Source organism: Streptomyces sp. NPDC042100 (assembly GCF_055582325.1).
In genome coordinates, this window is sequence record NZ_JBVJDK010000010.1 from 111317 (window position 1) to 225635 (window position 114319).

A 114319-nucleotide genomic window follows, 5' to 3' on the forward strand; every position below is an offset into this window, starting at 1 on the left:
CCCCACGAAGGTCGCGTACGCCCGGTCGAGCACGGGCCCGAGCGCCGCCCGGCCGGTCACCGGGTTGGGCCGGTCCAGGACCACGAGCCGCTTCCCGGCGAGCGCGGCCGCCGCCATGCAGTCGTAGAGCGTCCAGATGTACGTGTAGAAGCGGGCGCCCACGTCCTGGATGTCGAAGACGACGGTGTCGACGCCCGAGGCGGTGAAGACGTCGGCGAGCGCCTGACCGCTCTTCAGGTACGTGTCGTAGACGGGCAGTCCGGTCGCCGGGTCGTCGTAGCGTCCCTCCGAGCCGCCGGCCTGGGCGGTGCCCCGGAAGCCGTGCTCGGGGCCGAAGACGGCGACCAGGTCGACCCGCTCGTCGGCGTGCATCACGTCCACGATGTGCCGGGCGTCGGAGGTGATGCCGGTCGGGTTGGTGACGACGCCGACCCGCTGCCCGGCCAGGCGCGCGTAGCCGTCGGCGGCCAGCCGGTCGAAGCCGGTGCGGACCCGGTGGCCCGGGGCTCCCGAGCCGGGCCCGGCGCCGGGGGCCGCGTGGGCGGCCGTCGCCCCCGCGCCCGCCGCCGTACCGGCGGCCGCGGCGGCGCCGAGCGCGCCGCCAGCGGCGAGCAGACCACGTCTGGACAGGCTCATGCGGAAACCTCCTTGATCGCCTTCCCTGACATGGGCACGCACGCTAGCGCCCCGCCGGGCCGCGCGGAACGAGGCGTACCGCCGGAGCCTTCCCCGGCTTCATACCGACCGGTTAGTCTGCATCCACAGCCGCTACGGAGAGGTGGGCCGCCGATGAGCGCGTGGCAGGGCGTCGAGGACGCCGGAGTGGTCGTCACCGGGGCGGGCGGCGGCATCGGCGCCGCCCTCGCCCGCCGGTTCGCCGCGGAGGGGGCCAGGGTCGTCGTCAACGACCTCGACCCGGACCGCGCCAAGGCCGTCGCCGAGGAGATCGGCGCGCTCGCCGTCCCCGGCGACGCCTCCGGGGTCGTCGAGGAGGCCCGTGCGGCGCTCGGCGGCACCGTCGACGTCTGGTGCGCCAACGCCGGACTCCCCTCGCCCGGCGACGCCTTCGCCGACGAGGAGGTCTGGGCCGCCGCCTGGGACGTCAACGTCATGGCCCACGTCCGCGCCGCCCGCGCGCTGCTGCCCGACTGGCTGGAGCGCGGCCGGGGCCGCTTCGTGTCCACCGTCTCCGCCGCCGGACTCCTCACCATGATCGGCGCGGCCCCGTACAGCGTCTCCAAGCACGGCGCGTACGCCTTCGCCGAATGGCTCTCGCTCACCTACCGCCACCGGGGCCTCGACGTCCACGCGATCTGCCCGCAGGGCGTCCGTACGGACATGCTCACCGCCTCCGGGACGGCCGGCGAACTCGTCCTCGCCCCCACCGCCATCGAGCCCGAGGACGTCGCCGACGCGCTCTTCGAGGCCATGGCCGCCGACCGCTTCCTCGTCCTGCCGCACCCCGAGGTGAGCGGCTTCTACGGGGCCAGGGCCACCGAACCCGAGCGCTGGCTGCGCGGCATGAACCGCCTCCAGCGGACCTGGGAGGGGGCGGGCGGGTGACCCGTCCGGAGCCCGGGCCCGCGCGCGGGTGACCGGGCTCACGGCGCCGGGCCCCGCCGCGCGCTGCTAGACTGACGTTCGATCGATCCCGATCACAGGATTGTTACTCCCCCGAGGACTCGCGTCGTCGGTGTGTGAGGCAAGGCCTGGGTAGCGCCCCTACGGCGCGACCCGGGCCTTTTTTGTTGCCTGGAAACGGGCCGGGGATGCGAAGGAGCATCATGCGAACAACCGCGCCGGGAAATCACGCGCTGGCTGAGGACATCGTCCGCGGCGTCGGGGGACCCCAGAACATCGAGAGCCTCACGCACTGCGCGACGCGGCTTCGCTTCCAGCTCCATGACGGGGCCAAGGCCGACCAGGCCGCCCTCGACGCCCTCGGCGGGGTGATGGGCACGGTGCCGCAGTCCGGCGACCGCTTCCAGATCGTGATCGGCGGGGCCGTCGCCCGCGTCTACGCCGAGATCATGAACCTGCCGTCGATGAGCGGCGGCGGCACGCCCCGGGAGCGGACCGACGCCGAGGTCAAGGCGGCGATCCGGGCCAAGGGCCGTGGCCGCTACGTCTGGGTCGACAACTTCTTCGAGTACCTCTCGGACTCGTTCCGCCCGCTCATGGGCGTCCTGCTCGGCTCCTCGCTGATCATCGCGATCGCCTCCATGCTCGACGCCTTCGGCGTGATGGACTTCCGGGCCGCCGACAAGTCCGCCACCTGGGTGTTCGTCGACGCCATGTGGCGCTCGGTGCTGTACTTCCTGCCCATCCTGGTCGCCTACAACGCGGCCAAGAAGCTGCGGGTCGACCCGTGGGTCGGCGCGGCCGTGATGGCCGCGGTGATGACCCCGGACTTCACCAAGATGCTCAACAAGGACTCCGGCATCCCCGGCATCACCTGCACCACCAACGGCACGCTCGGCACGCAGGAGTGCGTGGCGCACGTCTTCGGCCTGCCGATGCAGCTGAACGACTACGGCGGCCAGGTGTTCGTGCCGCTGCTGATGGTCGCCGTGCTCGCGCTCGTCTACAAGGGCCTGCAGCGCGTCTTCCCGGAGAACGTGCACATGGTCTTCGTGCCGTTCTTCAGCATGCTCATCATGATCCCCGTCACCGCGTTCCTCATCGGCCCGATGGGCATCTGGGCCGGCAACGGTCTCGGCGAGGGTCTGTCCTGGCTGAACGGCAACGCGCCGATCGTCTTCGCGATCGTCATCCCGCTGCTCTACCCGTTCCTCGTGCCGCTCGGCCTGCACTGGCCGCTGAACGCGCTCATGCTCCAGAACATCAACACCCTCGGCTCCGACTTCATCCAGGGCCCCATGGGCGCCTGGAACTTCGCCTGCTTCGGCGCCACCGCCGGCGTGCTGCTCCTCTCGGTGCGCCACCGCGAGACCGAGATGCGGCAGACCGCGACCGGCGCGCTCGCCGCGGGCCTGTTCGGCGGCATCTCCGAACCGTCCCTGTACGGCATCCACCTGCGCTTCAAGCGGATCTACCCGCGCATGCTCGTCGGCTGCCTCGTCGGCGGTGTGATCGTCGGCGTCCTCGGCGGCGTGGACACGAACGCCTTCGCCTTCACCTCGCTGCTGACCATCCCGGTCTTCTCCCCGTCCGTGGTCTACGTCATCGCGATCGCCGCCGCCTTCTTCACCTCCATGGCGCTCGTGTACTTCTCCGACTTCCGCACCAAGGAGGAGCGCACCCTGACCAACGCCGAGCGTGACGCGGCGGAGGCCGCCGAGCGCGGCGACGCCGGCCCGGCCGGCTCCGTGACGCCCGCGCCCGCCGCGCACGTCGATCTGGGGGCGCCGGTCGCCGGCAAGGTCGTCGGCCTCGACGACGTCGGGGACGCGGTCTTCGCCTCCCGCGCGCTCGGTGAGGGCGTCGGCATCGAACCGGACGACGGCCACGTCGTCGCCCCGGTCGACGGCGAGCTGGTCACCGTCGTCGGCACCGGACACGCCTTCGGCATCCGCACGGCGGACGGAATCGAGGTGCTCGTGCACGTCGGCATCGACACGGTGAAGATGGAGGGCGAGGGCTTCGACGTACGCGTCGCGCCCGGCCGGCGGGTGTCCGCGGGCGACCTCCTCGTGGAGGTCGATCTCGACGCCGTCCGCCGGGCGGGGCACCCGACCGTCACGCTCATGACGGTCACGAACACGGCGGATCTCGCCTCGGTCGTGCCGCACACCGGGCAGGCCGTCGCGGCCGGCGCCGCCGTCGTGACCGTACGGCGGTAGCGGTCCGCACCGCGGAGGGCGGTGCGAGCACGGCGGCCGATGCGCGATGATTGGACGGGTACGAGCAGCTCCATACCGGTGTATGCCGGTATGGAGCTGCCGGGCCGGGCGCACAGGGGGCATAGACCGGATCCGAACCACTCACCGGAAGGAACCTTGACGGGTGAAGGCACTGCGTGTCCTCAACAACAACGTGGTCCTCGCACGCGACGAGAAGGGCCAGGAGGTCATCCTCACCGGTCGTGGCATCGGCTTCAGCTCCCAGCAGGGCAGACCCATCGACCCGGCGCTGATCGTGCGCGTCTTCGTCCCGGAGGACGGCCGCGATCCGGACCACCTCGCCGAGGCCCTCACCTACGTCGGCGAGGAGGTCCTCCGAGCCGTGGTGATCGCCCTCGGCGAGGCGGGGATCGAGGGGCGCGAGTCCACCCGCCCCACCCTGGCGATCGCCGTCGCCGACCACGTCGCGAACGCGCTGGAGCGGGCCAGGCAGGGCCACGTCGTCGAGTACCCGCTGCGCGCCGAGGTGCAGGCCCTCTACCCCGCCGAGTACGCCCAGGCGCAGCGCCTGCTGGCCGCCGTCAACGAGCACCTGGACCCCAAGCTGGGCCCCGCCGAGGCGACCGCGCTGGCCCTGCACCTGGTCAACGCGGGGTTCGCCTCGGGCGACCTGTCCTTCACGTACACGATGACGGGGGCCATCCAGCAGATGCTCGCCGTCGTGGGGGAGCAGTACGGGCTCGACGTCTCGCAGGAGTCGATGAACGCCGCGCGGTTCATCACCCACGTCCGCTACCTCTTCGTACGGATCCAGCAGCACCGGCAGTTGAAGGGCCACGAGTCGACCATCGGCAAGGGCATCCGCCAGCACTATCCCGAGGCGACGCGCACCGCGCAGAAGCTGGCGACGATCGCGGAGCTGCGCCTGGGGCAGCGGCTGAGCGAGGACGAGGTCTCCTACCTCGCGCTCCATGTGGCACGGATGACCATGGAGACCGAGACCGCGCGGTCCGGGACGTCCGGAGACCTCCGCGGCCCCTCGGTGCCGGGGCAGCGCCGGGAGCCCTGACGGCCGGATCTGACACCCCAGCCCAGCCTTGCCGACCTTCGGCACCACGGCTGAGAGGAGGCCCGTCCGAGAAGCGTCGCGCGGGGCGTTCCGCCGCCCGTGATCTCGCGAGATTCCGAAAGGGCCATGGACCCGGGCGGGGGTATCGTGAGGGCGCGAACACACCCGTGCGATCACCGCACGCCGGGCCGGTGGGAGCGTGGCGGCGGCACGGGAATCGCCCGCTGCGGGCGGCGGCTCGCCGCCGACGCGCACCCGTGCCGGGCCGAGATCCTGGCGGAGCCGCCCGAGGCGGCAAGTGGGAGGATCCTCGGACGGGACCCGAGGTCCCGGAAGTGGACACCGGCACGCGCGCCGGCACGGACGAAAGAAGGCGGAGCATGGCCAAGGCGACGGACGGCAACGGGGTTCCCGTCCCCCAGAGGCTCCTCGCCGCCGCCACCCGGCTCTTCGCGGAGCAGGGCTACGACCGCACCTCCGTCCAGGAGATCGTGGAGGCGGCGGGCGTCACCAAGGGCGCCCTCTACCACTACTTCGGCTCCAAGGAGGACCTCCTCCAGGAGGTCTACTCCCGGGTGCTGCGGCTCCAGCAGGAGCGGCTCGACGCCTTCGCCGGCGCCGACGCCCCGGTGGAGGAGCGGCTGCGGGACGCCGCCGCCGACGTCGTCGTCACCACGATCGACAACCTCGACGACGCCGCGATCTTCTTCCGCTCCATGCACCACCTCAGCCCCGAGAAGAACAAGCAGGTGCGGGCCGAGCGGCGGCGCTACCACGAGCGCTTCCGCGCCCTGGTCGAGGAGGGCCAGCACTCCGGGGTGTTCTCCGGCGCGACCCCCGCCGACCTGGTCGTGGACTACCACTTCGGCTCGGTGCACCACCTGTCCACCTGGTACCGCCCCGACGGCCCGCTCACCCCGCAGCAGGTGGCCGACCACCTGGCCGGCCTCCTGCTGCGGGCGCTGCGCCCGTAGCCCGACGGGGAGCCGTCAGAGGTACTTCTTCAGCTCCCGGCGGGCCAGCGAGCGCTGGTGGACCTCGTCGGGGCCGTCCGCCAGCATCAGGGTGCGCGCCCCGGCCCACAGCTCGGCCAGCGGGAAGTCCTGGGAGACCCCGCCCGCGCCGTGCACCTGGACCGCCCGGTCGAGGATGCCGACCACCGCGCGCGGGGTGGCGATCTTGATGGCCTGGATCTCGGTGTGCGCGCCCCGGTTGCCGACGGTGTCCATCAGCCAGGCGGTCTTCAGGACCAGCAGCCGCAGCTGCTCGACGGTCACGCGGGCGTCCGCGATCCAGTTCTGCACGACGCCCTGCTGGGCGATGGCCTTACCGAAGGCGGTACGGGAGACCGCGCGCCGGCACATCAGCTCGATCGCCCGCTCGGCCATGCCGATGAGCCTCATGCAGTGGTGGATGCGGCCGGGCCCGAGCCGGGCCTGGGCGATCGCGAAGCCGCCGCCCTCCTCGCCGATCAGGTTCGCCGCCGGGACCCGGGCGCCGTCGAAGACCACCTCGGCGTGCCCGCCGTGGGAGTGGTCCTCGTAGCCGTACACCCGCATCGCCCGCCGCACCTCGACGCCGGGGGTGTCGCGCGGCACCAGGATCATCGACTGCTGGCGGCGGAGGTCGGCGCCGTCGGGGTCGGTCTTGCCCATCACGATGAAGACCTTGCAGTCGGGGTTCATCGCCCCGGAGATGTACCACTTGCGCCCGTCGAGCACGTACGCGTCGCCGTCCCGCCGGATCCGGGTCTCGATGTTGGTCGCGTCGGACGAGGCCACCTCGGGCTCGGTCATGGCGAACGCCGAGCGGATCTCGCCCGCCAGCAGCGGCTCCAGCCACTGCTTCCGCTGTGCCTCGTCGCCGAACTGGGCGAGCACCTCCATGTTCCCGGTGTCGGGGGCGGCGCAGTTGAGGGCGGTGGGGGCGAGCTGGGGGCTGCGGCCGGTGATCTCGGCGAGCGGCGCGTACTGGAGGTTGGTGAGCCCCGCACCGTACTCCTCGTCGGGCAGGAACAGGTTCCACAGCCCCTGCCGCTTCGCCTCGGCCTTCAGCTCCTCCACGACCGCCGGGGTGTCCCAGGGGGAGGCGAGCCGGGCGCGCTGCTCGTGGGCGACGGCCTCGGCGGGGTACACGTGCTCGTCCATGAAGGCGAGGAGCCGCGCCCGCAGTTCCTCGGTGCGGGCGTCGTACGCGAAGTCCATGGCGGTCAGCCTTCCTGGAGGGTGGTGAGGCCGTGCTCGATGAAGACGGGGACGAGCTCGCCGATCCGGTCGAAGCCGGCGCCGACGGTCTGCCCGAGGGTGTAGCGGTAGTGGATGCCCTCCAGGATCACGGCCAGCTTGAACCAGGCGAAGGCCGTGTACCAGGAGACCGCGCCGGTGTCGCGGCCGGAGCGGGCGGCGTAGCGCTCGATCAGCTCGCCGGGCGCCGGGTGCCCGGCGGCGGACGCGGTGGTCGAGATCGGGGAGTCCGGCAGCTCCAGCGGCGCGCTGTACATCACCAGCAGCCCGAGGTCGGTGAGCGGGTCGCCGAGGGTGGACATCTCCCAGTCGAGGACGGCCTTGATGCGGTCGTCGTCGCCGATGAGGACGTTGTCGAGCCGGTAGTCGCCGTGCACCACGGCGGGCGCGGGCGAGGCGGGCAGGGCGCGCCCCAGCGCGGAGTGCAGCTCGTCGATCCCGGGCAGCTCGCGGCCCCGGGAGGCGGCGAGCTGCTTGCCCCAGCGGCGCAGCTGCCGGTCGAGGAAGCCCTCGGGACGCCCGAAGTCGTCGAGCCCGACGGCGGCGGGGTCCACGGCGTGCAGGTCGACGAGGGTGTCCACGAGCCCGAGGACGGCCTCACGGGTACGGGCGGGGCCGAGCGGGGCGAGCTCGGCGGCCGAGCGGTACGGGGTGCCCGGCATGAACTCCATGACGTAGAACGGCGCCCCGAGCACCGACTCGTCCTCGCAGAGCGCGACGGTCTCCGGCACGGGCACGGCGGTGCCGCGCAGGGCGCTGATCACCCGGTGCTCGCGCCGCATGTCGTGCGCGGTGGCGAGCACGTGCCCGAGCGGCGGGCGGCGCACGACCCAGTCGCCCGTCCCGTCGGTCACCCGGTAGGTGAGGTTCGACCGGCCGCCCTCGATCAGCCGGGCGGTGAGCGGCCCGGCGAGCAGTCCGGGCCGCTCGCGGTCGAGGAAGCCGCGCAGCCGCCCGGGGTCGAGACCGGGCGGCGGGGAACCGGGCGGCGGGGTGGAGCTCATGCGGGGTACCTCCGGGATCGGCGTCGGCGTTCATGATGACCGACCAGTCGGTATGTCGTCCAGAGGGGCCCGCGGGGAGGGCCCGGGGAGGGCCCGCTCGGGGCGGCGCCGTCCGGGCGGCCTCCCGCGCGGGGCGCCGGTTTCCCGTGCGCCGTCCCGCGCGGGCGGCGGGTCGGGCGGGACGGGCGGGTCAGGCGTGGCAGGCCACCGGGACGCCGCCGTTCATCGCCGCCATGTCGCCGAAGAGCGCGACCGGGTCCAGCGGGTGCCCCTCCGGCAGGCCGTCCAGCTCGGCGTAGGCCCGGTGCAGGTTCGCGACCAGCCGCTCGCTCTCGCGCCAGGCGGCGAACTCGCCGAGCTCCGCGCCCCGGGCCGTCTCCAGCGGCGACGCCCCCTTCGCGTGCCCCGCGCGGGCGAGCTCCCGCACCCAGAGCAGATAGCGCTCGGTCGCGTCGTACGCGGAGGGGTCGGTGACCGGGCCGTGCCCGGGGACCACCGTGGGCGCGTCCAGCGAGCGCAGCAGGTCGAGCGCCCGCAGCGAGCCGGCCAGCGAGCCCATCGGCAGGAACGGGGTGCCGCCCTGGAAGACCAGGTCACCGGTGAAGACCACGCCCTGGGCGGGGAGATGGACGATCGAGTCGCCGGTGGTGTGGGCCGGACCGGGGTGGACCACCCGCACCTCGACCTCGCCCACGTACAGCGTGAGCACCTCCCGGTAGGTGAGTTCGGGCGGCAGGATGTCGACCCGGCCGAAGTCGGTGCCGGGCCACAGCAGATGGAGCTGGTGTCCGGCGGCGAGCTGCTCGGCCCGGCAGTTCTCGTGGCCGATGATCCGCGCCCCCGGCCGGAACACCCCGTTGCCGTAGGTGTGGTCGCCGTGGTGGTGGGTGGTGACGATCGTGCGCGGCGCGGCGAGTCCCGCCGCGCGGACCGCGTCGCGCAGCAGCAGTGCCCGGTGCTCGGTGGCCGCGGTGTCGACGAGCAGCGTGTCACCGCCGTCGCCGACGAAGCCGGCGTTGTTCAGGCACCAGCCGCCGTCCGGCTGGACGAAGGCGTGGACGCGCGGCGCGAGTTCGACCACGTACGGATCGGTGGCAGGCACAGGATTTCCCCCGGATGAGAGCCCGACTGGACAGGGGGAAGGGTGCCAGCCGGGCCGCGTACGGGGGAAACCGGGTCCCCGGGACCGCCGTCCCCCGGGGGGCGTCCCTCAGTGGTCGTCCCAGTGGTTCTCGTGCGCCGCGTGCCGGTGGCCGTCGTGGGCGTAGTCGACGTGGTCCCCGTGCGGCACGGCGGTGTGCCCGCAGTCCGGCCCGTGGGTGTGCTCGGGGTGGGCGTGCGCCACGTGCGCGGAGGACTCGCACTCGTCCCAGTGCCCGGCGTGCTCCCGGTGCAGGTGCCCGTCGTGCGCGTAGTCCGTGTGGTCCCGGTGCGGGACGGCGGTGTGACCGCAGCTCGGGCCGTGGCTGTGGGTGTGGGTGGCGTGCTCGTGGTGGGTGACGCTCATGACTCCGGACTCCGCCTCTGCGAGGGGTCGGCTGACCACCTCAGGCTAGTCCGAGATGTCCGTTTCTTCAGATCTGTGATCCGCAGGCCGTGATCTGTGGGCCGTGGTCCGCGAGCCGTGATCAATGGGCCGCGAGCCGTGGGCCGCGAGCCGTGGGCCGTGATCCGTGGGCCCGGTCTCCCGCTCAGACCACGATGGCCACCGCGAACGAGGCGAACGCGATCACGCACCCGGCCGCCAGCCAGGCGCCCCGCAGCGGGAGCACCCTCGGCCGGGCCGCGCCGAGCGCCTGGATCCGGCGGTGCGCGACCGCGAGGAAGCCGATCCAGACCAGCGCCGACAGCCCCGCCGCGAGGAGCCCGGCCGCCGTCACCTCGTCGTGGATGGCCTGCTTGGCCGCGAGCACGGCCACCACGGTGCAGGACAGCGTGGTGCGGCGCCAGGCCAGCCGGGTCCGCTCGGGCTGGAGTCCCGGGTCCCGGAGGTCCGGCCCGCCCCCGGCGTCCGGCCGGGTCACCGTCCGGCCCAGCCGAAGACGACGACCACCACCATCGCGACGGCGACCACCGCGACCGTGAGGCTCAGCACGGCCGGGAAGCGGGAGACGGGCAGGTCCTCGCCGCGCCGCATGGCCCGCTCGCAGCGGACCCAGTGGTTCACGGCGCGCAGCGCGCACAGCACACCGGCGGCGAGCAGCGCGAGCGCGAGCCCGACCCGGACGCCCCAGCGCAGGTCGGGAAGGAACTGGTCGACGGCGAAGCCGCCGCCGACCAACGCGAGCGCGGTCCGGATCCAGGCGAGGAAGGTCCGCTCGTTGGCCAGGGAGAAGCGGTAGTCGGGGGTCTCGCCCTCCTCCCGCAGGCGCTGCGGCGCGAACCACAGCCGCAGGCTCCGTATGAAGTCGCTCACGCAGGCACCCTATCCGTCGGATGATCACACCGCCCGACGTGCGCGGGGCACCCTTCCCAGCTCAGCCCGCCTCCCGCCCGGCCCGCCCCGGCTCAGCCCGCCTCCAGCTCCCGCAGCCGCTCGTACGCGGCGAGGCCGTCCGGCACCCACTCCCATGTGGCGAGCCGCGCCGCCAGCTCCTCCTCCGGCAGGAAGGCGTGCCAGGCCACCTCCTCGGCCTGCGGCCGAACCGGGAGCTCGCAGCGCACCTCGTACACGGCCGACCACCATTTCCCGGCGACGCCCCCGGAGTCGTACAGGAAGCGGAACAGGGGCGTGGGCCGGGGCAGCCCGGACACGCCCAGCTCCTCCTCGGCCTCGCGCAGGGCGGCGTCGTCGTACGACTCGCCCGCGCCCACCACGCCGCCGACGAACATGTCGTACAGCGAGGGGAAGACCAGCTTCGTCGGGGTCCTGCGGTGGACGAAGAGCCGGCCCTGGGCGTCCCGCACCCGGATGAAGGTGCAGCGATGGATCAGGCCCCGCGCGTACACCTCACCGCGCGGGGCCCGTCCGATCACCCGGTCGTGCTCGTCGACGACGTCGAGGAGTTCATCGGCAGCGCTCATGGGCCCATGAAACCACCGGCCGGTGACGTCACGGGCCCCGCGGACTCACTGCCCCATGACGTACTTCACGGTCGGGCCGGTCGTCCAGCCGCCGTCCACGGCCAGCTCCGCGCCCGTCACGTACGAGGCGGCGTCCGAGAGCAGGAAGACCACCGCGCCCGCGATCTCGTCCGCCTCGCCGACCCGGCCCATCGGGGTGTTGGGGTACTTGCCCTCGCCCTTCTCGATGCCGACCGAGGCCGTCATCGGGGTGTACGTCATGCCCGGGTGGACCGAGTTGACGCGGATCCGGGAGGTGCCGAGCTCGACCGCGCCGATCTTCGTCAGGCCGCGCACGCCCCACTTGGAGGCGCCGTAGCCGGCGGTCAGCGCGAGGCCCATCAGGCCCGCGGCGGAGGAGATGTTGACGATGGAGCCGCCGCCCGCCTCCCGCATCGCCGGGATCGCGGCCTTCATGCCGATGAAGACGCCGGTCAGGTTGATGTCGAGGACCTTGCGGAAGTGCTCGACCGACTCGGTCTCCAGGAGGGCGCCGGTCGATATGCCGGCGTTGTTCACCAGGCCGTGCAGCCCGCCGAACTCCTCGACGGCGTACGCGACGGCCGCCGCCCAGCCCTCCTCCGAGGTCACGTCGTGGTGCAGGAAGCGGGCGCGCTCGCCGAGCTCGGCGGCGGTCGCCTCGCCCTCCTTGTCGAGCACGTCGGTGATCACGACGTTGGCGCCGGCGGCCACGGCCTGCCGGGCGGCCTCGGCGCCCAGGCCGCGGGCGCCGCCGGTGATGAGCACGGTCTTGCCGGTGAGGTCGTTCATGGGAGTCCCTTCGGGGGTGGCGGGGGACGACGGGATGGTGCGGGTCGTCCGGGGGTGTCAGACGCTCCGGGGCGGTGCCGCCCCGAGGAGTGCGGTGGTGGTCTCGACGAGGTCGGCGAGGAACAGGCCCTCGCCGGTCAGCGGCTCGCTGCCGTCCAGGTACTGCCGGGCCCGGTCCGCCATGGCCGCGCCGACCACGGTCAGCGCCAGGTCGAGGCGCTCCAGGCGCAGCGGTCCGGGGAGCCCGGCGGCGGCCAGGCAGCCCTCCAGGCGCTCGATCAGGCGCCAGTAGGCGGTGCCCGCGAGCGTGGGGTGCGGGGTGCGGGTGCGGATGCCGCTCTCGTGGCTGAGCTGCGCGGAGATCCGCAGGCAGCGCCGGCCCCGGTCCTCGCGCAGTTCGGTCGCCTCGGCGGTCACCAGCACGCCGACCAGGGCGTGCGGCTCGTCGGGGCAGGCGTCCAGGAGCGGGGCGAGGACCTGCTCGGTGCGCCTCTGGCGGCCCGCCATGACGGCGTCGAGCAGCCCCGCGCGGGAGCCGAAGTGGTACTGCACGGCCGAGGGGTTGCCCTGCCCGGCGAGGCTCACCACGTCCCGCAGCTGGGCGCCGTCGACGCCCTTGGCCGCGAAGACCTCCTCGGCGGCACGGATCAGTTTCTGCCGGGTCTCGGGCCCTGACGTCCTTGCCATGCCATTCATATTAATGCTCAACATTAAAAAGCGGGAGGGGGTCCCCCTCGGTACTCCGAGCGCCCCCGGATCGCTCCCGCTCCCGCCCCGGACCGCTCCCCTCCCGCCCCGGACCGCTCCCCTCCCACCCCGGATCGCTCCCGCTCCCGCCCCGGATCGCCCGCTCCGGCTCCCGTCCCGGATCGCTCCGACTCGGCCCCGGATCGCTCCGGACCGTTGACTGGATACACCGGTGTATCCAAGATGCGGTCATGTCATCCCATGAGGCGTACGACGCCGACGTCATCGTCATCGGAGCCGGCCTCGCCGGACTGGTCGCCACCGCCGAGCTGGTCGACGCCGGCCGGTCGGTGATCCTGCTCGACCAGGAACCCGAGCGCTCGATCGGCGGCCAGGCCCACTGGTCCTTCGGCGGCCTCTTCCTCGTCGACTCGCCCGAGCAGCGCCGGATGCGCATCCGCGACAGCCACGCCCTCGCCCTCCAGGACTGGCTCGGCACGGCCGGCTTCGACCGCCCCGAGGACGCCTGGCCGCGCCGCTGGGCCGAGGCGTACGTCGACTTCGCCGCCGGCGAGAAGCGCGCCTGGCTGCACGGCCTCGGCGTGCGCTTCTTCCCGGTGGTCGGCTGGGCCGAGCGCGGTGGCTACGACGCCACCGGCCACGGGAACTCCGTACCCCGCTTCCACATCACCTGGGGCACCGGCCCCGGTCTCGTCGCCCCCTTCGAGGCCAAGGTCCGCGACGGCGTGGCCCGCGGCCTGGTCCGCTTCCGCTTCCGCCACCGGGTCACCGGCCTGGCCCGCACGGCCGGCAGCGTCGACACCGTCACCGGCGAGGTCCTGGCCCCCTCCGACGCCCCGCGCGGCACCGCCTCCGGCCGCGAGGCCACGGGGAGCTTCAGCCTGCGGGCCCAGGCGGTGATCGTGACCTCCGGCGGCATCGGCGGCAACCACGACCTGGTCCGCGCACAGTGGCCCGAACGCCTCGGCACCCCGCCCGCCCGGCTGCTCTCCGGCGTCCCCGCCCACGTGGACGGTCTGATGCTCGGGATCGCGGAGAAGGCCGGCGCCCACCACGTCAACCGCGACCGGATGTGGCACTACACCGAGGGCATCGAGAACTGGGACCCGATCTGGGCCCGGCACGGCATCCGCATCCTGCCCGGCCCCTCCTCGCTCTGGCTCGACGCCACCGGCAAGCGGCTGCCCGTGCCGCTCTTCCCCGGCTTCGACACCCTCGGCACCCTCGAACACATCATGCGCACCGGCCACGACCACACCTGGTTCGTGCTCGACCAGAAGATCATCGGCAAGGAGTTCGCCCTCTCCGGCTCCGAACAGAACCCCGACCTCACCGGCAAGTCCGTCCGCGACGTCATCGGGCGCGCCCGCGCCGACGTGCCCGCCCCGGTGAAGGCGTTCATGGACAAGGGCGCCGACTTCGTCGTCGAGCACGACCTGGCCGCCCTCGTGCGCGGCATGAACCGGATCACCGGCACGGACCTGATCGACGAGGCCGAGCTGCGCCGCGAGATCACCGCCCGCGACCGCGAGATCGCCAACTCCTTCACCAAGGACCTCCAGGTCACGGCGATCCGGGGGGCCCGCCGCTACCTGGGCGACCGCCTGATCCGCACGGCCGCCCCGCACCGCCTGCTCGACCCGAAGGCGGGCCCGCTGATCGCCGTACGCCTCAACATCCTCACCCGCAAGTCCCTCGGCGGCCTCCAGACCGACCTCTCCTCCCGCGTCCTCACCCCGACCGGCGAACCGCTCCCTGGTGTGTACGCGGCGGGCGAGGCGGCGGGCTTCGGCGGCGGCGGCGTCCACGGCTACCGCTCCCTCGAAGGCACCTTCCTCGGCGGCTGCCTCTTCTCGGGCCGCGCGGCTGGCCGGGCGGCGGCGGAGGCGGTGGGCTGAAACCGTCCCAACAGCCGCCCGGGGCGGGCAAGATGAGCGGGTGACCCGCCGAACGACGCTGATCTCGACCGGTGTCCTGCTCGCCCTGGGCGGCCTCGCGGCCTTCCTCGCGCTCCAGGGGCTGGAGGACGCCGACCGGTGGAGCAGCGTGCTCAGCCTCTTCTTCACCGTGGCGGGCTTCCTGCTGACGGCCGGCGGGCTGCTCACCGGCCGCCCGGCGCACGGCCGCCCGGCGCAGTCGGCGGACCACGCGACGGCCGGCGGTTCGATCCATCAGATCAAGGGGGTGGCGGGCGACGTCACCATCGGGACGGCACCCGCCACCGTGCCGTCGCCCGCGGCCACGCCCGGCGCGGGCGCCGGGACGGCGGACCAGTCCGCCGCCGGGGTGAGCACGGGCGGCGACCTCACCCAGATCGACGGGGTCGGCGGCTCCGTACGCATCACCCCGGTAGCCCCGGTAGCCCCGGTAGCCCCGGTAGCCCCGGTAGCCCCGGTAGCCCCGGTAGCCCCGGTCACCCCCCACAGCACCCCGTGAGGTGGCTGTGGGGCGGCCGGTGGCGCAAGCGCGGGCAGAACGCCTCCGGCGCCACCGCCGGCCGCGACATCACGCTGATCAACGAGGTCCACGGCTCCGTCTCGATCGTCACCCCGCCGCCGTCCCACGCCGTGCCGTCACCCCCCGACGACGGGGAGACGGAAGAGGAGCGGGACCGGGCGGTCGCCGCCTACGCCGCCCGCGTCCGCCAGCGCTACGGACGCCTGGACCTGGCCGTCCTCACCCCGCTGCGGGACCAGGACGAGCACCCGGCCGTCGAGTTGCGCGACGTGTTCGTCCCCCAGTCCGTACGAGCCGACCCGCCGCCCGTCGAGCTCCCCCAGGAACTCCTGCGCCGCCTCAAGGACGGCACCGGGGCCGACCACCCCGAACTGCCGCCCGGCGTCGAGCGGGAGACCGTCGAGCGCGTCCGCCGCGCCTACCGCGAGCGGCCCCCGAGGCCCGTCCTCGACGTCCTCGCCGACCCCGCGCTCGACCGGATCGTCCTGCTCGGCAACCCGGGCGCCGGCAAGTCGACCCTGGCCCGCTACCTGGCGCTGGCCCTCACCGCGCCCGAGCCGCCGCCCGGACTCGCCGCCCTCGCGGACCGGTTGCCGATCGTCGTCGAACTGCGCGGCTACGCCCAGGCGGAGTGGCGCGAGCGCGGCTTCGAGGAGTTCCTGGCCCACCAGTACGCGACCGAGGGCCTGTCCCTGCCGCCGGAGACGCTGTCGGGCTACCTGAACGGTGAGCGGGCGCGGCGGCTCCTGCTGCTCTTCGACGGCCTCGACGAACTCTTCGAGACGGCGGTGCGGGACACCGTCACCCGCCGCATCGCCGCCTTCGCCGCCCGCCACCCCGGCGTCCGCGTCGTGGTCACCTCGCGCGGCTACGGCTACCGGGGGGCCGTGCTGGACGCCGTGGGCTTCACGACGTACATGCTCCAGGACCTCGACCGCGAGCAGATCGACGCCTTCACGCGCCAGTGGTTCGCCCTCTCCTGCCCCGGGGAACCGGTCCTGGCGGAGAAGCTGACGGAGCGGGTCGCCACGGCGGTGGACGGCTCCCGCTCCGTCGCCGAACTCGCGGGCAACCCGCTGATCCTCACGATCCTCGCCCTCATCGGCCGCCGCCGCGAACTGCCCCGCGACCGGGCGAGGGTGTACGAGCAGGCCGTCGCCGTCCTCGTCGAGCACTGGGACCCCGGCAAGTTCCTCAAGGACCGCACGGTGGAGGAGCACCTCCCGTACCTGGACGCCGAGGACCGGCTGACCCTGCTCCGCCTGGTCGCCCGCCGGATGCAGGAGGGCCACGGCGGCGTGGCCGGCAACCACATCGCGGGCCCGGACCTCATCGAGAGCTTCGAGGGCTACCTCAGGGACCGCTACGACCTCCCGAAGGACCGCGCCGTCACCGCCGCCCGCATCATGCTGGAGCAGTTCCGGGGCCGGAACTTCATCCTCAGCCACTTCGGCGGCGAGGTCTACGGCTTCGTGCACCGCACGTTCCTGGAGTACCTGGCGGCGACCGACATCGCCCGCCGCTTCAGCCACGAGCGCGCGATGTCGGAGGAGGAGCTCCAGGACCTCTTCGTCCGCAGGCTGCCCGACCCGGCGTGGGACGAGATCCTGCTCCTGCTCATCGGCCGGATCGACGAGCCGTTCGCGGCCCGGGTGCTGGACCGGGTGCTGGCGCCGAAGACGACGAGCCCGGGCCTGCGGACGCACCGCGACACGTCCTTCACCGAAGTCGCCTTCGCGGCCCGGTGCCTGGGCGAGATCCGGCGCGTCGGCCTGCTGGCCCCGCAGAGCGAGCGGATCGTCCGCCGGGTGATCCGCCTGCTGGAGCTGGCCCGGGTGCTCGGTGTGAACTTCTTCCACCCGTACGGCAGGCTCCACACGATCGGCCGGTCCCTGGCCGCGCTCGGCGAGGGGTGGCCGGGCCGCCGGACCTACCTCGACTGGTACGAGGAGTGGAGCCGCGAGGACGTCGTCACGAACGGGTTCGCCATCAACCGGGTGCCCTCCCTCGCGGCGGACATCCGGCTGAGCCTGCTCTGCGCGGGAGAGGAGCAGGCGGGGCGGGTACGCGACGAGGCGATGGAGCTCAGCGTCAGTCCCGTCGCCCGGGTGGCCGCCGCCCACGCGGACGTGGGGCGGGACCCGGACCGGTGGGAGAAGGCGGGTCGCCGCGCGGCGGAGGACCCCGATCCCGCCGTCCGGTGGGCCCTGCTGGAGCTCGTCAGGTCCGAGGCCCCGGCCGGGACCACGCTGGCGATGCTCGACCGGATGCGGGAGGACGAGGACGAGCACGTGCGCGCGGAGGCGCTGAGGGTACGCCTCGGCCACCTGCTGGCGGAGCCGGACCCGGAGGCGTATCTCGCTGAAGCCGCCCGGGACGAACCGTCCGCACGCGTCGGAGCACCGCGAGCCGTCAACGACGGATACGGTGCCGGGCCCGAGATCTGGGCCTGGGTGCGGGAGGCCCTGCGGGACGCCGACGCCACCGTCCGCACGGCGGCGGCCCACGCTCTGGGCCGGCTCACGTCCGAGCGGAGAGAGGAGGGCATCGCCCTCCTGTACACCCTGGCGGAGCGGGAAGAGGACGCCGAGGTCCTGGAACGGGCTCTGCACGTGCTCCTCTACGAGCTCGGCGTCCGCTCGGACGAGGTGCGGCTGCTGCTGCTCGACCGGCTGGCCGGAGGCTTGCCGGCGGCGCTCCGGGCCTCGGTGGCGCGCGACCTCGCCTTTCTGTGGCGGGCCGATCCCGAGGTACGGGCCGCCATGAGGGAGCTGGGGAGGAGCGATCCCGCCCCGGAGGTGCGGGCCGCCGTGTTCTCGACGGCGGAGTGGTCCGAGGGCGACGAGGAGTGGCGGGAGCTCCGCCTGGAGGCCATCCGGCACGACCCCGACGCCGGTGTCCGTGAGGCGGCCCTTTCGACGGTCGGACCGTTTCTCCTGCCGTCGAGGCGGAGCGCCACGCCCGACTGGACGGACCTCCTGCGCGAGGTGGCGACGGGCGACGAGAACGGCGACGTGCGGGGGACGGCGCTGGGCGAGCTGGTCCGGCTGGGCTGGACCAGCCCCGAGACCGTCGGCTTCGTCCGTCACCGCGCGGTGACGGACGAGTTTCCGGCGCTCCGGGCCTTCGTCCTGTCGACCCTGGCCATGGAGGGCGTCCCCGACGCCCTCGCCCTCGCCCACGACCGCCTCGCGAACGACGAGGACCCGGCCGTGCGCCTGAGCGCACTCCGGGTCCTGGCCGACAGCGGTCGGGACGATCCGCACGTCCTGGAGCTGGTCAGAGGGGCGGCGGCCGAGGACTCCTCGGCCGAGGTCCGGGACCTCGCCGGCCGGCTGGTCCCGATCCTCGCATCGGGTTTCGGGGCCGCCCGCTAGATCACCAAGGACAGCAGCAGCACACAGACGATGCCGACCACCGAGATGATCGTCTCCATCACCGACCAGGTCTTGATCGTCTGGCCGACGCTCATCCCGAAGTACTCCTTCACCAGCCAGAAACCCGCGTCGTTGACGTGGCTGAAGAAGAGCGAACCGGCGCCGATCGCGAGGACCAGCAGCGAGACCTCGCCGGTGGACATGCCCTCGGCGAGCGGGGCCACCAGACCGGCCGCGGAGATCGTGGCGACGGTCGCCGAGCCGGTCGCGAGCCGGATCGCGACCGCGATCAGCCAGGCGAGCAGCAGGGCCGGGATCGACCAGCTCTCGGAGAAGTCCAGGATCATCTGGCCGACGCCGATGTCGATGAGGGTCTGCTTGAAGCCGCCGCCCGCGCCGACGATCAGCAGCACGCCCGCGATCGGGGCCAGCGACTTCTCGACGGTGGTGGAGAGCCGCTCCTTGGTGAAGCCGGCCGCCCGGCCCAGGGTGAACATGCCCACTATGACGGCGGCGAGCAGCGCGATCAGCGGGGAGCCGATGACGTCGGTGACCTTCTGCAGGCCGTTGGCCGGGTCGTCGACGACGATGTCGACAAGGGCCTTCGCCAGCATGAGGACGACCGGCAGCATCACGGTGGTCACGGTCGCGCCGAAGCCGGGGCGCTTCTCCAGGTCCTCGGAGGGACGGACCGGGACCATGTTCTCGGGCGCCGGGATGTCCACCCAGCGGGCCGCGTACCGGGCGAAGACCGGACCGGCGATGATCACGGTCGGGATCGCGACGACCAGACCGAGGGCGAGGGTGACGCCCAGGTTGGCGTCGACGGCGTCGATCGCGACGAGCGGACCGGGGTGCGGCGGGATCAGGCCGTGCATGACGGACAGGCCGGCGAGGGCCGGGATGCCGATCCGCATCAGCGAGTAGTTGCCGCGCTTGGCGACCATCAGCACGACCGGGATCAGCAGCACGATGCCGACCTCGAAGAAGAGCGGCAGGCCGATCACGGAGGCGATGAGCACCATCGCCCACGGCATGGCCTTCCTGCCGGTCTTCGCGAGGATCGTGTCGACGATCTGGTCGGCGCCGCCGGAGTCGGCCAGCAGCTTGCCGAGGATCGCGCCGAGCGCGATGAGCACGCCGACACCGGCGACGGTGTTGCCGAGCCCGGTGGTGAAGGACTTGATGGTGTCCGCGAGCGGGGCGCTCGCGAACGCGCCGAGCGCGAATGACCCGATGGTCAGCGCCAGGAACGCGTGCATCTTGAGCTTGGTGATGAGCAGGACGATGACGGCGATGCCGGCGAGGACGGCGATGCCGAGCTGGGCGTTGCCCGCCGAGGTGATCGGTTCGGCGGCGTCCGCTGCCAGGATCTCGACGCTGAGACTGGTCACGGTGGGTCCTTGGGAAGCAGGGAGTGGGGACGGGGGTCGGGCGGGTCTGACGGGGGTCGTACGGGGGGGCGTACGCGGCCCTGCGAGAGCGCACCGAGGGGGTGCTGCCCGGGCGTACGGGCCTTGGGGCCTAAGGGCCTACGGAGATCAGGCGGAACAGGCGGACCAGGCGGATCAGCCGCCCAGCCCGCCCAGCCCGCGCAACGCGGCCACGGCGCGCCCGGCGATCTCCGCGGGGCTCCCGGTCACGTCGACGGCGACGCCCGCCTCGTCGTCCCGCAGCGGCTGGAGGGTGGCGAACTGCGAGTCCAGGAGCGCGGTCGGCATGAAGTGGCCCTTGCGCGCCGCCATCCGCCGCTCGATGAGCTCCCGGTCGCCGGTGAGGTGCAGGAAGACCACGCCGGGGGCGGCGGCCCGCAGCCGGTCCCGGTAGACCCGCTTGAGCGCCGAGCTGCTCACCACCCCGCCGAGTCCGGCCCGGCCGTGCGCCCACCGCCCGATGGCGTCGAGCCAGGGCTCGCGGTCGCCGTCGTCCAGGGGGGTGCCGGCGGACATCTTGGCCACGTTGGCCGCGGGGTGGAAGTCGTCGCCCTCCGCGTACGGCAGGCCGAGGGCCTCGGCGACCAGCGGGCCGATCGTGGTCTTGCCGGTTCCGGCGACGCCCATCACGACGACGACCGGGGGAGGGCCGGCCGGGACGGGCTGGGGGGTGGTGCTCATGGGGGGTGCCTCGCTGTCTTCTTCGACATCGATCCGTCGCGCTCATGAAACCTGTTGGGTACGACGTATTCAAGAGGGTGTGACGAATAAGTCGTACTTATTTGGCCCGGCGTGATCACACGTGTGATCACGCATAGGCTGACCGTCATGACGACCACGGCCCAGGGGCTCCACCCGCACGTCCTCAACGCCCTGGGTCTCGCGATCACCGCGGGGGAGTACCCCCCGGGCTCCGTGCTGCGCAGCGACGAGCTCGCCGAGCGCTTCGAGGTCTCCCGCACCGTCGTCCGCGAGGTCGTGCGGGTCCTCGAATCCATGCATCTCGTCGAGTCCCGGCGCCGGGTCGGCGTGATCGTGCTGCCCACCGAGCGGTGGAACGTGTACGACCCCCAGGTCATCCGCTGGCGGCTGGCCGGCGCCGACCGCCCCCGCCAGCTCCGCTCGCTCACCGTGCTGCGCTCCGCCGTCGAGCCGGTCGCCGCCGGGCTCGCCGCCCTGCACGCCACCCCCGAGCAGTGCCGCGAGCTCACCGAGCAGGCCCTGGGCATGGTCGCCACCTCGCGCGGGCGCCGCCTGGAGGAGTACCTGGTGCACGACATCGCCTTCCACCGGGTCGTCCTCAACTCCTCCGGCAACGAGATGTTCGCCCGGCTCGGGGACGTCGTCGCCGAGGTGCTCAGCGGGCGCACCCGCCACCAGGTGATGTTCGAGGACCCCGACCCCGCCGCCGTCACCCTGCACGTCCAGGTCGCCGAGGCGGTGCGGGAACGGGACGCGGCCCGCGCCGAGGCGCTCACCCGGGAGATCGCGGTCGGTGCGCTCAAGGAACTCGACGTTCTCGCGCCCTGAATCGGGCCCGTAAGCTCTGAACTACCTCAAATACGGGCGTTCAGTGACATCCACCACAGTCAGGAGCGCTGCCCGCCGCGAGGATGTGCGCTGGCCGTGCCAGGGGAGACCCCCGGGGCACGGCCGGCTAGCGCACGCCCGACACCCCCTCACGAAGGCGACCGAACTGCATGAGTGACCGCGTCACCGCGGCCGAGCCGCGCACCGCCGCTCCGGCGGCCACCGGCTCTCCGGCGTCCCCCCACATCGACGCCGGCGACGCCGGATACCGCAAAGACCTGAAATCCCGGCACATCAACATGATCGCCATCGGCGGCGCGATCGGCACGGGGCTCTTCCTCGGCGCCGGCGGCCGCATGGCCAGTGCCGGCCCCTCCCTATTCATCGCGTACGCGGTGTGCGGGGTCTTCGCGTTCTTCGTCGTCCGGGCCCTAGGCGAGCTGGTCCTCTATCGCCCCTCCTCCGGTGCCTTCGTCTCCTACGCCCGCGAGTTCATGGGCGAGAAGGGCGCCTACACGGCGGGCTGGCTCTACTTCCTCAACTGGTCGACCACCGCCGTCGCCGACATCACCGCCGCCGCCACCTACGCCCACTTCTGGGCCATGTTCAGCGACGTCCCCCAGTGGATCCTGGCGCTGATCGCCCTCGCCGTCGTGCTCGCCGCCAACCTCATCTCGGTGAAGTACTTCGGCGAGATGGAGTTCTGGTTCGCGATCATCAAGGTCGCCGCGCTGGTCGCCTTCATGCTCGTCGGCATCTTCCTCGTCGTCACCCAGCACGACGTCGGCGGCCACACCCCCGGCTTCGCCAGCATCACCGAGAACGGCGGCATCTTCCCCAGCGGCGTGATGCCGATGCTGCTGCTCATCCAGGGCGTCGTCTTCGCCTACGCCTCCGTCGAGCTGTGCGGCGTCGCGGCGGGCGAGACCGAGAACCCCGAGAAGATCATGCCGAAGGCGATCAACTCGATCATGTGGCGCGTCGGCCTCTTCTACGTCGGCTCCGTGTTCCTGCTGGCGCTGCTGCTCCCGTACACCGCGTACTCCGCCGACCAGAGCCCCTTCGTCACCGTCTTCGACAAGCTGGGCGTCCCCGGCGCCGCCGGCGTGATGAACCTGGTCGTCCTCACCGCCGCCCTCTCCAGCCTCAACTCGGGCCTCTACTCCACCGGCCGCATCCTGCGCTCCATGTCGCTGGCGGGCTCCGCGCCCAAGTTCACCGGCGTCATGAACAAGGGCGGCGTGCCCTACGGCGGCATCCTGCTCACCGCGGGCTTCGGCGTCCTCGGCGTCGGCCTCAACTACGTCATGCCCGGCGAGGCCTTCGAACTGGTCCTCAACTTCGCCTCGATCGGCATCATCGGCACCTGGGCGATGATCATGGTCTGCTCGCTGCTCTTCTGGCGCGCCTCCCGCGAGGGCCGGGTCACCCGCCCCGGCTTCCGGCTGCCCTGGGCCCCGTACACCCAGCTCGTGACGCTGGTCTTCCTGGCCGCCGTCCTCGTCCTCATGTGGATGGACGGCGGGGTCGGCCGCACCACCGTCGCCTGCCTGCCGCTCATCGGAGCGGCCCTGGTCGGCGGCTGGTTCCTGGTCCGCGGCCGGGTCCGCGCCGCGGCCCGCCGCGCCGAGGACTGAGCCCGTCCCGGCACAGGCCGAGGCCCCCGCGAGCTCAGCGCCCGCGGGGGCCTCGGCGCGTCCGGGCCGGTGCTCAGTGGCCCCCGTGGCCCCCGTGCCCGGCCCCGTGGTCGAAGGGCAGCACCTCCGGCGGCACCACCACGAACGGCCGCATCATCCCCATGTCCTCGTGCTCCAGCAGATGGCAGTGGTACATGAAGCGCCCGTACGCCCCGTCGAAGCGCCCCAGCACCCGCACCAGCTCACCGCCGGGCACCCGGAACACGTCCTTCCAGCCCGCCTCGTTGGCCGGCACCGGCACCGGCCGCCCCGCGTCGAAGCGCACCGGCCGCCGCGAACCGCCCAGCGCCGCGTCGAAGCCGTCCGTCGCGTACGCCTCCCGCCCCATCACCTGGAAGTCCGCCAGGTGGATGTGCATCGGGTGCATCAGCGGCCCCGGCGCCAGGTTCAGGAACGACCACTGCTCGTACGAGCCCTCGCCGACCGTGAACCCCAGCCCGTCGTTGAAGGTCCGGGCCGTCCGCCGGTACGTGCGCACCTTGCCGTCCGCCGACTGGAGCTGGATCACCCCGTTCGCCGGCAGCCGCAGCTTCGGCTGCTCCCGCTCCGGGACCTCCTCCATCTCCCAGATCTCCGGATGCCCGCCGCCGCCGACCGTCCCCGGCGGCGTCAGCACCACCAGCCGGTGCCCGTGCTCGACGTGCGCGTGGTCGTAGCGCCGGAAGGAGCCCGAGAGCACCGGCGGCAGCGTGAAGCCGTCACACCCGCCGTCCTCGGCGCCCTCGCCCACCCGGAACTCCATGACCTGCGGATACGGCACGCTCAGCGCCGCGTCCGGCACCCCGGGCGCCCGTCCCGGAGCCTTGTTCACCAGCCGGAGCCGCTGCCCCGCCCGGCCCCGGAAGTCGACCACCAGGTCGAAGCGCTCGGCCGGGGCGATCGTCAGCGGCGCCACGCCCTCCGCGCCCCCGTCCCCGGCCTCGAAGTCGAACGCCGCCGGGCGCGGCAGCAGCCCCCCGTCGCTCCCGACCTGGTGCACCATCCCCGGCAGCGGCCGGTCGTCCTCGTCGACGAGGACCAGGTCGTAGGTCCGCGCGTTCGACGCGTTCACCAGCCGGAAGCGGTACCACCCGTCCACCACGTCCAGATACGGCCAGATCGTGCCGTTGACCGTGGTGTACGGGCCGAGGAACGGCAGCCCGACCGGCTTCCCCGTCTCGGGGTGACTGGCCACCAGCGTGGTCGTCTTGTGCAGCAGCCGCCCGTTCAGGGTGCCGTCCTCGTCCGTGTCCAGGTTCCGGTCCGCCAGGACCAGCGGCAGCTCCCGCTCCCCGGACGGCAGCCCGAGCGCGTCCTCCTCCTCGTCCCGCACCAGGTAGGTGCCCACCAAGCCCGCGTACACGTTCCAGCGGGTGATGTTCATCGCGTGGTCGTGGTACCACCAGTGCACCGCCTGGTGCTCGTTCGGATACTCCGACAGCTGCGCGTCGCCGAAGCCGACCCCGTTGTCCGTCCACCCGTCGTTCCCGGCGCCGGTCTGCGCCCCGTGCAGGTGCGTCACCGTCCAGGCGGGCAGCGCCGCCGCCTCCCCGACCGGCTCCACCCCCTCGCGGCCCGGCCGGTTGTGCGGATCGGGCCGCCCGGCGGTCCGCGGCACCTCCACCACGGTCACCGGGTACGGGCTGCCCTTCGGGATCCGGTTGGTCCACGCCACCCGGATCCGCTGCCCCCGCCGCACCTCGATCGTCGGACCCGGGACGCTCCCCTCGTACCCCCACATCAGCGTGGGCGGCAGCTGCCGGTGCATCCGCACCCACGTCGGACGCGAGGAGACCTCGATCTCCGCGATCCCGCCGGGCTCCCCGCCCGGCTCCGGCCGGAGCACCGGCGGCACGGTCAACGGGTCCACGTACGGTTCGAGTTCACTGGTCATCATTTCCCCCTGAGGCTGTGTCATGCCTGCTGGGAGAGGAGACGGCCGAGCCGGGGACGCGGGTTGCGAGCTCCGCGTAACCTGGCCGATATCGTCACATCCGTAACGCGGGTCACCGTTTTGGTGGAAGGGAAGTCCACGATGGCGCAGCAGGTCCAGGGGGTCGTCGCCCCCGGCAGGAACGAGCCGGTCCGGGTCGAGACGATCGTGATCCCCGACCCCGGCCCCGGTGAGGCCGTGGTGAAGATCCAGGCCTGCGGCGTCTGCCACACCGACCTCCACTACAAGCAGGGCGGCATCAACGACGAGTTCCCCTTCCTCCTCGGCCACGAGGCGGCGGGCGTCGTCGAGTCGGTCGGCGAGGGCGTCACCGACGTCGCCCCCGGCGACTTCGTGATCCTCAACTGGCGCGCCGTGTGCGGCCAGTGCCGGGCCTGTCTGCGCGGACGCCCCTGGTACTGCTTCGACACCCACAACGCCCGGCAGCGGATGACCCTGCTCGACGGCACCGAGCTCTCCCCGGCGCTCGGCATCGGCGCCTTCGCCGAGAAGACCCTGGTCGCCGCCGGCCAGTGCACCAAGGTCGACCCGGCCGTCGCCCCCGAGGTCGCCGGACTCCTCGGCTGCGGCGTGATGGCCGGCATCGGCGCCGCCCTCAACACCGGGAACGTGGGCCGAGGCGACACCGTCGCCGTCATCGGCTGCGGAGGCGTCGGCGACGCAGCGATCGTCGGCTCCCGGCTCGCCGGGGCGTCCCGGATCATCGCCGTCGACATCGACGAGCGCAAGCTGGCCAAGGCCCGCGAGATGGGCGCCACCCACACCGTCGACTCCCGCACCGGCGACCCCGTCGAGGCGATCCGCGAGCTCACCGGCGGCTTCGGCGCCGACGTCGTCATCGAGGCCGTCGGCCGGCCCGAGACGTACCGCCAGGCCTTCTACGCCCGCGACCTCGCCGGCACCGTCGTCCTCGTCGGCGTCCCCACCCCCGAGATGCGGCTCGAACTGCCCCTGCTCGACGTCTTCGGCCGAGGCGGCTCCCTCAAGTCCTCCTGGTACGGGGACTGCCTGCCCTCCCGCGACTTCCCGATGCTGATCGACCTGCACCAGCAGGGCCGCATCGACCTCGGCGCCTTCGTCACCGAGACCATCGGCCTCGGCGAGGTCGAGAAGGCCTTCGCGCGGATGCACGAGGGCGACGTCCTGCGCTCGGTGGTGGTCCTCTGATGGGCGCCCGCATCGACCACCTGGTCACCTCCGGCACCTTCAGCCTCGACGGCGGCACCTGGGACGTCGACAACAACGTCTGGATCGTCGGCGACGACAGCGAGGCGATCGTCATCGACGCCGCCCACGACGCCGAGGCCATCCTGGCCGCCCTCGACGGGCGCGCCTTGCTCGCCATCGTCTGCACCCACGCCCACGACGACCACATCGACGCGGCCCCGGCGCTCGCCGCCGCCACCGGCGCCCGGATCCTGCTCCACCCCGCCGACCAGCCGCTGTGGAAGCTGACCCACCCCGACCACACCCCGGACGGCGAGCTCGCCGACGGCCAGGTCCTCACCATCGGCGGGACCGACCTGCACGTGCTGCACACCCCGGGGCACGCCCCCGGCGCCGTCAGCCTGTACGCCCCGGAGCTGGGCACCGTCTTCACCGGCGACACCCTCTTCCAGGGCGGTCCGGGCGCGACCGGGCGCTCCTTCTCCGACTTCCCGACCATCGTCGGGTCGATCGAGGAGAAGCTGCTCACCCTCCCGCCCGAGACCGTCGTCCGCACCGGCCACGGCGCCACCACCACCATCGGCGCGGAGGCCCCGCACCTCGCGGAGTGGATCAGCCGAGGCCGTTGAGCGCACGGCGGCTCAGGAAGCGCCTCGGCTCACCCGTGAACGGGTCGGTGAAGACGAGCGACCGCGCCAGCAACTGGAGCGGTCGCCCGTAGTCCTCCGGCCCGTCCGGTCGCACCACCGGGTACAGCGGGTCGTACAGGATCGGCAGCCCGAGCGCGTTCATGTGCACCCGCAGCTGATGGGTCCGCCCGGTCACCGGCTCCAGCCGGTACCGGGCGAGCCCGCCCGCGTGCGCGAGGAGCTCGATCCGGCTCTCGGCGTTCGGCTCGCCCGGCACCTCCCGGGCGGCCGGCACCCCGCGCTCCTTCTCGATCCGGCTCCGCACGGTCACCGGCAGCTCCACCGCAGGGTCGTACGGCGCCACCGCCTCGTACGCCTTGCGCACGGCCCGGTCCCGGAACAGCGTCTGGTACGCCCCCCGGTCCTCCGGCCGCACGATGAAGAGCACCAGCCCCGCCGTCAGCCGGTCCAGCCGGTGCGCGGGCTGGAGCGCGGGCAGCTCCAGGTCGCGGCGCAGCCGGGCCAGCGCCGTCTCCGTGACGTGCCGGCCCCGCGGCATCGTCGCCAGGAAGTGCGGCTTGTCCGCGACCACGATCCGCTCGTCGCGGTACACCACCCCGATCTCGAACGGCACCCGCTCCTCGGCGGGGAAGTCCCGGTGGAACCACAGCCGCAGCCCGGCGGCGTACGGCTCGTCCGCGCCGACCGGCGCCCCGTCCGCCCCGACGAACCGTCCCGCGCGCAGCATCTCCGCCACTCGCGCGGCCCCGACGGCCGCCGCGTACCGGTCGAGCAGATACGCGCCGACGGTCGCCCACCGCCGCTCCGGGTCCTCCGGCAGCCGTACGCGCACGGGATCGATGCCGTCCCGCTGGGGGAGCGGCGACGAGGGGGTCCTGCTCCTGCGTCGCACCGTACCGCCGCCTCATACGAGAAGGACCCCACAGTCTGTGGGGTCCTTCGCTGGTGTCCGAGGGGGGACTTGAACTCTCCACTCGGGCACCAGCCCACATGTCTTCTGACCTGCGAGGATACCAGGGACGCGCCGCAGAGTTGACAGTCTCGGTTGATCATGCTTTCCCCCTGTTTCCTGCTGTTTCTGACCGCTGTTGGTCATGGGTTGGCCACGTTGCCAACCCTCGGCACCAGAGATCGTTTATGCCGGATCGGGAATAGTCCGGAGTCGGCATAGACGAGGAGCGATGCCCTGCATAGCGTCGTCAGGCAGCGGCCCCGATCGGGGCCGACGACGGGAGGGAAACCAGTGGCACGCAGCGACCTGACGCGGCTTACCGGCAAGCTCAACGGCCCGAACTGTGATGACGACGACTGCCCGAACGTGTACCGCTCGGAGAGCGGCGCCATCGTCGTCCAGGGCAACGTGTCCAGCGCCTTCCAGCCCCCGGAGGGCGAGGCGCTGGTGGAGATCCCGGAAGCGGTGCTGAGGGAGGCTGTCCGTGCTCTTGGATGGTAACGAGTGGCGGCAGACGTTCGACGCCTACGAGCGTGCTGCGTGGCGGTTCGAAGCCCAGCCCACGTACACCATGCCCAAGGAAGCCGAGAACGTCGCCCGCTTCCTCCAGGGTGAGCCCAAGCCTCTGGGGCACAACGAACGGTGGCACGAGCGCGTCCGTGGTTTCGTCGCGACGGGGCGTTCCATCGGGCGCGTGCGGATCGTGCGGCGTCCGCTCACCGACTACCAGCGGTATCAGTTCGCCTGGGGCATCCCTGGCAACATCCGGGCCGGGGAGGACATCCGAATCCTGGACGTCACACACGACGACTACGGACTCCCGCTATCGGGAACCGACTGGTGGATGTTTGATAACGCACGCGTTGTGCACCTGAACTTCCGGGCGGACGGTACCCAGATCAACCGAGAACTGGTGACGGGTGATGTCGCCCCTTACCTGGAGTGGCAGCGCATCGCCTTGGCCCACGCCGTCCCGTTCTCCGATTACGTGAAAGACCGCGTGTGACGTTTGAGCCTGAGCAGCTAGGTCAGTCCAGGACCGACCTTGCGGAGAAGCTGCGCGACCTCCGCAAGGCGGCCGGCCTGACCGGGGAACGGCTTGGCCGACGCTGCAATATGTCTCAGAGTCAGATTAGTAAGTTTGAAACGGGCCGGAAGACGCCGACCCTGGTAGATATCGAGCGCATCTTAAGGGCACTCGATGCGCCATCCGATGTGATCACGGAAATAACTTCCCTCGCACGGATCGCCAATACCGAATGGCAAGACAAGCGATCCTCTTGGCGCCGGGGCGCAGAGAAGCGCCAATCGGAACTGGCAGCCTTGGAGTCAGAGGCGAAGGAACTCCGATACTTCCTTCCGTCAATGATTACCGGACTTTTGGCTACACCCGAATATATTCGGGCCAGCCTAAGCCACACTCCCGGAGACTCTTCGAAGACGGTGACACGCAAGCTGGAACGGCAAGCAGTCCTCTTCGATACAGAGAAGCAATTTACTTTCCTACTCACGGAGCAGGCGGCAAGGTGGGCCATCGTCCCGCCACCCGCATTGGCCATGCAGATCGAGCGTCTTGCCTCGCTATCCCATCTTCCTAATGTACAGATTGGGATTATTCCTCTTGGGGCACCCGCGGCGCGCGGGCCGATGAATACGTTCACCATCTATGACAATCGACTGGCCACAGTGGAGAACTTTACTGGCCGCATGGTCTTCCGGGATGCGCGCGACACTGCAGAATACTTGGCCGTGTTTGCTCAGTTCGAGCAGCGCGCCCTTTTCGGGAGCGACGCCAGGGCACTACTGCAAGAGTGGGCGGCCAGCCATCGCCGATGATCTTTAGTCGGTAACGAGAATAGGGCGCCGGATCTGCCCGTGGTTGCGGAATTATCGATGCCTCACGGATCTATCCGGGAGGCAGCCCAATGGCGAGCATGGCGCCGATGACGGCGGAACAGAGGGTCCCCCGCCCTGACTTTGGGGCCGGGCGGAAGGGTACGGCGGCCCGCCACTTCTGCGGGTCTTCCCCCAACGGCCGCGACTCGTTCCCCTGGTGGGAGGGCGTTCCTGACTGGGTACCCAGACGCGGCTACACGCCGCCCTCTGCGGCGCTCCTGCGCCTGGTGCTGGCCAGGCTCCAGGAACGGCTATGAACGCGCCAGAGAGGAGCGGGCGGACTCTCCTCCGTTTCACAGCCGAAGAGCGCGCAGAGCTGGACGAGGGTCTGGCCCGGATCCTGGCGGAGCGGGAAGGGCGGGAGTGGGTGGCAGCCATAGGGCTGGCCGTACCGGCTCTGGTGCGGGCAGCCGCTGAAGCTGCCGAGAAGGGGGCACGGGCCCATGACGCGTGAACGGCCGGAACTGACAGCGATTCCGGCAGACGCCTACTGGCCCAAGGGGGATGCGTTGGAGCGCTCCAATGCGCGGCCGGACTTCGACTCGGAGAGCTGGTGTCTTGAAGGGGTGGATTTCCCAGACAGCATCAGGTCCACGTTCGCAAGACTCATCCCAGAAGTCGAAATGCCCCCTTGGGATGGCGGGGCGATCTAATGGCCAAGCTTACCGCTCAGGAGATGAAAGAGAACCGCGAATACATAACCGCCCATGAGGGCAAGCTGAGGAAGCGGCTGACCAACGGCGAGACGTACACGCAACTTTCCGCACAGCTTGGAATCAGTGAAAGCGTCTTACGTCGAATGCTCGAAACCGTGCTGCCCGGAAGGAACATTCGTGTCCACGCCCCTTGCAAGTGTCAGGACCGAGAAGCCCGCGAAGTGCGGGGCGTGGGCGGAGCTGTACCCCTATCAGGTGTGGGCAGTCCGGCGCGGCATCCCCGGAACGCCGCGCTATGAAGAGTGGATCAACAATTCCGCGACCTGCGGTCTACCGTTCAACCACGCGGGTTGGCATGAGGCAGGAATGCGCCCGAACGAACCAAGGTACGGTGGCGGTGAAATCGGGATCCGATGGAACACGGCGAACGGCCGCGTGAACGGATGTCAGGTGGTTCTACTGAAACCGCTCCGGTAGCAGAAGCGACCAAGCAAGCCCCGGCGATCGCCGGGGCTTGCTTGGTTTGCTAGGACGGTTCAGAGCAGGGCACGGAACGGGTTGTCGGTTGCGGCGGGAGCTGAAGCAGGAGGCGTCCTTACAGGGGCCGGGCCGGGCGACGGGCGGTAGGCATCGAGCCGGACGACCGTGGCGCGGTTCTCCTCACGCTCCGCGCTGGCCGGCTGCGGCTCTGCGTAATGGGAAGCGTCCCGGTTCTCCTCACGCTCCGCTCTGGCCGGCTGCGGCTCAGGGTGACGGGAAGCGTCACCGCGGATCGTGAAAACCGTCTTCGGCCGACCCGTCTTGCCTGACCGTTCCACAGTGACGACGATTTCGGTCAGTGCCTTGACCTCCTCGGCCGTGGCCCCGACGTACGGCAGGATCTGCGACGAGTTGGCGGTACCTCCATGCATGTCGATCCGTGCCCGGACCTTGTCCGCCAGGGTGAGCGGCTGTCGCTTCACCTTCGGAGCGTCGGCCCCCTTGCTGATTCGCACGACGTCCTGAACGGACCGGCGCACGAGGGAGAAGGCGGCCGACATGATCTGTTCCGTGATGGCCTCGGAGCACTCGACGGCTGCGAGACAGGCCGCGACCCTGAGCGTCTGTTCTGCCGTCCGTTCGATGAAGACGGCCTGAGCTTCCGGAAGCGTCTCCCCGAGGATGCGGGCGTACCGGCGGACGATCCGCCACAACGGGCGGGCGTCCTCGGAGAGGGTGATCACGCGGGGGTGGGCGGTGGCCCATCCGTAGGCGTCGGACAGTTCGGAGCCGTCCACCTTCGGCAGGCTCACGCGGTCGTCGTCGAGCATCGGGACGGACCCGAGAAGGAAGGGCAGAATACGGTTGTACGAGCCTCCCGCCGCTTCGGACTCGCCTACGTATTTGGCCCAGTCGGACGGTGTGATGTGGGAGTGCAGCACCATGGCCGGGTCGCGGACTTCCTGGGCCTCTTCCTTGGTGGTGTTGCGCAGCGTCGCTCCGTCCCAAGCGGCCCGGAGTTTGGTGGTGAACGACGGGTCGCGCTTGACCCGCTTCAAGACCTCCGTCCATTCCTCCTCGATCACCAGTGCCCGCACGTCCCGCCCGTGCTCAGTCTCGGCTGTGGCTTCCTGCTGGTCCCATAGGTGGTTGACCAGGCTCGCCCCGGACGTGATGCCGGATGTGGTGTGGGTGGCAAGGAACCGTTCCAACGACTTGTCCAGGACGTGATTGGCGGCCCGGAGCGCGGTTCCCTTTCCCCGGCCCGTTCCGGCCACGAGGGCCGACCAGAGCAGTACAGGGCGGGCGCTGCCACGGGATGACACCTTGACCGTGCCGCCGATTGCGGCCGACCACATCGACAAAACTGCGACGTAGATACCGAGGGGATCGGTCTCCGCGAACGGTGCGATCGTGCGGACGGCTCGACCGATCGGGCCGTAGAAAACGGGGGCGCTCATGCTGCCTTTACTTCCTTTGAGTTGGTTCGGTTGGAGACGACAGGCCGCCATCGGCCCCCGTCCTTGGTCTGGAAGTGGGGTTCCTTGCCGGTCTTCCGCAGCAGGGGGAGCACGTCTCCCCCGTCCGCCGGAACGATCACGGCGGTACAGCGCGACACCTTGTCCATCGGAACGTGCCGCCTCACGCTGGCGACCGACAGCGGGTCGTTGCTCACGACCCCTACACGGCGCTCGCCCCTAGGGGTGGTCCAGGTGACCCAGGAACCGGGGGAACAGTCCCCCCTCGATGGCTTGGACTCGGCCCCGTAGCCCTTGCAGCGCTTCCACAGGTTCAGGTCATGGGGCCGGGGGTGACGGCCGCAGTCAGCGGCCGTCACCGTAGGCGCGACACTCAGGCCGCTACCGCTTTTCCCTGGACAGGATCCCGGTGAGCCAGTTCGTAGGCGTGCCGGACGTTCATCGGGACTCGTCCCTGGACAGGCAGCTTGGGCCACCCGTTCTCGCGGGCCCATGCCCGGATGACTTTGTTGCGCTCCCGGTCACTCATGCCCGACCGATCCACCTTGGCAGGCTCAGGAAGCGGGTCACCACCGACCAACTCACCAGACCGGACAGCCGACTTGAACCGGCCCGGTTCCCTCACGTCCATGCACGGGATGCCACGCTCGGACGCGTCCCGCAGCTTGGTCCCGTTGCGGTCGCCGCCCTCACCCAGAATCAGCAAGACTGTGCTGTCGTCGGCACGGCCGACCACGTCATAGCCCAGGTTCCGCACCGCTTCCCGCGCAGTGTCCCAGTCGTACCCGGGTACCTCACCCGCGATCATCACGGTTCGCACAGGCTCAGGCTCGCTCCCGTCCGGCGTTTCAACCACGACAGGCGCCACTTCGGCCACGAGCTCCGGGGAAGGTTCAGTAACCGGCTCACTCACGGGCCCCCGCTCCCCGTGGGCCGGGGCGCCCAGTGCATCGCACAGGTAGCGGCCGAAAATGACGTTGTGCTCCTCGCACAGATCCCAGGAATGCCGTCCCAGCGTCAGAGTGTCCGTTGCCTCTACCTCGGAACCGTCACGCGCTATGTGGGCGTCACACAGAACCTTTTCGACGGGCAGGAGAACAGTTTTACGCATAGCGCTGCATTCCTTTGGTGGGGTGGAAGTCTCAGGCGGGGGCCGGAGCGCCGCTCTTACGACCTCCCCGCTTAAGAACTATTCTTCCGTACCCCCATCACGAAACGGTAACTTACGCATTTCTGAACCATTACTCAATATGGGGGTAATGGTAATTAGATAAAGAATAGGACCCACCGGGGGTGCCTTCCTTCCATCGTTTGTTTGTCAATCAATTTTGCGGCACTCGAAGCAAGAACCGGATTTGTGGCGCTGCCCGTCGCCCCACGGTTCCGCCGTTCCTCCCGTGGCCTCCCAGGCGACATGCAGGCACCACAGGTTCCAGCAGGTCACACACCGAATCTCACTCTCACCCATAGGCCCATTGTTGAAGGTGATGACCTCGGAGCATTCCGCGCCCTTACGGTGCGATACGGAGGGGAAACCTCCGGGTACCTTGACCGCCTGAGCGGCCTTCCGGCGCGCCACCTTCTCACTCATCACCCATCACCCACCCGAGAGCGCGCATTCCCTCCGGGGTGAGTCCCAGAGCCTTCGTCAGGTGCCGGTATTCCATGAGCTGCGTACTGGTTGCCGTTCCGTCGAGAATCGCGGACCAGTGCACAACGACGGTTGCGACGATTCCGGCCGTGGCGTCGTCCCACTGGGAGGCCTGTGGGGTCTCCCACAATTCAATCCAATAGGCCCGTTCATGTTCTGACCAATCCCGACCCGTCGGAACATTCGGAACTGGTAGGCCGTGGTCGAGGGGCAACACAGTGAGCTTCTGCGCTTCACGGTAACGAGAATGGGGAGAGATCGGGCTACGAGGCCTGGGCATGGCTGTGTCCTCCGGTTCAGGTAACGGGGGGTGGATGGCCGGCACTGCGGTGCGTGAACGGAACGGGGCCCCTGCCTGTGCCCGCAGGGGCCCCGAACGCTTCGAACGATCAGGCCGCGGTGGGCCATTCGACCGTGGCCTTGACGATGCCCTTGGTCGGCTTGGACTCGTCAAAGGTGCTGTCCACCTTCTTGGTGTCCAGCTCGGGGTAGCGCACGATCTTGCCGCCGTACAGGTGGAGGGTGTCGATGTAGTCGGCCCGGTACTTCTCCGACTGGCCCTCACGGAAGCCGGTGAACTGGGAGGCGTAGGTGGCGAACTCCTTGTGTCCGGCCACGATGTCCACGCCCGCAGGCATGGCCGTGGTGCTCAGGATCGTGAAGCCCGCCAGACGCGCCACGACGCCGTTCGCCGTCACACCGCCCTCGCCGTAGGCCGCCGCGTTGGCGACGGCCGGATGTTCCACGAGGTAGCGCTTCACGCGCGGCGAGACAACCACGTACCGGCCTGTCGGGATGTCGTTGTCGTCCAGGGCCAGCATCAAGTCCAGGATCGTGCCGTAGAGACTCTGAGGCATGTTCGCTGCGGTCGGCTTGACGTTGGGCAGAGCCGTGGCGCCCTTGGCGATGACAGCACCCATGAACGTGTCGGCTTCCCGCGCAAGGGCCCGGATCATCTGCTGGTTGATCGGGGAACTGAGGCCGCCTGCAACCTGCACGCGCTCCGCGTCCTCAATGAGCACCTGAAGGTACTTGGCCTCAGTGATCGGGAGCTTCTGATCAACGGTCTCCGGCCGTTGCGCCGTCATGCCGTCGGGGAGCTTGTAGTCACCAACCGAGGGCCGCAGAAGCGAGTTGATGTGGACCACATCACCCTTCTTGCGAATCTCACCCTCGTACTTGTTATTCGAGACGACCGGGGAAGCCCAGACCAGCAGCGGGTCAAACTGGGTCAGCAGGTCGGCGTCCCAGATATCAGGGACAAAGGTGTGAGTGGAATTGTTCTGGTAGGCAAAGGCCATACGGATACTCCTGGTTAGCGCTTACGGACGTCGAGAGAAACACGGGGACGCTCAAGCATCGGGCCGCCACTGCGGTTAGCGCCTGCGCCGACGAGGTAGGGGAACTCCGGCGGTCGTGCCGATGTGAACGGGGCCAGCGCTCTACCGATGGCCTCCGCCGACGGATTGCCGTCCTCACCGAGGAGCTTGGAAGCGTCCAGGTAGTCAATGAAACCGTCACTGAGCTTGATACCGGCCTGGGCGGCTCGGGCCCTGAGTTCGGCATGGGCGAGCTTGGCCGCGTACTCGCGCTGCACCTCGGCCCGAACGGAATCGGAACCGTCGGCCGGCACCTGGGCCGGAGAATGGGAATCATTCCGTGGGTCGCTCATGGGCGACACCTCCTCAGGATCTAATCAACCAAATAAGTAGAGACAGGAAAGGGCCGCTCTCAAGGCGGCCCTACCTCACAACAGGACAACGGTAAGAGACAGACGGGCCCCTACCCCCAGACAATCAACTTCACGGGGTAAGGGTCCGCCCTCCGGTTGTCCGCTGTGATCTCACAGGCAGGTATCCGCAGAGCCGCATTCGAGCATCTACCATGCTCAGGACTTCGAACGGGCCCGGACTCTCGTCCGCGTCAGAGGACCGCCGCCCAGCGGTCATGACTCCAAGGGGAAAGCTCCCCTCATCTATAAGAAAAAACGGACGCACCCCAGGACAAGCGATGCGCCCACTTCTTCAACCGCCCATCGTGAACGGCTCCAAGGGCTTGACCGTGCCTCGCGTACACATGGCCTCGGACGCCCACCACGGCCGAGCGGAACCGATCACTGTCAGAGGCCGGGATGAAGTCCGCCCCGTTTCCGGGCCGACCTTCGGTTCCCTGCGGTCGGCGAACCACAGCGCGACCGCGCGGCGATCCTGACGGGTCGAATAGGCAATGTCCGAATGAACGCGCTTCTCCGCTTCCTGTCGGCTGTCGTACTTCTCCGGCGGGCTCTGGAACCGTAGAACCTCCTCCACGTAGGCCCCGGCCCGCCATGCGATATCGAGGGCGTCAGCCCTGTCCGGCTTCTTCTTCAGAGCCAGTCCGTTTCGCTTACGATCCCGAGACATGGCTCGCCCCTGATTCTCTCGGTTCTGCTTGCACTCCGGATGGTCTGGATTTGTCGCCGGGTACCTTCCCGGGCCCGGCCTGCGTTCGTGGGTGTAGGGCTCGCGGCATGTAGCACACACGAGGTCAACGATCTTTACAGCGACTGCACTCACTTACCGCTCCAGGCAAAGAAAAAGCCCCCGGTTGCCTCGGGGGCGTCGTTAGTCGTGCTGTTCAGTTCTGTCGGTCTAGCCATTTCTCCAGGTCCCCCGGGCGGCACCGAAGGGACTGGCCCACCTTGCGGAAGGGGATTCCCCGGGCCTTCCAGTTCCCGTACACCCACGATTCGGGAACGTTCAGGTAGTCGGCCACGTCGTCAACGGTCATCAGCTTCAAGTGCATCGGGCTCCCTTGCTAACCGGGGGGCGACCGCTTCGCCCTGTTCCTCTCCGGCTCGATTCCAGTGTGCCCCAGGGCGAACTTGTTGCGCGCCGTTCGGAGTGGTGGCGATCCTCACATCTCCGAACTGATTGCATCAGGTTCGTGTGGTGCTACTGTCGATCACGTGAACACATCCTCACCACACAGCAGAGGCCGCGACGGATGGCGGCGTGACGGGTCAGAGATTGTCTGGACGAAGTTCTACGGTCCCTGGCGAATCGATGCCCGCTGCCCCGTCGACGCGCCGTTCAACGGCCCCTCCGAGCTGACCATTCGCCTCGCGGTCGGTGGCAGCGTCGAAGAGATCGAAGAGGGCATGGACGCGGCACTGGAGACAGACGGCATCCCCGCCAGCCTGCTCCGACAGATCCCACTGGCAGAGATCAAGGCAGGAGCCCGCGCGACCCTCGCCAAACAGGAAGACCGGGCGATGAACGAGCCCTACCCCGTCCCGGCGCGCTGCCGTACGGAGGAGGACTACACGCTTCTCGTCGCGGAGTTGGCACGGATGCGAGCTACCGGCACCACTGCCCCCCAAGGCGAGCTGGCCGGCCGTCTGGGGATCGGCAAGGCAACCATGTCCGAACGCATCAAACGATCTAAGGAACTCGGCCTGTGGGACGGGCAACGGCTCACCGAGAAATCCTCGGCGATCCTCACCCAGTGGCACCAGGACCAGGAAGGCAACTAGCACCACGTGACCAAGCGCGGAAATGGGCTCGGGGGGACTCCGGTGGAGATCCCGCGCAAGGGGAGGCCCAACACCTGGGGCGTGCGGACGCCCCTCCACTTCAACAAGGCGAGCGGGAAGCAGGAGCGCTACTGGATAGGCCGGGAGTACAAGACCAAGACCGAGGCGGAGAAGGCGCTACGGCAGTGGCACAACGACCACGAAGCCGGGAAGATCGCGACCCGCTCGCACATGAAGCTGGGCGACTGGCTCGACAAGTGGCTGTCGAATCATCGGAAGGAGGGAACGACCGTGGCCGGGTATGAGACGAAGATCCGTCTGCACATCAAGCCGCACATAGGCGGAGTGAAGCTCTGCGAAGTCACGGACGACGCCCTTGATGATCTGTACCGCCTGCTGGAGACAGCCCCATGCCCGACGAACAAGGGCAAGCCGCTAGGAGCCAAGTCCGTCCGTCACGTGCACAACATCCTGTCGGGCGCCCTTGGGGCGGCGGTGCCCAAGCTGATCCCCGCCAACCCGGCGGCGACGGCACACCCGCCGACCGCCCGGCAGATCAAGGCTCAGGAGCAGAGCTATCCGACCGTGGACGACGGCCAGACGGCGCGGTTCCTGGGCTCCGTGTGGGAGCCGTGCGGCAACCGTGTCTGTGACGGCGGCCTGACTCACCACTGCCTACGTGACGCTCCGCTGTGGACCGTCTATGCCGCGACTGGTGTCCGGCGCAGTGAGGCTCTGGGGATGAAGTGGTCCCTGGTGAACTGGGATGAGGGGTCCATCGAACTTGGCTGGGTCGTGGTCGAGGAAGGCAACACGTACCGGCTTCGGAAGCTAACCAAGGACGGTGACGCCAACGCGATCATCTACGTGGATCAGAGCGTCATGAACGTCCTCAAGTGGCAGAAGGCCCGGCAGGACGCCGAGCGTGCCCGCATGGGGACCGCGTGGACGGATCATGACCTGGTGTTCGCTCGGGACGGCTTCAAGCTCTACCGGGGCGAGGCAGGCGGCCCCCAGGACCCCGAGAAGGTGTCGGCCCGGTGGCGCACCCTCCGGAGTCGGCTGCACCTGCCGGAGGACTTCCGGATTCACGACTGGAGGCACAGCAAGGTCACGAACGACCTGGAGGCCGGGGAGAACCCCGTAGAGGTCTCCGCGAACGTCCGGCACCACTCGCCGGGCTACACCATGGCCCGGTACGGCCACTCACGTAAGGACGGAGCGCGCCGACTGGCCGCCTCCGGTGCGGGCCGACTCGGCCTGTCCTCCCTGGTCTGACCTGGGGAATCTCTCGGCTGTTGGTCACGTGGTTGGTCACGCCACAGTCCGAGAAACAGAAAAACCCCACGTGAAGTGGGGTTCCTGCTGGTGTCCGAGGGGGGACTTGAACCCCCACGCCCGATAAAGGGCACTAGCACCTCAAGCTAGCGCGTCTGCCATTCCGCCACCCGGACAGGTGATCTCGTCATCCGGGCCGCTCGGCCCTTCCGACGAGGAAAACCATAGCAAACATCCGGGGTGGCCGATCACCACCCCCATCCGGCCCCCCCCGGCCCGTGACCTTCGGCCCCCGGCGTGTGACGGGCACGTGTCCGGCCGGAGGCCGCCCTTGGGTCCGGAGGGGGACACGCGGGAGGATGGGGAGATCATCAGTCAGCACTTGGGGCACGTAGTGGGAGGAAGCAGCGTGAGCGAGTCGAACACCGGCCGGACCGTCACGGGCGAGGACGAGGTCGTCGACCTCTGTCGTGACCTCATCCGCATCGACACCAGCAACTACGGCGACCACTCCGGACCCGGCGAGCGGCTGGCGGCGGAGTACGTCGCCGAGAAGCTCGCCGAGGTCGGACTCGAACCGAAGATCATCGAGTCGCACAAGGGGCGGGCCTCCACCGTGGCCCGGATCGAGGGCGAGGACCCGTCCCGCCCGGCCTTGCTCATCCACGGCCACACCGACGTCGTCCCGGCCAACGCCGAGGACTGGACCCACCACCCCTTCTCGGGCGAGGTCGCCGACGGCTGCGTCTGGGGCCGGGGCGCCGTGGACATGAAGGACATGGACGCGATGACCCTCGCGGTCGTCCGCGACCGGATGCGCAGCGGCCGCAAGCCCCCGCGCGACATCGTGCTGGCCTTCCTCGCCGACGAGGAGGCGGGCGGCACCTACGGCGCCCGCCACCTGGTCGACAAGCACCGCGGTCTCTTCGACGGGGTGACCGAGGCCATCGGCGAGGTCGGCGGCTTCTCCTTCACGGTCAACGAGAACCTGCGCCTCTACCTGGTCGAGACCGCCCAGAAGGGCATGCATTGGATGCGGCTGACCGTGGAGGGCACCGCGGGCCACGGCTCGATGACCAACAACGACAACGCCATCACGGAGCTGTGCGAGGCCGTCGGCCGGCTCGGCCGCCACCAGTGGCCGGTCAGGGTCACCAAGACCGTGCGGTCCTTCCTGGACGAGCTGTCCGACGCGCTCGGCACCCCGCTCGACCCGGAGGACATGGACGCGACCCTCGCCAAGCTCGGCGGCATCGCCAAGATGGTCGGCGCCACCCTGCGCAACTCCGCCGCCCCGACCATGCTCGGCGCCGGCTACAAGGTGAACGTCATCCCCGGCCAGGCCACCGCCCACGTCGACGGGCGCTTCTTGCCCGGCTACGAGGAGGAGTTCCTGGCCGACCTCGACCGGATCCTCGGCCCCCGGGTCAGGCGCGAGGACGTGCACGGCGACAAGGCGCTGGAGACCAGCTTCGACGGCGCCCTCGTCGACGCCATGCAGCTGGCCCTGCGTGCCGAGGACCCGATCGCGCGCGCCGTGCCGTACATGCTGTCCGGCGGCACCGACGCCAAGTCCTTCGACGACCTCGGTATCCGCTGCTTCGGTTTCGCCCCGCTCCAGCTCCCGCCGGAGCTCGACTTCGCGGGCATGTTCCACGGCGTCGACGAGCGGGTCCCGGTGGACGGCCTGAAGTTCGGCGTCCGGGTCCTGGACCGGTTCATCGACGCCTCCTGAGGCGCCGCCCGCGCCGCCCGCCGAAATCGACCGTACGTGCGTGGTTGACCGGAAAGAGTGAATGCCCCTGGAGGCTCGTAGCCCCCAGGATTCCCCTTCGTTACAGGGGGTGCGGTCCGCGGCTGGGACCGCATTGCCAACAAGGAGGAATAATGATCAAGAAGGTCGTCGCCGCTGCGGCTGCCACCGGTGGTCTCGTTCTCGCGGGTGCGGGCATGGCCGTCGCCGACGCGGGTGCCCAGGGTGCCGCTGTCGGTTCCCCCGGCGTGCTCTCGGGCAACGTCGTCCAGGTCCCGATCCACATCCCCGTGAACGTGTGCGGCAACACGGTCTCCGTGATCGGTCTGCTGAACCCCGCCTTCGGCAACACCTGCATCAACGCCTGACGTTGAGCACCACCCCCTGAGGGTCTGAGCCAGGCCGGCCCCGGAGTGCGCGCCATGCACTCCGGGGCCGGTGGGCATTTCGCACGCGTCCGACATGCAGGGAAGCGGGAACACAGCAATGCGACAGGTCACACGCATCACCCGGAAGAGCATCTTCACCGTCGCCGCGGCGGGGGGCATGATCGCCCTCGGCGGCGGTTACGCCCACGCCGACGCCGCCGCGGGCGGCACGGCCTCCCACTCGCCGGGCGTCGCGTCCGGCAACACCGTCCAGGTCCCGGTCCACGCGCCGGTGAACGCCTGCGGCAACACCGTCAACGTCGTCGGGCTCATGAACCCGGCCTCGGGCAACCGCTGCGCCAACACGCGCGCCCCCGGCGGCTACGGCGACTCCGGCTACGGAGACTCGGGCCACGGCGGCTCCTCGGCCCACGGCAGCGCCTCCCACTCGCCGGGCGTCGGTTCCGGCAACGTGGTCCAGGTGCCGGTGGACGCCCCGATCAACATCTGCGGCAACACGGTCAACGGCGTCGGCCTCGGCAACCCGGCCACGAACAACGGCTGCGGGAACGGGGCGGGTCCGGGTCAGCCGGGCCACCCCGGACAGCCTGGTCAGCCGGGCCACCCCGGCCAGCCGGGGAACCCGGGCACGCCCGGTACGCCCGGCACCCCTGGTACGCCTGGCACCCCGGGGCACCCGGGTACCCCCGGCACCCCTGGTACGCCCGGTACTCCGGGGCACCCTGGTACCCCTGGCACGCCCGGCACCCCTGGCACCCCGGGTACCCCCGGCAACGAAGGCGGCGGCCACCCCGGGACGCCCGGGCATCCCGCGGGGCCCAACACCCCCGGTACGGGCACCGGGGGGCGGACCCCGTCCGGCCAGGAGCTCGCGCACACCGGTGCCGGGACCGTCGGCATGGCCGTGCCGGCCGGCGCGGCCCTGCTGCTCGCCGGGTCCGTGATCTACCGCCGGGCCCGCCGCACGGCCTGAGCCGCGGCGAAACGCGAGGGGCCCCGCACGGCGGGGCCCCTTTCGCGTCTCACCAGGTGGCGCGGATCTGACGGATGATGCGGCGTCGCAGCCGCACCCTGCGGCTGCCGTCCCGACGCAAGGTCAGTCGGTCCAACTCCCAGTGCCCGTACTCGGCATGGTCGGTCAGCAGCCGTGTGGCCTCCTTGCGGGAGACGCCTCGCGGCACGTACACGTCGACAAATTCGTATTCCGGCATCGCATCTATTGTGCGGCCAAGGGCCCGGTACGGATAGCGTCTGTCCTATGTCTGATGCTGCGCAGCCCACCGCTGCCGAGGTACGCGCCGCCGCCGAGGCGGTCAAAACCGCACTGGACCGTCACCTCGCGGCGGTCGAGAGCCGCACCGGGGACGACGACCCGGCCGTCTACGAGGCCTTCAACGCGCTGGCCACGGCGGCGGAGGCGTACGACGAGGTCCTCTACGACCGGTACGACGAGGTCACTCCCTTCGAGATCCCCGGGGCCGACGACGCGCTGCCGCCCTACGCGGGGCCCGAGGAGCCGCACGCCGTCAGCGTGCTGATCCGCCGCGACTACGCGGTGGTGGAACCCAAGCGCCTCGTCGCCCAGGCCCGGCGCATCGTGGACGTCGACCGGGACGGAACCGGCTCCGGTACGACCTACGCGGCCCTCGGAACGCTCTTCGGCGAGTACGAACCTGACGAAATCGCGTCCCGTCACAAGGAATTCGGTCTGGAGGAGGGCGACTCCACCCTCTGGGTCGAGGCGACCGAGGACCTTCCGGAACCCGGGGAGTGGCTGAGCGCCCCCTTCGACCACGCCGACCCGGAGCGGATCGTCTGCCGCTTCGACATCAGCGCCGTCTTCGACGACGAGGCCGAGGAGGAGCCGGAGGACCAGCCCCAGGGGGTCTGAGCCGCCCGCCCGGCCACGACGGAGCACGAAGCCCACGGCCGGCGTCCCGCCCGCGCAGCGCGCGGCGGGACCCCGGCCGTGGCCGTGTCTTCTCCGCTACGCCTCGTCCTCGTGGAGCAGCGCCTCAAGGAGGGGGCGCAGCCGGGTCGTGCGCTCCGGGGCCAGGCCCTCGGCCACCGCGCGCGGCAGCGCCTGCTCCACCCCGTGGACGATCGACAGATGCCGCTCGGCCCGCCCGAACGCGGTGTACACCCAGGCCCGGCTCAGGCCCGCCGCCGCGTCCCCGGGCAGCACCACGACCGCCGCCGGCCAGCGCGCCCCGGCCGCCTGGTGCGCGGTCAGCGCCCAGCCGTGCCGCACCGCGCCCTCGACCCGCTCCTTCGGCACGACGACCCGGGCGCCGCCGCAGTCCAGGTGCAGCCCCTCGGCGTCGGCCGACACCACCGTGCCCGGCACCGTCCGGCCCGGCGCGGGGGAGTGGGCGACCCGGTCGCCCGGGTCGAAGCCCCCGAAGCGGCCGGGGCCCGGGTTGAGCCGCTGCTTGAGGGCCGCGTTCAGCGCGCGGGTGCCCGCCGCGCCGCCGTGCCCGACCGTGATCACCTGCGTCCCGCCGGCCGGCAGGCCGAACGCGCGCGGGATGGACTCGGCGACCAGCTGCACCGTGCGGTGCACCGCCTCGCCCGCGTCCCGGACCGGGACGATCACGACCTCCTTGTCGGGGGCGTCCACCTGCCTGAGCTCACCCACGCCGACGCCCGAGACCAGCTCGCCGATCGGGCCCGGGTCGGGGACCCGGGAGGCGATCGCGGGGGCGAGGCGGGCGGCGAGCAGATCGGCGAAGACCCGGCCGGGGCCCGCCGCGCCGAGCACGTGCGGGTCGCCGGACAGGACGAGCCGGCAGCCGTCCGGCAGCGCCTCCACGAGCAGGGCGGCCGTCTCCACGTCGAGCTGCGGCGCGTCCAGGACGACCAGCAGGTCCAGGGCGAGGGCGCCCTCCTCGTCGCGGCCGGGGCCCGCCGCGCCCGACAGCAGCGCCGCGACCGGCACCGCGCCGTCCCGCACGGTGTGCGCCGCGAGGACGGTCCGCAGGCCCCGCTCGCGGACCGCCTCGGCCAGCGCGGCGGGCTCGGCCCGGGCCGCCTCGCCGCCGGTGTGCAGCACCAGGCCGCTCCCGCCGGCCGCGCGGGCCAGCTCGGAGCCCTCCCAGTCGGCCGCCTCGGCCGTGCGGATCAGCCGGGCCAGCCCGTCGGCCAGGCTCTCCTCCGCCAGCGCGTACCGCTCCAGACCGAGCAGCACGGGCCGCTCGGGGGCCGCCGCGGCCTCGGGAGCGTCCGGTCCCCCCGGCCCCTCCGGCTCCTCCTCCGTGCCTTCTGCGTCCTCGTCGTCCTCGTCGCCCTCGCCCTCGTCCTCCTCCTGGAAGACCAGCACCGCCGCCTCGGAGATCGCGAACTCGACCGCCTTGTCCGGCTCGGGCACCGACAGCCTGCCGAGCCCGTCCCGGACCGCGCCGAGCTCCAGGGCCGTGTGCCCCTTCAGCGCGGCCTGCTCCAGCAGCCAGGCGGTCAGCGCCACGGCCCGGCGCTCGTCGCCGGGCCCGCAGTCCGGGCCGAGCAGCGCCCGCGCGAAGCCGTCGGCCTGCTCGGGGCGCACTCCCGGCACCGCGAGGAGCTGCCAGGGGTCGTCGGCCAGCGCGCGGGCCGCGCCCTCGCCGAGCACGGCGGCGACCTGACCGGCCAGCGCCTCGGGCGCGCCGCCACGCGCGAGCACCTGGCGGACCGAGGCGGTGGTCTCCTCGGTCACCACGGGGGCCGAAGGCGCGGGCGGGCGCACCGTCGTCTCCGGCGCGGCGGCCGGGGCGGACCGCGTGGGCGCGGGCACCTCGGGGCGCGGCGGGGCGACCGGCGCGGCGCCGCTCTCCACGGCCCGGACGGCCGCGAGCAGGTCGGCCGCCTGGCCGCTCAGCTTGGCGCCCGCCGCGACCGGCGAGGCCCGCTCGGCCTTGCGCTGCTCGATCCGCGCCCGCAGCTCCCGCTGCGCGGCGAGCTCGGCCTGCGCCTCAGACAGCTCCGGCGCCTTGCCCTCGCCGCCCGCAGCGCCGTCCTCGGACGTCTCGCCGGCCTCGGATGCCTCGGTGTCCCCGTCGGTCTCGCCGTCCCCGGACGCCTCGCCGTCCCCGGCCGCCTCGGTGTCCCCGTCAGTCTCGCCGTCGCCGTCGCCGTCGCCGTCGCCGTGTCCGTCCCGCCCGTCCCCGGCGCCCGCCTCGGCGGCCCCCTCTTCGGAGCCCCGCTCGGCCTCCCCGGCCCCCTGGACCTCCTCGGCCCCCTCGTCGCCCGGTGACGCGGCCGCGTCCTGCGGTGCTTCGGCGGCGGGCTCGGCTGCCTCGGGCGGGGTCTCCCCGGAAGGCTCGGTCACAAGGTGCTCCAGTCGTGATCCGGATAGCGGTGCACGGGCGCCGACACATCGTCGAGGGCCCGGAAGATCTCGTCAGGAAGACTAAGGCTCTCCACTGACAATGCCGCCGTGAGCTGCTGCGCGTTGCGCGCGCCGATGATCGGGGCGGTCACCCCGGGGCGGTCGCGGACCCAGGCGAGGGCCACCTGGAGTGGGGTGGCCGCCAGGCCGTCGGCGGCCGTCGCGACCGCGTCCACGATCCGGCTCGCCGCCTCGTCCAGATACGGCTCCACGAACGGGGCCATCGCCTCCGAGCCGCCGCGCGAGTCCGCCGGGGTGCCGTGCCGGTACTTCCCGGTGAGCACCCCGCGCCCCAGGGGCGAGGAGGGCAGCAGCCCGATCCCGAGGTCGAGCGCGGCCGGCAGCACCTCCCGCTCCACGCCCCGCTGGAGCAGCGAGTACTCCAGCTGCGTCCCGGCGAGCCGGGTCCGCTCGCCGCTCAGCTGCCAGGTCCCGGCCTTCGCGAGCTGCCAGCCGCAGAAGTCCGAGACACCGACATAGCGCGCCCGGCCGCTGCGGACGGCGATGTCCAGGGCGTGCAGCGACTCCTCCAGCGGCGTGTGGGGGTCGTAGGCGTGCAGCTGCCACAGGTCCACGTAGTCCGTGCCGAGCCGGGCCAGCGAGGCGTCGAGCGCGGCCAGCAGGTGCCCGCGCGAGCCGTCGGTGCGCCGGTCCGGGTCGGGGACGCTGCCCGCCTTCGTCGACAGGACCAGGTCCCGGCGCGGCACCAGGGTCTCCATGAGCTGCCCGAGCAGGTACTCCGCCTCGCCGCCCCCGTACACGTCCGCGGTGTCGACGAGGGTGCCGCCCGCGTCCCAGAACGCCTTCAACTGCCCGGCGGCGTCGTGCTCGTCGGTGTCACGCCCCCAGGTGAGGGTGCCGAGTCCGAGCCGGGACACGCGCAGGCCGGTCCGTCCGAGATGCCTCTGCTCCATGGCCGCGAGAGTACTGGCCAGGGCACCACGGGGAGAGAGCCTGTGGACAACCCGTCCACAGGCGGACCCGTCCCGCCGGGCCGCCGCCCCGCAGTGCGGTCCGGACGCCTCCTGACGAAGGGCGGGGGCGCGCGCTAGAGTCCCGCCCACAGGGACGTTACCGATGGGTAAGGGGTACGTGGCATGCGGCTCGGCATCAACCTCGGCTACTGGGGCGCGGGCATGGACGGCGACAACCTCGCCGTGGCGCAGGAGGCGGACCGCCTCGGCTACGACGTCTGCTGGGCGGCGGAGGCGTACGGCTCCGACGCGCCCACCGTGCTGTCCTGGGTCGCCGCCAAGACGGAACGGATCGACGTCGGCTCGGCGATCATGCAGATCCCGGCCCGGCAGCCCGCGATGACGGCGATGACCGCCGCCACCCTCGACTCGCTCTCCGGCGGGCGCTTCCGGCTCGGCCTCGGCGTCTCCGGGCCGCAGGTCTCCGAGGGCTGGTACGGCGTGAAGTTCGACAAGCCGCTGGCCCGCACCCGCGAGTACGTGGAGATCGTCCGCAGGGCGATGTCCCGCGAGCGCCTCACCTACGACGGCGCCCACTGGACCCTGCCGCTCCCGGACGGACCGGGCAAGCCGATCAAGCTCACGGTGCACCCGACCCGCCCGCACATCCCGCTCTACATCGCGGCCATCGGCCCGAAGAACCTGGAGCAGACCGGCGAGATCGCCGACGGCGCCCTGCTGATCTTCCCGGCCGCCGAGCACCTGGAGGACACCGCGCTGCGCCACCTGCGCGCGGGCCGCGAGAAGGCCGGGCTCACCATGGACGGCTTCGACGTCCACCCGACCCTGCCGCTCGCCCTCGGCGACGACATCGACGCGCTCGCCGACATCTTCCGCCCGTACACCGCGCTGTACGTCGGCGGCATGGGCAGCCGCAAGCAGAACTTCTACAACCAGCTCGCCCAGCGCATGGGCTACGAGAAGGCCGCCGCCGAGATCCAGGACAAGTACCTGGCCGGCGACAAGGCAGGCGCCGCCGCCGCCGTGCCGCGTCAGCTGATCGACCAGACCACCCTGCTCGGCTCCGTCGACCGGATCGCCGACCGGATGAAGGCCTACGCCGCCGCCGGGGTCACCACCCTGACCCTCGCACCGGCCGGCTTCACCCTGGACGAGCGGCTGGCGGCCCTCAGGGCGGGCGTGGAGGCACTGGAGCGGGCCGGGCTCGCGTAGGAGCCCGCGGAGAAGTCCGCGGCCGTGGTGGGGGCTCGGGGGGTCTTCCCCGCCACGGCCGTCACGCAGCACAACGCGCGGGTGCCGCCGGGGTTACGCGCCGGACGGCACCCCGCGCGTCCGTCGTTCGGCCCAGTCCGCCCGGCCCTCCTGTTGCCCGACCGCGCACGGCCCACTTGACTCGTACTCCACGGGAGGTGGCAGCCATGCTCACGGCCAAGAGCCTGTTCCAGGAAATCATCGACGACGACGAGTCCTTCCAGCTCTTCTGCTCCATCGCCGCCAGCGGCGAGGCCCAGGGAGGCTGGGAGAACGCGCGCATCGCGGCCCTCGTGGCCCCCGGGATGCGGGACCTGGCCCCCAAGATCACCAGGCACGGCGCCGACGAGGACAAGCACGGCCGCATCTTCAACGCGTTGATGAGGAAGCGCGGCCTCGACCCCGTCCCCGTACCCCCCGACACCGACTACACGATGCTGCTCGAACGGCGCGGCATCGGCCTCGCCCACGACAAGCTGCGCCGCGACGAACCCCTCACCGAGCGGGACATCGTCGTCTACCTCGCGCACAGCCGCGTCACCGAGGAGCGCGCCGCCGCCCAGATGCGGCTGCTCGTCCGGTACTTCGGGGACGACCCCGACCTCGGCAAGGCCATCAGGATGATCTGCGCCGACGAGGACAACCACCTCGCCTACTGCCACGAGGAGCTGCTCCGCCTCAACCGCGCGGGACACGGCCGGCTCATCCAGGGCGTGCTGCGCGAGTCCGCGCTCGCCGAGATCCAGGTCTACCGGGACGTCAGCCTCGCCGTGATGCGGCACATGGGGCGGATCCTGCGCTGGCCGAAGCCCAAGGCCGCCGCGCTCGCCGCGGGCATCCACGGCGTGTACGCGTACGAGCGGGCCGCCGGCTGGCACCGGATGGTCGGCCTGCGGATGCCGGAGCGCCGTGACGCCCTCGGCGGCCCCGCGACCCCGGTCCCCGCCTTCTGAGCCCGCGCCCTCCGGGTCCGGCTCACATCCAGCCGCGCCGCTTGAACAGCCGGTACAGCCCGACCACGATCCCGGCCATCAGCAGGAGCACCGCCGGATAGCCGGCCACCCAGTGGAGCTCCGGCATGTGGTCGAAGTTCATCCCGTAGACGCCCGCGACCATCGTGGGCACCGCGGCCATCGCCGCCCACGCGGAGATCTTCCGCATGTCGTCGTTCTGCCGCACGCCCATCTGTGCCAGATGCGCCGACAGCATGTCCGAGAGCAGCCGGTCCAGGCCCTCCACCTGCTCGTTCGCGCGCAGCAGGTGGTCGGTGACGTCCCGGAAGAACGGCACCGAGGTCTCGTACACGAACGGCACCGTGCCCGTGGTCAGCTTCGCCATCGGGCCGACCAGCGGGACCGACGCCCGGCGGAACTCCAGGACCTGCCGCTTGGCGTTGTAGATCCGCTCCGCCGTCCGCCCGGGGTTGCCGCCCATCGGCGCGAAGACGTCGGCCTCCAGCTCCTCCAGGTCCACCTGGAGCTCCGCCGCGACGTCCAGGTAGTGGTCCACGATGGCGTCGCCTATCGCGTACAGCACCGCCGTCGGCCCGTGCCGCAGCACCTCCGGCTCCGCCTCCAGACGCCTGCGGACCGCCGCCAGCGGGGCGCCCTCGCCGTGCCGCACGGTCACCACGAAGGAGTCGCCGATGAACACCATCAGCTCGTCCGAGGTGACCCGGTCGCTCTCCGGCTCGTACACCACCGGCTTGAGCACCACGAAAAGCGAGTCGTCGTAGATCTCCAGCTTGGGCCGCTGATGCGCCTTGAGGGCGTCCTCCACGGCCAGCGGATGCAGCGCGAACTCGCTGGAGACATGGGCGAACTCCGCCTCCGTGGGCTCGTGCAGCCCCACCCACAGAAAGGCGTCCCCGGTCGCCCGCGCCTCGTCCAGGGCGTCGGAGAGGTCGGCCGGGCCGTCGGTCCTGCGCCCGTCCCGGTAGATGGCTGAATCCACGATCACGCGCCGTATTCTCCCCCGAGGTCCGTCTTCGCGCACCCGTCGGTCCGCCCGCGCCCGTACGCTGGCCGCCATGGCCACGCTGATCCTCGTCCGGCACGGACGTTCCACCGCCAACACCTCCGGGGTGCTCGCCGGGCGGATGCCCGGGGTCGCGCTCGACGACCGGGGCGCCGCCCAGGCCGCCGCGCTGCCCGGCCGGCTCGCCGGGATCCCGCTCGCCGCCGTCGTCTCCAGCCCCCTCCAGCGCTGCCGCGAGACCGTGGCGCCGCTCCTCGACGCACGCTCCGGACTCGCCCTCCACACCGAGGAACGGATCAGCGAGTGCGACTACGGCGACTGGTCCGGCCGCAAGCTCGCCGAACTGGCCGACGAGCCCCTGATGGAGGTCGTCCAGGCGCACGCCTCCGCGGCCGCCTTCCCCGGCGGCGAGTCGATGCGCGGGATGCAGGCCCGCGCGGTGGACGCCGTCCGCGACTGGAACGCCCGGATCGAGGCCGAGCACGGCGAGGACGCCGTCTACGCGATGTGCTCGCACGGCGACATCATCAAGGCGCTCGTCGCCGACGCCCTCGGTCTGCACCTGGACCTCTTCCAGCGGATCCACGTGGACCCCTGCTCCGTCACGGTCGTCCGCTACACGCGGCTGCGCCCCTTCCTGGTCCGCCTCGGCGACACCGGCGACCTCGCCGGGCTCGCCCCGCGCGAGACGCCCGGCGGCGGGAAGGCGGAGGTGGGGGGCGGCGCGGGCGCACCGTGATCCTCCCGCGCAGTAGGGTGGACGCGCCGCCGCGGCAGCATCGCAGCAGCCCACGACAGCACCACAGTCGAGAGCCAAGGGAGTCCGGAACGTGTCCCGTCAGGTGTTCCTCTACGACCCACCGGAGCGTTTCGTGGCCGGCACGGTCGGACTGCCTGGCCGCCGTACGTTCTTCCTCCAGGCGTCCGCGGCCGGCCGGGTCACCAGCGTCGCCCTGGAGAAGACCCAGGTGGCGGCCCTGGCCGAGCGCATCGACGAGCTCCTGGACGAGGTCGTCCGGCGCACCGGCGGCAACGCGCCCGTCCCCGCGGTCGCCCCCGCCGAGATCTCCGACACCGCGCCCCTGGACACCCCCGTCGAGGAGGAGTTCCGGGTCGGCACCATGGCGCTCGCCTGGGACGGCGAGGAGCAGCGGATGATCGTCGAGGCGCAGGCGCTCGTCGAGCTCGACGCGGACTCCGAGGAGGACCTCGCCGCGGCCGAGGAGCGGCTGCTCCAGGACGAGGAGAACGGCCCCCCGATGCTGCGCGTCCGGCTCACCGGCGCCCAGGCCAGGGCCTTCGCCAAGCGTGCCCTCGACGTCGTCAACGCCGGGCGCCCGCCGTGCCCGCTGTGCAGCCTGCCGCTGGACCCCGAGGGCCACGTCTGCCCCCGCCAGAACGGATACCGGCGCGGCGCATGAGCGGTGACCGGACCCCCGCCGCCGTGGACCTGCTCACCCGGGGGGAGCTGACCGTCCACGGCCAGGTCCGCGAGGCCTCCAACGCGGTGCTGTTCTGCTCCGTCGCGCTCGGGGACGAGCGGGCGGACTGCGTCTACAAGCCGGTCATGGGCGAGCGCCCGCTGTGGGACTTCCCCGACGGCAACCTGGCCCGCCGCGAGGTCGCCGCCTACGAGCTCTCCGAGGCCACCGGCTGGGGCCTGGTGCCGCCGACCGTGCTCCGCGAGGGGCCGTACGGGGAGGGCATGGTCCAGCTCTGGGTCGACGCCGACCCCAAGGCCGAGCTGCTCGCGCTCGTCGACGGCGAGGAGGCGGGCGCCGGCTGGAAGGCCGTCGGGCCCGCCCAGGTCGCCGAGGACCGCACCGCCCTGCTCGTCCACGCCGACACCCCCGGGCTGCGCCGGATGGCCGTCCTGGACGCCGTCATCAACAACGGCGACCGCAAGGGCGGCCACCTGCTGCCCACCCCGGACGGCCGCCTGTACGGGATCGACCACGGCGTCTCCTTCCACGTGGACGACAAGCTGCGCACCCTGCTGTGGGGCTGGGCGGGCGAGGAGCTGACCGAGGAGGCCGCGGGCGTCCTCGCCCGGCTGGCCGAGCGGCTCGCGCCCGGCACCCCCTTGGCCGAACGGCTCGCGGCGCTGCTCACCGCCGCCGAGGTGGCCGCCCTGCGGGAGCGGGTCGCCGTGCTGCGCGGGACCGGGCGGCACCCCGTACCGTCGGGGCAGTGGCCGGCGATCCCCTGGCCGCCCGTCTGACGCCGGGCGGAGCCCCGCGCGGCACGGCCGATTATTTTCGGCCAAGGGGTACGGAGGGGTAAGACCCCCGGGGGGTATGCACGATCGCGTCCGTCCCGCAAGACCGCCTAATCGGTCAAGATCCCGGATGCGGTTCGTATCCGGAACACCTGTCCGGTTACGCTCAGGACATGCATGCCTGGCCCGCTTCTGAGGTCCCCGCCCTGCCCGGCAAGGGCCGCGACCTCCGGATTCACGACACGTCGACCGGCGGACGAGTGACCCTCGCCCCCGGCCCTGTCGCCCGTATCTACGTCTGCGGCATCACGCCGTACGACGCGACCCACATGGGTCACGCGGCGACCTACAACGCGTTCGACCTCGTTCAGCGCGTGTGGCTCGACACCAAGCGGCAGGTTCACTATGTCCAGAACGTGACGGACGTGGACGACCCGCTGCTGGAGCGGGCCGTGCGCGACGGGATCGACTGGGTCGGCCTCGCCGAGCGCGAGACCGCCCTGTTCCGCGAGGACATGACCGCGCTGCGGATGCTGCCCCCGCAGGACTACATCGGCGCGGTCGAGGCCATACCCGGCATCATCCCGCTCGTCGAGCGCCTCCGGGACTCCGGCGCCGCCTACGAGCTGGACGGCGACATCTACTTCTCGGTCGAGGCCGACCCGCACTTCGGCCAGGTCTCGAACTACGACACCGAGCTCATGCGCCACCTCTCCGCCGAGCGCGGCGGCGACCCGGACCGCCCGGGCAAGAAGAACCCGCTCGACCCGATGCTGTGGATGGCCGCCCGCGAGGGCGACCCGAGCTGGGACGGCGGCAGCCTCGGCGCCGGGCGCCCGGGCTGGCACATCGAGTGCGTCGCCATCGCCCTGGACCACCTCGGCATGGGCTTCGACGTGCAGGGCGGCGGCTCCGACCTGATCTTCCCGCACCACGAGATGGGCGCCTCGCACGCCCAGTCCCTCACCGGCGAGTTCCCCATGGCCAAGGCGTACGTGCACGCCGGCATGGTCGGCCTCGACGGCGAGAAGATGTCGAAGTCGAAGGGCAACCTGGTCTTCGTCTCCACCCTGCGCAAGGAGGGCGTCGACCCGGCCGCCATCCGGCTCGCGCTGCTCTCGCACCACTACCGCGCCGACTGGGAGTGGACCGACCAGGTCCTCCAGGACGCCGTCGACCGGCTCGGGCGCTGGCGCGCCGCCGTCTCGCGCCCCGACGGCCCGTCCGCCGACGCGCTGGTCGAGGAGCTCCGCGAGGCGCTCTCCGACGACCTGGACGCCCCGGCCGCGCTCGCCGCGGTCGACCGCTGGGCCGCGCTCCAGGAGGCCGAGGGGGGCACCGACGAGTCCGCCCCCGGGCTGGTCTCCCGCGCCGTCGACGCGCTGCTGGGCGTCGCCCTGTAAGGCGCGCGTGAGCTGCGTGTAGGGCGCGCCCGCCGCCGCCCCCCGTCGCACGCGACCGCCTCCGGACTTCTCGCCAAGTCCGGGGGCGGTTCCTTTTTGTCCTGTCGTCATGCTCGATTCTGCGCTAAACAGGCGCCATGCAATCATCAATGCGCATGAGAGCTGCAGTCGCCGGTGCACTGCTCGGCCTGCTCGCCGCCTTCGCCGGGCCCGGCGGCAGCGCGGCGGCCGTGCCCACAGGCACCACCGGCCCTACCGGCACCACCCATCCCGCCGGCACCTCCGATCCCACCGAGACCAGCGGCACCACCGTGGGCGACCTCACCGGATTCGCCGCCGACGGCCCCGTCTACCGGCTGACCGCCGGCCGCGCCGAGGCCCGGGTCAGCTTCGTCTCCGCCGAGACCTTCCGCATCGAGCTGGCGCCCGACGGAACGTTCACCGACCCCACCGGCCGCGACATCGTCCTGCCGCAGGGCCCGCCGCCCGCCACCCGCTGGGCGGACCGCGGCGACCGCTACGAACTCAGCACCGCGCGGGTCACCCTGCGCGCCTACAAGTCGCCGCTCCGCTTCGCCGCGGTCCGCGCCGACGGCACCCCGCTCTGGTCCGAGACCCAGGGCCTCACCTGGGACAAGGACCGCACCACCCAGTCCCTGGCCCGCGGCGCCGACGAGCAGTTCTACGGCGCCGGGATGCAGAACGGGCGCGGCAACACCTCCCACCGAGGCAAGACGGTCGAGGTCGGCGTCGACTACGACTGGAACGACGGGGGCCACCCCAACTCCGTCCCGTTCTACCTCTCCTCCGCCGGCTACGGCGTCTACCGCAACACCTACGCCCCCAACACCTACGTCTTCGGCGAGCCCGTCACCACCACCGTCCGCGAGGAGCGCTTCGACGCCTACTACTTCGCGGGCCCCCGCCCGGGCGCCCTCAAGGACGTCATAGGCCAGTACACGAAGCTGACCGGCAAACCCTTCATGCCGCCCGTCTACGGCCTGGAGATCGGCGACGCCGACTGCTACCTCCACAACGCCAACCGAGGCGAACGGCGCACCCTGGACGCCCTGAGGGTCGCCGACGGCTACGTCGAGAACGACATGCCCAACGGCTGGATGCTCGTCAACGACGGCTACGGCTGCGGCTACGAGGACCTCCCCGAGGCCGCCGAGGGCCTCCAGCAGCGCGGGATGCGGCTCGGCCTGTGGACCGAGGACGGCATCGACAAGCTCGGCGAGCAGGTCAGGGCCGGCCAGCGGGTCGCCAAGCTGGACGTCGCCTGGGTCGGCGAGGGCTACAAGTTCGCCCTCGACGGCTGCAAGGACGCCCACGCCGGCATCGAGGCCCACAGCGACGCCCGCGGCTTCACCTGGGCCCCCGAGAGCTGGTCCGGCGCCCAGCGCTGCGGCGTCCAGTGGTCCGGCGACCAGTCCGGCAGCTGGGAGTACATCCGCTGGCAGATCCCCACCTACGCCGGCGCCTCCATGTCCGGGCTCGCCTACACCACCGGCGACGTCGACGGCATCTTCGGCGGCAGCGCCAAGACCTACACCCGCGACCTCCAGTGGAAGACGTTCCTGCCGGTCACCATGACCATGGACGGCTGGGCCGCGCAGGACAAGCAGCCCTTCCGGTACGGCGAGCCGTACACCTCCATCAACCGGGCCTCCCTCAAGCTGCATGAGGCCCTGCTGCCCTACATCTACTCGCACGCCCACCAGGCCACCCGCACCGGCGTCGGCCTCGCCCGGCCGCTCGCCCTGGAGTACCCGGACGACCCGGTGGCGGCCTCCGACGCCGCCAAGTACGAGTTCCTCAGCGGCGAGGACTTCCTGGTCGCCCCCGTGTACAAGGACGCCGTCGAGCGCGACGGCATCTACCTGCCCAAGGGCACCTGGATCGACTACTGGAACGGGCGGGTCTACGAAGGCCCCCGCACCCTCGACGACTACAGCGCCCCGCTCGACACCCTGCCGCTGTTCGTCCGAGCCGGCGCCACCGTGCCGATGTGGCCGGGCGGCATCCGCTCGTACACCCAGCGCACCCCCGGCTCCGCCCTGGCCTGGGACGTCTATCCGCAGGGCGACTCCTCCTTCACCCTGTACGAGGACGACGGCGTGACCCGCGAGCACCGCGAGGGGCGGTACGCCACCCAGCGCGCCGAGGTCCGGGCGCCCCGCTCCGGCGCGGGGGACGTGAGCGTGCGGATCGGCCCCAGCGAGGGTTCCTACGCCGGCAAGGCCGCCGCCCGTCCGTACGCCTTCACCGTGCACACCGGCGACGCCCCCCGCGCCGTCACCCTGGGCGGGCGGACGCTCAAGGGCTTCGGTTCGAAGGCCGCGTTCGAGGCCGCGGGCCAGGGCTGGTGGTACGACAAGGACGACCGGGGCGGCGTGGTGCGGGTCAAGACCGCCGCCCAGCGCACCGACCGAGGCTTCACCCTGCTCCTCCGCGGCACCAGCGCCGTCGGCGGGGCCGTCCCCGGTGCCGCCGCCTCCGCCGCCGCGCCGGCCGCGCAGGAGCTGGGCGCGGGCGTGGCCGGCACCGTGGCCGTCGACGTCACCGCCGGCACCCGGGACGCCACCGGCGTCCGGGTCGGCCTCGACGTCCCGGCCGGCTGGCGGGTCGCCCCGGCCGCCCCGATCGCCCGCGTCCCGGCCGGCACCACCCGGCGGGTCGAGCTCACGGTGACCCCGCCGCCCGGCGCCGTACCGGGGGAGGCCACCCTCACCGCGAGCGTCCGCCACCGGTCCGCCGGAGTGGACCGCACGGCCCTGCGGCGGTTCGCCGTCGGGGTGATGCCCCCGCCGCCGACCGGGCCCGCCTGGGCGAGCGACCTGGTCTGGCTGAGGTCGTCCAACGGCTGGGGCCCGCCGGAGCGCGACCGCTCCAACGGCGAGTCCGGGGCCGCCGACGGGCGCACCCTCACGCTGGCCGGGCAGACCTACGCGAAGGGCATCGGCGCCCACGCCGACTCCGACATCGAGGTCTACCTCGGCGGGCGCTGCACCGCCTTCACCGCCGACGTCGGCATCGACGACGAGATCAACGGCTACGGGGAGGTCGCCTTCTCCGTCGAGGCCGACGGCACGGTGCTGTGGACCTCGCCGAAGGTGACGGGCGCCTCCGCGACCGTGCCGGTGCGGGTGGACCTGACGGGCGCGCGCCATGTGCGCCTCAAGGTCACCGACACCAACGGGTCGAAGAGCGGCGACCACGGGGACTGGGCGGGCGCGCGCTTCGACTGCGCCTGAGCCCTGGAAACACCGGTGGGAGGGGCGGCGGCGCCACCCCTCCCACCGGCTGTGGAACGGTCAGTCCTCCGAGGTCCCGGGGGTGTCGGGGGTTTCGGGGGCCGCGTCGGAGCCCCCGTTCGCGCCCTCGCCGTCCGCCGCCTCGCCGTCCGCCGCCTCGGCTCCGGCGCTCTCGGCTCCGGCCGCCTCGGCCCCGGCGGCCTCGGCCCCGGCTCCGGCCGCCTCGGCTCCGGTGTCCGCCGGAGCCGCGTCCGCCGGATCCGCGTCCGCCGGACCCGCCGTCGGCGGCTCCGGGTCGGTGCCCGGGACCGCCTCCGGTCCCGGCTGCTGCGGCTTCGGCGGGCGGGTCCGCTCACCGGCGCCGTCCCGCAGATACGGGGTGTCGCCGCCCTCCGTGGCCACCGGCCCGGGGCCCGAGCCCGGCTCCCGGCGCCGCAGATAGCGCTCGAACTCGCGGGCGATGGCCTCGCCGGAGGCCTCCGGCAGCTCGGCGGTGTCCCGCGCCTCCTCCAGGGTCTGGACGTACTCGGCGACCTCGCTGTCCTCGGCGGCCAGCTGGTCCACGCCCACCTGCCAGGCCCGCGCGTCCTCGGGCAGCTCGCCCAGCGGGATGCGCAGGTCGATCAGGTCCTCCAGGCGGTTGAGCAGGGCCAGGGTCGCCTTCGGGTTCGGCGGCTGCGACACGTAGTGCGGCACCGCGGCCCACAGGCTCACCGCCGGCACCCCGGCGTGCGTGCAGGCCTCCTGGAGGATGCCCACGATGCCCGTCGGGCCCTCGTAGCGCGTCTCCTCCAGGTCCATCGTGCGCGCCAGGTCGGGGTCCGAGGTCACCCCGCTGACCGGCACCGGACGGGTGTGCGGGGTGTCGCCGAGCAGCGCGCCCAGGATCACCACCATCTCCACGCCCAGCTCGTGGGCGAAGCCCAGCAGCTCGTTGCAGAACGAACGCCAGCGCATCGACGGCTCGATCCCGCGCACCAGGACCAGGTCCCGGGGTTTGTCGCCGCCGATCCGCACCACGGAGAGCCGGGTGGTGGGCCAGGTGATCTTCCGGACGCCGCCGTCCAGCCACACCGTGGGCCGGTTGACCTGGAAGTCGTAGTAGTCCTCGGCGTCCAGCGCCGCGAACACCTCGCCCTTCCACTCCCGGTCCAGATGGGCGACCGCCGCGGAGGCGGCGTCACCGGCGTCGTTCCACCCCTCGAACGCGGCCACCATGACCGGGTCGATCAGCTCGGGTACCCCCTCGAGCTCGATCACCCAGCGCCTCCTTCGTCGAAGTTCCTGTCGTACGGACCAACCTTACGGCTTTCCGGTGGCCCGCCCGGAGCCCTCGGACCCGCCCGAAAGCCGTCCCGGCCGTTGATCGACTACCCAGGAACCCGCGTCGGCACGCGTGCCGGCTCACTCCTCCCAGAGCGTGCTCGGGGCCTCCCTCCGCAGCACCGGGGCGATCTCCTCCGCGAAGCGCTCCAGGGTCTCGATCTGCTCGGCGGTGGACTGGCCGAAGGCGTCGACAGTGACCGACTGCAGATCGTGCCGGTACACCTCGTGATAGCCGAGGATCTTGTCGATGACCTGCTGCGGCGAGCCGATCAGCTGCGGTCCGCCCGCGATGGCCTCCTCGATCGTGACGAAGGGCGTGTTGTAACCGGCCCGGCCCGCCAGGTGCGGGCGGAAGTTCTGCCGGGTGCGCGCCTCGTACAGCTCCTTGTAGCGGGCGACGGCCCGCTCGTGGGTGTCGGCGATGAGCAGCCCGCCGGAGCCCGCCGCCACCCGCGCGTCCTTCGGGTCGTGCCCGTACGCCTCGAAGCGCTCCCGGTAGTGGGCGATCAGCTTCGCGTACGCCTCGCGCGGCTGGATGGCGTTGGCGGTGAACAGCGGGTCGCCGTGCTTCGCGGCGAGCTCGGGGGAGTTGAGGCTGGTGGCCGAGCCGTGCCAGACGCGCGGCGCCCCCGCGTACGGGCGGGGCACGGTGGTCACGTTCTTCAGCGGAGGGCGGAACTCGCCCTCCCAGTCGACGCCCTCCTCGGTCCACAGCCGGCGCAGCAGCTCGTAGCGCTCCTTCTGGAGGTCCCACTGCCGGTCCTCGTCCAGGCCGAAGAGGTCGAAGTGGCCGGCCTCCGCGCCCTTGCCGACGACCAGCTCGACCCGGCCCCGGGAGAGCAGGTCGAGGGTGGCGAAGTCCTCGGCCACCCGGACCGGGTCGAGGACGGCGACGACGGTGACGCCGGTCAGCAGCCGGATCCGGGAGGTGCGGGCGGCCAGCGCGCCGAGCAGCACGGAGGGGCTGGAGGAGAGGAAGGGGCCGGTGTGCCGTTCACCGATCGAGTACGCGTCGAAGCCGAGCCGTTCGGCGGCCTCGCCGACGGCCAGGACCTGCTCCAACCGGTCCGCGGGGGCGTCGAGTTCGCCGGTGAGGGGGTGGGGGAGATGGCCGATGAGGGAGAGCACCTGAAACTTCATGCTGCCACTCTGCGCGCGCAGTGTTGCGGCGTTGTGGCGGCGATGTGGCGGCGCGCCCGGGCGGGCACAGGGGTCCGCGCCCGCCCGCGCGGGGGCACGCGTAAGGGGCGGTCTCCAGGGAGACCGCCCCTTACCCCGCGGGTGCGGCGCGGGCTACTTGCGCAGCATGTCCTCGACCTTGCCGCGGATCTCGTCCGTCGCGAGGCCCCGGATGGTGAGCGTGGTGCGGCGGCGCAGCACGTCGTCGGCGGTCTCGGCCCACTCGTGGTCGCGGGCGTAGGCGACCTGGGCCCAGATCTCCGGGGCGTCCGGGTGGACCCGCTGGGCGAGCTCGGGGTTCTCGTTCGCCATGCGGGCGATGTCGAAGGCGAGCGAGCCGTAGTGGGTCGCCAGGTGCCTGGCGGTGTCGGCGGACATCCGCGGGCCGGGCGCCGGGCCGTCCACGAGGAGGCGGTGGGCGACCGCGTTCGGGTTGGCTATGCCGGGCAGCGGGAGCCGCTTCGGCAGCGTCGACACCGGCTCGTAGGAGTCGCCGAGCGGGTGGCCGGGGAGGGCCTCCAGCTTCTTCATGATGGTGCGGCCGATGTGGCGGAAGGTGGTCCACTTGCCGCCGGCCACCGACAGCATCCCGCCGCGGCCCTCGGTGACGACCGTCTCGCGCTTGGCCTTGGAGGTGTCGCCGGGACCGCCCGGCAGCACCCGCAGACCGGCGAAGGCGTAGGTGATCAGCGAGCGGTCGAGCTGCTGGTCGCGGATGGAGAAGGCGGCCTCGTCCAGGATCTGGGCGGTGTCCTTCTCGGTGACCGCGACCTCGCCCGGGTCGCCCTCGTACTCCTCGTCGGTGGTGCCGAGCAGCAGCATGTCCTCCCAGGGGAGGGCGAAGGTGATGCGGTACTTGTCGATGGGGGTGGCGAGCGCCGCCTTCCACGGGGAGGTGCGCTTGAGGACCAGGTGCGCGCCCTTGGAGAGGCGGATGGAGGGGGCCGCGTTGGGGTCCTCCATCGTGCGCAGGCGGTCCACCCAGGGACCGGTGGCGTTCAGCACCAGGCGGGCGCTGACGCCGAACTCCTCGCCGTCGAGCCGGTCCTTCAGCTCGGCGCCGGTGACCCGGCCCCGGGTGAAGCGCAGCCCGGTGACCTCGGCGTGGTTGAGCACGACCGCGCCGGACTCGACGGCGGCGCGGACCGTCATCAGGGCCATGCGGGAGTCGTTCATCTGGTCGTCGCCGTAGACGGCGACGGCCTTGAGGTCCTCCGTGCGCAGCTCCGGGACGTCCTGGGCGGCCTTGGCGGGGGAGAGCAGGTGCCCGACGCCGTCGCCGAAGGCGGACAGGGCGCTGTACGCGAAGACGCCGGCGCCCAGCTTGGCGGCGCCGTGCGGGCCGCCCTTGTAGACGGGCAGGTAGAAGGTGAGCGGGTTGGACAGGTGGGGGGCCACCTGGCGGGAGACCGCGCGCCGCTCGAAGTGGTTCTCGGCGACGAGCTTGACCGCGCCGGTCTGCAGGTAGCGCAGACCGCCGTGGAGGAGCTTGGAGGAGGCGGAGGAGGTGGCGCCGGCGAAGTCGCCGGCGTCCACGAGGGCCACCCGCAGCCCGGACTGCGCGGCGTGCCAGGCGGTGGAGATGCCCAGGATGCCGCCGCCGATCACCAGGAGGTCGTACGTCGCCTTGGACAGCTGCTCTCTGGTCTCGGCGCGGGTCGGGAGGGAACCGGCGGCCGGGTGCATCCCCAGGGAGGGGAGGCTCTGCAGGGTGGTCATCGCGAATTACTCCTCGTCAGTTCTCTTCTGCTTCGAGCCAGCCCATGGAGCGCTCGACGGCCTTGAGCCAGTTCTTGTACTCGCTGTCGCGCTTGTCGGCGTCCATGCGAGGGGTCCACTCGGCGGCCCGGCGCCAGTTGGCGCGCAGCGCGTCGGTGTCGGGCCAGAAGCCGACGGCCAGCCCGGCGGCGTAGGCGGCGCCGAGGCAGGTGGTCTCGGCGACCATCGGACGCACGACGGGGGCGTCCAGGAAGTCGGAGAGGGTCTGCATCAGCAGGTTGTTGGAGGTCATGCCGCCGTCGACCTTGAGGGCGGCGAGCTCGACGCCGGAGTCCTTGGTCATGGCGTCGGTGATCTCGCGGGTCTGCCAGGCGGTGGCCTCCAGGACGGCACGGGCGATGTGCGCCTTGGTGACGTACCGGGTGAGACCGGCGATCACGCCGCGGGCGTCGGAGCGCCAGTACGGGGCGAAGAGCCCGGAGAAGGCCGGGACGAAGTAGGCGCCGCCGTTGTCCTCGACGGAGGAGGCGAGCGTCTCGATCTCGGCGGCGGACTTGATGAGGCCCATCTGGTCGCGCATCCACTGCACCAGGGAGCCGGTGACGGCGATCGAGCCCTCCAGGGCGTAGACCGGCTTGGCGTCGCCGATCTGGTAGCCGACCGTGGTCAGCAGGCCGCTGTAGGAGTTGATGATCTTGTCGCCGGTGTTCATGAGCATGAACGTGCCGGTGCCGTAGGTGGACTTGGCCTCGCCCTCGGCGAAACAGGTCTGGCCGAACAGGGCGGCCTGCTGGTCGCCGAGCGCGGAGGCGACCGGGACGCCGTCGAGGACGCCGCCCTTGACCGTGCCGTACACCTCGGCGGAGGAGCGGATCTCGGGGAGCACGGCGGCGGGGATGTCGATCGAGTGCAGGATGCGCTCGTCCCAGGCCATCTCGTGGAGGTTCATCAGGAGGGTGCGGGAGGCGTTGGTGACGTCGGTGACGTGCACGCCGCCCTCGGTGCCGCCGGTCAGGTTCCAGATGACCCAGGAGTCCATGGTGCCGAAGAGGATCTCGCCGCGCTCGGCGCGCTCGCGCAGGCCCTCGACGTTGTCGAGCAGCCAGCGGACCTTGGGGCCGGAGAAGTACGAGGCGAGCGGCAGGCCGGTCTCGCGGCGGAAGCGGTCCTGGCCGACGTTGCGGCCGAGCTCCTTGCACAGGGCGTCGGTGCGGGTGTCCTGCCAGACGAGCGCGTTGTGCACCGGCTCGCCGGTGTTCCTGTCCCACATCAGCGTGGTCTCGCGCTGGTTGGTGATGCCGATCGCCTTGACGTCGGCCGAGGTGATGCCCGCCTTGGCGATGGCGCCGGCGACGACCTCCTGCACGTTGGCCCAGATCTCGGTGGCGTCGTGCTCGACCCAGCCCGGCTTCGGGAAGATCTGCTCGTGCTCCTTCTGGTCGACGGAGACGATCCGGCCGTCCTTGTCGAAGACGATGCAGCGCGACGAGGTGGTGCCCTGGTCGATGGCCGCGATGAAGGGGCCGGCGGTGTGTGCGTCGGTCACGGTGTACTCCAAGGGAAGTCTGGAAGAAGGACGGCTCAGGCGAACGCGATGTTGTAGATACCCGCGGCGATGGCTCCACCGATCAGCGGACCGGCGACGGGGATCCAGGCGTAGCTCCAGTCGGAGCCGCCCTTGTTCGGGAGCGGGAGCAGGGCGTGCACGATGCGCGGGCCGAGGTCACGGGCCGGGTTGATCGCGTAGCCGGTCGGACCGCCGAGCGAGAGGCCGATGGAGACGACGACGAAGGCGGTGATCAGGGCGCCGATCACGCCGAGGCCCTTGCCGCTGTCGTTGAGGCCCTGGGTGAGCACGGCGAGGACCAGCACGACGGTGCCGATGATCTCGGTGGCCAGGTTCTGCCAGGTGTTGCGGATCTCGGGGCCGGTGGAGAAGATCCCGAGCACCGGACCGGCGCCGGGGGCGGCCTTCTGGTCGACCATGCCCTCCTCGTGCGGGGTCGCGACGAGCTCGGGGTCGGTCAGGTGGGCCCGGAACTGCCCGTAGTAGGCGATCCAGACGAGTGCCGCACCGATCATCGCGCCCAGGAGCTGCCCGGCGAGGTAGACGGGGACGTTGCCCCAGTCCCCGTCCTTGATCGCGATACCGACCGTCACGGCGGGGTTCAGATGGGCCCCGGAGAGGGAAGCGGTCATGTACACGGCCGTCATGACGGCGAAGCCCCACCCGAAGGTGATCGCGAGCCAGCCCGCGCCGCGGGCCTTGGAGCTCTTGAGCGTGACGGCGGCGCAGACACCGCCGCCGAGCAGAATGAGTACGGCGGTACCGATGGTCTCGCCGATGAAGATGTCGGAGCTGGACACCCGCGACTCCTTTGTCCTTCGTCCAGGGGAAGGCGAACCCCGGGTCCCTCCGGTGGTCCGCGCCCTCGTGGTGAGGGCGTTGCCGGCCCTTGGCACTGTCACACCCTAGCGCGTATTGCCGGTAGCTGTTCGACAATGCCGACCGATGAACGGAAGTTTTGCGCCAGGGTTAACAGCGCGTCAAGGGTTGCGGGTGCGAAAAACCCGCCGATAACGCGATCGTTACCGACGGGTTCAGTCGTGTTCGGACGTAGATGGCCGCCCGTCGCCGTGGGGTCAGAAGCGGCCCGCCCCGAGGTCCCGGGAGACCGCCCGCGCGCAGTCCCGCACCGCCGCGACCAGCTCGGAGCGCAGCTCGCCCGAGGCGCACACCCGCTCCACCGCGCCCGTGATGGCCACCGCGCCCACCGGCATCCGGCGCCGGTCGTGGATCGGCGCGGCCACCGAGGCCACGCCCTCCCAGGTCTCCTCCACGTCCGCCGCCCAGCCGCGCGCCCGGGTCAGGTCCAGCAGCGACTCGAAGTCCGCCAGCGCGGTCACCGTCCGGGGCGTGAACGGCTCCCGCGCGACCTCCACCGCCTCGCTGTGCGCCACCGGGTCGTACGCCGACAGCACCTTGCCCAGGGCCGTGGAGTGCAGCGGCTGCATGGCCCCCACCTCCAGCACCTGGCGGCTGTCGTCGGGCCGGAAGACGTGGTGGACGATCAGCACGCCCTGCTGGTGCAGCACGCCCAGGTGGACGCTCTCGCCGCTGGAGCGGGCCAGGTCGTCCGTCCAGACCAGCGCCCGCGCGCGCAGCTCGTGCACGTCCAGATAGCTGTTGCCGAGGCGCAGCAGCTCGGCGCCCAGCTGGTAGCGGCCGGAGGCCGGGTCCTGCTCCACGAAGCCCTCGGCCTGGAGGGTGCGCAGGATGCCGTGCGCCGTGCCCTTGGCGAGCCCGAGGGAGGAGGCGATGTCGGACAGGCCGAGCCGGCGCTCGCCGCCCGCGAGCAGTCGCAGCATCGCCGCCGCCCGTTCAAGCGACTGGATGTTCTTCGCCATCGCCCGGCCTTTCTCCTCACATACTGTTCGACAATGCTGAACACTATCGGTCGATGCCGACCTCGCGTCACATAAGACAGTGTCGTGCACGACGAGGCGGACCGGGAGTCCTCGCACACAGGATGCAGTCCAGCTTGTGGAACCCGATGTCCACCCCGGCACCGGCGCGGTTAGTCTGACCCCGTGCGTTCTCCACCGGGAGCGCAAAGCCGACAGCCGTCGCATCCCAGGGAGCTTCATCCATGGCCTCGTCGCCGACCTCCGCCGCCGCCCCCGCGACCGCCGCCGAGCGGGCCGACGCCCTCCGCGAGGCCTTCGCCTCCCGGGTCGTCGTCTCCGACGGCGCGATGGGCACCATGCTCCAGGCCCAGGACCCTTCCCTGGAGGACTTCCAGCAGCTCGAAGGCTGTAACGAGATCCTCAACGTCTCCCGCCCGGACATCGTCCGCTCGGTCCACGACGCCTATCTCTCCGTCGGCACCGACTGCGTCGGCACCAACACCTTCAACTGCAACTTCTCCGCGCTCGGCGAGTACGACATCGCCCACCGCATCCACGAGCTCTCCGAGTCCGGCGCCCGGATCGCCCGCGAGGCCGCCGACGAGTTCACCCGGACCACCGGGCAGCAGCGCTGGGTGCTCGGCTCCATGGGCCCCGGCACCAAGCTGCCCACCCTGGGCCACGTCGACTACGTCACGATCCGCGACGCCTACCAGCGGAACGCCGAGGGCCTGCTCGCCGGCGGCGCCGACGCGCTGCTCGTCGAGACCACCCAGGACCTGCTCCAGACCAAGGCCTCGATCATCGCCGCCCACCGGGCCATGGACGTCGCCGGCTACCGGGTCCCGCTCATCACCTCGGTCACCGTCGAGACCACCGGCACCATGCTGCTCGGCTCCGAGATCGGCGCCGCGCTCACGGCTCTGGAGCCGCTCGGCATCGACATGATCGGCATGAACTGCGCCACCGGCCCCGCCGAGATGAGCGAGCACCTGCGCTACCTCGCCCGGCACGCCGGGATCGCCCTCTCCTGTATGCCGAACGCCGGTCTCCCCGTCCTCACCAAGGACGGCGCCTACTACCCGCTGTCGCCCGCCGAGCTGGCCGACGCCCACGAGAACTTCGTCGGCGACTACGGCCTCAGCCTGGTCGGCGGCTGCTGCGGCACCACCCCCGAGCACCTGCGCCAGGTCGTCGAGCGGGTCCGCGGGCTGGTCCCGCCGGTCCGCGAGCCGCGCCCCGAGCCGGGTGCCGCCTCGCTCTACCAGACCGTCCCGTTCCGCCAGGACACCTCGTACATGGCGATCGGCGAGCGCACCAACGCCAACGGCTCGAAGAAGTTCCGCGAGGCGATGCTGGAGGCCCGCTGGGACGACTGCGTCGAGATGGCCCGCGACCAGATCCGCGAGGGCGCGCACATGCTCGACCTCTGCGTCGACTACGTGGGCCGCGACGGCGTCGCCGACATGGCCGAGCTGGCCGGCCGCTTCGCCACCGCCTCCACCCTGCCGATCGTCCTCGACTCCACCGAGGTCGGGGTCATCCGCGCCGGTCTGGAGAAGCTGGGCGGCCGCGCCGTCATCAACTCGGTCAACTACGAGGACGGCGACGGCCCCGAGTCCCGCTTCGCCCAGGTCACCCGGCTCGCCCGGGAGCACGGCGCCGCGCTGATCGCCCTCACCATCGACGAGGAGGGCCAGGCCCGCAGCGTCGAGCACAAGGTCGCCATCGCCGAGCGCCTGATCGACGACCTGACGGGCAACTGGGGCATCCTCGAGTCCGACATCCTCATCGACACCCTGACCTTCACCATCTGCACCGGTCAGGAGGAGTCCCGCAAGGACGGCATCGCGACCATCGAGGCGATCCGCGAGCTGAAGCGGCTGCACCCGGACGTCCAGACGACCCTGGGCCTGTCCAACATCTCCTTCGGCCTCAACCCGGCCGCCCGCATCCTGCTGAACTCGGTCTTCCTCGACGAGTGCGTGAAGGCGGGCCTGGACTCGGCGATCGTGCACGCCTCGAAGATCCTCCCGATCGCCCGCTTCGACGAGGAGCAGGTCACCACCGCCCTCGACCTGATCTACGACCGGCGTGCCGAGGGCTACGACCCGCTGCAGAAGCTGATGGCGCTCTTCGAGGGTGCCACCACCAAGTCGCTCAAGGCCGGCAAGGCCGAGGAGCTGCTGGCGCTGCCGCTGGAGGAGCGCCTGAAGCGCCGGATCATCGACGGCGAGAAGAACGGCCTGGAGGCCGACCTGGACGCGGCGCTCGAAGAGCGGCCCGCCCTGGAGATCGTCAACGAGATCCTGCTCGACGGCATGAAGACCGTGGGCGAGCTCTTCGGCTCCGGCCAGATGCAGCTCCCGTTCGTGCTCCAGTCCGCCGAGGTCATGAAGAACGCGGTGGCCTACCTGGAGCCGCACATGGAGAAGTCGGACGCCGAGGGCAAGGGCACCATCGTCCTCGCGACCGTCCGGGGCGACGTCCACGACATCGGCAAGAACCTCGTCGACATCATCCTGTCCAACAACGGCTACAACGTCGTCAACATCGGCATCAAGCAGCCGGTCTCCGCGATCCTGGAGGCCGCCGAAGAGCACAGCGCCGACGTCATCGGCATGTCCGGCCTCCTCGTGAAGTCCACCGTGATCATGAAGGAGAACCTGGAGGAGCTGAACCAGCGCGAGCTGGCGGCCAAGTACCCGGTGATCCTCGGCGGCGCCGCGCTCACCCGCGCGTACGTCGAGCAGGACCTGCACGAGGTCTACCAGGGCGAGGTCCGCTACGCCCGCGACGCCTTCGAGGGCCTGCGCCTGATGGACGCCCTCATCGCGGTCAAGCGCGGGGTGCCCGGCGCGACCCTGCCGGAGCTCAAGCAGCGCCGGGTCGCCAAGGGCACCGCCGCCCTCCAGGTCGACGAGCCGGAGCCGGGCGGCCGGTCCGACGTGGCCGTCGACAACCCCGTACCGACGCCGCCGTTCTGGGGCACCCGGGTCGTCAAGGGCATCCAGCTCAAGGAGTACGCGAGCTGGCTCGACGAGGGCGCGCTCTTCAAGGGCCAGTGGGGCCTCAAGCAGAACCGGACCGGCGACGGCCCGACGTACGAGGAGCTGGTGGAGAGCGAGGGCCGGCCCCGGCTGCGCGGCTGGCTGGAGCGCCTGCACACGGAGAACCTGCTGGAGGCCGCCGTCGTGCACGGCTACTTCCCCTGCGTCTCCAAGGGCGACGACCTGATCATCCTCGACGACTCCGGCAACGAGCGGACCCGCTTCACCTTCCCGCGCCAGCGCCGTGGCCGCCGCCTGTGCCTGGCCGACTTCTTCCGCCCGGAGGAGTCCGGCGAGACCGACGTGGTCGGCCTCCAGGTCGTCACCGTCGGCTCGCGGATCGGCGAGGCCACGGCCAAGCTCTTCGCCTCCGACTCCTACCGCGACTACCTGGAGCTGCACGGCCTGTCCGTGCAGCTGGCCGAGGCGCTCGCCGAGTACTGGCACGCCCGGGTCCGCGCCGAGCTCGGCTTCGGCGGGGAGGACCCGGCGGACGTCGAGGACATGTTCGCCCTCAAGTACCGAGGTGCCCGCTTCTCGCTGGGCTACGGCGCCTGCCCGGACCTGGAGGACCGGGCGAAGATCGCCGAGCTCCTGGAGCCCGAGCGGATCGGGGTGCACCTCTCCGAGGAGTTCCAGCTCCACCCGGAGCAGTCCACGGACGCGATCGTGCTGCACCACCCGGAGGCGAAGTACTTCAACGCCCGGTGACCGGTGCGGGGGTAAATCCCTGCGTCCGGAGTGAGTGAGACGTACACTGGTCGGTCCAGTGCAGAGGCCGGTCGCCCTACCCCCGTACCGGGGTGGGCGGCCGGCCTTCTCGTCTCCCGATGGAGGTGTCCGGATGACCAGTACGGTCCCCGCGTCCCTGTTCCGTGCCAACGGCAGCTCCGCCCTGCAGGCGGTCTTCCTCGACATGGACGGCACCCTCGTCGACACGGAGGGCTTCTGGTGGGACGCGGAGGTGGAGGTCTTCGCGGACCTCGGGCACCGGCTCGACACCGCCTGGAAGGAGATCGTCGTCGGCGGCCCGATGACCCGCAGCGCGGGCTACCTCATCGAGGCGACCGGCGCCGACATCACCCTGGAGGAGCTCTCCGTCCTGCTGAACGAGAAGTTCGAGCGGCGCATCGGCCAGGGCGTGCCGCTGATGCCGGGTGCCGAGCGGCTGCTCGCGGAGCTGGGCAGGCATGGCATTCCGGCCGCGCTGGTCTCCGCCTCGCACCGCCGGATCATCGACAAGGTGCTGCACTCGCTGGGCCGCGACCGCTTCGCGCTGACCGTGGCGGGCGACGAGGTCGGCCGGACGAAGCCGCACCCGGAGCCGTATCTGACCGCCGCCGCCGGGGTGGGCGCCGAGCCCGGGCTGTGCGCCGTCATCGAGGACACCGCGACCGGTGTGGCCGCGGCCGAGGCGGCCGGCTGCCGGGTCGTGGCGGTGCCCTCCGTCGCCCCGATCGCGCCCTCCGCGGGCCGGGTCGTGGTGCGCTCGCTGGAGGAGGTCGACGTGCCCTTCCTTCGTACCCTGATCGCCTCTCCGGCGACCTCCTGACGCTCTCCGGGGCCCGGTTCCCTGGCCCCGGATCTGAGCTTTATTTGAGGTTCAATGTCCGAAAAGGGCCCTGCGTGACCTTGGTCACGCAGAGTGCCGACGGGTGGGTCGTTCTCGGCCGGGCCGTGTCCGGAACATGACGATTCCCGTGCGCCCATGTGTCCCGTTTCGATCGGTCACGCACGAAACATGCCGCCGCATGATTATCGATGCCGCCGCATTCATGATCACTGTGCGGTGATCGCGGCGCCCTCCGGCGTCCTCCGGCGGCAGCCCGGCGCACTAATCTCCTACGAGTACTCCGCCGCACCCTCCGCGTGCCCCGGCGCCCACCCGAGCCGCCGCGCACGCAGGACCGATCGCATCCCTTCCCGGCCCGATCGCCGCCGCCCCGACCGGGCGGCCCGGCGGAGCGAACGATGCCGCTGTACCCAGTGCCGGCCGTCACCCGGGGCCGGATGAGGAGAACGTCCCTGATGAACCGCAAGACCCTGGTGCTGCCGCTCACGGCCGCACTGCTCACCCCCCTGCTCGCCGCCTGTGGTGGAGGGGACAAGAGCGGAGCCATCGTCGTGGGCACCACGGACCAGTTCGTCGCGACCGAGGACGCGCCCGCCCCGCTCGACCCGGCGTTCGCCTACGACACCGGTGCCTGGAACGTCCTGCGGCAGACCGTCCAGACGCTCATGCACGTCCCGCGCGGCAGCGGCCAGCCGGTCCCCGAGGCGGCCGAGAGCTGCGGCTTCTCCGACAAGCAGAGCGAGAGCTTCCGCTGCAAGCTCCGCGAGGGCCTCAGCTTCGCCGACGGCACCGCGATCACCGCCGAGGACGTCAAGTTCTCCATCGACCGCGTGATCGCCATCAAGTCCGACAACGGCACCGCCGCCCTGCTCTCCAACATCGACACCGTCGAGACCCAGGGCGACCGCGAGATCGTCTTCCACCTGAAGACGCCCGACGCGACCTTCCCGTACAAGCTCTCCACCCCCGTCGCCGGCATCCTCAGCAAGGCCAAGTACGACGGCAGGCGGCTGCGCGAGGGCTTCGACGTCGACGGCTCCGGCCCGTACACGATGAAGGCCGAGCGCGACGGCGACACCGTCACGAAGTTCGTCTTCACCAAGAACCCGAAGTACAAGGGCGACATCACCCTGCGCAACGACAAGGTCGAGCTGCGCCCCTTCGAGGACGCCTCCCGCATGGACACCGCGCTGGAGAAGGCCGACATCGACATGATGGCCCGCACCATGTCGCAGTCGCAGATCAAGGACCTCACCGAGAAGCCGAAGGACGGCATCGACCTCACCGAGGTCCCCGGCCTGGAGATCCGCTACCTCGCCTTCAACACCAAGGCCCCCTCGGTCGGCGACAAGGCCGTCCGGCAGGCCATGGCCTCCGTCATCGACCGAGGTGCCCTGGTCAGCGAGGTCTACGGACCCACCGCGCAGCCGCTGTACTCGCTGATCCCCTCCAGCATCACCGGGCACTCCACCTCGTTCATCGACACGTACGGCGAGCCGGACAAGGCCAAGGCCGCCAAGATCCTGCGCGACGCGGACGTCAAGACGCCCGTCAAGATCACCCTGCACTACACCACCGACCACTACGGCGCCGAGACCGCCAAGGAGTTCGAGGCCCTGCGCGGCCAGCTGAACGCCACCGGCCTCTTCGACACGCAGATCCAGGGCACCGAGTGGTCCCGGTTCCGCCCGGCCCAGAAGCGCGGCGACTACGCCGTCTACGGCCTCGGCTGGTTCCCCGACTACCCGGACCCGGACAACTACGTCGCCCCGTTCCTCGACAGCGACAACTTCCTCAACACCCCCTACGTCAACCAGTCCGTCCGTGACCGGCTGATCCCGCAGTCGCGCCGCCAGGCCGACCGCACCGCCGCGGCCCCCGTCTTCGAGCAGATCCAGGAGATCGTCGCCAAGGACGTCCCCGTCCTGCCGCTGTGGCAGGGCAAGCAGTACGTCGCCGCGCGCGACGACGTCACCGGCGTCGAGTGGGCGCTGAACACCTCCTCCGACCTGCTCCTGTGGGAGCTCGGCCGCGGCACCGCCTGACCCCTTCGTTGTACCGGCCGCGCAGCCGTTGCGCGGCCGGCCTGGCAAGAGATCAAGAGGGCAAGTTCTGTGAAGGCACACAACAAGTGGCTGACGGCCCCGCTCGCCGCGGGGCTCGCCGCCGCGATGCTCAGCGGCTGCGGCACCGAACAGGGCGGCGGCACCGGCGGCTCCGGGGACTCCGTCCGCGTCGGCATGTCGGACGAGATCCTGGCGACCGACCCCGCCGCCGGCTACGACCCCGGCTCCTGGCTGCTGTTCAACAACGTCTTCCAGTCCCTGCTCGCCTTCCCCAAGGGCGGCTCCGAACCCGAGCCCGACGCCGCCGACAAGTGCGGCTTCGCCGCCGGCAGCAGGGTCTACACCTGCACCCTGCGCGAGGGCCTGAAGTTCTCCAACGGCAACCCGCTCACCTCCGAGGACGTCAAGTTCTCCTTCGAGCGCGCCCTGAAGATCGACGACCCCTCCGGCCCGGCGCCGCTGCTCTCGACCATCGACACCATCGAGACCCCCGACGAGCGGACCGTCGTCTTCAAGCTCAAGGTCCCGGACGCCACCTTCCCGAGCAAGATCGCCTCCGGCGCCGGCTCCATCGTCGACCACCGCGAGTACGCCGACGGCTCGCTGCGGACCGACGGCAAGGCCATCGGCTCCGGCCCGTACAGGCTCGACTCGATCAGCGACACCGAGGCCGTCTTCTCCGTCAACCCCGGCTACCACGGCGAGGCCAAGGCCAAGAACGACGGCGTCACCCTCAAGCTCTTCCGAGGCGACCGCGCCGCCCTCTCCAAGGCGCTCGCCGCCAACGAGATCGACGTCGCCTACCGGGGCCTCGCCGCCGCCGACATCGCCGCCCTCGAAACCTCCGAGACCACGGACGACAAGGGCATCGAGATCGTCCAGGGCAGCAGCGCCGAGGTCCACCACCTCGTCTTCAACGTCAAGGACCCGGTCGTCGGCAAGCTCGCCGTCCGCAAGGCCATCGCCCACCTCGTCGACCGCGAGGCGCTTGTCCAGGACGTCTACAAGTCGACCGCCACCCCGCTCTACTCGATCGTCCCGGCGGGCATCGCGAGCCACAACACCGCCTTCTTCGACACCTACGGCAGCCCCGACAAGGCCAAGGCCGAGAAGGCCCTGCGCGCCGACGGCGTCAAGGGCAAGGTCAAGCTCACCCTCTGGTCCACCCCCAGCCGCTTCGGCCCCGCCACCGACCAGGAGCTCAAGGCGATAGCCGGGCAGCTCAACGCCAGCGGCCTCTTCGACACCGACGTCAAGTCCGTCGAGTACGAGCAGTACGAGAAGGACATCGCCGCCGGCAAGTACGGCGTCTACGTCAAGGGCTGGGTCCCCGACTACCCCGACGCCGACAACTTCACCGCGCCCTTCTTCGGCAAGGACAACGTCCTCGGCAACCACTACGAGAACGCCGCCGTCACCGGCACCCTCATCCCGAAGACCGCCGCCGCGGCGGACCGCTCCGCCACCGCCCAGGACTTCGGCAAGATCCAGGACATCGTCGCCGACGAGCTCCCCATGCTCCCGCTCTGGCAGGGCAAGCAGTACGCCGTCGTCCGCGACAACGTCACCGGCCTGGAGTGGACCCTGGACGCCTCCACCGTCTTCCGCTTCTGGGAGATCAAGAAGAACTGACACCCGAACGGCGAGGGGCCCGGCACGCGTCAGGCGCGCCGGGCCCCTCCGCGTACCCCGCCGGGAGATCCGGGAGATCCGGGAGATCCGGGAATCCGGGGGACGCGTGCGGGAAGCGCTACTGCGCCCCGGGACGCACCAGACCGCTCTCGTACGCGTACACCGCCGCCTGCACCCGGTCGCGCAGCCCCAGCTTCGTCAGCACATGGCCCACATGGGTCTTCACCGTCGTCTCGCTCACGAACAGGTCCGCCGCGATCTCCGCGTTCGACAGACCGCGGGCCACCAGCTTCAGCACCTCGACCTCGCGGTCGGTCAGCGTGTTCAGCGTGTCCGGGACCTGCTCCTCGCCCGAGGGAAGATGCGCCGAGTACTTGTCGAGGAGCCGGCGCGTGATCGACGGCGCCAGCATCGCCTCGCCCGCCGCGACCACCCGGATCGCCTGCACCAGCTCCGTCGCCGGGGCGTCCTTCAGCAGGAAGCCGCTGGCCCCCGCCCGCAGCGCCTCCACCACGTACTCGTCCAGGTCGAAGGTCGTCAGCACCAGCACCTTCGCCGGCCCGTCACGGCCCGGACCGGTGATCTGCCGGGTCGCCTCCACCCCGTCCATCCGCGGCATCCGGATGTCCATCAGCACCACGTCCGGCTGCAGCGCCCGCACCTGGTCCAGCGCCTGCAGACCGTCACCGGCCTCACCGACCACCGCGATGTCCTGCTCCGCCTCCAGGATCATCCGGAAACCGGTGCGCAGCAGGGGCTGGTCGTCGACCAGGAGGACGCGGATGGCCACGAGGGAACTCCTTCACGGGACGGGCGGGACACGGCCCATTCTGCCCTGAGCCGCTACCCGGCCTCACCAGGTGCCTCCGGCGCCGCCGCACGCGCCGGGACCACCGGCAGCGGATACACCGGGGGAGTGCCGCCGAACTCCGGACACACCGCCTGGTGATCGCACCAGCCGCACAGCTTCGTCGGCCGAGGCCGCCAGTCGCCCGACTCCGTCGCCAGCCGGATCGCCTCCCACAGCGCGAGCAGCTTGCGCTCCACCCGCAGCAGATCCGCCTCCACCGGGTCGTACGTCAGCACGTCACCGCTGCCCAGATAGACCAGCTGGAGCCGGCGCGGCACCACCCGCTTCAGCCGCCAGATCACCAGCGCGTAGAACTTCATCTGGAACAGCGCGCCCTCGCTGTACTCCGGCCGCGGCGCCTTGCCCGTCTTGTAGTCGACGATCCGCACCTCGCCCGTCGGCGCCACGTCCACCCGGTCGATCACCCCGCGCAGCCGCAGCCCCGACTCCAGCTCCGTCTCCACGAACATCTCGCGCTCGACCGGCTCAAGACGCGTCGGGTCCTCCAGCGTGAACCAGCGCTCGACCAGCGCCTCCGCCTCCGTCAGCCAGCGCGCCAGCCGCTCGCCCCCCGGATCCTCCGCGAACAGCCCCGCCAGCTCGGGCCGGGAGCCCAGCAGCCGGTCCCACTGCCCCGGGACCAGCGCCTTGGCCCGCGGCGCCGTCCGCTCCACCGCCGGCGCGTCGAAGAGCCGCTCCAGCACCGCGTGCACCAGCGTCCCGCGCGTCGCCGCCTCGCTCGGCTTCTCCGGCAGCCGGTCGATCACCCGGAACCGGTACAGCAGGGGACACTGCATGAAGTCGCTCGCCCGCGACGGCGACAACGACGTGGGCGTCCGGGGCTCCGCCGGCGCCTGCTCGCTCGTACTCATGACTCAGACCCTACGACCCGCCACCGACAGCGAGCGGAATACCATCGACTCAGGCCCCCGTCGCGCTGCATGATCGATCCGTGACCGAGTGACGCGGGCCACGCAGCTCGGCGACGAAAGGAACCCGTGAACCAGGACGAGTCCAAGCCGCAGCGGACCGAGGAGCCGGGCGGCGGCATCCTCATGGGCCGGCCCTTCGGCGTGCCCGTCTACGTCGCGCCCAGCTGGTTCCTGGTCGCCGCCCTCATCACCTGGGTCTTCGGCGACCAGATCGAACGCGTCCTGCCCGAGCTCGGCGCAGCCCGCTACCTGGTCTCGCTGTTCTTCGCGATCGCCTTCTACGCCTCCGTGCTCGTCCACGAGCTCGCCCACACCCTCGCCGCGCTCCGCTTCAAGCTCCCCGTGCGCCGCATCCAGCTCCAGTTCTTCGGCGGCGTCTCCGAGATCGAGAAGGAGACCGAGACCCCCGGCCGCGAATTCCTCCTCGCCTTCGTCGGCCCGCTGCTCTCCCTCGTCCTCGCCGGGATCTTCTACCTCAGCCTCTACGCCGTCGAACCCGGCACCGTCCCCGGCGTCCTCCTCGGCGGCCTGATGATCTCCAACCTGATCGTCGCCGTCTTCAACCTGCTGCCCGGCCTCCCCCTCGACGGCGGCCGGATGCTCCGCGCGGTCGTCTGGAAGCTCACCGGCAACGCCATGACCGGCACCGTCGCCGCCGCCTGGATCGGCCGCGCCCTCGCCGTCACCGTCCTCATCGGCCTCCCGCTGCTCACCCGCACCGGCGCGCTCGGCAACTCCACCGAGGACATCTCCGGCTTCACCACCGTCACCGACGCCCTGCTCGCCGCCATCCTCGCCGCGATCATCTGGACCGGCGCCGGCAACAGCCTGCGCATGGCCCGGCTCCGCGAACACCTCCCCGACCTGGGCGCCCGCGCCCTCACCCGGCGCGCCGTCCCCGTCGAGTCCGCCACCCCCCTCTCCGAGGCCCTGCGCCGCGCCAACGAGGCCGGCGCCCGCGCGCTCGTCGTCGTCGACGGCCACGGCACCCCGACCGCCCTCGTCCGCGAGAGCGCCATCGCCGGCGTCCCCCAGCACCGCCGCCCCTGGGTCGCCGTCAGCGCCCTCGCCCAGGACCTCACCGAGGGCATGAAGGTCCCCGCCGAACTGGCCGGCCAGCCGCTCCTCGACCACCTGCGCGCCAGCCCCGCCACCGAGTACCTCGTCGTCGAGGACGGCGGCCAGATCTACGGCGTGCTCTCCACCGCCGACGTCGAGAAGGCCTTCGTCAAGGCCATGGCACGACCCTCCTCGTAACCCCGGTACTCTGTTCACATGTCCGAACCGACCGGTGCCGCCCGCCGACGCGGGCCCTTCAAGGTCGGGGACCAGGTTCAGCTGACCGACCCCAAGGGCCGTCACTACACGTTCACGCTCGAAGAGGGAAAGAACTTCCACACCCACAAGGGTTCCTTCCCGCACGACGAACTGATCGGCGCCCCCGAGGGCAGCGTTGTCCGTACCACCGGAAACGTCGCCTACCTCGCGCTGCGCCCCCTGCTCCCCGACTACGTCCTGTCCATGCCCCGCGGCGCCGCCGTGGTCTACCCCAAGGACGCGGGGCAGATCCTGGCCTTCGCCGACATCTTCCCCGGCGCGCGTGTCGTCGAGGCCGGTGTGGGCTCCGGCTCGCTCAGCTCCTTCCTGCTGCGCGCCATCGGCGACAGCGGGATGCTGCACTCCTACGAGCGCCGCGAGGACTTCGCCGAGATCGCCAAGGGCAACGTCGAGCGCTACTTCGGCGGCCCGCACCCCGCGTGGCAGCTGACCGTCGGCGACCTCCAGGACAACCTGTCCGACACCGAGGTCGACCGCGTCATCCTCGACATGCTGGCCCCCTGGGAGTGCCTGGAGGCCGTCTCCAAGGCCCTCGTGCCCGGCGGCATCCTGTGCTGCTACGTGGCCACCACCACGCAGCTCGCCCGCACCGTGGAGTCCATCCGCGAGTTCGGCTGCTACGCCGAGCCGCAGCCCTGGGAGTCCATGATCCGCAACTGGCACGTCGAGGGCCTGGCCGTGCGCCCCGATCACCGCATGATCGGCCACACCGGCTTCCTCGTCACCGCCCGCCGCCTGGCGGACGGCGTCGAGCCCCCGATGCGCCGCCGCCGTCCCTCCAAGGGCGCCTACGGCGAGGACTACGACGGCCCCAACAAGGGCTGACACCTCCGAACGCAGGCGTGCCGCCGCCGACTTCCCGCCCCCGGGCACGGAAGTCGGCGGCGGCACCTTCATGTTCGCGCCTCCCGGTCCGGTGCCCCGAGCCCGGCCCGCCCGCACGGCCCCGGCCCGTCCCACCCCGTCTGCCCCCGTCCGACCCCGGCTGTTCCGCCCTCCTGTGACGTGTGGCACGATGCCCGCAACTCCTTTCGCGCCGCCCTCACAGGAGACTTCTCGCGTGCAGCCCTCCGCCGTCCCGGACCTCGCGCACACCCGCGCCCGTCCGGTGCACTGGCTGGCCACCGCCACCGCGATGGCCGGAGTCGTCGCCCTCGCCGGACTGCTCCAGCCCGGCCCCGCCGGAGCCATCGCGGCCCCCGCCCCCAGACCCGCCCCGGACGCCACCACGGCGCACTTCCCCCTGGAGTGCGGGGGAGGTCCCAGCACGATCGCCCAGCGGGCCACCGGGGACCTCGACGGGGACGGGAACCCCGAGACCGTCGCAGTCGTACACTGCGAAGCCGGCTCCGGAACGCCGCCCAGCGGCATCTACGTACTGACCCACGGCAAGGGCGCCGGCACCCCCGCCGCACGCGTCGTCGCCACCCTGGTGGAGCCCGCGCAGCTCAAGACCGTCAGCGCCTTCGCCGTACGCGACGGAGTCGTACGCGCCACCCTGCTCGGCTACTCGTCACCCGACGTCCCGAGCTGCTGCCCCGACCAGAGCGAGGACGTGACCTGGCGCTGGAAGGGCGGAGTCTTCGTACGGGGCACCCAGGGGGAGCCCCGCGCGGCCTGAACCGCCGCCCCGCGCGGGACGGCGCCCCGGCCTCAGCGCGCCGTCACCCGGCGTCGGGGCCGTACACCTCGACGCCGTCCGCGACCCGCCGCACATGAATGCAGTCGCCCGGGCACTCCTTCGCGGAGTCCACGACATCGATCAGCAGCGGCAGCGGCACGGGGGTCGTCGCCCCCGGCTCCTGGAGCAGCTCGTCATCCGCGCTCTTCACATAAGCGAGCCCGTCGATGTCCAGCTCGAAGACCTCGGGCGCGTACTGCACGCAGATCCCGTCCCCGGTGCACAGGTCCTGGTCGATCCAGACCTCCAGCGCCTCGTCGGCGGCCGTGGCCGGGGCCTCGTGCTGCACGGTCATATCTCCTGCCGTTTCTGCGTCGCGCGGCCGGGCCGCGGGTAAGTCCGGCCAAGCCCGACGGGTGTTGACCACCCACGACGATACAACCGCCCGCTTTTGCATTGTCCGGCGGTGGGTATTCCCCTGGCGTGAGGGGAAGCGCAAGGGTGAAGATCGGACACACCCCGGAGTCTTTTTGATCTAGGGGTTTCAATCATCACCCACCCAGGTAGGGTCAGGAAGCGTCCAGCTCCCCTTGGAGGAGGTGAGGACCGTGGCAGCCCACGACGACGACATCAACCGCGGCATCCGGCCGGGGCGGGGGTCTGAGGACCCCGCCGGCCAGGTTGCCTATCTCGAGCAGGAAATCGCCGTCCTGCGCCGCAAGCTCGCCGACTCTCCGCGACACACGAGGATTCTCGAGGAGCGGATCGTCGAGCTGCAGACGAACCTGGCCGGTGTGTCCGCGCAGAACGAGCGGCTCGCCCATACGCTCCGCGAGGCCCGCGACCAGATCGTGGCCCTCAAGGAGGAGGTCGACCGGCTCGCACAGCCGCCGGCCGGCTTCGGTGTCTTCCTGCAGGCCAATGAGGACGGCACGTGCGACATCTTCACCGGGGGCCGCAAGCTCCGGGTGAACGTGAGCCCCGGCGTCGAGCTCGACGAGCTCAAGCGGGGCCAGGAAGTCATGCTCAACGAGGCGCTCAACGTGGTCGAGGCCATGGAATTCGAGCGCGCCGGCGACATCGTCACCCTCAAGGAGATCCTCGAGGACGGCGAGCGCGCGCTGGTCGTCGGGCACACCGACGAGGAGCGGGTGGTCCGGCTCGCCGAACCGCTCCTCGACATCACCATCCGCCCCGGCGACGCCCTGCTCCTGGAACCCAGGTCGGGCTACGTCTACGAGGTGGTCCCGAAGAGCGAGGTCGAGGAGCTCGTCCTCGAAGAGGTCCCGGACGTCGACTACGACAAGATCGGCGGCCTGGGCAACCAGATCGAGCTGATCCGCGACGCGGTCGAGCTGCCCTACCTCTACCCCGACCTCTTCAAGGAGCACGAGCTGCGGCCCCCGAAGGGCATCCTGCTCTACGGCCCGCCCGGCTGCGGCAAGACGCTGATCGCGAAGGCCGTCGCCAACTCCCTCGCCAAGAAGGTCGCCGAGGTGACCGGCCAGCCCGCGGGGAAGTCCTACTTCCTCAACATCAAGGGCCCCGAGCTCCTCAACAAGTACGTCGGCGAGACCGAGCGGCACATCCGCCTCGTCTTCCAGCGTGCCCGGGAGAAGGCGAGCGAGGGCACCCCCGTCATCGTCTTCTTCGACGAGATGGAATCCCTCTTCCGCACCCGCGGATCCGGTGTCAGCTCGGACGTGGAGAACACCATCGTCCCGCAGCTGCTCGCCGAGATCGACGGCGTGGAGGGCCTGGAGAACGTCATCGTCATCGGCGCCTCCAACCGCGAGGACATGATCGACCCCGCGATCCTGCGGCCCGGCCGGCTCGACGTGAAGATCAAGATCGAGCGTCCGGACGCGGAGGCGGCCAAGGACATCTTCGCCAAGTACCTGACCGCCACCCTCCCGCTGCACGCCGACGACCTCTCCGAGCACAGCGGCTCGAAGGCGGCGGCCGCCCACGCGATGATCCAGTCCGTGGTCGAGCAGATGTACGCGGAAAGCGAGGAGAACCGCTTCCTCGAGGTCACGTACGCCAACGGCGACAAGGAAGTCCTGTACTTCAAGGACTTCAACTCCGGCGCGATGATCCAGAACATCGTGGACCGGGCCAAGAAGATGGCCATCAAGGCCTTCCTCGACCACGACCAGAAGGGCATCCGCGTCTCCCACCTCCTCCAGGCCTGCGTGGACGAGTTCAAGGAGAACGAGGACCTGCCCAACACCACCAACCCCGACGACTGGGCCCGGATCTCCGGCAAGAAGGGCGAGCGGATCGTCTTCATCCGCACCCTCGTCACCGGAAAGCAGGGCGCGGACACCGGCCGCTCCATCGACACGGTGGCGAACACCGGTCAGTACCTGTAGGAACACGCACCGGCTGCGGGTGTCCGGAACCGGACGTCCGCAGCCGGTGCGTTCCACTCACCGAACCGCTTCTGATCTCCCCGTACACACGAGGCCGCTCCAGGCCCGTGGGTTCCGCCGTGACACGCATCCCGCGCAGCGCGGCGCCGGGCAAGGAGGGCCGCATGACCGTACGGCGAGTAATGGGCATCGAGACGGAGTACGGGATCTCCGTCCCCGGGCACCCCAACGCCAATGCCATGCTCACCTCGTCCCAGATCGTCAACGCCTACGCGGCGGCGATGCACCGGGCGCGGCGCGCCCGCTGGGACTTCGAGGAGGAGAACCCGCTGCGGGACGCCCGCGGCTTCGACCTCGCCCGCGAGGCCGCCGACTCCAGCCAGCTCACCGACGAGGACATCGGCCTCGCCAACGTCATCCTGACCAACGGCGCGCGGCTCTACGTGGACCACGCCCACCCCGAGTACAGCTCCCCCGAGGTCACCAACCCGCGCGACGCCGTGCTCTGGGACAAGGCCGGCGAGCGGATCATGGCCGAGGCCGCCGCGCGGGCCGCCCAGCTCCCCGGCGCCCAGCCGATCCACCTCTACAAGAACAACACCGACAACAAGGGCGCGTCCTACGGCACGCACGAGAACTACCTGATGAAGCGGGAGACCCCCTTCTCGGACATCGTGCGCCACCTGACGCCCTTCTTCGTCTCCCGCCAGGTCGTCACCGGCGCCGGGCGCGTCGGCATCGGCCAGGACGGGCGGGAGGACGGCTTCCAGATCAGCCAGCGGGCGGACTACTTCGAGGTCGAGGTCGGCCTGGAGACCACCCTCAAGCGCCCCATCATCAACACCCGCGACGAGCCGCACGCGGACGCGGAGCGCTACCGCCGCCTCCACGTGATCATCGGCGACGCCAACCTCTCCGAGATCTCGACCTACCTCAAGCTGGGCACCACGGCGCTGGTCCTCTCGATGATCGAGGACAACTTCATCACCGTCGACCTCGCCGTCGACCAGCCCGTGCGCACCCTCCACCACGTCTCGCACGACCCGACGCTCCAGTACCTGGTCACGCTCCGCAGCGGCCGGACGCTCACCGCGGTGCAGCTGCAGATGGAGTACTTCGAGCTCGCGCGCAAGTACGTGGAGGAGCGGTACGGGGCGGACGCCGACGAGCAGACCAAGGACGTCCTGGTCCGCTGGGAGGACACGCTCAACCGGCTGGAGAACGACCCGATGAGCCTGGCCGGCGAGCTGGACTGGATCGCCAAGCGGGAGCTCATGGAGGGCTACCGCCGTCGCGACGGCCTGGACTGGGACGCGGCCCGGCTGCACCTGGTGGACCTCCAGTACGCCGACGTGCGCGCCGAGAAGGGCCTCTACAACCGTCTGGTGGCCCGCGGACGCATGAAGCGCCTGCTGGACGAGCCCACGGTGGAGCGGGCGGAGACGAGCCCTCCCGAGGACACCAGGGCCTACTTCCGAGGGCGCTGTCTGGACCAGTACGCGGACGACGTGGCCGCCGCCTCCTGGGACTCGGTCATCTTCGACCTGCCCGGCCGGGACTCCCTCCAGCGGGTCCCGACCCTGGAACCCCTGCGGGGTACCAAGGAGCACGTGAAGGACCTCCTGGACCGCTGCCGCACGGCGGAGGAACTGGTCCGGGTGCTCTCCGGCGGCTGAGCGGCGCCCGGGAATTCCCGGATTCCCGGACGCGGCTGAAATGCCCGGGGACTGGGAATCATGGGAACAGTGCCCGGACGTTCTAGAAACTGCGGGGCCGATGTCAGTCCCGGCTTGTAGGGTCTGATCTTGTAGGGATCCGAACGAGCGGGCCGATTCGAGCGGGGTGAGGTTTATGGCGACCAAGGACACCGGCGGCGGACAGCAGAAGGCGACGCGTTCCACCGAGGAGGTCGAGGAGACCACCACGGAGGCGAGTTCCGACCTCAAGGAACGCCAGGAGAAGCTGAGCGACGACGTCGACTCGGTACTGGACGAAATCGACGACGTCCTGGAAGAGAACGCCGAGGACTTCGTGCGATCCTTCGTTCAAAAGGGCGGCCAGTAGCCTTCGGATCGAAGGCCGGGGGACCAGGGCGCCGGGAATGCGTCGCCGCTTACGCGTCCGAAGCGAGACGGTTACGCCGGCAGGGCACACGCTCTGCCGGCCGGGCGGCGAGATCAAGCCGCACGGCGAGTGGATTCGCCACGCCACGGCGTCGGACGACCTCGCCACCCGCTGCAAAGCCTCCCCGAAGAGGTCTCCGCGCGATCTGTCCCGCGGCTCCCGCCGCGCATGTGGATCACTGCCACAAGACGGGTAGGGTCCGTGGCGTACTGTGCTTCAACTGCAATTCGGCCATCGGCAAGTTGGGAGACGATCCCGACGTCCTTCGTCGGGCCATCGCATACCTGGAGGGACACGCGTGGAAGCCAACACTCGTAGCACGGGGCGACTGCCGGCGGCCTTCCTGACGCCGGGCTCGTCCTCGTTCATCGACTTCCTCTCCGACCACTCGCCGGAGCTGCTCCCGGGCAACCGGAGGCTCCCCGAGGGGATCGTCGAGGCGCCCCACGGCACGACCATCGTGGCCGCGACCTTCCCCGGCGGCGTGGTGCTCGCCGGTGACCGGCGGGCCACGATGGGCAACATGATCGCGCAGCGGGACATCGAGAAGGTGTTCCCGGCCGACGAGTACTCGGCGGTCGGCATCGCCGGTACGGCGGGCCTCGCGGTGGAGATGGTGAAGCTGTTCCAGCTGGAGCTGGAGCACTTCGAGAAGGTGGAGGGCGCGACCCTCTCCCTGGAGGGCAAGGCCAACCGCCTGTCCACGATGATCCGGGGCAACCTCGGCATGGCCATGCAGGGCCTCGCCGTCGTCCCGCTCTTCGCGGGCTGGGACGAGGGCCGGGAGAAGGGCCGGATCTTCTCCTACGACGTCACCGGCGGACGCTCCGAGGAGCACGGATACGCCGCCACCGGCTCGGGCTCGATCTTCGCGCGCGGGTCGATGAAGAAGCTCTACCGGGACGACCTGACCGAGCAGCAGGCCACCACGCTCGTCGTCCAGGCGCTGTACGACGCGGCGGACGACGACTCGGCGACCGGCGGGCCCGACCTGGCCCGAGGGATCTTCCCGATCGTCACCGTCATCACCGACGAGGGCTTCCGCAGGCTCACCGACGCGGAGTCCTCCGAGCTGGCCCGGTCGGTCACCGAGCGGCGCCTGGAGCAGCCCGACGGGCCGCGCGCCGCCCTGCTCTGACCCCTCGTCGCCTCCCTGTAGAAGCCCAGAAGAAAGGGACGGATAGCCGGTGTCCACGCCGTTCTATGTCTCACCCCAGCAGGCCATGGCCGACCGGGCCGAGTACGCCCGCAAGGGCATCGCCCGTGGCCGCAGCCTGGTCGTCCTCCAGTACGCCGACGGCATCGTCTTCGTCGGCGAGAACCCGTCCCGCGCGCTGCACAAGTTCAGCGAGATCTACGACCGGATCGGCTTCGCCGCCGCCGGCAAGTACAACGAGTACGAGAACCTGCGGATCGGCGGTGTGCGCTACGCGGACCTGCGTGGCTACACCTACGACCGCGACGACGTGACGGCCCGCGGGCTCGCCAACGTCTACGCCCAGACCCTCGGCACCATCTTCTCCAGCGCGGGGGAGAAGCCCTACGAGGTGGAGCTGGTGGTCGCCGAGGTCGGCTCGGAGCCGGAGGGCGACCAGATCTACCGGCTGCCGCACGACGGCTCGATCGTGGACGAGCACGGCTCGGTCGCGGTCGGCGGCAACGCGGAGCAGATCAGCTCCTTCCTGGACCAGCGGCACCGCGACGGCATGTCCCTCGCCGAGGCGCTCAAGCTGGCCGTGCAGGCGCTGTCCCGGGACACCAACGGCACCGAGCGGGAGATCCCCGCGGAGCGCCTGGAGGTGGCGGTCCTGGACCGCACCCGCCCGCAGCAGCGCAAGTTCAAGCGGATCGTCGGCCGGCAGCTGGTGCGGCTGCTCGGCGCGGACGACGCGGCGGTGACCAAGACGGACGATCCCTCCGACGAGGCCGACGAGGCCGACGAGGCCGCGGAGGAGTAGGCCGCCGCCCCCGACGCGTACGGGAAGGGCCCCGGGACCGATCCACTCATCGGTGCCGGGGCCTTTCCCGTACCCTCAGGCGGCCGGGGCGGGGCCGGAGGAGCCTCGGACGGCGAGTTCGACGGGGAGCACCGCCGGCTCGGGCCGCTCGCCCGAGAGGGCCGCCAGGAGGGCCGCCATGCCGCGCCCGCCGAACTCCTCGGCGGGCAGCCGGACGGTGGTCAGCTCCGGTTCGAGGGCGGTCGCGAGCGCCATGTCGTCGAAGCCGGTGACCGAGAGGTCCTCCGGGATCCGCAGTCCGAGCCGCCGGGCCGCCTTGTAGACCCCGGCGGCGAGGATGTCGTCGTCGCAGATCACCGCGGTGGGCCGGGGGCCCGGGCCGGTCAGGGCCCGGTGCGCGGCCTCCACGGCGTCGGCGGTGTTCAGCCGCGCGCGTGCGGTGCGCACCTCGGCGCCGCGCAGCTCCCCGGTGAGGACGGCGGCGCGCGCGTCGAAGGTCCAGGAGGGGACGGCGGACGCCAGGTGCAGGAAGCGGCGGTGGCCGAGATCCAGGAGGTGGCGGGTGACCCGGCGCATCCCGTCGGCGACGTCGAGGTTGACGTGGGCGGCGGCGCCGGGGTCGGCCGGGTCGCTGTCGAGCATGACGAGGGGCAGGTCGCCGCCCTGGAAGGCCGTGAGGGCGTCGGTGGCCATGGAGGAGGCGAGGACGCCGTCGAGGGCCGCCGGGGCGGAGGCGAAGGGGTCCCGGGCGGGGCCGATGCCGTCGGGGGAGGGGTAGAGGACCACGCCGAAGCCGTGCCGGGCGGCCTCGACGGCGGCGCCGGTGTAGACGTGCGCGAAGAACTCGTTGGTGAGCGCGGGGACGACGAGCAGGGCGGTGCGGGTGCGGCCCAGGCGCAGGTTCCGGGCGGCCAGGTTGGGCCGGTAGCCGAGTCCGGCGGCGGCCTCGCGCACGGCCAGGGCGGTGCGCTCGGAGACGCGTCCGCGCCACTTCTCGCCGAGCACGAGGGAGACGGTGGCCTGGGAGACGCCGGCCGCCCTGGCGACGTCCCGGCTGGTGGGACGGCTTCCGCTGAAGGGTTCCGGGCTCTGCACACGTGCCTCCGCGACGGCTGGTGGTCCGGCACGCGGGGTGGACCCGCGCGCTGCCGACATGGTACGTATGACCCGACACGTTATACGTAACACTTGAGAACCTGGGGCTGACGCCCGAGGAGGGGAGACGACATGGCCACCGAGGCCGGGGCGAGCGGCGGCTATCGCGACATCCTGAGGGCGCCGCACGCCGTCCGACTGCTGGCCGGCACGCTGGTCGGCCGGCTGCCCAACGGCACGGGCCCCATCGCCATCACCGTGTTCACGCGCGCGGAGGGCGGCAGCTACAGCCTGGCCGGCGGTCTCATCGCCGTGTACGGCCTGGCCACCGCCGTCGGCCAGCCGCTGCTCGGCCGCGCCGTCGACCTGAAGGGGCAGCCCCGCGTCCAGCTCCCGGCGGCCCTGATATCGGCCGTGGGCATGGCCGCCCTGGCCGTCGCGGGCATCGGGAACCTCCTCCTGGCCTATGCGGCCGTGCTGGTCGCCGGGCTCTTCACGCCGCCCCTGGAGGGCGGCCTGCGGGCCCTGTGGCCGAGCGTGCTGGGCCGCGAGGACCGGGTCCACCGGGCGTACGCCCTGGACGCCGTCGCCCAGGAGGTCATGTTCACCGTCGGGCCGCTGCTGCTGACCCTGCTGGTCTCGTTCTGGTCGCCCGCCGCCGCGCTGGTCGTCATCAACGTCCTCGGCGTCCTCGGCGCCCTGTCCGTGGTGCTCTCCGAGCCCTCCCGCACCTGGCGCTCCGCGCCCCGCGAGGCGCACTGGCTGGGCGCGCTGCGCTCCCGGGGGCTGCTGGCGCTGCTCGCCTCGTTCTTCTTCGTCGGGCTCGCCCTCGGCTCCATCACGGTCGCCGGCGTCGCCTACGCGGACGACCGGTCCAACGAGGCCGTGTACGGCTGGCTGATGGCCGCTCTGGGCCTCGGCGCCCTGATCGGCGGCGTCTTCTACGGCGCCCGCCAGTGGGCCGGCGCGCCCGAGCGCCGGCTGCGGGTCCTGGTGCTGCTGCTGGCGCTGGGCTACCTGCCGCTGATGCTGGTGCCCGGCCCGGTCGCGATGACCGCGCTCGCCGCCCTCGCCGGCGTGTTCCTGGCCCCCGCCATCGCCTGCGCCTTCCTGGTGGTCGACCGGCACGCCCCGGCCGGCACGGTCACCGAGGCCTTCTCCTGGCTCGTCACCACCTTCGGCGTGGGCGCCGCCCTCGGCTCGGCCGTCTCCGGACCGGTCGTCGAACTGGCCGGGACCCCCGCCGGATTCGCCGTGGCCGGCGTGGGCGGCTTCGTGGCCTTCCTGGTCCTGCTCGCCACCGGCCGGGTCCTGGGCGGCTCCCCGCCCGCGCGACACGCCGTCAGCGGGGGCGCGGTGAACGGCGGCCCCGGCGCCGCGGGGGCCGAAAACAACCCGCGCTCATCGGAAAATGATCGAAACGGGGCCGTCGAACCCGGTTTCAGCACAGGCCATCAGGCGTAATGTTCAGACATGGACCGCCGCATTTTCGGGCTGGAGAACGAGTACGGCGTCACGTGCACGTTCAGGGGACAGCGCCGACTGTCTCCTGACGAAGTGGCGCGCTACCTCTTCCGCCGTGTCGTGTCATGGGGCCGCAGCAGCAATGTCTTCCTGCGGAACGGCGCCCGCCTGTACCTGGACGTGGGTTCGCATCCGGAATACGCAACTCCCGAATGCGACAACGTGGTCGAACTGGTCACGCACGACAAGGCAGGCGAGCGCATTCTGGAAGGTCTCCTCGTCGACGCGGAACGCCGCCTGCACGAGGAGGGAATCGCGGGCGACGTCTATCTCTTCAAGAACAACACCGACTCAGCGGGAAACTCCTACGGCTGCCACGAGAACTATCTCGTCGCCCGGCACGGTGAGTTCTCCCGGCTCGCGGACATCCTCATTCCGTTCCTCGTCACCCGCCAGCTGATCTGCGGCGCCGGAAAGGTGCTGCAGACCCCGCGCGGGGCGGTCTACTGCGTCTCCCAGCGTGCCGAGCACATCTGGGAGGGCGTCAGCTCCGCCACCACCCGTTCGCGCCCCATCATCAACACTCGCGACGAACCGCACGCCGACGCCGAGCGCTACCGCAGGCTCCACGTCATCGTCGGCGACTCCAACATGTCCGAGACGACCATGCTCCTGAAGGTCGGCGCCACCGACCTCGTGCTGCGCATGATCGAGGCGGGCACCGTGATGCGCGACCTGACCCTGGAGAACCCGATCCGGGCCATCCGCGAGGTCAGCCACGACATCACCGGCCAGCGCAAGGTGCGGCTGGCCAGCGGCCGGGAGGCCTCCGCCCTGGAGGTCCAGCGGGAGTACTACGAGAAGGCCGCCGACTTCGTCGACCGCCGGGGCATCCGCAGCGGCGTCGTCGCCCAGGTCCTGGAGCTTTGGGGCCGGACGCTCGACGCGATCGAGCAGGAGCGGCTCGACCGCATCGAGACCGAGATCGACTGGGTCATGAAGTACCGGCTCATCGAGCGCTACCGGGCCAAGCACAACATGACCATGTCGCACCCGAGGGTCGCCCAGATAGACCTCGCGTACCACGACATCCACCGCCGCCGCGGGCTGTACTACCTGCTCCAGAAGAACGGCCAGGCGGCCCGGATCTGCAACGACGTCAAGATCTTCGAGGGCAAGTCGGTGCCCCCGCAGACCACCAGGGCCCGGCTGCGCGGCGATTTCATCCGCCGCGCGCAGGAGCAGCGCCGGGACTTCACGGTCGACTGGGTGCACCTCAAGCTCAATGACCAGGCGCAGCGCACGGTGTTGTGCAAGGACCCGTTCCGCTCCGTCGACGACCGGGTGGAAAAGCTGATCGCCGGGATGTAGGACCAGCTCCGACGCGCTCGTCGGCCCCGCACGTTTCACGTGCGGGGCCGACGGCATCACACGGTGGTCCCCTAGAGTGTCGGGACAACTACTGTGCCGTCTGAGATCTGAGGAACTAGTGCGCCGACTTGCCGGCCTGCTCGTCGTCCCGCTGCTGCTGCTCTCCACAGCGGCCTGCGGAAGTGACGACAAGGGCTCCGATTCCGCATCGATGAAGAACGGTCTCCCCGCCATCACCGCGGGCGAGAAGTTCGGGGAGAAGCCGACCCTCGCGAAGGGCGTCGGCGACCCGCCGAAGGCCCTGAAGGTCAACGTCATCAGCGAGGGCAAGGGCGCGGTCACGAAGAAGGGCGACGCGCTCCAGGTGAACTACCTGGGCCAGGCCTGGGACTCCACCACCCCCTTCGACAACAGCTTCGACCGGAAGCAGCCCTTCGACCTGACGCTGGGCGCCGGCCAGGTCATCAAGGGCTGGGACCAGGGTCTGGAGGGCCAGAAGGTCGGCAGCCGCGTCGAGATCGGCATTCCGCCGGAGCTCGGCTACGGCGCGCAGGGCCAGGGCGACATCAAGCCGAACGCCACCCTCGTCTTCGTCGTGGACATCCTGAAGGCCGTCACCATCCCGAAGTCCGCCGAGGGCACCCCGGTGGCCCAGGACGACAAGAACCTGCCCCAGGTCGGCGCCAACACCGACGGCAAGCAGCCCTCGCTGACGGTGCCGAAGGTGAACCCGCCGGCCAAGCTGGTCTCCAACTACATCCTGGAGTCCAAGGGCGAGACCGTCGCCGCCACCGACACCGTCGTCGTGAACTACGTCGCCGCCCTGTGGAAGGACGGCAAGGTCTTCGACTCGACGTACACCGCGGGCAAGCCGGTGAACTTCCCGCTGGCCAACCTGACCCTGAAGGGCCTGAAGGACGGCATGACCGGCAAGAAGGTCGGCAGCCGGGTCCTCATCGTGGCCCCGCCGTCCGAGGCGTTCGGCGCCGAGGAGAAGCAGGGCATCCCGAAGAACTCCACCCTGGTGTTCGCCGTCGACATCCTGGCGAAGATGTAAGACTGTCCTGGTCGTGCGGACCGTCGTCCGCGCGGTTCACGTTTTTCATGAGGAGCGCACTGCAGTGAGCATCGAGAAGCCCGAGGTCGACTTCCCGGGCGGCGAGCCGCCGGCCGACCTGGAGATCAAGGACCTCTGGGAGGGTGACGGCGCGGTCGCCGAGGCCGGCGACCTCGTCAACGTCCACTACGTGGGTGTGTCCTTCGACTCCGGCGAGGAGTTCGACGCCTCCTGGAACCGCGGCACGCCGCTGGAGTTCCAGCTCGGTGTCGGCATGGTCATCCAGGGCTGGGACAAGGGCGTCCAGGGCATGAAGGTCGGCGGCCGCCGCCAGCTCGTCATCCCCGCGCACCTCGCCTACGGTGACCGCGGCGCCGGCGGCAAGATCGGCCCCGGCGAGACGCTGATCTTCGTCTGCGACCTCGTGGGCGTGAAGAAGCCCTGACCCGCACCCCGGGTCACGCGCAGGGCCCCCGCCGTCACGGCGGGGGCCCTCGCTTTTGCCCGGACACCCCGGGGCGGTACGGTCGGACGTCCGGGAAGCGGATCCGGCGGGGATCCGGCGAAGAAGAGGGTGCGGGGCGTCGATGGCGATTGCCAAGGCCGAGCGGCTGATGAATCTGGCCCTGTGCCTGCTCGGAACCCGGCGCCCGCTGAGCAAGCGGGAGCTGCGCGGCTCCATCGAGGCCTATATGGAGGCCACCGGCGAGGACGCCTTCAACCGCATGTTCGAGCGGGACAAGGACGACCTCCGTGAGCTGGGCCTGGTCATCGAGACCGTCGAGAACCTGGACGGCGACACCGGCTACCTCGCCCGCCGCGACTCCAACCGCCTGCCCGCCATCACCCTCGACGCCGAGGAGGCCGCCGCCCTCGGGCTGGCCGCCAAGGTCTGGCAGCAGGCCCGCCTCGCCGGAGCGGCCAGCGGCGCCCTGCAGAAGCTGCGCGCGGCCGGGATGCCCGAGGCGGAGGACGCGTACGACGCCCAGCCCAGCGCCCTGGAGCCCCGCATCCCGGTGCACGAGGCCGCCTTCGAACCGCTGATGCTCGCCTGCCGCGACCGCCGCCCCGTCGTCTTCGACTACCGCAAGGGCAACGCCGCCCGCCCCGGCACCCGGCACGTCGAGCCGTGGACGCTGGAGTGCTGGCGCGGCCACTGGTACCTGGCCGGCTGGGACCGCGACCGAGGCGCCGAGCGGGTCTTCCGCCTCTCCCGCATCACCGGCAAGGTCCGCTCCCGGGCCGGCGCCTTCACCGCGCCCGTGCCCGACGCCGTCACCGTCCGGGAGACCGTCGAGAGCTGGGCGGGGGAGACCGCCACCCGCTCCGCCCGGATCCGGCTGCGGGCCGGCGCGGGCTACCCGCTGCGCTCCCGCGCCCAGTCCGTACGCGAGGGCGCGGACGGCTGGGACGAGCTGGAGATCCCGTACGGGCACGGCCTCGACGCCTGGCTCGTGGAGTTCGGCCCGGACGTGGTCGTGCTGGAGCCCGCCGACCTGCGGGCCGACGTGGTCGAGCGGCTGCGCGCCGTGGCCAAGGGCTGAGGGGAAGAGGACCATGGCGGCGAACGCGATCGACCAGACGAGGCGGATGCTCTCCCTCGTCACCTACCTCCGCGAGCGGCCCGGCGCGCACGTCGCCGACGTCGCCCGCGCCTTCGGGATCACCGAGGACGAGCTGATCTCCGACCTCGACGTGCTCCCCATGTGCGGCACCAGCTTCCGCGGCGGCGACCTGCTGGACATCGACACCGACGGCGACCGCATCTGGTGGCACAACCCCGACGACGTCGCCGCCCCGCTGCGGCTCGCCGCCGACGAGGCGACCGCCCTGCTCGTCGCCGCCCGCGCGGTGGCCACCCTGCCCGGTCTGCGCGAGGGCGACCGCGAGGCGCTGCTGCGCGCCACCGCCAAGCTGGAGGCGGCGGCCGGCGAGGCGGCCGGGGCCAGCTCCCGGCTCTCGGTGACCTTCGAGTCCGAGGGCGGGGTCTTCGCCGAGGTCGACCGGGCGATCTCCGAGCGCCGCCGGCTGTGGCTGCGCTACTACTCGCCGGCCCGCGACGAGCTGACCGAGCGCGAGGTGGACCCGATCCGTCTCTTCGCCGTCGGCCACACGTACATGGAGGCCTGGTGCCGCCTGTCCGAGGCGCGCCGCACCTTCCGGCTCGACCGGGTCGCCGAGATCCGGATCCTCGACGAGCACGCCGCCCCGCCGGAGCTGGAGCTGCGGGACCTGTCGGAGGGGCTGGTCCAGCCCTCCGCCGAGGACCCCGAGGTCGTGATCGAGGTGGGCCCCGGGGGCCGCTGGGTCGCCGAGTACTACCCGCACGACCGGGCGGAGGAGCTGCCCGACGGGGGCCTGCGGATCACCCTGCGCACCCCGGCCCCCGCCTCGCTGCGCCGGCTGGCGCTGCGGCTCGGCAGCGACGGGCGGATCGTCGCGCCGGGCGAGCTCGCGGACAGCGCGCGCGAGGCGGCGGCCGCCGCGCTGGCCGCGTACGAGGGCTGAGGGCAAGAGGGGCGGTACGTTCCGGGGGGACCGGGCACTGTTCCCAGTGACACGCACACCCGTACCGCAGTCACGCACATCCGTACCGCAGTGGGGAGAGCAGAAGAGAATGTCCGTGATGTCCTCGACGTCCGGTCTCGCGGCGACGGTCGCCCCGGTCCACTTCAAGGCCGCCTGCCCCGAGTGCCGCTCCCGCTTCGAGCTCTCCGCGGGAGCCCTGCGGCTCGCCATCGGCGCCAGCAGCCGCACCACCTTCTACTCCTTCACCTGCCCCGAGTGCGGCAGCTCCGTCCGCAAGCCCGCCAGCGAGCGGATCATCGAGCTGCTCACCGGTGGCGGGGTCAACACCCTGCGGCTCCACACCACCGGCTGACGGCCCCGGGCCGCGGGCGGTCTAGGCTCGGCACATGTTCTGGCCCATGCTCGCCATCGCCCTCGGCTTCCTCGGCATCGCCGTCCTCGGCGTCCTCGGTATCAAGGTCTTCCTGGAGGCCCAGCGCCTCGGCCGCCAGGTCGCCGACACCACACAGCGCATCAACCGGGCCGCCGAGGAGCTGGAGCGGGCCGCCGGAGACCTGGCCAGGACCGGTGAGACGCTGCGCTGAACCCGTGCCGTACGCTGCGAAGAGCTTCCGCGGGCCGGGTCCGCGGGACGAAATCGTGAGTATGCACGGGCATTGCCGCCCGTTTACCCCTGCGGGTTACGATCGCTTGCAGCGCGGCGGCCGGACGCATGTCCGACCGGCCGGGCACCGCACTCCAATGTCGCCTCGGTGAAGAAGGTAAACAGCTATGGGTAGGCTCGGCCCCACCGAGATCATTCTCATCCTCGTCGTGATCATCCTGCTGTTCGGCGCCAAGAAGCTCCCGGACATGGCCCGTTCGCTGGGCAAGTCGGCCCGCATCCTCAAGAGCGAGGCCAAGGCCATGAAGTCCGACGACCAGCAGAGCGCCCCGGCCGACCCGCCCCAGCCCGGCGCCCAGGACCAGCAGCCCGCGCCCCGCACCATCCAGGCCGCGCCCGGCGACGTGACCAGCTCGCGTCCCGTGACCGAGCCCACGGACACCACCAAGCGCTGACCCGGTCCGCCGCGGCCGTCGCGACCACGCGACGGCTGCCGCACGAGATGAGGACGTGGGTTGCTCAAGTCTGCCCGCAAGCAGGAGAAGGATCCCGAGGGCCGGATGCCCCTCGTGGAGCACCTGCGTGAACTCCGGAACCGCCTCGCGAAGGGCCTGCTGGCCATCGCGGCGGTGACCGTCGTGGCCCTCGTGTACAGCGAGGAGCTGATGCAGTTCCTGACCAAGTCGGTGCCCACCTGCGCCGCGGGCGTCACCAGCAGTGGCGGCAACTGCGCCATCGTGTCCTTCAACACGTTGATGGCGCCGTTCAGCACGACGATCCAGCTCTCCCTGACGGCGGGTCTCGTCGTCGCCAGCCCGGTCTGGCTCTACCAGCTCTGGGCCTTCATCGCGCCCGGGCTGCACAAGAACGAGAAGAAGTACACGTACGCCTTCGTCGGTGCGGCGGTCCCGCTCTTCGCGGCCGGCGCCTACCTCGCGTACCTCATCCTTCCCATCAGCGTGAAGGTGCTGATCAGCCTCACGCCGGAGGGCTCGGCCAACATCCTCGGGCTGAACGACGTCCTCGACTTCACCCTGCGCATGGTGCTCGTCTTCGGCCTCGCCTTCGAGCTCCCGCTCGTCCTGGTGATGCTCAACCTGACCGGCGTCCTCAGCGGCAAGCGGATGGCCGGCTGGTGGCGCGGCGTGATCATGGGCGTCTTCATCTTCGGCGCCGTCATCACCCCCACCACCGACCCCGTCGGCATGCTGGCCCTGGCCGGCCCGATCACCGTCCTCTACCTGGCGGCCGTCGGCTTCTCGCTGCTCAACGACAAGCGGCGCGCCCGGCGCGACGCGGACGCGGAGCTCGACGACGACGAGGCCTCGCAGCTCGACCTCACCCCCGAGCCGGTGACCGGGCCCGAGACCGTCAGGGCCGCCAAGGCCCTGCCCGAGCAGGCCACCGGAGAGTCGGACGGAGCCAGGTCGCACCGGCTGAACGGCTACGACGACATCACCTGAGCCCGGCCCCACCGGGGCCCGCCGGCTCATCCCACCGCGGCACGCGGCCGGGGCGCGCACACCGCGCCCCGGCCGCGCGCGCGTTCCGGGCCGCTCCCGGGCCCGTACCCGCCCCGCCGGACGAAGCCGGGCGAAGCCGGTCGATAAAGATCGCGTCACTGTCGGAGGTGGCGGGTAGGCTCGACGGCAAGATGACAGAGGACCTCACACCAGCCGAAGCGTACGCGGCCTCCCGCGCACGCAACGCCGAGCAGGCCACCGCCCTGGCCCCCTTCCGCGAGATGTACGAGTTCGGGCTGGACCCCTTCCAGATCGAGGCGTGCAAGGCTCTCGAAGCCGGCAAGGGCGTGCTCGTCGCCGCTCCCACGGGATCCGGCAAGACCATCGTCGGCGAGTTCGCCGTCCACCTCGCCCTGCTCCAGGGCCGCAAGTGCTTCTACACGACGCCCATCAAGGCGCTCTCCAACCAGAAGTACGCCGACCTCGTCAAGCGCTACGGCCACGACAAGGTCGGCCTGCTCACCGGCGACAACAGCGTCAACGGGGACGCCCCGATCGTCGTCATGACCACCGAGGTCCTCCGCAACATGCTGTACGCGGGCTCCCAGGCGCTCTCCGGCCTCGGGTACGTGGTCATGGACGAGGTGCACTACCTCTCCGACCGCTTCCGGGGCGCCGTCTGGGAGGAAGTGATCATCCACCTCCCCGAGTCCGTGACCCTGGTGTCGCTCTCCGCGACCGTCTCCAACGCCGAGGAGTTCGGCGACTGGCTCGACACGGTCCGCGGCGACACCGAGGTGATCGTCTCCGAGAGCCGCCCCGTGCCGCTGTGGCAGCACGTGCTGGCCGGCCGCCGGATGTACGACCTCTTCGAGGAGGAGACCGACCACGGCGGCCGGGGCGCCTCCCGCCGCGAGGTCAACCCCGACCTGCTCCGCCTCGCCCGCACCGAGAACTCGCGCACGTACAACCCGCGCGACCGGCGCCGGGGCAAGATGGTCCGCGAGGCCGACCGCGAGCGCGAGCGGCGCCAGCGCTCCCGCATCTGGACCCCGGGCCGCCCCGAGGTCATCGAGCGGCTCGACGCCGAGGGCCTGCTGCCCGCCATCACCTTCATCTTCAGCCGGGCCGGCTGCGAGGCCGCCGTCCAGCAGTGCCTCTACGCGGGCCTCCGGCTCAACGACGACGAGGGACGCCGCCGCGTCCGGGAGATCGTCGAGGAGCGCACCGCCGCCATCCCCGACGAGGACCTCCACGTCCTCGGCTACTTCGAGTGGGTCGAAGCCCTGGAGCGCGGCATCGCCGCCCACCACGCGGGCATGCTGCCGACCTTCAAGGAGGTCGTCGAGGAGCTCTTCGTCCGCGGCCTCGTCAAGGCCGTCTTCGCCACCGAGACCCTGGCCCTCGGCATCAACATGCCGGCCCGCTCCGTGGTCCTGGAGAAGCTGGTCAAGTGGAACGGGGAGCAGCACGCCGACATCACCCCCGGCGAATACACCCAGCTCACCGGCCGGGCGGGCCGCCGGGGCATCGACGTCGAGGGACACGCCGTCGTCCTGTGGCAGCGCGGTCTCGACCCGGCCCACCTCGCCGGACTCGCCGGCACCCGGACCTATCCGCTCCGCTCCAGCTTCAAGCCCTCGTACAACATGGCGGTCAACCTGGTCGACCAGTTCGGCCGGCACCGCTCGCGCGAGCTGCTGGAGACCTCCTTCGCCCAGTTCCAGGCGGACCGCTCGGTCGTCGGGATCTCCCGCCAGGTCCAGAAGAACGAGGAGGGCCTGGAGGGCTACCGCGAGGGCATGACCTGCCACCTCGGCGACTTCGAGGAGTACGCGCGGCTGCGCCGCGACCTCAAGGACCGCGAGACGGAGCTGGCCCGGCAGGGCGCCACCCAGCGCCGCGCCGAGGCCGCCGCCGCCCTGGAGCGGCTCAAGCCCGGCGACGTGATCCACGTGCCGACCGGCAAGTTCGCCGGACTCGCCCTCGTCCTCGACCCGGGCATCCCGGCCGGGCGGACCAACGGCCACCGCGGCTTCGAGCACCACGACGGGCCCCGCCCGCTGGTCCTCACCGCCGAGCGGCAGGTCAAGAGGCTCGCCTCGATCGACTTCCCGGTCCCCGTCGAGGCGCTGGACCGGATGCGGATCCCGCGCTCCTTCAACCCGCGCTCCCCGCAGTCCCGCCGCGACCTGGCCTCCGCGCTGCGCACCAAGGCCGGGCACCTCAACCCGGAGCGGCGCGGCAAGCAGCGCTCGGCCGCCGCCGACGACCGCGAGATCGCCCGGCTGCGCACCGAGATCCGGGCGCATCCCTGCCACGGCTGCGACGAGCGCGAGGACCACGCCCGGTGGGCCGAGCGCTACCACCGGCTGGAGCGGGACACCAAGCAGCTGGAGCGGCGCATCGAGGGCCGCACCAACACCATCGCCCGGACCTTCGACCGGATCGTCGCGCTCCTCACCGAGCTCGACTACCTGCGCGGTGACGACGTCACCGACAACGGCAAGCGGCTCGCCCGGCTGTACGGGGAGCTCGACCTGCTCGCCAGCGAGTGCCTGCGCGAGGGCGTGTGGGAGGGGCTCAGCCCCGCCGAGCTGGCCGCCTGCGTCTCCGCGCTCGTCTTCGAGGCGCGGCAGGCCGACGACGCCGTGCCGCCGAAGCTGCCGACCGGCAAGGCGAAGGCGGCGCTCGGCGAGATGGTGCGGATCTGGGGCCGGCTCGACGCCCTGGAGGACGAGTTCAAGCTCCACCAGGCCGAAGGCGTCGGCCAGCGCGAGCCCGATCTGGGATTCGCCTGGGCGGCCTTCCAGTGGGCCTCCGACAAGAGCCTGGACGAGGTGCTGCGCGAGGCCGAGATGCCGGCGGGCGACTTCGTCCGCTGGTGCAAGCAGGTCATCGACGTGCTCGGGCAGATCGCGGCGGCGGCTCCGAAGGAGAACAGCACGGTCGCGAAGAACGCCCGCAAGGCCGTCGAGTCGCTGCTGAGGGGAGTCGTGGCCTACAGCTCGGTCGGCTGAGCACCATCACCACTGCCACTGCCACTGCCACTGCCACTGCCACTGCCACTGCCACTGCCACCGCCGCCACCGCAGGCCGGCCTGACGGCGATCCGACAGGGATCCGGCGGCGGTCCGGCAGCGATCTGACGGCGCTGACGGTGAACTGACAAGGGTTTTCCACAGGGGTGGCGGACGGGGACGTCCTTCCGCTTCCATGAACTCGTACAGCGGAACGAGTACTTGGGGCACGTCACCACGCACCTCCTGCGGAAGGACACGCACGTGAGCACGCAAGCCGGTCCGTCCGCCGTCGCCACCACGACGGCGGACGGACGGAAGACAGTGCGGGGGCCGCGCGGCGTGCCCCTGCTGGGGAATCTGCCGGAGTTCGGCAAGGACCCCCTCGCCTTCTTCGAACGGCTGCGTGAGCGCGGGGACTTCGTCCGCTGGCGCTTCGGGAACACCCCGGCCCTGTTCATCGCCCACCCCGAGACCATCGGCGAGCTGCTCACCGAGGTCGAGCGGACTTTCGACCAGCCCGACCTCGGCATCGCCTTCCGCACCCTGCTCGGTGACGGGGTCGTCGTCGCCAAGGGTGCCGACTGGCGCCGCAAGCGCTCCCTCGTCCAGCCCTCCGTCCGTCCCCGGCAGGTCAAGTCGTACGCCGCCACCATGGCCGAGTGTGCCGTGGACCTGGCCGGGCGGTGGGGCGACGGACAGCGGGTCGACATCAAGAAGGAGATGGCGGCCCTCACCCAGCTCATCGCCGTCCGCACCATCTTCGGCGTCGACACGGCGGCCGACGCCGAGGCGATCGGGCGGGCCATGGACGTCGCCCAGCACGAGATCGGCGCCGAGTTCAGTGGCATCGGCGCCATGCTGCCCGACTGGGTGCCGACTCCGGGACGGGCCAGGATCAGGAAGGCCACGGCCGTCATCGACGCCGAGGTGGCCCGGGTCGTCGCCCGCCACCGGGACGGCGACACGGACCGGCCCGACCTGCTCAGCCGGCTGCTCGCCGCGCGGGACGAGACCGGCGCGCACCTCTCCGACCGGGAGATCCGCGACGAGACCGTCACGCTCTACATCGGCGGCCACGAGACCACCAGCTCCACCCTGGTCTGGGCGTGGTACCTGCTGTCCCGCAACCCGCGCGTGGCCGAGGCGCTGGGCGCCGAGCTCGACCGGGTCCTCGGCGACCGCGACCCCGGCTTCGACGACTACGCCGGGCTCGCCTACACCCAGGCCGTGGTGAAGGAGACCCTGCGGCTCTACCCGACGATCTGGCTGCTCACCGGAATCGCCAAGGAGGGCGCCGTGCTCGGCGGCGCCCCGGTCCCGGCCGGTACCCGTGTCTGGAGCAGCCAGTGGGCCACCCACCGGGACGCCCGGTGGTACGGGGACCCGCTGGCGTTCCGCCCCGAGCGCTGGCTGGAGCCGGGTGAGGGCGAGCCGGCGGAGGGGATACCGGAGTACGCCTGGTACCCCTTCGGCGGCGGGCCCCGGGTCTGCCTGGGCACCCGCTTCGCGATGGTCGAGGCCGTCCTCGTCCTCGCGGTCCTGGCCCGGCGCTTCCGCCTGGACCTCGACCCCGGCGAGATACGCCCGGTCCCGAGCCTGACCCTGCAGCCCGACCGGGAGGTCCTGGCTACGGTGCGGGCGCGGTAGGCGGGGAGCGCCATCAGGACGGGTGGTGGTCGGGGGTGGTGGGGGGCGGGGTGCGGAGGGCCAGGGCGGTGGCGGTCAGGGTGAGGAGGGCGATCGCCGCGGCGGTGCCGAGGGTCAGGGCGTCGGGGGAGAGCAGCGGCTGGCCGCGGAGGGCCTGCCAGGCGACCAGGAGGAAGGTGGCGGTGTAGGCGGCGGAGGCGACCAGGACCAGGCGGAGCCGGATGCGGTCGTCGGCGAGCCGGGTGAAGCGGGGGGCGAGCGCGGCGAGGACCAGCAGGAGCAGCGGGATGAGCTGGAGCGCGTGCATCCCGAAGAAGTGCGCGATGCGCAGGTCGCCGCCGGTGGTGGACCAGCCCATGAGGGGCAGCCCGGGGCCGCCGTCGGGTACGCCGACGCTGTGCGCGCCGACGATGGCGGGGTCGGCCTGGGCGAGTTGTGCGGGGGTGGGGCGGACCATCACGAAGCCGACGGCGGCGCCGGCGAGCGCGATGGCCGAGGATATTCGCACCGCCCAGGCGGTGGCGCGGTCCAGGATGCGGGCGCGCAGCAGCAGGACGGCGATGACCAGGGCGGCCAGCCAGAGCACGACGACGGTCGTGCCCATGGCCGAGAAGAGGGCGGTGTCGAAGGGCGTCGCGTTGTTGAAGTGACTCTGCTTCCCTCGGACGACCTGGGTGGTGATGAGCACCATCTCGCCGAGGCTCGCGAGGGTGACCACGGTCCCCGCCCACCAGCCGACGCGGCGGGCGCGGGCGCCGGGCAGCAGGGACAGCATCCAGGCGAGCGTCAGCGCGTACGCGACGAACGAGACCGCGAACTTGAAGGGCTTGGCCCAGATCGGGGCGCCGACGAGCACGCGGCCGTCGAGGAAGAGCCCGCCGAGGGAGACGAGGGCGAAGGCGCCCATCGACGCGGCGAACCAGACCAGGGGCCCGTGGAGGGTGCGGAGTCGGGGCGCGACGCCGGGTGCGGGCCCGGGTGCGACTGCGGGTGTCGATGCGGCTGTGGGCGAGTGTCCGGGCGTGGGTGTGGGTGTGGGTGTGGGTGAGTGTGCGGGCGTGGGTGTGGACGACATGAGGATCCCCCGTCATGACAGAATGGATAGTGGCACTGTCTGCTATCCGATAGCGCCACTATCTATGATGGTGAGGCCGGTGGCAAGGCCGGAGTGCGATGTGGAAGGTGAACACGCGGTGCGCATTGGAGAGTTGAGTCGCAGGGCTGGGGTGTCCGTACCGACGATCAAGTACTACGTGCGGGAAGGGCTGCTGCCTGCCGGGCGGCTCACGAGCCCGAACCAGGCCTCGTACGAGGAGACGCACATCCAGCGCCTCCGCCTGATCCGCGCGCTGCTCGATGTGGGCGGACTGTCGGTCGCGGGCGTCAAGGAGGTCATCGAGGCGATCGAGGACCCCGAGCGGCCCCTGCACAAGATGCTCGGGGCGGCGGCGGACCGGGTGGTGCCGCGCTACGAGGGGGAGCGGGGCGAGGACCTGTGCGCGGCCCGCGCCGCCGTGGCGGACCTGATCGCCCGCCGAGGCTGGCGGACCTATGCCGAGGCCCCCGCCGCCGAGGCCCTGGCTGTCGCCCTCGCCGCGCTGGAGAGCGTCGGCCACGGGGACTTCGCCGAGGTCCTGGACGCCTACGCCGATGCCGCTGAGCAGGTGGCCCGGGTCGACGTCGACTACGTCGCGCGCAATGTGCTCCGCGAGGAGCTGGTCGAGAGCGTGGTCGTCGGCACGGTGCTGGGCGACGCGATGTTCGCCGCCCTCCGCCGGCTGGCCCACGTCGAGGCCTCGGACCGGGTTTTCGGGGCGGGCACCTGAGCGGGCCTGACCGCACCTGATCGGGCCGGTACCGCCGGCCGTCTCCGGCCGCCCTGCCCCGCCCCGCCGAGTGCCCTTGGCGGCGCCCGGCGCCGTCCGCCGCCCGGCCCCATCCCGGGCGGCCCTACTCGCCCCCGCCCACGCCGAAGGGGCGGGAGCCGTTCGCTCCCGCCCCTTCGGGTGGTGTCATCCGGGCCGTCGGGCCGTTATCGGGCCACCGGGCCACCAGGCAGGCAGCCATCTGGCCACCCGGTCACCCGGGGCATCCGTTCACCCGGCCCTCGGGTCGCCGCCAGATCCCCGCGCAGGTGTCAGTTCTCCTGCTCGCGCTCCACCTGGTCGTTCCACTCGCGCTTGATCGCGCGCCAGGCCTCGTCCGTCTTGCCCGCGCGCCAGTAGCCCGAGATCGACAGGCGCTCGCGCGGGACCGCGCGGTCCATGCGGAGGTGGCGGCGGAGGTCCTTCACGAAGCCCGCCTCGCCGTGGACGAAGGCGTGCACGTCGCCCGCCGGGAAGTCGAGGTCCCGCACGGCCGTCAGGAGCGCCTCGCCCGTCGGGCGGTCGCCCCGGTGCAGCCAGGTGACCTCGACACCGGCCGCCGTCGCGAACTTCTGCTCCTCGGACGCGTCCGCGACCTCCAGGAAGGCGTGCACGACCGCGCCCTCGGGCAGCCGCTCCAGGGCCACCGCCACCGCCGGCAGGGCGCTCTCGTCGCCCACCAGCAGGTGCCAGTCGGCGGCCCCGTCCGGCGCGTAGCCGCCGCCCGGGCCCAGGAAGCGCGCGGTGTCGCCCGCCCGCGCCCCCGCCGCCCACGGGCCCGCCAGGCCCTCGTCGCCGTGGACCACGAAGTCGATGGTCAGCTCGCGGTGCACCGGGTCCCAGGCCCGCACCGTGTACGTCCGGGTCGTCGGCCACTGCTCGCGCGGGAACTCCGCGCGGATCCGCTCCATGTCGAACGGCTCGGGATAGCTCACGCCCTCCGGCGCGAAGAGCAGCTTCACGTAGTGGTCGGTGTACTCGCCGATCTCGAAGGCGTCGAGCCCCGGGCCGCCGAGGACCAGGCGCACCATGTGCGGGGTGATCCGCTCGGTGCGCACGACCTGGGCCTCGTGGGCCTTGGGCGCCTTGCGTGCGGGCTGTTCTGCCACTGCGGTCTCCCCGTGAACGGTCCAAAAACTTAGGTTTGCCTAAGTTAGCACTCCGGGTGGACCGGCTCCAGGGGGCCCCTCAGCCCCGCGCCGCCAGCACCGGCAGCAGCCGTCCCACCGCCCCGCCGAGCCCCCACCGCTCCACGAGTGCGGCCAGCGCCGCCGGGTCCCGCGGCGCGGCCGGCAGCGCCGCCGAGAACTCCGGCAGCGGCACGTCCCGCGCCACCCGGACCACCGTCGGCGCCACGTCCAGGTACTCCGCCGCCTCCACGATGCCCCGCCGCTTCGCCGGGGTGAGCTTCGAGCCCCGGTCGGCCGCGGCCGCGCGGACGCCCGCCAGGTCCCCGTACTCCGTGATCAGCTGTGCCGCCGTCTTCTCGCCGATGCCCTTCACCCCGGGCAGCCCGTCGCTCGCGTCCCCGCGCAGGGCCGCGAAGTCCGCGTACTGCCCGGCCCGCACCCCGTACCTCGTCAGGATCAGCTCGTCGTCCACCAGGTCGCAGTCGCCGACCCCCTTGCGCGGATACAGCACCCGCACCCCCCGCCCGTCGTCCACGAGCTGGAACAGGTCCCGGTCGCCTGTCACGATGTCCACCGGACCCCCGGCCCGCGCGGTCAGCGTCCCGATCACGTCGTCGGCCTCGAAGCCCTCGGCGCCCACCCGGGCGATGCCCAGCGCCGCCAGCACCTCCTCGATCACCGGCACCTGCGGCGACAGCGTGTCCGGGACCTCCTCCTCGTCCGGCCCCGACTCCGTCACCTCCGCCACCCGGTGCGCCTTGTACGAGGGGATCAGGTCCACCCGCCACTGCGGACGCCAGTCCTCGTCCCAGCAGGCCACCAGATCGTCCGGACGGTGGTCCTGGACGAGCCGGGTGATGAAGTCGAGCAGCCCCCGCACGGCGTTCACCGGCGTCCCGTCGGGCGCGCGGACCGAGTCCGGCACGCCGAAGTACGCGCGGAAGTAGAGGCTGGCGGTGTCGAGGAGCATCAGGCGTCGGGTCACACACCGATCATGCCGCACCCCACCGACAGCGCCCCCGAGTGACCCCGGTCACCTTCGCGTTTGCCCCGAAAGGGCCGGGGCAGGCGCCAGCTCGGAGCGGACCCGGTACGCCCTCCGGAGACGGAACGGCGTACGCGACGGGCCGCGCGGACCGATCCCGCCCCGCTCCAACGGCCCGGCCGCTGCGGGGGTGGCGGGCCGTTTCTCATCGCTACCCCTGAGGTGAATGTGTCCAGGCTCCAAGCCGACCATCTGTACAAGGTGTTCGGCAGGCGACCCGAAGAAGCCGTCCGCGCGCTCGCCGCCGAGGACGGTGCCGCCGACCGCGCGTCGCTCCGCGCCGCCGGCACCACGGCAGCCGTCGTGGACGCCTCCTTCACCGTCGAACCCGGCCAGATCTTCGTGGTCATGGGACTCTCGGGCTCGGGCAAGTCCACCCTCCTGCGGATGCTCAACGGCCTGCTCGAACCCACCGCCGGCCGCGTCCTGTACGACGGCGCCGACCTCACCGCGCTCTCCCCGCGCGAGCTCCGCGCCGTCCGCTCGCGCAAGATCAGCATGGTCTTCCAGCACTTCGCGCTCTTCCCGCACCGCAGCGTCCTGGAGAACGCCGCCTACGGCCTGGAGGTCCAGGGCGTCCCGCGCGCCGAGCGCGAGAAGCGCGCCGCCGAGGCCCTCGACCTGTGCGGGCTCGCCGGCTGGGAGTCCTCCTGGCCCGACGAGCTCTCCGGCGGGATGCAGCAGCGCGTCGGCCTGGCGCGCGCCCTCGCCACCGACGCCGACCTGCTGCTCATGGACGAGTCCTTCAGCGCCCTCGACCCGCTGATCCGCCGCGACATGCAGGACCAGCTCCTCGTCCTCCAGCAGAAGCTGAAGAAGACCATCGTCTTCATCACCCACGACCTCAACGAGGCCATGCGCCTCGGCGACCGCATCGCCGTCATGCGCGACGGCCGGATCGTCCAGCTCGGCACCGCCGAGGACATCCTGGTCCGCCCCGCCGACGACTACGTCGCCTCCTTCATCCAGGACGTCGACCGCACCCGGGTGCTCACCGCCGCCGCCGTCATGACCGACGGCGCCGTCGCCCCCGGCGACTGCCCCGCCGACTGCTCCTGCCGCGCCGTCGCCCCCGACACCCTCCTCGCCGAGCTGTGCGCCGTCTCCGCGCTCACCCCGCACCCCGTGGCCGTCGAGGACGCCGACGGCACCCTCCTCGGCGTCGTCCCCCAGGACCTCCTGCTGGCCGCCATGGGCAGCGCCAACGACACCGAGCGGGAGGTGACCACCCATGCCTAGACTCCCCCTCGGCGAGTGGGTCGACTCCGCCGTCGACTGGCTCCAGGCCCAGTTCTCCTGGCTCTTCGACGCCATCACCACGGCCGTGACCGGCCTCTACGACGGCCTCGACGCCGTCCTCTCGGCACCCCATCCGCTGCTCTTCGCCGGCATCCTCGCGATCACCGCCTGGTGGCTGCGCGGCCTGACCGCCGGCGTCCTCGCCTTCGCCGGTTTCGCCCTCGTCGACTCCATCCAGCTGTGGGACGAGGCCATGGCGACCCTCTCCCTGGTCCTCGTCGCCACCCTGGTCACCCTGCTCATCGCCGTACCCCTCGGCATCTGGGCGGCCCGCTCCAAGACCGTCAGCGCCGTGCTGCGCCCCGTCCTGGACTTCATGCAGACCATGCCGGCGATGGTCTACCTCATCCCCGGCATCATCTTCTTCGGCGTCGGCGTCGTCCCCGGCATCATCGCCACCATCATCTTCGCCCTGCCGCCCGGCGTCCGCATGACCGAGCTCGGCATCCGCCAGGTCGACGGCGAGCTCGTCGAGGCCGCCGAGGCCTTCGGCACCACCCCGCGCAACACCCTGCTGCGGGTCCAGCTGCCGCTCGCGCTGCCCACGATCATGGCCGGCGTCAACCAGGTGATCATGCTCGGCCTGTCCATGGTCGTCATCGCCGGCATGGTCGGCGGCGGCGGGCTCGGCGGCGCCGTCTACCGGGCCATCGGCAACGTCGACATCGGCCTCGGCTTCGAGGCCGGCATCTCCATCGTCATCCTCGCCATGTACCTGGACCGGATGACCGGCGCCCTCGGCCGCCAGGTCTCCCCGCTGGGCCGCCGTGCCGTCGCCAAGGCCCGCGCCGCGAGCGCCGCCCGCGCGGGAGCGCGCCTGTGGGACCACCGCCCGCAGCCCGTCACCGCCCTCGTCGGCGTCGTCGTGCTGGCCCTCGTCGCCGGCGGCATGGGCTTCCTCGGCTCCGGCGGCGCCTCCTCCACCTCCGCCTCCGGCCCGAACACCGGCCACGGCAAGAAGATCAGCATCGGCTACATCCCCTGGGACGAGGGCATCGCCTCCACGTACCTCTGGAAGGAGCTCCTGGAGCGCCGGGGCTACGAGGTCGACGCCAAGCAGCTGGAGGCCGGCGCGCTGTACACCGGTCTCGCCGGCGGCCAGATCGACTTCCAGACGGACTCCTGGCTGCCCGTCACCCACGCCCAGTACTGGGACCGGTACAAGAACGACCTGGAGGACCTCGGCTCCTGGTACGGCCCCACCTCCCTGGAGCTCACCGTCCCCTCGTACGTGAAGGACGTGAACTCCCTCGCCGATCTCAAGGGCAAGGCCGGGCGGTTCAAGGGCCGGATCGTCGGCATCGAGCCGAGCGCCGGGATGATGGGGCTCCTCAACGACAAGGTGCTCAAGGAGTACGGCCTGGCCGGCGAGTACAAGGTCGTCGACGGCTCCACCCCCGGCATGCTGGCCGAACTCAAGCGCGCGTACGACAAGAAGGAGCCGATCGTGGTCACCCTCTGGTCGCCGCACTGGGCCTACTCGGCGTACGACCTCAAGAAGCTCCAGGACCCCGCCGGTGCCTGGGGCAAGGGCGACGGCGTCCACACCCTGGCCCGCAAGGGCTTCGCCGCCGAGAACCCCGAGGTCGGCCGCTGGCTGAAGGGCTTCAAGCTCAGCGAGAAGGAGCTGACCGGCCTCGAAGCCGTCATCCAGGAGACCGGCAAGGGCAAGGAGCAGCAGGCCGTGCGCACCTGGCTCGACCGGAACCCCGGCCTCGCGGAGCGGCTCGCCCCGCAGTAGCCCCGCCGTCCCGTCCCGTCCCCATGACTCCGCTCCGAAAAGGTGTGGTCGCCGAACGTGTTCGGCGACCACACCTTTTCGCCACGACGCGAAACCCCGGCCCAAAGCTGCGTAAGGTTCAGTTAACCGACCAGTACGCGTAAGCCACGGGACACGAGGGAGGGGACCGACATGGACGACAAGGAGTCGCCGCGCGTGGGCGCGGCCGTCAAAAGGCGCCGCAGGACGCTCCAGCTCACGCTGGCCGTCGTCGCCCAGCGCAGCGGCCTGTCCGTACCCTTCCTCAGCCAGGTCGAGAACGACCGGGCTCGCCCCAGCGACCGCTCCCTCCAGCTCGTCGCCCAGGCCCTGGAGACCACGGCCGCCGAGCTGCTCGCCGCCGCCGAGGCCGCCCGCACGGTCGACGTCGTCCGCTGCGACGAGGAGCTGTGGGAGATGCCCCCCGGCGTCCGCCCCCTGGTCCGCGGCCGACACCAGCTCCAGGCCCTGGAGTTCACCGGCGAGCAGGACGCGGGCCGCGAATTCCTGCACCGCAACGACGAGTTGCTGTACGTGGCGGACGGCGCCGCCGAGATCGAGGCCGAGGGCCGCGCGTACCGCCTCGGGCGCGGCGACACCCTCTACCTCTCCGGCGGGGTGCGGCACCGCTGGCGGGCCACCCTCCCGGGCACCCGGCTCGTCTTCGTCTCCGTCGCCGACCACATCGAGGCCGCGGAGGCATGACCGGGACCCGGGTGGTCTCGCTCGTCCCCTCGCTCACCGAGGCCGTCGCCGTCTCCGCGCCGCCCGGCACCCTCGTCGGCGCCACCGACTGGTGCAGCCACCCCGCCGACCTCGGCGGGGCGGTGCGGATCGGCGGCACCAAGAACCCGGACCCGGCCGCCGTCGCCGCCCTCCGCCCCGATCTGGTGATCGCCAACGAGGAGGAGAACCGGGCCGAGGACCTCGACGCCCTGCGCGCCGCCGGGCTCGACGTCCTCGTCACCGAGATCCGCACCCTCGGCCAGGCTTTCGCCGAACTCGACCGGGTCCTCGCCGCCTGCGGGGTGCGCGCCCGGCCCGGCTGGCTCGACGCGGCCGAGGCGGCCTGGGCCGACGTCACCCCGGACGTGCCGCCGCGCACCGCCGTCGTACCGGTCTGGCGCCGCCCCTGGATGGTCCTCGGCCGCGACACCTTCGCCGGCGACCTGCTCGCCCGCCTCGGCGTCCGCAACCTCTACGCCGACCACCCCGAGCGCTACCCCCGCGTCCCGCTCGACGCGCTGAACGCGGCCGCGCCCGACCTCGTCGTGCTGCCCGACGAGCCGTACCGCTTCACGCGCGAGGACGGCCCCGAGGCGTTCCCCGGGGCCGCCGCCGCGCTCGTCGACGGGCGGCACCTCACCTGGTACGGGCCGTCACTGGCCGAGGCGCCCCGGGTGCTGCGAGCAGCGCTCCGCTGAACAGCCCGCGCGCGGTGTGGACCGCCGCCACCAGCCAGGCGGCCACCAGCAGCGCGTACAGCCCGACCGCCAGCCAGCGGAACAGCGCGAGCCCGGTGTGCTGCGCCAGGCCCTCGGCGCCGGTCACGCAGGTGCCGACGGGGAAGGTGAAGGCCCAGAAGGTCATCGCGAAGCCCATGCCCCGCCGCCGCGCCCGCACCACCAGCGCCCCGGCGAACACCAGCCACAGCAGCGCGAAGCCCATCACGGGGACGCCGTACAGCACCGCGAAGGCGGCGAAGCCCTGGGCGTACGGGGCGGGCAGCACGCCCGGGGCGGCGTCGGCGAACTTGTTGGCGGCGGTGGTCGACTGCCCCAGCGGCCCGAGGACCAGGAACAGGGTGGGGGTCAGCGGCAGGGGCAGCGGCCCGTGGGTGACCAGCCGGCCGAAGACCAAGGGGAGCATGACCAGGGTCGCGAGCAGGCTGACGCCGAACAGCGCGTAGCAGAGCAGCAGCAGCGTCTCCTGTGCCTGCCCGGCGGCCACATGGGGCACCAGCAGCGGGCCGACGGCGGCGGAGACCATGGGGGCCACCACGGGCAGCAGCCACACCGGGGTGGCGCCCTCTATGTGGTGACGGGCCACCATCAGATACGGAATCCCCGCGGCGGCGGCCAGTCCGATCACCGTGCCCGCGACGAACAGCACGCTGCACAGGGCGATCGCCGCCGTCAGCCCGATCCAGTCCCGCCCGACGACCAGCGCGCCGCCGCCGACCGCGAGCAGAGCCATCGACAGGCAGCCGTAGAAGGGGGCCACCGCCGGGTCGAGCAGATGCGCGCGGGCCTGGTCCCGGTGGTGGATCCAGTGCAGCGAGCGGGTGGTGAGCAGGGTCAGCAGCATGGCCAGGGACAGCGCCCAGAACGCGGTGCACACGGTCCGCAGTCCTGGGACGTCGACCGGGAGGGTCGCTCCCGCCGTGCCGACGATGGCGGTGCCCATCACGGAGGCGTACCAGTTGGGGCCGAGGTGACGGACCGAGGCCCACCGGGTGCCGGGAGCGGCGGTGCCAGGGGCCTGACGGTCCCGGCGGGCCTGACGGTCCTGGCGGGCCTGACGAGAAGGAGTGATGGTTGCCATGGTTCGAGCTTCTCTCCGTCACACGGCCCCCACCAGGGACATCGTGGCTATGAACCCATAAGCTGCCTTTATGAGCAGCGAGCCGTACGACATCCCGCACCCACTATCCCACCGGGTCCCCGACCTCGGCGCGCTCGAACTGCTTCTCGCCGTCGCCCGGCACGGCAGCCTCGGCCGGGCCGCCCGCGAGGTCGGCATCACCCAGCCCGCCGCCAGCAGCCGGATCCGCTCCATGGAGCGCCAGCTCGGCGTCGCCCTCGTCGACCGCTCCCCGCGCGGCTCGCGGCTCACCGACGCCGGGGCGCTCGTGACGGACTGGGCGCGCCGGATCGTGGAGTCCGCGGAGGCCTTCGACGCGGGCGTCCAGGCGCTGCGGGGCCGACGGGACTCGCGGCTGCGGGTGGCCGCGTCGATGACGATCGCCGAGTACCTGCTGCCCGGCTGGCTGATCGCGCTGCGCGCCGGGCGGCCCGACACCGCCGTCTCCCTTCAGGCCGGGAACTCCGCCGCCGTCGCCGAACGGCTGCTCTCGGGGGAGGCGGACCTCGGCTTCGTGGAGGGCCTGGCGATACCGGAGGGCCTGGACGGGGCGGTCGTCGCGCACGACCGCCTGATCATCGTCGCCGCGCCCTCGCACCCCTGGGCGCGCCGCCGCGAGCCGCTGGACCCGGCGGAGCTCGCCACGACCCCGCTGGTCCTGCGCGAGCGCGGCTCGGGCACCCGGCAGGTCCTCGACGCGGCCCTCGCCGCCCACGGGGGACTGGCCCAGCCGCTGCTGGAGCTCGCGTCCACGACGGCGGTGAAGGCGGCGGCGGTCTCCGGCGCGGGCCCCGCCGTCCTCAGCGAGCTGGCCATAGCGGAGGAGCTGGCCTCCCGCCGGCTGGCCGCGATCCCCGTCGCGGGCGTCCTGCTGCGCCGCGACCTCCGCGCGGTCTGGCCCACCGGCCACCGCCCCACCGGCCCGGCCCGCGACCTGCTGTCGCTGACGCGGGCCCGGGGATAGCGGGGGCGGAGGACGGGTCGGGGGAGGACGGGTCGGGGGAGGACGCCCGCGACGGGGATCGCGGCCGGCCGGGGGAGGGCCGGCCGGGGCTCAGCCCGTCGTCTCCGCGCGGAACGTGATCCGGCCGTCCACCGCCGTCAGCAGCACCGGAACGTCCGGCAGCTCCGTCGCCGGGGTCGCCACCGGGTCGGCGGCCAGGACGGTGAGGTCCGCGCGGTGGCCCACGGCCAGGCTGCCCGCCTCGCGCTCCTCGCCCGCCGCGTACGCCGCGTTCACCGTCATCGCGCGCAGCGCCTCCAGACCCGTCAGCGCCTGCTCCGGTCCGTGCGGCGGCTGGCCGAGGTCGCGGCTCGGGCGCCGGTGCCGGGCCCCGGCCAGCACGCCCAGCGGCGGGAACGGGGCGATCGGCCAGTCCGAGCCCAGCACCACCGTGGCCCCCGCGTCCCACAGGTCACGGCAGCGCCAGGCGCGGGACGCGCGCTCCTCGCCCAGCCGGCGCGACCAGTTGTCGGTGTGGTCCGCGCGCGTGAAGTCGCAGCAGTGCGTGGGCTGCATCGAGGCCAGCACGCCCAGCTCCGCGAAGCGGGCGAGCGTGTCGTCCGGCACCGTCTCGATGTGCTCGACCCGGTGCCGCACCGCCGGCCCACCGCCCGCCGCCGCCCGCTCCACCGCGTCCAGCGCGTGCCGCACCGCCGCGTCGCCGATCGCGTGCGTCGCCGTCGGCACCCCGGCCCGGTGCAGCTCGCCGATGATCCGGGTGTACGCGGCCGGATCCGGCCAGAAGGCGTGCGTGGACTCGCCGTGGCAGTCGGGCCGCTCCAGCCACGCCGTGCCGTTGTCGATGGTGCCGTCCATGAACAGCTTCACGCCGTCCACCCGCCACAGCGCCCCGCCCGTGCCCTGCAGCTCGATCAGTTCCCGTACGCCCTCCGCGTCCGTGCCGGGCTGGCACCACGGCGCCACCCGCAGCCGCAGCGGCAGCTCGCCCGCCGCGTCGAGCTCGCCCAGCAGCTCCAGGCTCTCGCCGTTCGCGTCCATCACGTGCCCGCCGGTCAGACCGGCCGCCGCCATCGAGCGCAGCGCCACCGCGAGCCGCTCCCGCTGTTCCTCGCGCGTCGGCTGCGGCGCGACCCGCTCGACCAGCTCGCAGGCGGCGTCCTCCTGGAGCAGGCCGGTCGGGCGCCCCTGCGCGTCGCAGACGACCTCGGCCGACGCCTGGTCGAAGGTGCGCGGCCCGTCCACCCCGGCCAGCTCCAGCGCCCGGCGGCTGGCGAGCGCCGAGTGCGCGTCGAAGAGCAGCAGGAAGGCCGGGACCCCGTCGAGCACGGCGTCGAAGGGGGCGATGCCCACGGGGGCGTCGCCGAACACGTTCGGGTCGAGGCCCCAGCCGAACAGCCAGTCGCCGCGCCCCAGTTCGCGTACCGCCTCGGCCAGTGCCGCCCGTACGTCCGCCACGTCGGCGCAGTGCGAGAGGTCGAGCCCGCTGGTCAGCGCGGCCCCGATGACCGGGTGCAGGTGCCCGTCCACGAGCCCGGCGGTGACCACCGCCCCCTGGAGGTCGACCACCTCGGTCGCGGAGTCCGCGAGCCCGCGCATCTCGCGGTCGTCGCCGAGCGCCGAGATCCGGCCGTCCTCGGACACCGCGAGCGCGGTCTGCGGCAGGAACGTGCCGGTGCCGGGGTCGAGCAGCCGGGCGGAGGACAGGACGAGGCGCGTGCGCACAGGGGCTCCAGGAGGGAGGTGGTACGGGCAGAGAAAGATACGTCGGGCACATCGAGCACGCCGTATACGCCACACGTGACGCAGACGACGGACAGGCCGGACGGAACAGATAGGTCGAACAGGGCGGACAGGGTAGACGGGGCAAACAGGGCAGACAGGGCGGACAGGCCGGATCCAGCGAACCCCCGCAGGGCGTCTAAGGCCCCAACGCCCCTCTCTCAAGACCCAGTTCGCGCTCCGCCGTGGTGACGGCCATGCGGCTCACCACCGCCGGGCGGTCGGTGCGGTCGGAGTTCGCGTGGGAGCCGAGGCCGTCCAGGACCACCAGGATCTGGATGGCCGTGGCCCGGGGGTCGTCGGTGCGGAACTCGCCGCGCTCGACGCCCTCGCGGATCAGGCCCTCCAGCCGGTTGTCGGAGGCCAGCTCCATCTCGGTGACCCGGTCGCGCAGGACCGGACGGTAGCGGCTGAGGTGGCGGGCGTTGATCCAGAGGCGGCTGATGTCGTCGTACGCCTCGCCCGCCGAGAGCGCGAAGTACCGCGCGAGGTGCCGCGTCGGCGTCCCGTCCGGGCGCTCCGCGGGCAGCAGGGACTCCAGCTCGCCGAGGGCCGCGACGGCGAAGGCCTCGGCCACCAGCTCCTCCGCGGAGGGGAAGTAGTGGCTGATCAGGCCGGGCCGCACGGAGAGCTCCTCGGCGACGCGTCGCAGGGTCACGCATTCGAGGCCCTCGGTCAGGGCGACCCTGGCCGCGACCTCCACGATCTCGGCCCGGCGGGCCTCGGGAGATTTGCGAACTCGTTTGAGTTGAACGCTTGACGACATAACGGTGATGCTATTGAGTGTGCGACCAATAAGCAACGAGGTGTGCACGACACGTTCACTCGGAGGGCCGTATGGCTTCCACGTTCCCCGACCCGCGCGCCAGCGCCCCCGCCGCGCGGCCGGAGGCGGACCGGCCCACCAGGATCGAATCCCACGGCATCGACCACATCCCCGACGAGGACCGCCACGGGCATCCCCGCGAGCTCTTCTCCGTCTGGGCCGCGGCCAACGTCAACTACCTCAGCCTCGTCATCGGCGGCGCCCTGGTCCTCATGGGGCTCAGCCTCTGGCAGGCCTTCGGGGTGATCGTCGTGGGCAATCTGTTCTGGCTGCTCACCGGCGTCCTCGCGGTCTCGGGACCCGCCGCCGGCGCGCCCAGCGAGGTGATCACCCGGGCCCTGTACGGGGTGCGCGGCAACCGGGTGAACAACGCCGTCACCGGCTGGACCATCTCGGTCTGCTACTTCGCCCTGAACCTGGCCGCCGCGGCCGGCGCCGCCTTCGCCCTGGTCGAGAAGACCGGCATACACGCCGGCACCGGCGTCAAGATCGTCGTGGTGCTGCTCATCGCCACCGCCACCCTCACCATCGGCGTCTACGGCCACGCCCTGATCATGCGGCTCTACCTGCCGATCACCATCACGCTGGCCGCCGCCTTCGGCGTCGTCGGCTACGCGGTGCTGCGCCACGCCGACTTCGGCTACACGCCCGCCGCCCCGCTGACCGGCGGCGCCCTCTGGGCGGCCCTGATCGGCGGCGTCACCCTCATCGCCGCCGGCCCCCTCTCGTACACCACGAGCGCCGACTTCTCCCGCTATCTCCCGGTCACGACCTCCAAGCGGGCGGTCGTCGGCTGGACCGCGCTCGGCGGCTTCCTGCCCAGCGTCGTGGTCTGCTCGCTCGGCGCGCTGGCCGCCACCGTCGTCGACATGACCGACCCGCAGTCGGCCCTGCAGACCATGCTGCCGGGCTGGTTCACCCCGGTCTTCCTGCTCTCGCTGGTCCTCGGCACCATCGCCATCAACGCGATGACCGCCTACAGCGCGGGCCTCGCGCTCCAGGCGGTCGGCCTGCGGATCCGGCGCTCCGTGAGCGTCCTCGCCGACGGCACCGTCGCGGTCTCCCTCACCCTCTACGCGCTGCTGGTCTCCAACTTCCTGGACACCGTCAGCAACGTCCTGCAGCTGACCGTCATCCTGCTCGGCCCCGCCACGGCCGTGTACGCCATGGACATCCTGCTGCGCCGCAACCGCTACGACGGCCGGGCCCTCATGGACGAGAGCCGGGACAGCGCCTTCTGGTACACGGCGGGTGTCAACCCGGCGGGCGCGCTGGCCGTGCTCGGCGGGGCCGTGGCGGCGGCGCTGTGCGTCGACACCGTCTACACCGGCCCCGTCGCGCACGCCCTCGGGGGAGTGGACCTGACCCTCCCGGCCGGCCTTGCGGTCTCGGCGCTCCTGTACGCCGTCCTCATGCGCGGCCGGATCCCCGCCGTCCCCGTCCCCGCCCTCGCCGTCACCGGCTAGCCGCCGCCACCAGCTCCCGCGTCAGCCGCAGGTCCTCGCCCATCTCGGGGTGCCACTGCACCCCGAGGACCCAGCCGGGGCCCGGGAGTTCGACCGCCTCCACCGTGCCGTCCGCCGCGTGGGCGGAGGCGGTCAGCCCCTTGCCGAGGATGTCCACGCACTGGTGGTGGTACGTCGGCACCTCGGTCCGCTCCGGGACCAGCGCGGCGTACCGGGTGCCGGGGACCGGCTCGACCGGGTGCCGGCCCATGACGCCGACCGGCCCGGTGTGCCCGTCCAGGTGCTGCACGAGGGTGCCGCCGAGGGCCACGTTGAGCAGCTGCATCCCCCGGCAGATCCCGAGCAGCGGGGTGCCGGCGGCGAGCGCGGCGTCGATCAGGGCCAGCTCCCAGGAGTCCCGGGCCCGCGCGGGCGGCCCGGTCCGGGGGTCGGGCTCGGCCCCGTACCGTACGGGCTCGACGTCGGCCCCGCCCGCGACGACCAGGCCGTCGAGCCGGGCCACCGTCTCCGCCGCGGCCGAGGGTTCGTCCGGCGGCAGCATCACCGCGAGGCCCCCGCTCGCCCGCACCAGTCGCGGGTAGGCGGCCGGCAGCAGCGCCGCCGGCAGGTCCCACACCCCCCAGCGGGCCTGGTCCAGATAGGTCGTCACGCCGATGAGCGGCTTGGGCATGGGCTCCTCTTCCGGTACGGATTCCAGGTCGGCGGCGGCCCCGGGGCCGCCGCCCTCAGCGTTCGAGCTCGGCCTCGGCCGCCGCCAGCGCGGCGAACTCCTCCTCCGGCGCCTTCGCCACCAGGTGGTGGCGACTGTAGAACGCGAAGTAGGCCAGGGCGATCACATAGACCCCGAGGGCGATGAGCGCCGCGTCCTTGTCGACGAGGAAGGTCGCCACCAGCGCCGACAGGGCCAGCACGAAGGCCACCGAGGAGGTGAACTGCCCGCCCGGGGTGCGGTACGGCCGGGCGAGCCCCGGCTCCCGGCGGCGCAGCACGATGTGGGAGAGCGCCATCAGGGCGTACGAGATGGTGGCGCCGAACACCGCGATGTTCAGCATCCGGGCCCCGTTCCCGGTCCCGGCGGCGAGCGCGAAGCCGAGCGCGCCCGGGATCAGCAGCCCCAGGTAGGGGGACTTGCGGCGGCTGGTCAGGGAGAGGAAGCGGGGCAGGTAGCCGGCCCGGGAGAGCGCGAAGAGCTGCCGGGAGCCCGCGTAGATGAGGGAGAAGAAGGAGGCGACCAGGCCGGCGAGCCCCGCGTAGTTGACGAAGCGGCTCAGCGCGGTCGGCTCCCCGTCACCCTGCAACGCCACCACCAGCGGGTTTCCGGCCTCCTGGATGGCGGCCGAGCCGCGCGCCCCGGTGGCCGCGATGAAGGTCACCACCGCGAGCAGCGCGAGGACGCCCATCGACAGGGCGAGCGCCCGGGGCATCGAGCGCACCGGGTCCTTCGCCTCCTCGGCGGCCAGCGGCACGCCCTCGACGCCGAGGAAGAACCACATGCCGAAGGGGAACGCGGCCCAGATGCCCAGCAGCCCGAACGGCAGCCAGGAGTTGGCGCCGAGCGCGCCCTCGTCGACCGGGATGTCGTTGAGCCCCGACACGTGGAAGTCGCTCAGCGCGCCGAGCGCGAAGACGACCAGCGCCGCCACCGCGACCGCGGTGACGATCAGGCTGAAGCGCAGCGCCTCGCCGACGCCCCACAGGTGGATGCCGATGAAGAGGGCGAAGCAGACCAGGTAGACCGGCCAGCCCGACTCCAGTCCGAAGAGGCCGAGGGACTCCACGTAGTCGCCGATGAAGATGGAGATGGCCGCGGGCGCCAGCACGTACTCGATGAGGATCGCGGTGC

General features: G+C 71.7%; 101 protein-coding genes and 1 tRNA gene (2 of these 102 cut by a window edge). 59 read left to right on the plus strand and 43 right to left on the minus strand.

What is annotated here, in order from left to right; translation table 11 throughout:
- On the minus strand, nt 1-636 hold the beginning of the coding sequence (locus ACZ6J5_RS23145; protein WP_469394397.1) for an exo-beta-N-acetylmuramidase NamZ family protein. 651 nt of this gene lie to the left of the window's left edge; only the first 636 of its 1287 coding nucleotides appear in the window; the start codon lies at nt 634-636; its stop codon lies off the left edge, out of view.
- A 153-nt stretch (nt 637-789) separates the two neighbouring features.
- On the opposite strand from ACZ6J5_RS23145, the gene ACZ6J5_RS23150 reads away from it, so the two are divergent.
- From ACZ6J5_RS23150 to ACZ6J5_RS23165, 4 genes are all read left to right on the plus strand, one after another.
- A complete protein-coding gene (locus ACZ6J5_RS23150) occupies nt 790-1563 on the plus strand; it encodes an SDR family oxidoreductase (protein WP_469394398.1) in 774 nt (257 codons plus the stop codon).
- 221 nt (nt 1564-1784) lie between these two features.
- Complete coding sequence (locus ACZ6J5_RS23155; protein WP_469394401.1) at nt 1785-3803, plus strand: glucose PTS transporter subunit IIA; 2019 nt, start codon at nt 1785-1787, stop codon at nt 3801-3803.
- Nucleotides 3804-3966: 163 nt separating this feature from the next.
- Entirely contained in the window at nt 3967-4872 is a 906-nt protein-coding gene (locus ACZ6J5_RS23160; RefSeq protein WP_469394403.1) for a PRD domain-containing protein, read from the plus strand.
- Between the two features lie 380 nt (nt 4873-5252).
- Nucleotides 5253-5846 (plus strand): TetR/AcrR family transcriptional regulator, encoded by a 594-nt coding sequence (locus ACZ6J5_RS23165; RefSeq protein ID WP_469394405.1) that lies wholly within the window; start codon nt 5253-5255, stop codon nt 5844-5846.
- Nucleotides 5847-5861: 15 nt separating this feature from the next.
- Here ACZ6J5_RS23165 and ACZ6J5_RS23170 read toward each other — a convergent pair whose 3' ends face one another.
- The 9 genes from ACZ6J5_RS23170 to ACZ6J5_RS23210 form a co-directional block, all read right to left on the minus strand.
- On the minus strand, nt 5862-7076 hold the full coding sequence (locus ACZ6J5_RS23170) for an acyl-CoA dehydrogenase family protein (protein ID WP_469394407.1): 1215 nt from the start codon (nt 7074-7076) through the stop codon (nt 5862-5864).
- Between the two features lie 5 nt (nt 7077-7081).
- Complete coding sequence (locus ACZ6J5_RS23175; protein ID WP_469394409.1) at nt 7082-8119, minus strand: phosphotransferase family protein; 1038 nt, start codon at nt 8117-8119, stop codon at nt 7082-7084.
- A gap of 190 nt (nt 8120-8309) precedes the next feature.
- Entirely contained in the window at nt 8310-9221 is a 912-nt protein-coding gene (locus ACZ6J5_RS23180) for an MBL fold metallo-hydrolase (protein ID WP_469394411.1), read from the minus strand.
- Nucleotides 9222-9329: 108 nt separating this feature from the next.
- A complete protein-coding gene (locus ACZ6J5_RS23185) occupies nt 9330-9626 on the minus strand; it encodes a hypothetical protein (RefSeq protein ID WP_469394412.1) in 297 nt (98 codons plus the stop codon).
- Nucleotides 9627-9810: 184 nt separating this feature from the next.
- Entirely contained in the window at nt 9811-10143 is a 333-nt protein-coding gene (locus ACZ6J5_RS23190; RefSeq protein ID WP_469394414.1) for a DUF202 domain-containing protein, read from the minus strand.
- Complete coding sequence (locus ACZ6J5_RS23195; RefSeq protein ID WP_469394416.1) at nt 10140-10535, minus strand: YidH family protein; 396 nt, start codon at nt 10533-10535, stop codon at nt 10140-10142. Before ACZ6J5_RS23195 ends, ACZ6J5_RS23190 begins: the two co-directional genes overlap by 4 nt.
- 92 nt (nt 10536-10627) lie before the next feature.
- On the minus strand, nt 10628-11143 hold the full coding sequence (locus tag ACZ6J5_RS23200; RefSeq protein ID WP_469394418.1) for an NUDIX hydrolase: 516 nt from the start codon (nt 11141-11143) through the stop codon (nt 10628-10630).
- A gap of 45 nt (nt 11144-11188) precedes the next feature.
- Nucleotides 11189-11953 carry a glucose 1-dehydrogenase gene (locus ACZ6J5_RS23205; RefSeq protein WP_469394420.1) on the minus strand — a complete coding sequence of 255 codons (765 nt, stop codon included), beginning with the start codon at nt 11951-11953 and terminating at the stop codon, nt 11189-11191.
- Nucleotides 11954-12010: 57 nt separating this feature from the next.
- Nucleotides 12011-12640 (minus strand): TetR/AcrR family transcriptional regulator, encoded by a 630-nt coding sequence (locus tag ACZ6J5_RS23210; protein WP_469394421.1) that lies wholly within the window; start codon nt 12638-12640, stop codon nt 12011-12013.
- Nucleotides 12641-12891: 251 nt separating this feature from the next.
- Here ACZ6J5_RS23210 and ACZ6J5_RS23215 point away from each other — a divergent pair, with 251 nt between their 5' ends.
- Genes ACZ6J5_RS23215 through ACZ6J5_RS23225 form a run of 3 tightly spaced genes read left to right on the plus strand, consistent with a single transcriptional unit; the run spans nt 12892 to nt 18495 of the window.
- Entirely contained in the window at nt 12892-14559 is a 1668-nt protein-coding gene (locus ACZ6J5_RS23215; RefSeq protein WP_469394423.1) for an FAD-binding dehydrogenase, read from the plus strand.
- Nucleotides 14560-14599: 40 nt separating this feature from the next.
- Nucleotides 14600-15097, plus strand: coding sequence for a hypothetical protein (locus ACZ6J5_RS23220; protein ID WP_469394425.1), 498 nt, complete (start codon nt 14600-14602; stop codon nt 15095-15097).
- Nucleotides 15094-18495, plus strand: a complete 3402-nt coding sequence (locus ACZ6J5_RS23225; RefSeq protein WP_469394427.1) for a HEAT repeat domain-containing protein — start codon at nt 15094-15096, stop codon at nt 18493-18495. Before ACZ6J5_RS23220 ends, ACZ6J5_RS23225 begins: the two co-directional genes overlap by 4 nt.
- On the opposite strand, the gene ACZ6J5_RS23230 is transcribed toward ACZ6J5_RS23225, so the two are convergent.
- On the minus strand, nt 18492-19889 hold the full coding sequence (locus ACZ6J5_RS23230) for a GntP family permease (protein ID WP_469394430.1): 1398 nt from the start codon (nt 19887-19889) through the stop codon (nt 18492-18494). The two genes, ACZ6J5_RS23225 and ACZ6J5_RS23230, sit on opposite strands and share 4 nt — an antisense overlap.
- Nucleotides 19890-20063: 174 nt before the next feature.
- On the minus strand, nt 20064-20609 hold the full coding sequence (locus ACZ6J5_RS23235; protein WP_469394432.1) for a gluconokinase: 546 nt from the start codon (nt 20607-20609) through the stop codon (nt 20064-20066).
- A 147-nt stretch (nt 20610-20756) separates the two neighbouring features.
- Between ACZ6J5_RS23235 and ACZ6J5_RS23240 the strand changes: the two genes are divergently transcribed.
- A complete protein-coding gene (locus ACZ6J5_RS23240) occupies nt 20757-21458 on the plus strand; it encodes a FadR/GntR family transcriptional regulator (RefSeq protein ID WP_469394433.1) in 702 nt (233 codons plus the stop codon).
- 170 nt (nt 21459-21628) lie between these two features.
- On the plus strand, nt 21629-23095 hold the full coding sequence (locus ACZ6J5_RS23245; RefSeq protein WP_469394435.1) for an amino acid permease: 1467 nt from the start codon (nt 21629-21631) through the stop codon (nt 23093-23095).
- A 73-nt stretch (nt 23096-23168) separates the two neighbouring features.
- Here the strand turns inward: ACZ6J5_RS23245 and phsA are convergent, their stop codons facing one another.
- Nucleotides 23169-25031 (minus strand): O-aminophenol oxidase PhsA, encoded by a 1863-nt coding sequence (gene phsA, locus ACZ6J5_RS23250; RefSeq protein WP_469394437.1) that lies wholly within the window; start codon nt 25029-25031, stop codon nt 23169-23171.
- Nucleotides 25032-25169: 138 nt separating this feature from the next.
- Here phsA and ACZ6J5_RS23255 point away from each other — a divergent pair, with 138 nt between their 5' ends.
- Both ACZ6J5_RS23255 and ACZ6J5_RS23260 read left to right on the plus strand, forming a co-directional pair.
- On the plus strand, nt 25170-26255 hold the full coding sequence (locus tag ACZ6J5_RS23255; RefSeq protein ID WP_469394439.1) for an S-(hydroxymethyl)mycothiol dehydrogenase: 1086 nt from the start codon (nt 25170-25172) through the stop codon (nt 26253-26255).
- Nucleotides 26255-26884, plus strand: a complete 630-nt coding sequence (locus ACZ6J5_RS23260; RefSeq protein ID WP_469394441.1) for an MBL fold metallo-hydrolase — start codon at nt 26255-26257, stop codon at nt 26882-26884. Before ACZ6J5_RS23255 ends, ACZ6J5_RS23260 begins: the two co-directional genes overlap by 1 nt.
- Here ACZ6J5_RS23260 and ACZ6J5_RS23265 read toward each other — a convergent pair.
- Complete coding sequence (locus ACZ6J5_RS23265; protein WP_469394443.1) at nt 26868-27797, minus strand: RluA family pseudouridine synthase; 930 nt, start codon at nt 27795-27797, stop codon at nt 26868-26870. The genes ACZ6J5_RS23260 and ACZ6J5_RS23265 overlap by 17 nt on opposite strands.
- Before the next feature lie 351 nt (nt 27798-28148).
- On the opposite strand from ACZ6J5_RS23265, the gene ACZ6J5_RS23270 reads away from it, so the two are divergent.
- From ACZ6J5_RS23270 to ACZ6J5_RS23280, 3 genes are read left to right on the plus strand one after another with little or no spacing between them, the layout of a single operon-like run.
- Complete coding sequence (locus ACZ6J5_RS23270; RefSeq protein WP_469394445.1) at nt 28149-28358, plus strand: hypothetical protein; 210 nt, start codon at nt 28149-28151, stop codon at nt 28356-28358.
- Nucleotides 28342-28863 carry a DUF6879 family protein gene (locus ACZ6J5_RS23275; RefSeq protein ID WP_469394447.1) on the plus strand — a complete coding sequence of 174 codons (522 nt, stop codon included), beginning with the start codon at nt 28342-28344 and terminating at the stop codon, nt 28861-28863. The genes ACZ6J5_RS23270 and ACZ6J5_RS23275 overlap by 17 nt, the downstream gene beginning before the upstream one ends.
- Nucleotides 28860-29693 carry a helix-turn-helix domain-containing protein gene (locus ACZ6J5_RS23280; RefSeq protein WP_469394449.1) on the plus strand — a complete coding sequence of 278 codons (834 nt, stop codon included), beginning with the start codon at nt 28860-28862 and terminating at the stop codon, nt 29691-29693. The genes ACZ6J5_RS23275 and ACZ6J5_RS23280 overlap by 4 nt, the downstream gene beginning before the upstream one ends.
- A 1252-nt stretch (nt 29694-30945) precedes the next feature.
- Here the strand turns inward: ACZ6J5_RS23280 and ACZ6J5_RS23285 are convergent.
- From ACZ6J5_RS23285 to ACZ6J5_RS23310, 6 genes are all read right to left on the minus strand, one after another.
- Nucleotides 30946-32349, minus strand: coding sequence for a DUF3987 domain-containing protein (locus tag ACZ6J5_RS23285; protein WP_469394451.1), 1404 nt, complete (start codon nt 32347-32349; stop codon nt 30946-30948).
- A 391-nt stretch (nt 32350-32740) separates the two neighbouring features.
- The gene (locus ACZ6J5_RS23290; RefSeq protein ID WP_469394452.1) at nt 32741-33478 is read right to left on the minus strand and encodes an Lsr2 family DNA-binding protein; all 738 of its coding nucleotides are present in this window, start codon (nt 33476-33478) and stop codon (nt 32741-32743) included.
- 929 nt (nt 33479-34407) lie between these two features.
- A complete protein-coding gene (locus ACZ6J5_RS23295) occupies nt 34408-35319 on the minus strand; it encodes a phage major capsid protein (RefSeq protein WP_469394454.1) in 912 nt (303 codons plus the stop codon).
- A gap of 14 nt (nt 35320-35333) precedes the next feature.
- The gene (locus tag ACZ6J5_RS23300) at nt 35334-35690 is read right to left on the minus strand and encodes a hypothetical protein (protein ID WP_469394456.1); all 357 of its coding nucleotides are present in this window, start codon (nt 35688-35690) and stop codon (nt 35334-35336) included.
- 352 nt (nt 35691-36042) lie between these two features.
- The gene (locus ACZ6J5_RS23305) at nt 36043-36420 is read right to left on the minus strand and encodes a hypothetical protein (protein WP_469394458.1); all 378 of its coding nucleotides are present in this window, start codon (nt 36418-36420) and stop codon (nt 36043-36045) included.
- A gap of 214 nt (nt 36421-36634) precedes the next feature.
- Entirely contained in the window at nt 36635-36802 is a 168-nt protein-coding gene (locus ACZ6J5_RS23310; RefSeq protein WP_469394460.1) for a helix-turn-helix domain-containing protein, read from the minus strand.
- A gap of 163 nt (nt 36803-36965) precedes the next feature.
- Here ACZ6J5_RS23310 and ACZ6J5_RS23315 point away from each other — a divergent pair, with 163 nt between their 5' ends.
- Together ACZ6J5_RS23315 and ACZ6J5_RS23320 are read left to right on the plus strand one after the other, a co-directional pair.
- Complete coding sequence (locus ACZ6J5_RS23315; protein ID WP_469394462.1) at nt 36966-37532, plus strand: helix-turn-helix domain-containing protein; 567 nt, start codon at nt 36966-36968, stop codon at nt 37530-37532.
- A 6-nt stretch (nt 37533-37538) separates the two neighbouring features.
- A complete protein-coding gene (locus ACZ6J5_RS23320) occupies nt 37539-38810 on the plus strand; it encodes a tyrosine-type recombinase/integrase (RefSeq protein ID WP_469394464.1) in 1272 nt (423 codons plus the stop codon).
- An 88-nt stretch (nt 38811-38898) separates the two neighbouring features.
- Here ACZ6J5_RS23320 and ACZ6J5_RS23325 read toward each other — a convergent pair.
- A tRNA-Leu gene (locus ACZ6J5_RS23325) sits at nt 38899-38986 on the minus strand.
- Nucleotides 38987-39219: 233 nt separating this feature from the next.
- Here ACZ6J5_RS23325 and ACZ6J5_RS23330 point away from each other — a divergent pair.
- The 3 genes from ACZ6J5_RS23330 to ACZ6J5_RS23340 all read left to right on the plus strand — a co-directional run bounded on the left by ACZ6J5_RS23330 (nt 39220) and on the right by ACZ6J5_RS23340 (nt 41925).
- On the plus strand, nt 39220-40545 hold the full coding sequence (locus ACZ6J5_RS23330) for a M20/M25/M40 family metallo-hydrolase (RefSeq protein ID WP_469394465.1): 1326 nt from the start codon (nt 39220-39222) through the stop codon (nt 40543-40545).
- Between the two features lie 152 nt (nt 40546-40697).
- Nucleotides 40698-40931, plus strand: a complete 234-nt coding sequence (gene chpH / locus ACZ6J5_RS23335) for a chaplin ChpH (protein ID WP_469394467.1) — start codon at nt 40698-40700, stop codon at nt 40929-40931.
- 118 nt (nt 40932-41049) lie between these two features.
- Nucleotides 41050-41925: a chaplin gene (locus ACZ6J5_RS23340; RefSeq protein WP_469394469.1), complete on the plus strand. Its 876-nt coding sequence runs from the start codon at nt 41050-41052 to the stop codon at nt 41923-41925.
- A 49-nt stretch (nt 41926-41974) separates the two neighbouring features.
- Here ACZ6J5_RS23340 and ACZ6J5_RS23345 read toward each other — a convergent pair whose 3' ends face one another.
- On the minus strand, nt 41975-42163 hold the full coding sequence (locus ACZ6J5_RS23345; RefSeq protein ID WP_351662017.1) for a DUF5703 family protein: 189 nt from the start codon (nt 42161-42163) through the stop codon (nt 41975-41977).
- 47 nt (nt 42164-42210) lie between these two features.
- Here ACZ6J5_RS23345 and ACZ6J5_RS23350 point away from each other — a divergent pair, with 47 nt between their 5' ends.
- Complete coding sequence (locus tag ACZ6J5_RS23350; RefSeq protein WP_469394471.1) at nt 42211-42843, plus strand: hypothetical protein; 633 nt, start codon at nt 42211-42213, stop codon at nt 42841-42843.
- Between the two features lie 96 nt (nt 42844-42939).
- Here ACZ6J5_RS23350 and ACZ6J5_RS23355 read toward each other — a convergent pair whose 3' ends face one another.
- Both ACZ6J5_RS23355 and ACZ6J5_RS23360 read right to left on the minus strand, forming a co-directional pair.
- A complete protein-coding gene (locus ACZ6J5_RS23355) occupies nt 42940-45255 on the minus strand; it encodes a helix-hairpin-helix domain-containing protein (protein ID WP_469394473.1) in 2316 nt (771 codons plus the stop codon).
- A complete protein-coding gene (locus ACZ6J5_RS23360; RefSeq protein WP_469394474.1) occupies nt 45252-46229 on the minus strand; it encodes an aldo/keto reductase in 978 nt (325 codons plus the stop codon). The genes ACZ6J5_RS23355 and ACZ6J5_RS23360 overlap by 4 nt, the downstream gene beginning before the upstream one ends.
- Nucleotides 46230-46412: 183 nt before the next feature.
- Between ACZ6J5_RS23360 and ACZ6J5_RS23365 the strand changes: the two genes are divergently transcribed.
- A complete protein-coding gene (locus tag ACZ6J5_RS23365; protein ID WP_469394476.1) occupies nt 46413-47462 on the plus strand; it encodes an LLM class F420-dependent oxidoreductase in 1050 nt (349 codons plus the stop codon).
- Nucleotides 47463-47668: 206 nt separating this feature from the next.
- Nucleotides 47669-48454, plus strand: a complete 786-nt coding sequence (locus ACZ6J5_RS23370) for a ferritin-like domain-containing protein (RefSeq protein ID WP_469394477.1) — start codon at nt 47669-47671, stop codon at nt 48452-48454.
- A gap of 22 nt (nt 48455-48476) precedes the next feature.
- Here ACZ6J5_RS23370 and corA read toward each other — a convergent pair whose 3' ends face one another.
- Entirely contained in the window at nt 48477-49469 is a 993-nt protein-coding gene (corA, locus tag ACZ6J5_RS23375) for a magnesium/cobalt transporter CorA (RefSeq protein WP_469394743.1), read from the minus strand.
- Between the two features lie 61 nt (nt 49470-49530).
- Here corA and ACZ6J5_RS23380 point away from each other — a divergent pair, with 61 nt between their 5' ends.
- The 5 genes from ACZ6J5_RS23380 (at nt 49531) to ACZ6J5_RS23400 (ending at nt 56356) form a co-directional block, all read left to right on the plus strand.
- Complete coding sequence (locus ACZ6J5_RS23380) at nt 49531-50217, plus strand: histidine phosphatase family protein (RefSeq protein ID WP_469394479.1); 687 nt, start codon at nt 49531-49533, stop codon at nt 50215-50217.
- A gap of 91 nt (nt 50218-50308) precedes the next feature.
- Nucleotides 50309-50899: a DUF3090 domain-containing protein gene (locus ACZ6J5_RS23385; protein WP_469394480.1), complete on the plus strand. Its 591-nt coding sequence runs from the start codon at nt 50309-50311 to the stop codon at nt 50897-50899.
- Nucleotides 50896-51699, plus strand: a complete 804-nt coding sequence (locus ACZ6J5_RS23390; RefSeq protein WP_469394481.1) for an SCO1664 family protein — start codon at nt 50896-50898, stop codon at nt 51697-51699. Before ACZ6J5_RS23385 ends, ACZ6J5_RS23390 begins: the two co-directional genes overlap by 4 nt.
- Before the next feature lie 170 nt (nt 51700-51869).
- Nucleotides 51870-53099, plus strand: coding sequence for a cysteine--1-D-myo-inosityl 2-amino-2-deoxy-alpha-D-glucopyranoside ligase (gene mshC / locus ACZ6J5_RS23395; protein ID WP_469394483.1), 1230 nt, complete (start codon nt 51870-51872; stop codon nt 53097-53099).
- A 137-nt stretch (nt 53100-53236) separates the two neighbouring features.
- Nucleotides 53237-56356: an NPCBM/NEW2 domain-containing protein gene (locus ACZ6J5_RS23400; protein ID WP_469394484.1), complete on the plus strand. Its 3120-nt coding sequence runs from the start codon at nt 53237-53239 to the stop codon at nt 56354-56356.
- Nucleotides 56357-56416: 60 nt separating this feature from the next.
- Here ACZ6J5_RS23400 and ACZ6J5_RS23405 read toward each other — a convergent pair whose 3' ends face one another.
- The 6 genes from ACZ6J5_RS23405 to ACZ6J5_RS23430 form a co-directional block, all read right to left on the minus strand.
- Nucleotides 56417-57616 (minus strand): PAC2 family protein, encoded by a 1200-nt coding sequence (locus ACZ6J5_RS23405; RefSeq protein ID WP_469394486.1) that lies wholly within the window; start codon nt 57614-57616, stop codon nt 56417-56419.
- Between the two features lie 144 nt (nt 57617-57760).
- Complete coding sequence (locus ACZ6J5_RS23410; RefSeq protein ID WP_469394488.1) at nt 57761-58822, minus strand: LLM class flavin-dependent oxidoreductase; 1062 nt, start codon at nt 58820-58822, stop codon at nt 57761-57763.
- Nucleotides 58823-58975: 153 nt separating this feature from the next.
- Nucleotides 58976-60580, minus strand: a complete 1605-nt coding sequence (locus ACZ6J5_RS23415; protein WP_469394490.1) for a glycerol-3-phosphate dehydrogenase/oxidase — start codon at nt 60578-60580, stop codon at nt 58976-58978.
- Nucleotides 60581-60596: 16 nt separating this feature from the next.
- Nucleotides 60597-62126, minus strand: a complete 1530-nt coding sequence (gene glpK, locus ACZ6J5_RS23420) for a glycerol kinase GlpK (protein WP_469394491.1) — start codon at nt 62124-62126, stop codon at nt 60597-60599.
- Nucleotides 62127-62161: 35 nt separating this feature from the next.
- Nucleotides 62162-62947, minus strand: coding sequence for an MIP/aquaporin family protein (locus tag ACZ6J5_RS23425; RefSeq protein WP_469394493.1), 786 nt, complete (start codon nt 62945-62947; stop codon nt 62162-62164).
- 276 nt (nt 62948-63223) lie between these two features.
- Nucleotides 63224-63988, minus strand: a complete 765-nt coding sequence (locus ACZ6J5_RS23430; RefSeq protein WP_469394495.1) for an IclR family transcriptional regulator — start codon at nt 63986-63988, stop codon at nt 63224-63226.
- A gap of 242 nt (nt 63989-64230) precedes the next feature.
- On the opposite strand from ACZ6J5_RS23430, the gene metH reads away from it, so the two are divergent.
- The 4 genes from metH to ACZ6J5_RS23450 all read left to right on the plus strand — a co-directional run bounded on the left by metH (nt 64231) and on the right by ACZ6J5_RS23450 (nt 72309).
- Nucleotides 64231-67749, plus strand: coding sequence for a methionine synthase (gene metH, locus ACZ6J5_RS23435; protein ID WP_469394497.1), 3519 nt, complete (start codon nt 64231-64233; stop codon nt 67747-67749).
- 133 nt (nt 67750-67882) lie between these two features.
- On the plus strand, nt 67883-68590 hold the full coding sequence (locus tag ACZ6J5_RS23440) for an HAD family hydrolase (RefSeq protein ID WP_469394499.1): 708 nt from the start codon (nt 67883-67885) through the stop codon (nt 68588-68590).
- A 476-nt stretch (nt 68591-69066) separates the two neighbouring features.
- Nucleotides 69067-70656 (plus strand): ABC transporter substrate-binding protein, encoded by a 1590-nt coding sequence (locus ACZ6J5_RS23445; RefSeq protein WP_469394501.1) that lies wholly within the window; start codon nt 69067-69069, stop codon nt 70654-70656.
- 69 nt (nt 70657-70725) lie between these two features.
- Nucleotides 70726-72309 (plus strand): ABC transporter substrate-binding protein, encoded by a 1584-nt coding sequence (locus ACZ6J5_RS23450; RefSeq protein WP_469394503.1) that lies wholly within the window; start codon nt 70726-70728, stop codon nt 72307-72309.
- Between the two features lie 118 nt (nt 72310-72427).
- On the opposite strand, the gene ACZ6J5_RS23455 is transcribed toward ACZ6J5_RS23450, so the two are convergent.
- Nucleotides 72428-73099 (minus strand): response regulator, encoded by a 672-nt coding sequence (locus tag ACZ6J5_RS23455; protein ID WP_132914643.1) that lies wholly within the window; start codon nt 73097-73099, stop codon nt 72428-72430.
- A 53-nt stretch (nt 73100-73152) separates the two neighbouring features.
- Complete coding sequence (locus ACZ6J5_RS23460; RefSeq protein WP_469394505.1) at nt 73153-74031, minus strand: RecB family exonuclease; 879 nt, start codon at nt 74029-74031, stop codon at nt 73153-73155.
- 183 nt (nt 74032-74214) lie between these two features.
- On the opposite strand from ACZ6J5_RS23460, the gene ACZ6J5_RS23465 reads away from it, so the two are divergent.
- The 3 genes from ACZ6J5_RS23465 to ACZ6J5_RS23475 all read left to right on the plus strand — a co-directional run bounded on the left by ACZ6J5_RS23465 (nt 74215) and on the right by ACZ6J5_RS23475 (nt 77050).
- A complete protein-coding gene (locus ACZ6J5_RS23465) occupies nt 74215-75348 on the plus strand; it encodes a site-2 protease family protein (RefSeq protein WP_469394745.1) in 1134 nt (377 codons plus the stop codon).
- A gap of 18 nt (nt 75349-75366) precedes the next feature.
- Nucleotides 75367-76254 carry a tRNA (adenine-N1)-methyltransferase gene (locus tag ACZ6J5_RS23470; protein ID WP_351661952.1) on the plus strand — a complete coding sequence of 296 codons (888 nt, stop codon included), beginning with the start codon at nt 75367-75369 and terminating at the stop codon, nt 76252-76254.
- A 235-nt stretch (nt 76255-76489) separates the two neighbouring features.
- Nucleotides 76490-77050 (plus strand): hypothetical protein, encoded by a 561-nt coding sequence (locus tag ACZ6J5_RS23475; RefSeq protein ID WP_469394508.1) that lies wholly within the window; start codon nt 76490-76492, stop codon nt 77048-77050.
- Between the two features lie 43 nt (nt 77051-77093).
- On the opposite strand, the gene ACZ6J5_RS23480 is transcribed toward ACZ6J5_RS23475, so the two are convergent.
- Nucleotides 77094-77405 carry a ferredoxin gene (locus tag ACZ6J5_RS23480; protein ID WP_469394510.1) on the minus strand — a complete coding sequence of 104 codons (312 nt, stop codon included), beginning with the start codon at nt 77403-77405 and terminating at the stop codon, nt 77094-77096.
- A gap of 253 nt (nt 77406-77658) precedes the next feature.
- Here ACZ6J5_RS23480 and arc point away from each other — a divergent pair, with 253 nt between their 5' ends.
- The 6 genes from arc (at nt 77659) to prcA (ending at nt 83507) form a co-directional block, all read left to right on the plus strand.
- A complete protein-coding gene (arc, locus tag ACZ6J5_RS23485) occupies nt 77659-79425 on the plus strand; it encodes a proteasome ATPase (protein WP_469394512.1) in 1767 nt (588 codons plus the stop codon).
- 164 nt (nt 79426-79589) lie between these two features.
- Nucleotides 79590-81101, plus strand: a complete 1512-nt coding sequence (dop, locus tag ACZ6J5_RS23490; RefSeq protein WP_469394514.1) for a depupylase/deamidase Dop — start codon at nt 79590-79592, stop codon at nt 81099-81101.
- A 175-nt stretch (nt 81102-81276) separates the two neighbouring features.
- A complete protein-coding gene (locus ACZ6J5_RS23495; protein WP_030494396.1) occupies nt 81277-81489 on the plus strand; it encodes a ubiquitin-like protein Pup in 213 nt (70 codons plus the stop codon).
- A gap of 230 nt (nt 81490-81719) precedes the next feature.
- Nucleotides 81720-81896 (plus strand): endonuclease domain-containing protein, encoded by a 177-nt coding sequence (locus ACZ6J5_RS23500; RefSeq protein WP_469394516.1) that lies wholly within the window; start codon nt 81720-81722, stop codon nt 81894-81896.
- Nucleotides 81848-82687, plus strand: coding sequence for a proteasome subunit beta (prcB, locus tag ACZ6J5_RS23505; protein ID WP_469394518.1), 840 nt, complete (start codon nt 81848-81850; stop codon nt 82685-82687). The genes ACZ6J5_RS23500 and prcB overlap by 49 nt, the downstream gene beginning before the upstream one ends.
- Before the next feature lie 49 nt (nt 82688-82736).
- Nucleotides 82737-83507 (plus strand): proteasome subunit alpha, encoded by a 771-nt coding sequence (gene prcA / locus ACZ6J5_RS23510; protein ID WP_469394520.1) that lies wholly within the window; start codon nt 82737-82739, stop codon nt 83505-83507.
- Nucleotides 83508-83582: 75 nt separating this feature from the next.
- Here prcA and ACZ6J5_RS23515 read toward each other — a convergent pair whose 3' ends face one another.
- Nucleotides 83583-84602, minus strand: coding sequence for a LacI family DNA-binding transcriptional regulator (locus tag ACZ6J5_RS23515; protein WP_469394522.1), 1020 nt, complete (start codon nt 84600-84602; stop codon nt 83583-83585).
- A 132-nt stretch (nt 84603-84734) separates the two neighbouring features.
- On the opposite strand from ACZ6J5_RS23515, the gene ACZ6J5_RS23520 reads away from it, so the two are divergent.
- From ACZ6J5_RS23520 to ACZ6J5_RS23575, 12 genes are all read left to right on the plus strand, one after another.
- Nucleotides 84735-86066 (plus strand): MFS transporter, encoded by a 1332-nt coding sequence (locus ACZ6J5_RS23520; protein WP_469394524.1) that lies wholly within the window; start codon nt 84735-84737, stop codon nt 86064-86066.
- Nucleotides 86067-86075: 9 nt separating this feature from the next.
- Nucleotides 86076-87437, plus strand: coding sequence for a Pup--protein ligase (pafA, locus tag ACZ6J5_RS23525; RefSeq protein ID WP_469394526.1), 1362 nt, complete (start codon nt 86076-86078; stop codon nt 87435-87437).
- Nucleotides 87438-87555: 118 nt separating this feature from the next.
- A complete protein-coding gene (locus tag ACZ6J5_RS23530; RefSeq protein WP_469394528.1) occupies nt 87556-88494 on the plus strand; it encodes an FKBP-type peptidyl-prolyl cis-trans isomerase in 939 nt (312 codons plus the stop codon).
- Nucleotides 88495-88558: 64 nt separating this feature from the next.
- Nucleotides 88559-88939 (plus strand): FKBP-type peptidyl-prolyl cis-trans isomerase, encoded by a 381-nt coding sequence (locus tag ACZ6J5_RS23535; RefSeq protein ID WP_046910659.1) that lies wholly within the window; start codon nt 88559-88561, stop codon nt 88937-88939.
- A 142-nt stretch (nt 88940-89081) separates the two neighbouring features.
- Complete coding sequence (locus ACZ6J5_RS23540) at nt 89082-90038, plus strand: helix-turn-helix transcriptional regulator (protein WP_469394530.1); 957 nt, start codon at nt 89082-89084, stop codon at nt 90036-90038.
- A gap of 13 nt (nt 90039-90051) precedes the next feature.
- Nucleotides 90052-91002: a helix-turn-helix transcriptional regulator gene (locus ACZ6J5_RS23545; protein ID WP_469394532.1), complete on the plus strand. Its 951-nt coding sequence runs from the start codon at nt 90052-90054 to the stop codon at nt 91000-91002.
- A gap of 118 nt (nt 91003-91120) precedes the next feature.
- Entirely contained in the window at nt 91121-91375 is a 255-nt protein-coding gene (locus ACZ6J5_RS23550) for a hypothetical protein (protein WP_469394534.1), read from the plus strand.
- Nucleotides 91376-91409: 34 nt separating this feature from the next.
- The gene (locus ACZ6J5_RS23555; protein WP_469394536.1) at nt 91410-91607 is read left to right on the plus strand and encodes a hypothetical protein; all 198 of its coding nucleotides are present in this window, start codon (nt 91410-91412) and stop codon (nt 91605-91607) included.
- Between the two features lie 187 nt (nt 91608-91794).
- On the plus strand, nt 91795-92082 hold the full coding sequence (gene tatA / locus ACZ6J5_RS23560) for a Sec-independent protein translocase subunit TatA (RefSeq protein WP_469394538.1): 288 nt from the start codon (nt 91795-91797) through the stop codon (nt 92080-92082).
- 105 nt (nt 92083-92187) lie between these two features.
- Nucleotides 92188-93090 carry a twin-arginine translocase subunit TatC gene (tatC, locus tag ACZ6J5_RS23565; protein ID WP_469394748.1) on the plus strand — a complete coding sequence of 301 codons (903 nt, stop codon included), beginning with the start codon at nt 92188-92190 and terminating at the stop codon, nt 93088-93090.
- 191 nt (nt 93091-93281) lie between these two features.
- The gene (locus ACZ6J5_RS23570; protein ID WP_469394540.1) at nt 93282-96110 is read left to right on the plus strand and encodes a DEAD/DEAH box helicase; all 2829 of its coding nucleotides are present in this window, start codon (nt 93282-93284) and stop codon (nt 96108-96110) included.
- 264 nt (nt 96111-96374) lie between these two features.
- Complete coding sequence (locus tag ACZ6J5_RS23575) at nt 96375-97760, plus strand: cytochrome P450 (protein WP_469394542.1); 1386 nt, start codon at nt 96375-96377, stop codon at nt 97758-97760.
- Nucleotides 97761-97773: 13 nt separating this feature from the next.
- Here the strand turns inward: ACZ6J5_RS23575 and ACZ6J5_RS23580 are convergent, their stop codons facing one another.
- Nucleotides 97774-98667: a hypothetical protein gene (locus ACZ6J5_RS23580; protein ID WP_469394544.1), complete on the minus strand. Its 894-nt coding sequence runs from the start codon at nt 98665-98667 to the stop codon at nt 97774-97776.
- Between the two features lie 286 nt (nt 98668-98953).
- Between ACZ6J5_RS23580 and ACZ6J5_RS23585 the strand changes: the two genes are divergently transcribed.
- Nucleotides 98954-99586 carry a MerR family transcriptional regulator gene (locus tag ACZ6J5_RS23585; protein WP_469394546.1) on the plus strand — a complete coding sequence of 211 codons (633 nt, stop codon included), beginning with the start codon at nt 98954-98956 and terminating at the stop codon, nt 99584-99586.
- A gap of 311 nt (nt 99587-99897) precedes the next feature.
- Here the strand turns inward: ACZ6J5_RS23585 and ACZ6J5_RS23590 are convergent, their stop codons facing one another.
- Together ACZ6J5_RS23590 and ACZ6J5_RS23595 are read right to left on the minus strand one after the other, a co-directional pair.
- The gene (locus tag ACZ6J5_RS23590) at nt 99898-100734 is read right to left on the minus strand and encodes a siderophore-interacting protein (RefSeq protein ID WP_469394548.1); all 837 of its coding nucleotides are present in this window, start codon (nt 100732-100734) and stop codon (nt 99898-99900) included.
- Nucleotides 100735-100813: 79 nt separating this feature from the next.
- Nucleotides 100814-101725, minus strand: coding sequence for a 5'-3' exonuclease (locus ACZ6J5_RS23595; protein ID WP_469394752.1), 912 nt, complete (start codon nt 101723-101725; stop codon nt 100814-100816).
- A 243-nt stretch (nt 101726-101968) separates the two neighbouring features.
- On the opposite strand from ACZ6J5_RS23595, the gene ACZ6J5_RS23600 reads away from it, so the two are divergent.
- The 4 genes from ACZ6J5_RS23600 (at nt 101969) to ACZ6J5_RS23615 (ending at nt 106282) form a co-directional block, all read left to right on the plus strand.
- Complete coding sequence (locus tag ACZ6J5_RS23600) at nt 101969-103039, plus strand: quaternary amine ABC transporter ATP-binding protein (RefSeq protein ID WP_469394550.1); 1071 nt, start codon at nt 101969-101971, stop codon at nt 103037-103039.
- Entirely contained in the window at nt 103032-104840 is a 1809-nt protein-coding gene (locus ACZ6J5_RS23605; protein WP_469394552.1) for an ABC transporter permease/substrate binding protein, read from the plus strand. The genes ACZ6J5_RS23600 and ACZ6J5_RS23605 overlap by 8 nt, the downstream gene beginning before the upstream one ends.
- A 171-nt stretch (nt 104841-105011) precedes the next feature.
- Nucleotides 105012-105563 carry a helix-turn-helix domain-containing protein gene (locus ACZ6J5_RS23610; RefSeq protein ID WP_469394554.1) on the plus strand — a complete coding sequence of 184 codons (552 nt, stop codon included), beginning with the start codon at nt 105012-105014 and terminating at the stop codon, nt 105561-105563.
- On the plus strand, nt 105560-106282 hold the full coding sequence (locus ACZ6J5_RS23615; RefSeq protein WP_469394555.1) for a helical backbone metal receptor: 723 nt from the start codon (nt 105560-105562) through the stop codon (nt 106280-106282). The genes ACZ6J5_RS23610 and ACZ6J5_RS23615 overlap by 4 nt, the downstream gene beginning before the upstream one ends.
- Here ACZ6J5_RS23615 and ACZ6J5_RS23620 read toward each other — a convergent pair.
- Entirely contained in the window at nt 106221-107402 is a 1182-nt protein-coding gene (locus ACZ6J5_RS23620) for a TDT family transporter (RefSeq protein WP_469394558.1), read from the minus strand. The genes ACZ6J5_RS23615 and ACZ6J5_RS23620 overlap by 62 nt on opposite strands.
- 70 nt (nt 107403-107472) lie before the next feature.
- Between ACZ6J5_RS23620 and ACZ6J5_RS23625 the strand changes: the two genes are divergently transcribed.
- Entirely contained in the window at nt 107473-108405 is a 933-nt protein-coding gene (locus ACZ6J5_RS23625; RefSeq protein WP_469394560.1) for a LysR family transcriptional regulator, read from the plus strand.
- A 90-nt stretch (nt 108406-108495) separates the two neighbouring features.
- On the opposite strand, the gene ACZ6J5_RS23630 is transcribed toward ACZ6J5_RS23625, so the two are convergent.
- Together ACZ6J5_RS23630 and ACZ6J5_RS23635 are read right to left on the minus strand one after the other, a co-directional pair.
- A complete protein-coding gene (locus ACZ6J5_RS23630) occupies nt 108496-110127 on the minus strand; it encodes an amidohydrolase (protein WP_469394561.1) in 1632 nt (543 codons plus the stop codon).
- Between the two features lie 196 nt (nt 110128-110323).
- Nucleotides 110324-110950, minus strand: a complete 627-nt coding sequence (locus tag ACZ6J5_RS23635) for a TetR/AcrR family transcriptional regulator (RefSeq protein WP_469394563.1) — start codon at nt 110948-110950, stop codon at nt 110324-110326.
- A gap of 71 nt (nt 110951-111021) precedes the next feature.
- Between ACZ6J5_RS23635 and ACZ6J5_RS23640 the strand changes: the two genes are divergently transcribed.
- A complete protein-coding gene (locus ACZ6J5_RS23640) occupies nt 111022-112476 on the plus strand; it encodes a purine-cytosine permease family protein (protein WP_469394565.1) in 1455 nt (484 codons plus the stop codon).
- On the opposite strand, the gene ACZ6J5_RS23645 is transcribed toward ACZ6J5_RS23640, so the two are convergent.
- Together ACZ6J5_RS23645 and eat are read right to left on the minus strand one after the other, a co-directional pair.
- Nucleotides 112466-113146: a gamma-glutamyl-gamma-aminobutyrate hydrolase family protein gene (locus tag ACZ6J5_RS23645; RefSeq protein WP_469394567.1), complete on the minus strand. Its 681-nt coding sequence runs from the start codon at nt 113144-113146 to the stop codon at nt 112466-112468. The genes ACZ6J5_RS23640 and ACZ6J5_RS23645 overlap by 11 nt on opposite strands.
- A 55-nt stretch (nt 113147-113201) precedes the next feature.
- Nucleotides 113202-114319, minus strand: partial view of an ethanolamine permease gene (gene eat, locus ACZ6J5_RS23650; protein WP_469394569.1) — the 3' portion only. The gene runs 334 nt beyond the window's last position; only the last 1118 of its 1452 coding nucleotides appear in the window; its start codon lies off the right edge, out of view; the stop codon is at nt 113202-113204.

Excerpts from the sequence above, each read along its gene's own strand:
- ACZ6J5_RS23400 (WP_469394484.1), top strand. The coding sequence starts at position 53,237 with ATGCAATCATCAATGCGCATGAGAGCTGCAGTCGCCGGTGCACTGCTC.
- metH (WP_469394497.1), top strand. The coding sequence starts at position 64,231 with ATGGCCTCGTCGCCGACCTCCGCCGCCGCCCCCGCGACCGCCGCCGAG.
- ACZ6J5_RS23155 (WP_469394401.1), top strand. The coding sequence starts at position 1,785 with ATGCGAACAACCGCGCCGGGAAATCACGCGCTGGCTGAGGACATCGTC.
- ACZ6J5_RS23430 (WP_469394495.1), bottom strand. The coding sequence starts at position 63,988 with ATGGCGAAGAACATCCAGTCGCTTGAACGGGCGGCGGCGATGCTGCGA.
- ACZ6J5_RS23460 (WP_469394505.1), bottom strand. The coding sequence starts at position 74,031 with ATGAGTACGAGCGAGCAGGCGCCGGCGGAGCCCCGGACGCCCACGTCG.
- ACZ6J5_RS23215 (WP_469394423.1), top strand. The coding sequence starts at position 12,892 with ATGTCATCCCATGAGGCGTACGACGCCGACGTCATCGTCATCGGAGCC.
- tatC (WP_469394748.1), top strand. The coding sequence starts at position 92,188 with ATGCCCCTCGTGGAGCACCTGCGTGAACTCCGGAACCGCCTCGCGAAG.
- ACZ6J5_RS23175 (WP_469394409.1), bottom strand. The coding sequence starts at position 8,119 with ATGAGCTCCACCCCGCCGCCCGGTTCCCCGCCGCCCGGTCTCGACCCC.
- ACZ6J5_RS23310 (WP_469394460.1), bottom strand. The coding sequence starts at position 36,802 with ATGCACTTGAAGCTGATGACCGTTGACGACGTGGCCGACTACCTGAAC.
- ACZ6J5_RS23445 (WP_469394501.1), top strand. The coding sequence starts at position 69,067 with ATGAACCGCAAGACCCTGGTGCTGCCGCTCACGGCCGCACTGCTCACC.
- ACZ6J5_RS23390 (WP_469394481.1), top strand. The coding sequence starts at position 50,896 with ATGAGCGGTGACCGGACCCCCGCCGCCGTGGACCTGCTCACCCGGGGG.
- ACZ6J5_RS23470 (WP_351661952.1), top strand. The coding sequence starts at position 75,367 with ATGTCCGAACCGACCGGTGCCGCCCGCCGACGCGGGCCCTTCAAGGTC.
- ACZ6J5_RS23610 (WP_469394554.1), top strand. The coding sequence starts at position 105,012 with ATGGACGACAAGGAGTCGCCGCGCGTGGGCGCGGCCGTCAAAAGGCGC.
- ACZ6J5_RS23245 (WP_469394435.1), top strand. The coding sequence starts at position 21,629 with ATGAGTGACCGCGTCACCGCGGCCGAGCCGCGCACCGCCGCTCCGGCG.
- mshC (WP_469394483.1), top strand. The coding sequence starts at position 51,870 with ATGCATGCCTGGCCCGCTTCTGAGGTCCCCGCCCTGCCCGGCAAGGGC.
- ACZ6J5_RS23555 (WP_469394536.1), top strand. The coding sequence starts at position 91,410 with ATGTTCTGGCCCATGCTCGCCATCGCCCTCGGCTTCCTCGGCATCGCC.
- ACZ6J5_RS23410 (WP_469394488.1), bottom strand. The coding sequence starts at position 58,822 with ATGAAGTTTCAGGTGCTCTCCCTCATCGGCCATCTCCCCCACCCCCTC.
- pafA (WP_469394526.1), top strand. The coding sequence starts at position 86,076 with ATGGACCGCCGCATTTTCGGGCTGGAGAACGAGTACGGCGTCACGTGC.
- ACZ6J5_RS23545 (WP_469394532.1), top strand. The coding sequence starts at position 90,052 with ATGGCGGCGAACGCGATCGACCAGACGAGGCGGATGCTCTCCCTCGTC.
- dop (WP_469394514.1), top strand. The coding sequence starts at position 79,590 with ATGACCGTACGGCGAGTAATGGGCATCGAGACGGAGTACGGGATCTCC.
- ACZ6J5_RS23480 (WP_469394510.1), bottom strand. The coding sequence starts at position 77,405 with ATGACCGTGCAGCACGAGGCCCCGGCCACGGCCGCCGACGAGGCGCTG.
- ACZ6J5_RS23255 (WP_469394439.1), top strand. The coding sequence starts at position 25,170 with ATGGCGCAGCAGGTCCAGGGGGTCGTCGCCCCCGGCAGGAACGAGCCG.
- ACZ6J5_RS23150 (WP_469394398.1), top strand. The coding sequence starts at position 790 with ATGAGCGCGTGGCAGGGCGTCGAGGACGCCGGAGTGGTCGTCACCGGG.
- ACZ6J5_RS23285 (WP_469394451.1), bottom strand. The coding sequence starts at position 32,349 with ATGAGCGCCCCCGTTTTCTACGGCCCGATCGGTCGAGCCGTCCGCACG.
- ACZ6J5_RS23365 (WP_469394476.1), top strand. The coding sequence starts at position 46,413 with ATGCGGCTCGGCATCAACCTCGGCTACTGGGGCGCGGGCATGGACGGC.
- ACZ6J5_RS23495 (WP_030494396.1), top strand. The coding sequence starts at position 81,277 with ATGGCGACCAAGGACACCGGCGGCGGACAGCAGAAGGCGACGCGTTCC.
- ACZ6J5_RS23440 (WP_469394499.1), top strand. The coding sequence starts at position 67,883 with ATGACCAGTACGGTCCCCGCGTCCCTGTTCCGTGCCAACGGCAGCTCC.
- ACZ6J5_RS23200 (WP_469394418.1), bottom strand. The coding sequence starts at position 11,143 with ATGAGCGCTGCCGATGAACTCCTCGACGTCGTCGACGAGCACGACCGG.
- ACZ6J5_RS23550 (WP_469394534.1), top strand. The coding sequence starts at position 91,121 with ATGTCCTCGACGTCCGGTCTCGCGGCGACGGTCGCCCCGGTCCACTTC.
- ACZ6J5_RS23415 (WP_469394490.1), bottom strand. The coding sequence starts at position 60,580 with ATGACCACCCTGCAGAGCCTCCCCTCCCTGGGGATGCACCCGGCCGCC.
- ACZ6J5_RS23635 (WP_469394563.1), bottom strand. The coding sequence starts at position 110,950 with ATGTCGTCAAGCGTTCAACTCAAACGAGTTCGCAAATCTCCCGAGGCC.
- chpH (WP_469394467.1), top strand. The coding sequence starts at position 40,698 with ATGATCAAGAAGGTCGTCGCCGCTGCGGCTGCCACCGGTGGTCTCGTT.
- ACZ6J5_RS23615 (WP_469394555.1), top strand. The coding sequence starts at position 105,560 with ATGACCGGGACCCGGGTGGTCTCGCTCGTCCCCTCGCTCACCGAGGCC.
- ACZ6J5_RS23240 (WP_469394433.1), top strand. The coding sequence starts at position 20,757 with ATGACGACCACGGCCCAGGGGCTCCACCCGCACGTCCTCAACGCCCTG.
- ACZ6J5_RS23345 (WP_351662017.1), bottom strand. The coding sequence starts at position 42,163 with ATGCCGGAATACGAATTTGTCGACGTGTACGTGCCGCGAGGCGTCTCC.
- ACZ6J5_RS23605 (WP_469394552.1), top strand. The coding sequence starts at position 103,032 with ATGCCTAGACTCCCCCTCGGCGAGTGGGTCGACTCCGCCGTCGACTGG.
- ACZ6J5_RS23360 (WP_469394474.1), bottom strand. The coding sequence starts at position 46,229 with ATGGAGCAGAGGCATCTCGGACGGACCGGCCTGCGCGTGTCCCGGCTC.
- ACZ6J5_RS23520 (WP_469394524.1), top strand. The coding sequence starts at position 84,735 with ATGGCCACCGAGGCCGGGGCGAGCGGCGGCTATCGCGACATCCTGAGG.
- ACZ6J5_RS23350 (WP_469394471.1), top strand. The coding sequence starts at position 42,211 with ATGTCTGATGCTGCGCAGCCCACCGCTGCCGAGGTACGCGCCGCCGCC.
- ACZ6J5_RS23640 (WP_469394565.1), top strand. The coding sequence starts at position 111,022 with ATGGCTTCCACGTTCCCCGACCCGCGCGCCAGCGCCCCCGCCGCGCGG.
- ACZ6J5_RS23295 (WP_469394454.1), bottom strand. The coding sequence starts at position 35,319 with ATGGCCTTTGCCTACCAGAACAATTCCACTCACACCTTTGTCCCTGAT.
- ACZ6J5_RS23465 (WP_469394745.1), top strand. The coding sequence starts at position 74,215 with ATGGGCCGGCCCTTCGGCGTGCCCGTCTACGTCGCGCCCAGCTGGTTC.
- ACZ6J5_RS23620 (WP_469394558.1), bottom strand. The coding sequence starts at position 107,402 with ATGGCAACCATCACTCCTTCTCGTCAGGCCCGCCAGGACCGTCAGGCC.
- ACZ6J5_RS23305 (WP_469394458.1), bottom strand. The coding sequence starts at position 36,420 with ATGTCTCGGGATCGTAAGCGAAACGGACTGGCTCTGAAGAAGAAGCCG.
- phsA (WP_469394437.1), bottom strand. The coding sequence starts at position 25,031 with ATGATGACCAGTGAACTCGAACCGTACGTGGACCCGTTGACCGTGCCG.
- ACZ6J5_RS23205 (WP_469394420.1), bottom strand. The coding sequence starts at position 11,953 with ATGAACGACCTCACCGGCAAGACCGTGCTCATCACCGGCGGCGCCCGC.
- ACZ6J5_RS23260 (WP_469394441.1), top strand. The coding sequence starts at position 26,255 with ATGGGCGCCCGCATCGACCACCTGGTCACCTCCGGCACCTTCAGCCTC.
- ACZ6J5_RS23580 (WP_469394544.1), bottom strand. The coding sequence starts at position 98,667 with ATGGGCGCCTTCGCCCTCGTCTCCCTCGGCGGGCTCTTCCTCGACGGC.
- ACZ6J5_RS23210 (WP_469394421.1), bottom strand. The coding sequence starts at position 12,640 with ATGGCAAGGACGTCAGGGCCCGAGACCCGGCAGAAACTGATCCGTGCC.
- ACZ6J5_RS23340 (WP_469394469.1), top strand. The coding sequence starts at position 41,050 with ATGCGACAGGTCACACGCATCACCCGGAAGAGCATCTTCACCGTCGCC.
- ACZ6J5_RS23645 (WP_469394567.1), bottom strand. The coding sequence starts at position 113,146 with ATGCCCAAGCCGCTCATCGGCGTGACGACCTATCTGGACCAGGCCCGC.
- ACZ6J5_RS23380 (WP_469394479.1), top strand. The coding sequence starts at position 49,531 with ATGGCCACGCTGATCCTCGTCCGGCACGGACGTTCCACCGCCAACACC.
- ACZ6J5_RS23540 (WP_469394530.1), top strand. The coding sequence starts at position 89,082 with ATGGCGATTGCCAAGGCCGAGCGGCTGATGAATCTGGCCCTGTGCCTG.
- ACZ6J5_RS23170 (WP_469394407.1), bottom strand. The coding sequence starts at position 7,076 with ATGGACTTCGCGTACGACGCCCGCACCGAGGAACTGCGGGCGCGGCTC.
- ACZ6J5_RS23570 (WP_469394540.1), top strand. The coding sequence starts at position 93,282 with ATGACAGAGGACCTCACACCAGCCGAAGCGTACGCGGCCTCCCGCGCA.
- tatA (WP_469394538.1), top strand. The coding sequence starts at position 91,795 with ATGGGTAGGCTCGGCCCCACCGAGATCATTCTCATCCTCGTCGTGATC.
- ACZ6J5_RS23625 (WP_469394560.1), top strand. The coding sequence starts at position 107,473 with ATGAGCAGCGAGCCGTACGACATCCCGCACCCACTATCCCACCGGGTC.
- ACZ6J5_RS23235 (WP_469394432.1), bottom strand. The coding sequence starts at position 20,609 with ATGAGCACCACCCCCCAGCCCGTCCCGGCCGGCCCTCCCCCGGTCGTC.
- ACZ6J5_RS23370 (WP_469394477.1), top strand. The coding sequence starts at position 47,669 with ATGCTCACGGCCAAGAGCCTGTTCCAGGAAATCATCGACGACGACGAG.
- ACZ6J5_RS23595 (WP_469394752.1), bottom strand. The coding sequence starts at position 101,725 with ATGCTCCTCGACACCGCCAGCCTCTACTTCCGCGCGTACTTCGGCGTG.
- ACZ6J5_RS23185 (WP_469394412.1), bottom strand. The coding sequence starts at position 9,626 with ATGAGCGTCACCCACCACGAGCACGCCACCCACACCCACAGCCACGGC.
- ACZ6J5_RS23300 (WP_469394456.1), bottom strand. The coding sequence starts at position 35,690 with ATGAGCGACCCACGGAATGATTCCCATTCTCCGGCCCAGGTGCCGGCC.
- ACZ6J5_RS23165 (WP_469394405.1), top strand. The coding sequence starts at position 5,253 with ATGGCCAAGGCGACGGACGGCAACGGGGTTCCCGTCCCCCAGAGGCTC.
- ACZ6J5_RS23290 (WP_469394452.1), bottom strand. The coding sequence starts at position 33,478 with ATGCGTAAAACTGTTCTCCTGCCCGTCGAAAAGGTTCTGTGTGACGCC.